Below are 86,909 nucleotides of genomic sequence, written 5' to 3' on the forward strand. Positions count from 1 at the left end.
AGCAGCGAGACTACGACTTACCCTGCGGGCGTCTTCTCACCCCCTCGCCCGGGGGGGGTCGGGCCTCGTGCCCTGGTCAGGCCAAGCCCCACGACCCGGCCCCGGGGTCATCTCCGGCGTCCGGCTCCGGACCGGCGGCCGCCCCTGCTCCGGGCTACGCACCGGCTCCGGGCGTGGCTCCCGCCCCGGGCCACCACCCGGCGCCGGGCGGCTACGGCCCCGGGGCGCCCGCGCAGGACCCGTACCCGTACCCCGCGTATCCGTACCCGCAGCCCGGACAGCCGGTGCAGCCCGCTCCGGCCCGGCCCGCGCGGGCCGGCGGGCGGTGGCTGACGCCGGGCACGGCGGCCGTCGCGGTGGCCGCGCTCGCGATCGGGGCGGCGGCCGTGTGGTTCGTGGCGCGGGACTCGGGCGAGCAGCCCGCGCAGGCGGGGCCGACGGTTTCCAGCGCCCCGCCGAGCGGCGGGGACTCGCCGGTGTCCTCGGACCCGGCCACCAGCTCCCCGTCGCCGACGGCGAGTACCGGCACCAGCTCCACCCCCAGCCCGAGCGGCAGCGACCCCGCACACGAGACGGTGCGCGACGCGAAGGGGTTCACGATCGCCGTACCCGCCGGGTGGGCCCGGGAGGAGAGTGACGACGGCGTCTTCTACCGCTCTCCCGACCGCGCCGCCCTGCTCCAGATCTTCCAGGTGAGCGAGCCCGGACTGACCCCGCTCGAGGCCGTCCAGGGCTCCTCCACCCACCTCGCCAAGAACTCCGGCTACCAGGAGCTCCGCGTGGGCCCGGTCACCGACGCCCCCGAGGGCGGAGAGCTGGTCTACGAGTACGACAACGCCGAATCGCACGGCCGGCGCCGCGGCGTGGAACGGGTGTTCGTCGCCGGGGACGGCAAGAAGTGGGCCGTCCTGACGGCCGGCCCGGCGGCCGAGTGGACGCTCACCCAAGCGCACCACCAGGCCGCACTGGCCGCCTTCCGCCCCACCGGCGGCTGACGGGGCCGACAGGGCCGACGGGGCCGACAGGGCTGACCGGAGCTGACGGGGCGCCGGGAGCCCTTCGGGCCGACTACTTGTCGTACATCCCCGGGGTGTAGTGCCCCGGGGCCAGGCGGGTGGTGACGCCGATCCGGTTCCAGACGTTGATCGCGGCGATCAGGGCGATCACCTGGGCCAGTTCCTTCTCCTCGAAGTGCCGCGCGGCCCGCTCGTAGACCTCGTCGGGAACGAAGCCGTCGGTCAGGACGGTCACGGCCTCCGTCAGCTCGATGGCGGCGAGCTCCTTCTCCGTGTAGAAGTGCCGCGACTCCTCCCAGGCGCCGAGCAGCAGCAGCCGCTCCACGTCCTCGCCCGCCGCGAGGGCGTCCTTGGAGTGCATGTCGATGCAGAAGGCGCAGTGGTTGATCTGCGAGGCGCGCAGTTTGACGAGCTCGACCAGGGCCGGGTCCAGTCCCTTGGCGGCGGCCGCGTCCAGGGCCACGGCGGCCCTGTAGAACTCCGGGGCGAGCTTCGCCAGCTGCATGCGGGGGGTGTGCTCGGGTGCCTTCTCGGTGTGGGTCATGGAACCAACCTACGATCCGGGCGGCCCGCCGATATGGTCCATCTCCATGACGGAATCGTGGGCCACTTTCGGCGCGGACCTGCATCTGGGACCGGTCCCCGGGCGCGGTGTCCGGGCCGGGCTCGCCGAGGCGCTGCGCGAGGCCGCGCGCAGCGGGCGGCTGGCCCCGGGCACCCGGCTGCCCTCCTCGCGGTCGCTCGCGGCGGACCTCGGGATCGCCCGCAACACCGTCGCCGAGGCCTACGCCGAGCTCGTCGCCGAAGGCTGGCTGACGGCCCGCCAGGGCTCCGGCACGCGGGTCGCGGAGCGGGCCCGGGTGGGGACCGGCGTACGGCGCCTGGCGGCGGCCGTGCCCGTACGGCGCCCCGTGCGCGCGCAGACCTCGTACAGCCTGAAGCCCGGTTCCCCGGACCTGGGCGGCTTCCCGCGCGCCGCCTGGCTCGCGGCGGCCCGGCGGGCGCTGACCGGGGCCCCGAACGAGGCCTTCGGGTACGCGGACCCGCGCGGCCGGGTGGAGCTGCGCGAGGCGCTCGCCGGATACCTGGCGCGGGCCCGCGGGGTCTACGCGGACCCCGAACGCATCGTGCTGTGCGCGGGCTTCGGCCAGGGCCTGCCGCTGCTCGCGAGGATGCTGCGGGCGCGCCGGGTCCGGGAGATCGCGGTGGAGGGGTACGGGCTGGACGCGCACCGGGAGCTGCTGACCGGCGCCGGGCTGCGGACGCGACCCCTCACGGTGGACGGGGACGGGGCCCGGACCACGGAGCTGGCCGGCTCGGGCGCGGGGGCGGTCCTGCTGACGCCGGCGCACCAGTTCCCGACGGGCGCCGCGCTGACGCCCGTACGGCGTGTGGCGGCGGTGGACTGGGCCCGGTCCACGGGCGGGCTGATCCTGGAGGACGACTACGACGGTGAGTTCCGCTACGACCGCCAGCAGGTGGGCGCGCTCCAGGGGCTGGACCCGGACCGGGTGGTGTACCTGGGCACGGCGAGCAAGTCCCTGGCGCCGGGGCTGCGCATGGGCTGGATGGTGGTGCCCGGGCCGCTGATGGAGGAGGTGCTCGCGGTGCGGGGCCGGAGCGACTGGAGTTCCAGCGCGCTGGACCAGCTGACGCTCGCGGAGTTCATCCGGTCGGGGGCCTACGACCGGCACGTGCGGGAGATGCGGCTGCGCTACCGGCGGCGGCGCGACGAGCTGGTGGCGGCCGTCGGGGACCGTGCGGAGGTCTCCGGGATCGCCGCGGGCCTGCACGCGGTCCTGGACCTCCCGCCCGGCGGCGAGCGGGCGGCCCTGCGGTCGGCCGCCTGGCAGGACCTCGGCCTGCTGCCGCTGTCCTTCTTCCGGCACCCGCAGGCGACGATGCCCCCGCGCGAGGCCCTGGTCGTCGGCTTCGGGACTCCGTCCCAGAGCGCGTGGGCGCCTACCGTGGCGGCGCTGGTCGCTGCGCTCCCGTGACCCGGGCCCTGCGGGGCTGTCCCCTACCCGCCCTTCCACCGTTCCCCGGGCTCCGCCCGGACCCGGTCCTCAAGCGCCGGACGGCTGGGTTTGCCCGGACCCGGTCCTCAAGCGCCGGACGGCTGGGTTTGCCCGGACCCGGTCCTCAAGCGCCGGACGGGCTGGATTTGGCCGGCGTCGGCCCGCACGTGACCGCCGGTGGTCTGGAAGAGCCAGCCCCAGGAGCACCGGGCTGCGCCCGGACCCCGTCCTCGAGCCGTGGGTGGGCCGGAAAGGGGCCCGGCTCTCAAGCGGCGGGCGGGCCGGACGGCTGGATCGGCTCCGCCGACGGTTCTCCGAAGCGGGCCAGGGCCAGGGCTCCGGCCACGGCGACCACGAAGCCCGCGACCGCCAGCCAGGTCAGGCCCTCGCGGGTGCGGTCGCCCAGCCAGGCCACGCCCACCACCGCCGGCCCGATCGTCTCGCCCAGCACCATCCCGGCGGTCGCCGCCGTCACGGAGCCGCGCTGGAGCGCCGAGGTGAGCAGCAGGAAGGCGGCGCCGCCGCCGAGCAGCAGCGCGTAGAACGCCGGGTTGGACAGGGCGGAGAGCGAGATGTCGTCGATGAGTCGGACCGCCACCTCCACCACCCCGAAGCCCGTCCCGGCGGCCAGACCCAGCGTCAGCGCCCGGCTGCGGTCCGGCAGTCCGCCGGCCACGGCCCCGACCACCAGGACCAGCCCGGCCACCGCCAGCAGCCCCAGCTTCAGCGCGAGCGTGCCCTTGCCCGAGCCCTCTTCCCCGGACGCCAGCCCGAGCATCAGCAGCCCCGCGCACACCACGCCGACCGCGCCCCACTCCGTCCCGCTGAGGCGCACCCGCAGCAGCCGCGCCGCGACCACCGCGGTCACCGCGAGGCTGGCCGCGAGGGCCGCGCCCACCGCGTAGATCGGGATGTGCCGCAGGGCGATGATCTGGAGGACGAAGCCGATCCCGTCCAGGCAGAGTCCGGCGATATAGCGCCACTGGCGCAGCGCCCGAAGGAAGAGCGCGGCGTCGACCCCGGAGCCCGTCCCCGGCACCGTCGCCCGCGTCGCCACCGCCTGCAGAACCGACGCCGTGCCGAAGCAGACCGCCGCACCGAGCGCGCAAATCATCCCAATGAGCACGAACCGACTCTAGGTCACGGATCCCACGTCGGCCGGATTCCGTCGGCCGGGGCGGCCGTTCTAGTCTGTGCGCAGCCGGCCACCCCAGGGGGAGCGAACAGTCCATGGACAGCAGCAGTAGCAGCACCGACACCACCCGCACCAAGCGCCGCATGCGCTCCGGCACGGTCGCCCTCGGAGGCATGGGCCTGCTCGCCGCGGCCCTCGTGGCCTGCGGCAGCAGCAACGAGCCCGACAAGCGCTGCGCGGACCGCGCCACCCTGGAGAAGCTGAACACCAAGGAGTGCAAGAGCGGCGGCCGCGGCGCCTACTACTACGGCGGCACCGTCGCGAAGAACAAGGTCAGCGGCGGCAGCTTCGACAAGTCCGCCGTCACCCGCGGCGGCATCGGCGGCAGCCACAAGAGTTCCTCGGGCGGCTGATCCAGCGTGAAGCGCCACACCATCGAGCCCCGCCCCGACTGGCAGAAGACCGTCGAGGAGCAGGGGCTGATCTACCCCCTGACCCGCTACCCCGACGACTCCCTGCGCCCCTACTGGGACGAGAGCGCGTACTACTCCTTCACCCTCCCCGAGGTCGAGGCGCTGGAGAACGTCGTCGAGGAGCTGCACGCCATGTGCCTGGCGGCGGCCCAGCACATAGTCGACCACGACCGCTTCGCCGACCTCGGCATCACCGATCCGAAGCTGGCCGCGCTGATCGCCGAGTCCTGGCGGCGCCGCGCCGAACAGCCCTCGCTCTACGGCCGCTTCGACCTGCGCTACGACGGCACCGGCAGCCCCGCCAAGATGCTGGAGTACAACGCCGACACCCCCACCTCCCTCGTGGAGGCGGCCAGCCCGCAGTGGTTCTGGATGGAGGAGCGCTTTCCCGGCGCCGACCAGTGGAACTCCCTCCACGAGCGGCTCGTCGACGCCTGGCGGCGCCAGGCGGAGCTGCTGCCGGCCGGCCCGGTGCACTTCGCGCACTCCGAGACCGACGAGCTCGGCGAGGACCTGATGACGGTCGCCTACCTCCAGGAGACCGCCGAGCAGGCCGGCATCGACACGCGCGAGCTGTCGGTGGAGGCGATCGGCTGGGACTCCCTGTCCGGCCGGTTCGTCGACGAGAAGCTCGGCTTCATCCGCGCGATCTTCAAGCTCTACCCGTGGGAGTGGCTGGCCACCGACGAGTTCGCCCCGCAGGTCCTCGGCACGTACGACCACGGCGGCGGCTCCGGCACCACCGCCTGGATCGAGCCGCTGTGGAAGATGCTGCTGTCCAACAAGGCGCTGCTGGCGGTCCTGTGGGAGCTCTTCCCGGAGCACCCGAACCTGCTGCCCGCCTACCTGGACGGCCCGCGCGAGCTCGCCACGACCACCGGCTACGCGGCGAAGCCGCTGCTCGGCCGCGAGGGCGCGGGCGTCACCCTGCACCCGGTGGGCGGCGAGCCGTTCGCACCGGAGCAGGGTGAGACGTACGTCTTCCAGGGCCTCGCCCCGCTGCCCGACTTCGACGGCAACCGGGTGGTGCTCGGTGCGTGGGTCGTCGAGGACGAGTCGGCGGGCCTCGGCATCCGCGAATCGGCGGGGCCGGTCACGGACGAGTACGCCCGCTTCCTGCCCCACGTGATTCTCTGACGGCTAGCCGCCGAGGACCGACCTGAGCTGGTCCAGCCCCCAGTCCAGGTCCTCCTTGGAGATCACCAGCGGCGGTGCGATCCGGATCGTCGACCCGTGGGTGTCCTTGACCAGGACGCCGAGCTCCATCAGCTTCTCGGAGATCTCCCGGCCGGTGCCGCGCGACGGGTCGATGTCCACGCCCGCCCACAGCCCGCGGCCCCGTACGGCGGTCACCGCACCGCCGCCGACCAGCAGGTTCAGCTCCCGGTGCAGGTGGTCGCCGAGCTCGGTGGCCCGCTGCTGGTACTCGCCGGTCCGCAGCATCGCGATGACCTCCAGGGCGACGGCGCAGGCCAGCGGGTTGCCGCCGAAGGTGGAGCCGTGCTCGCCCGGCTTGAACACGCCGAGCACATCCAGGTCGGCCACCACCGCCGACACGGGCACGACCCCGCCGCCCAGCGCTTTGCCGAGGATGTACACGTCGGGGACGACCCCCTCGTGCTCGCACGCGAAGGTCCTGCCGGTGCGGCCCAGGCCCGACTGGATCTCGTCGGCCATGAACAGGACGTTCCGCTCGCGCGTCAGTTCCCGTACGCCCCGCAGGTATCCGGCGGGCGGCACGAGGACCCCGGCCTCGCCCTGGATCGGCTCCAGGAGCACGGCGACGGTGTTGGAGGTGACGGCGGCCGCGAGCGCGGTGAGGTCCCCGTACGGGACGATCTCGAAGCCGGGGGTGTACGGGCCGAAGTGGTCGCGGGCCTCGTGGTCCGTGGAGAACGACACGATGGTCGTCGTGCGGCCGTGGAAGTTGTCGGCCGCCACCACGATCTTGGCGTGGCCGTCCGGGACGCCCTTGACCTCGTAGCCCCACTTGCGGGCGGTCTTCACCGCCGTCTCCACGGCCTCCGCGCCCGTGTTCATGGGCAGGACCGCCTCCTTGCCGCACAGCGCCGCGAGCTCGGTACAGAAGTCCGCGAAGCGGTCGTGGTGGAAGGCGCGGGAGGTCAGGGTGACCCGCTCCAGCTGGGCGCGTGCGGCGTCGAGCAGGCGGCGGTTGCCGTGGCCGAAGTTCAGGGCGGAGTAACCCGCGAGCATGTCGAGGTAGCGGCGGCCCTCCACGTCGGTCATCCACGCGCCCTCCGCGGTGGCGACGACGACGGGCAGGGGGTGGTAGTTGTGCGCGCTGTGCGCGTCGGCGGAGCGGATGGCATCAGCAGTTGTCGACACGGGGTCTCCGATCGTCCGTCAAGCCGGTGACGAGGGTGGCGTCACTGTCCATCCTCGCTCGAATGACGGACGGAGAAACCTTTCTCGTGGCGTGCCCGCTAAGGTGTCGGACACGCACGGCGACTGGCGCACGGAGAACCAACTCCGGGGGAGCCGTGCGCGCACGACCGCATACAGGGCCGCTCGCCTGGGCCTCGCGGGGACGAGATCCGACATCGACCCCGGAGGAGCCGCCATGAGCGCGAACCACCACCACCCGTACCGCCACCCCGCCCTGCTCGCGACCGACCCCGAGCTGGCGTCCTTCGTCGCCGCCGAGGAGACCCTCCAGGCGGAGACCCTCCGCCTCATCCCGAGCGAGAACTACGTGTCCTCGGCCGTGCTCGAGGCCTCCGGCACCGTGCTGCAGAACAAGTACAGCGAGGGCTACCCGGGCCGCCGCTACTACGAGGGCCAGCAGAACATCGACCGCATCGAGGCTCTGGCCGTGGAGCGGGCGAAGGGCCTCTTCGGCGTCGACCACGCCAACGTGCAGCCGTACTCCGGCTCGCCCGCCAACCTCGCGGTCTACCTGGCCTTCGCGAAGCCCGGCGACACGGTGATGGGCATGGCGCTGCCGATGGGCGGGCACCTGACGCACGGCTGGGGGGTCTCGGCGACGGGCTCCTGGTTCCGCGGCGTGCAGTACGGGGTGCAGGCCGAGACCGGCCTCATCGACTACGACGCCGTACGGGACCTCGCGCTGGCGGAGCGGCCCAAGCTGATCTTCTGCGGCGGTACGGCGCTCCCGCGCACGATCGACTTCGAGGCGTTCGCGTCGATCGCCAAGGAGGCGGGCTCGGTCCTGGTCGCCGACGTGGCGCACATCGCCGGCCTGATCGCGGGCGGGGCGCACCCCTCCCCGGCCGGTCACGTGGACGTGATCTCGACGACCACCCACAAGACCCTGCGCGGTCCGCGCGGCGCGATGCTGATGTGCCGCGAGGAGCACGCCAAGGCCATCGACAAGGCGGTCTTCCCCGGCCTCCAGGGCGGCCCGCACAACCAGACGACGGCCGGCATCGCCGTGGCGCTCCACGAGGCGGCGCAGCCCTCCTTCGTGTCGTACGCGCACGCGGTCGTGGCCAACGCGAAGGCGCTGGCCGCGGCTCTGCTGGAGCGGGGCTTCGACCTGGTCTCGGGCGGTACGGACAACCACCTGATCCTGATCGACCTCACGGGGAAGGGCGTCTCCGGCAAGATCGCGGCGAAGGCGCTGGACCGGGCGGGGATCGTCGTGAACTACAACACGGTGCCGTTCGACCCGCGCAAGCCGTTCGACCCGTCGGGGATCCGGATCGGCACGCCGTCGCTCACGTCGCGGGGGCTCGGCGTCGAGCACATGCCGGTGGTAGCCGACTGGATCGCGGACGCGGTCTCCGCGGCCGCGAGGGGTGACGAGACGGCCCTCGGCGCGATCCGCTCCGCGGTGGCCGACCTGATGGCCGCCTTCCCGGCCCCGGGCCTCCCGGTCGCCTGACCCCGGGGGTGGGGGCGGCCCTCTGCGGGCCGGGTAGGGGCCGGTCCCTGCGGGGCTGTCCCCTACCCGCCCTTCCACCGTTCCCCGGGCTGCGCCCGGACCCCCTGGGGCTCCGCCCCGGACCCCGCGCCTCAAACGCCGGCGAGGCTGGATATGGCCGGCGTCGGCGCCGACAGGTGCACAACCTCAGCCCCTCCGGCGTTTGAGGAGCGGGGGTCCGGGGGCTGGCCCCCGTGCAACGGCGCCGCAGGGGCTCGACCACGTCCGGTGAATCCCAGCCCCGCCGGCGTTTGAGGCGCGGGTGTGGGCGGTGCCCGCGGAAGCTCCCGCAGCGGGAGCAACGGAAAGCGGTCGCTCGGCCGAGGCAAGATCCGGACGGGGCGCTACCGGTCGGTACCCGGGCCGGGTCCGGGCGGGGGCGGCGCGACCCGCCGGGTTCAGGCCAGCGGCGGGGCCGAGCCCCGTGTCACACCTGAGAGAATGGGGCCATGGCTTCTGATCGTCCTCGCGCGCTCTCCGGCATCCAGCCCACCTCCGGTTCGTTCCACCTCGGGAACTACCTCGGAGCCATCCGGCAGTACGTCGCCCTGCAGGAGACGCACGACGCCTTCTACATGGTCGTCGACCTGCACGCGATCACCATGCCGCAGGATCCGAAGGATCTCCGCGCGAACACCAGGCTCTCCGCCGCGCAGCTCCTCGCCGCCGGTCTCGACCCCGAGCGCTGCACGCTCTTCATCCAGAGCCACGTGCCCGAGCACGCGCAGCTCGGCTGGGTCATGAACTGCATCACCGGGTTCGGCGAGGCCAGCCGGATGACCCAGTTCAAGGACAAGTCCGCGAAGAACGGCGCCAACAACGCCACCGTCGGCCTGTTCACGTACCCGATCCTCCAGGTCGCCGACATCCTGCTCTACCAGGCGAACTCCGTCCCCGTCGGCGAGGACCAGCGTCAGCACATCGAGCTGACCCGGGACCTGGCCGAGCGCTTCAACCAGCGCTTCGGGCAGACCTTCACCCTCCCCGCCGCGCACATCGTCAAGGAGGTCGCGAAGATCTACGACCTCCAGGACCCGGCGATCAAGATGTCGAAGTCGGCTTCTTCGCCCAAGGGCCTGATCAACCTCCTCGACGAGCCCAAGGCCACCGAGAAGAAGATCAAGAGCGCGGTCACCGACACCGAGGCCGTGGTCCGGTTCGACCCGGCCGAAAAGCCCGGCGTCAGCAACCTGCTCACGATCTACTCCACTCTCACGGGGGAGTCCATCCCCGCGCTGGAGGCCGCGTACGAGGGCAAGGGCTACGGCGCGCTCAAGACCGATCTGGCCGGTGTGATGGTCGATTTCGTCACACCGTTCAAGCAGCGCACCCAGGAGTACCTGGACGACCCGGAGACCCTGGATTCCCTGCTGGCCAAGGGCGCGGAGAAGGCCAGGGCGGTCGCCGCCGAGACCCTGGCGCAGGCCTACGACCACCTCGGTTTCCTCCCCGCGAAGCACTGACGGGGACCGAAGAGAAAGAGGGCCCTGGCGATCTGGGGGGTGCTGCCGCCACACTGGGGCGGCAGCACTCGTGCGACGCACACGCGGAGCACAGACCACGCACAGGACTACAGGCGGAGGAGAGCTACGTGGGGACCGTAACGCTCGGCGTTTCGATCGCGGTCCCGGAGCCGTACGGCAGCAGCCTTCAGGAGCTGCGCGCGGGCTTCGGGGACGCCGCCGCGCACGGCATTCCCACGCACGTCACCCTCGTACCGCCGACGGAGGTGGCCGCGGACCGGCTGCCCGAGATCCGCGCCCACCTGGCCGCGGTCGCGGCCGCCGGCAGCTCGTTCGTGATGCGGCTGGCCGGTACGGGAAGCTTCCGTCCCCTGTCGCCGGTGGTCTTCGTCCAGGTCGTCGAGGGCGGCTCCGGCTGCACCCGGCTCCAGGGCCAGGTCCGCGACCCGGACGGGCCGCTCAGCCGGGAGCTCTCGTTCCCGTACCACCCGCACGTCACGGTCGCCCACGGGATCTCCGAGGAGGCGATGGACCTGGCGTTCGACACCCTCGCCGACTACGCGGCGCAGTGGCTCTGCTCCGGGTTCGCGCTCTACGAGCAGGGCTCGGACGGGGTCTGGCGCAAGCTGCGGGAATATCCGTTCGGCAACGGGGCAAGCGGTGGGGCGAGCGCGGTTCCGGCGCAGCTCGGCTCGGCGACGGACAGCAGTGCGGCGGCAGCCGCGGGCGAGGCGACCGCACGCCGTTCCTGACGCAGGAACCGCAACCGGAAACCGATCCTTCGCAGGATCAGGGCGTGGAACGGCCGAGCCGTCGGGCGAAAAGTCACAATCGACGACCGTAGTCCCCAAAAGTGGCAATCCCGGCTATTTACGACAGCTCATTTACGGTGACCGTATGGACTGGCTGACGAAACTCCCGCTGATCGGGCCCCTGGTGTCCGCCGTGATGCGCACCCACCTGTGGCGTTCATACCAGCGGCTCGACCGCGTGCACTGGAGCCGGCTCGCCGCCGCGATCACCTTCATCAGCTTCCTGGCCCTCTTCCCGCTGATCACCGTGGCCGCCGCGATCGGCGCCGGACTGCTCACCCAGGACCAGCTCGACCGGCTGCAGAAGAACCTCGCCGAGCAGGTCCCCGGCATCTCCGACCAGCTCGACATCAACGCCCTCGTAGCGAACGCGAGCACGGTCGGCCTGATCGCCGCCGCCGTCCTGCTCTTCACCGGAATCGGCTGGATCACGTCGATGCGGGACTGCCTGCGCGCGGTGTGGGAGAAGGACGACGAGGACGAGGGCAACCCGTTCGTCCGCAAGGGCAAGGACGCGCTCGTCCTCATCGGCCTCGGCGGCGTCGGCCTCTGCTCGGCGGCCGCCTCGATCTTCGGCTCCAGCGCGGTCGGCAAGGCCGGCGACTGGCTGCACGTACCGCGCGACGGCGCGGGCGGCGGGCTGCTGCGGGGCGGGGCCTTCCTCGTCGGAGTGCTGGCCGCCTTCCTGCTCCTGCTCTACCTCCTGACCCTGCTCCCGGGCGTCGAACCGCCCCGCCGCCGCCTGATCGAGGCGGCCCTCCTCGGCGCGGCCGGCTTCGAACTGCTGAAGCTGCTGCTCAGCGGCTACATGCGGGAGGTCGCCACGAAGAGCATGTACGGGGCCTTCGGCGTGCCGATCGCGCTGCTGATCTGGATCAACCTCACGGCGAAGCTGCTGCTGTTCTGCGCGGCGTGGACCGCGACCCGCGACGATGCCGACGGGGACGGGGTGGAGGACCCGGAGCCGGGCCGTGAGCCGACCCCGGAGCCGGGCCGTGAACCCGCCCCGGAACAGGACGGCCGTGAGACCGCCCCGGAGCCCGCAGGCTCCGCTACGCCCGGCCGCGAGCCCGGCGGCCGCGCCCCCGCGGCCAGCGCCGGTTGACGGCGTAGGCCCCGCCGGCCACCACGGCCAGCACCCCGCCCGCCACGCCGAAGGCCGTACCGATCCCGCCGCCGGAGCCCGCACCGGACGCCGACGGGTTGTTCTCGTGGGACTGGGCCGGGGATCCGTGGGAGGTGGTGTCCGCGCTCTTCGGCGGCACCAGCTCGCCCACCGGCTTGACCTTCCCGCTCGCCGCGAAGCCCCAGTCGAGCAGGTCGGCGGTCTCCTCGTACACGGAGTTGGCACCGCCGGTCCCCGGGTTCATCACCGTGACCAGCAGCTTCTTGTCGCCGCGCTGGGCGGCGCCGGTGAAGGTGGAGCCGGCCATCGTCGTGCTGCCGTTCTTCACCCCGGCGATCCCCTTGTAGGGGGAGAGGCCGCCGGCGCCGGTCATCAGCCGGTTGGTGTTCTGGATCTCGAAGGTCTCGCGCGGCTTGCCCGACTCCTGCCGGCCGGGGAACTTCGCGCTGGCCGTGCCGCAGTACTCCCGGAAGTCCTGCTTCTGCAGACCCGAGCGGGCGATGAGGGTGAGGTCGTAGGCGCTGGAGACCTGGCCCGGAGCGTCGTAGCCGTCCGGGGACACCACGTGCGTGTCCAGGGCCTGGAGCTCCTCGGCGTGCGCCTGCATGTCCTTGACGGTCTTCTCGACGCCGCCGTTCATGGCCGAAAGTACGTGCACGGCGTCGTTCCCGGAGCGCAGGAACACCCCCAGCCACAGGTCGTGGACGCTGTACTCGGCGTCCTCCTTGATGCCCACCAGGCTGGACCCGGAGCCGACCCCGTCCAGTTCCTCCTGGCTGACCTTGTGGACCCGGTCCTTGGGCAGACCCGGCAGCACGGTGTCGGCGAAGAGCATCTTCATGGTCGAGGCAGGGGGGAGCCGCCAGTGCGCGTTGTGCGCGGCGAGGATCTCGCCCGTCTCGGCGTCGGCCACGATCCACGAACGGCCCGTCAGGTTCGTCGGCAGCGCGGGCGCGCCGGGCAGCAGGCTGACCTGGGTACCGGGCTGCCCGAGCGCCGAGCCGCCGACCGTGGACATCGAGGCGGGCGGCGCCGGCGCCTTGCGCGGCTGCCCCTTCCCGTCCACCGGTGGCGTCGGCGCGGCGTACACGGGCGAGGCCAGCAGCGTCGGGATCAGCAGGGCGGGAAGCGCGGCGGATAGGACCGTCAACGCGGTCTTCTTGGCAGACACGCAGGTGAAAGTACATCCCGATTCTGTGCTTAGCGTCACGGACCGGCCAACCCGCCGCAACCACCGCCGGGACAGCCCACCCCGGCGCGTCCGTCCTGGGGACGAAACCGATACTGAGTCCATGAAACTCAGCCGCGCCGTTTCCTGGTTCCTGCTCGCCTTCGGAGTGTGGAGCTGGTTCATCTGGGTGTCTTTCGTCCGGAACCTGTGGAAGGACGGCAGCGGTCTGGCCTTCGACGACGCGGGGGACCCGACCGGGTACTTCTGGGTCCACCTTCTCTTGGCGGTGGCGTCCTTTCTCCTGGGGACGGCCGTCGGAGTGATCGGGTTGCGCGGGGTGCGGGCGCTGCGGCGTGAATCACGTACGGAGGCGGGCGCGTGAGGATCCTTCTCTTCACGGTCGTGGCCCTGCTGGTCCTGACCCTGCTGGTCCTGGTGCACCGCTGGCTGTGGATCCGCCTGGTCCGCGACACCACGGCCCCCGGCAGCGCCGTCCGCCGCACGGGCACCGCCCTGGCCTTCGCTCTCCCGCTCCTCTCGGTGGCCGCCCTCACGGCGGGCCGCGCGGGAGCCCCCTTCTGGCTGGAGCGCACGGTCGCCTGGCCGGGCTACATGTGGCTGGCCGTCCTCATGTACCTCACCCTGGCGATGCTGGTGGCCGAGCCGGTCCGAGCGCTATGGCTCCGCCGGCAGAACGGCCCCACGGCCCGGGCGGGCTCGGGGGCGCAGTCCCGCTCCGCCTCCGCCCCCACCCCGGGGTCCGGGGTGGAGCCCCGTAACGCCCCCGCCGCCGCGGGCGCGGACGCTTCGGGGCCCGGGGCGGAGCCCCACCGCGCGGCGGAGCCGCATGATCCGGGGCAGCGGGAAGGGGCGGGGAGGGGATCAGCGCCGCAGGCCACGCTCGAAGCCACCGCCGCCCCCACGGCCCCGGCCGGGCAGCACACCACGGCGGCAGCCGAACCGGCGGAGGCGAACCCGGCCGAGGCCGACTCCGCGCAGCCCACCCCCTCCGGCGTCAGCCGCCGCCGCTTCGCGCGGATCGTGGCCGGCACGGCAGCCGCCGCAACGGCCGGCACCGTCGGCTACGGCACGTACGGAGTCCTCCGCGGCCCCCGCGTGAAGCGGGTCCAGGTCCCCCTGGCGAAGCTCCCCCGCGCGGCCCACGGCTTCCGCATCGCCGTGGTCAGCGACATCCACCTCGGCCCGATCCTGGGCCACGCGCACACCACCCGGATCGTCGACACGATCAACCGCACGCAGCCTGACCTCATCGCCATCGTGGGCGACCTCGTCGACGGCAGCGTCGAAGACCTCGGCCCCGCCGCCGAACCGCTCCGCGGCCTCCGCGCGCGCCACGGCTCGTACTTCGTCACCGGCAACCACGAGTACTTCTCCGGCGCCCAGCAGTGGGTGGACCACGTCCGCGAGCTCGGCCTCACCCCCCTGGAGAACGCCCGCCGCGAGCTCCCGCACTTCGACCTCGCCGGGGTCAACGACATCGCGGGCGAGAGCGAGGGCCACGGCCCGGACTTCCAGGCGGCCCTGGGCGACCGGGACCGGGCCCGCAGCGCCGTGCTCCTCGCCCACCAGCCGATCGTCATCGACGAGGCCGTCCGGTACGGGGCCGACCTGCAGCTCTCCGGCCACACCCACGGGGGCCAGCTCTGGCCCGGCGAGTACCTCGCCGAGCTCGCCAACCCCACCGTCGCCGGGCTGGAGCGCTACGGCGACACCCAGCTGTACGTCTCGCGCGGCGCGGGTGCCTGGGGGCCGCCGGTCCGGGTGGGCGCACCGTCGGACATCACAGTCGTCGAACTCGCCTCATATCAGTCCTGAACCGTCCGAACCTGCAACGCCACGCGACAAATCGGCCTTCCCGAGGCCGAAATTCCATGATGGGATGTGACCGATAATCGGACAACGGGTCGCGGACTTCGGTGTGCGCCCACACGGGGTGGAGTCAAGGATGTTGCGGTCTGTCCGCTCGAAAGTCATCGCGGCCGGGCTGGTCCTCGGCGTCGGCTCCGTCGCCGCCTGGCAGTTGCTGCCCGACGGGGCCGGTGGCGGGGAGCCGATCCGCGTCGGCGCGAGCGACGTGGTCTCCTCCCTCGACCCCGCCGGGGCGTACGACGCGGGCTCCTGGGCCCTGTTCAGCAACGTCTACCAGTCGCTGCTGACCATCAAGACCGGCTCGGACACCCCGGTGCCCGACGCGGCCTCCGCCTGCAACTTCATCGGCGACAAGCTCACCACGTACCAGTGCGAGCTGCGCCCGGACGTGAAGTTCTCCTCCGGCCGGGCGATCACCGCCGAGGACGTCAAGTACTCCTTCGACCGGATCAAGGCGATCAACTCCGACCAGGGTCCGGCGCCGCTGTTCAACACCCTGGAGTCGGTCAAGGCCGAGGGCCGCACCGTCACCTTCAGCCTCTCCGCCGACGACGCCACCTTCCCGTTCAAGATCGCGACGGGCGCCGCCTCGATCGTGGACAAGGACAAGTACCCGGCCAAGGCCCTGCGCGAGGACGAGAAGGTCGACGGCTCCGGCCCCTTCACCCTCGACGGCTACACGGCCGGCGCGAGCGCCGACCTCAAGCCCAACGCCTCGTACAAGGGCCAGGGCAAGGTCTCCAAGAGCGCGGTCACCGTGAAGTACTTCAAGGACTCCGCGCAGCTGGAGCAGGCCTGGAACGACCGCGGGATCGAGGTCGCCCACCGCGACATGCCCCCGGCGGTCCTGGCCGGCCTGAACCCGGGCCTGGAGGACACCCGGTACCAGGCCTCGGGCGGTACGGAGATCCGCAGCATGGTCTTCGACCTCCGCCCCGGCTCCCCGGTGGCCCAGCCCGCCGTCCGCCAGGCCGTCGCGGCGATCGTGGACCGGGCCAAGATCGCGACCGAGGTCCACAAGGGCACGGTCACCCCGCTCTACTCCCTCGTCCCGGCAGGCATCTCCGCCCACAGCACGCCGTTCTTCGACGCCTATCCCACGCCGAGCGGGCTCACCGCGAAGAAGCTCCTCAAGGACGCCGGGATCGCCACCCCCGTCGCGATCTCCCTCGGGGTCAACGTGCGCGGCTCCAGCGTTGCCGAGGCGGAGGAGCTGAAGGCGCAGCTGGAGTCCACCGGCCTCTTCAAGCTGACCATCCAGCCGGTCGAGAAGTGGAACGACTTCCAGAAGGCCTACGCGGCGGGCGAGTTCGACGCCTACACCATCGGCTGGATCGCCGACTTCCCGGACGCGGACAACTTCCTCGCCCCGCTCGTCGGCGCCGACAACTCGATGAACAACGGCTACTCCGACAAGACCGTCGACTCCCTCATCACCCGCACCCAGTCCTTCTCGGACCGCGGCGCCGCCGCCAACGACTTCCGCGACCTGCAGAAGCTGGTCGCGCAGCAGGTCCCGATGCTGCCGATCTGGCAGAAGAAGGACTACGTGATGTCCCGCGAGGCCGTCACGGGCGCCCAGTACCTCTCGGACGGCACCGGCGTGTGGCGGCTGTGGGAGCTCAACTGGCTGTAGGACCGGGGCCCGTGGCCGGGCCTTGCTCCGGGCCTCGCTCCAGGCCTTGTGTCCGGGCTTACGCCGGGCCCTCCTCCGGGCCCTCCTCCGGGCCGGCGTCCGGGTCGGAGGCCCGCTTGCGGCCCGGCCGGGACACGGCGCTCTGGGCCATGCCCGGCAGGAAGTCCGTGAACAGCTCGTGCACCTCCCGCACCAGCGGCCGCAGCACCCGGAACCGGGCCAGGATGATGCCCCGGGTCGTGAGCTGCGCGCCGCGCTGTGCGAGGCGCCGGGTCTTCTCGCTGTCCGGGGAGCGGTCGAAGACCCAGTAGAGGACCAGGCCCATCTGCGAGAGCCACATCAGCTCCGGCAGTACGTCGGCCAGTTCGTCGGGCACCTTGGTCTTGGCCCCCGCCAGCACCTCGCGGTGCATGTCGATCGCCTGCTTGCGGGCCGCCTCCGACTCCGGGGAGAACGGGCTGAGCGGGCTCTCGGGGTCCGCGGCGTTCTTGAAGAACTGCGAGGCGAACTCGTGGTACGGCGCGGCGATGTCCAGCCAGCTGGTCAGTACGCCGGCGAGCCGCTTCTGCAGATCGGTCTCGTTGTCCAGGATCGGCCGGACCGCCGCCAGGTGGGCGGCGCCGATCCGGTCGTAGAAGCCCTGGACCAGGTGTTCCTTGGACTCGAAGTAGTAGTAGGCGTTGCCGACCGATACTCCGGCCTCCTTGGCGATACCGCGCATCGTCGTCTTGTCGAAGCCGCGCTCCTGGAAGAGGCGGAGCGCGGTTTCGAGGATGAGCGTGCGGGTCTGCTCGCTCTTGGGAGCCTTCTGATCAGTCACGGTCCCGAGCCTATCGGGGCGCGGAACACTGGTCGTCACAGGCCGGTTCCCCCGTCTGCGCCGGGGAGCCGTCCCGTACGGCCTCGCGCCAGGTGGAGGCGGTGTACATGGCCGCCCTGGCGAAGGGCCGGCCGGCCGGGGTGGCCAGCCAGTTCGCCTTCGGCCGGTGCTCGGCCAGCGCCCACAGGCAGACGATGAAGGCGTCCGTCCCGGTCCACACCTGCCCGGAGTCGCCGATGACGGTGATCTCCTTCAGCGTCGAGGCGTGGTCGAGCCGCGGGTACCGCCGCTGCGCCTCGGCGGAGGCCGCGGGGACGAGCCGGAGCGGTACGAGCCGGCGCTGGCCGATCAGCCAATGCCGGATGTGCACGCAGAGCGGGCAGTTCGCGTCGTAGAGCACCGTCAGGTGCCGGGTCGCCGCGGTGGCCACGGGGATCAGGCCCCGGTGGGCGCGGTCCACCCCTGGGGCGCGGTCCACCCCTGGGGGGCGACCGGCGGGGTCTGCTGGCGCTCCATGATTCCCCGGCGGCGCATCTTGTTCAGCACCCAGACGTTCGCGAGGTGCATGAAGCCGAGGACCAGGAGCACGACTCCGAGCTTGACCGACAGGGCCTCGAAGAGTCCGCGGGCCGCGATGATCTCCTCGGCCGACCGCAGGTAGAGGGTCACGAAGCCGATGTTGACGAGATAGAAGCCGACCACCAGGAGCTGGTTGACGGCGTCGGCGAGCTTCTCGTTCCCCTGGAGGACGTCGCCGATGAAGACCCGGCCGTTGCGGCTGAGCGTGCGCGCCACCCAGACGGTGAGTCCGATGCTGATGAGCAGGTAGATGACGTACGCGACCACGGTGAGGTCCATTGCCCTCAGCCCCCTTGAACGTGTTCAACTGCTGACGTCACTGACTGTAGACCTCTTTTTGAACAGGTTCAAGCGAATGGCGCGCCCGCCTGTTTCAGCGCCCCGGGGGGACCGCCTCGAAGAGGAAGGGCAGCAGCAACCGGTTGATCTCCTCGGGGCGTTCGAGGGAGGGGAGGTGCCCGGCCCAGGGCAGCTCGACGTGGACGGCGCCGGGCAGGAGGGAGGGGAGCTCGGCGGGGACGTCACGGAAGTCGGCGATGTCGTGCGCGCCGCCGACGGCGAGGACGGGGGCGGTGACCGCGGCCGGATCGAAGACGGGCTCGGGGAGCTCGTGGTCCCAGTCGGCGTCCAGGCCGCCCCGCAGGTTCCCGAGCTGCATGGCCCGTACGAGGGCGTGCGCGGCCGCGTCGGCGTCGGGGCCGAGCCACTGGCGGGCGTTGAGCCCGGCCGCACCCTCCAGGTCGCCGGCTTCCAGCAGGGCGGCCTCGGCGGCGTTGAAGGCGAGCAGTGCGGGGCCGCGCCGTTGCGCGGGCCGGGCGGGGCAGAGCAGGGCCAGCGCACTCACCAGCTCCGGATGCAGCGCGGCCAGCGTCAGCGCGACCCGCCCGCCGTAGGAGCTGCCGACGAACGCGGCCCGCCGGATGCCGAGATGGTCCAGCAGCGCCCGTACGTCCTCGTGGTCGCTGTACGGAGCCTTGGCGGCGGGGGAGTCCCCGCAGGTGCGGAAGTCCGGCCGGACCACCCGGAACCCGGCGGCGAGCAGGGGCTGCCACTGCGGCTCCCACATCCGGCGGTCGCACACGGAGGAATGGAGCAGTACGACGGCCGGAGCGTCGGCGGGGCCGTCCACATCATGAGAAATGGTCATCCGGTGATCTTCGGAGACCGGCCGCCGTCGCGCCACCCGATTCCCGCCCGGACGGGCTTACATGCTCAGTGCGCGCGCCTGGTTGATCTGGCTCATGACCCACATGTAGGTGCCCGGGTCCACCGCGGGGATCATCGTGGAGTGGTGGCGGCCGCCGCTGTTCACGGTGATCTGGATGTAGCCCGTCGTGCGGCGCTCCTTCATCAGGAGGAAGAACAGGCCGAGCAGGCAGAACAGGAAGAAGATGACGGCCAGCACGATCGCGTGCGCCGGGATCTTCTCCTCCGTCCGCGAGAAGTCCGTGGCGTTCCAGATGGCGCCGCGCAGCGGCATGTTGCCCGACGGGGTGATGATCTGGTCCCCGGCGATCGTGATGTCGCCCAGGGAGAGCCCGGCGGCCGGGTACGGCATCGGCGCCATCGGCGGCATCTGCGCCGGAATGCCCTCTCCGGCGATGGTCGGCTGGTAGGCGGGGGGCTGCGGGTACCCGTACCCGGGCTGGGACGGGTCGGCCGGCGGGTAGCCGTAACCGGGCTGGGGCGAACCGGCCGGCGGGTAGCCGTATTCGGGCTGCGCCGGGGCGCCGTAACTCGGCGTGCCGGGACCCCACTTGTAGTCTCCCTGGCCGCCACCCTGATTCGGGTCGCCCGCGTACGGATTCGGCTGCTGCTCACTCATGATGTCGATCCTTACACAGCCTTCCCCGGCCCAGTAGGCCGATTGTCAGTGCCCCCTCCTAATCTCCTGACATGGGAAGCGTGATCTTCGTCGACGAGACGACTGCCGGGGGCCGCGGTGACGGCTGGGGGATGGAAATCGCCGAAGAGAGACTCGCGCTGCGCGAGTTGATCCGCAGGCGCATATTCCAGGAGGTGGCCGAAGCCAAAGCGGCGCGCCCGGGGGCGATCGCGGCCGCGACCGGGAGCCGGCTGGTGCGCCCGGCCACAGCGGACCGCCCGGTCGATCCGCAGGCGCAGACCGAGGCGGCCCTCGCCGCCTTCGGGCGCAACGGCTTTCTCGTCCTGGTGGGAGACCGCCAGATCACGGACCTGGACGAGGAGATCGACCTCCCGCTCGGCACGGAGGTCACCTTTCTCAAGCTCGTTGCCCTGGTGGGTGGCTGACATGGCGGCCGCCCCCGGCGAAGCGACCTGGCAGCTCTTCGACTTCGAGGAGCTCGGGCGGACCTACTACACCTACAACGGCATCTGGGCCACGCGGGTGCGGGAGGATCTGGCCGCCGGGCGCACCATCCCGCCCGCCGCCGTGGCGACCCTGCGCCGCAGCGCCCTGATGACCTACGGCAACTCCGAAGTGAGGAACGCCGTCGGGCAGCTGACCGGTCCCGCCCTCAACGTCGGCGAACAGTGGGCCGACGCGGCCATGGCCGACGGCCGCTGGGATCCGCTGCTCGCCCACGCCGCCACCGCCACCGCGGCCCGGCCCAGTACCAAGTGGGAGGAGACCGCCCGCGCGCTCGTCGCGGACAACGGGCCCGGCCCGGACGCCCTGCGCGAGGCCGTCACCGGCTGGTTCGCGCTCGTGGACCGGCCGCGCACCCTGGTCCTGGAGGAGAGCTGGCGCGAGCGCGGCCAGCTCGACGCCCACAATGCCAACGCCCTGCGCGGACTGGCCTGGCTGCTGGCCCTCCTGCCCGCGCACCCCGGGATACCGCGCGCACTCGGCGGGCTCGTGGAGACCTGCCTGAAGAAGGTCCCCGGCCTCGGGCCGCGCAATCCCAAGGTGGCCAACGCCGGGGTCACCGCGCTCTCCCGGATCGAGGACGAGGCGGCCCTCGCCGAACTGGCCCGGCTGGCCGCCCGGGTGACGTTCAAGGGCACCCTCAAGGTCATCGACACGGCCCTGACGGCGCGGGCCGAGGCGCTCGGGCTGAGCCGGGAGGAGATCGAGGAGCTCGCCGTGCCCACCTACGGATTGGGCGGGGCCGGATCGGGCGGGGCCGGCCTCACGGAGGTCGGGCGCGCCGAGGTGTCGTTCGGGCCGGCCACCGCCCTGCTGGAGGTGCGCGGCCCCAAGGTCGCGCTGTCGTGGCGCAACGCGGCCGGCAAGGCGGTCAAGAGCGTGCCCGCCGACGTCCGCCGGCAGCACGCGCAGGAGCTGGGGGAACTCAAGGCGGCCGTCAAGGACATCGACAAGATGCTCTCCGCCCAGGCGGAGCGCCTCGACCGGCAGTTCCTCGCCCGCCGCACCTGGACCTACCGCGCCTGGCGCGAGCGCTACCTCGACCACCCCCTGGTCGGCACCCTCGCCCGCCGCCTGGTCTGGACGGTGGACGGTACGCCCGTCGCCTTCGCGGACGGGGAGGTACGCACCCTCACCGGAGACCCCGTCGCGGAGGGCACCGTCGTCGAGCTGTGGCACCCGGTCGGCCGCGGGGCGGCCGAGGTCGCCGCCGTGCGCGAGCGGCTCGAAGGGCTCGGCGTGACCCAGCCCTTCAAACAGGCTCACCGCGAGGTGTACCCGCTCACCGAGGCCGAGCGGAACACCGGGACGTACTCCAACCGCTTCGCCGCCCACATCCTGCGCCAGCACCAGTTCCACGCGCTGGCGGCCGCCCGCGGCTGGCGCAACAAACTCCGGCTCTGCGTCGACGACTCCGCGCCGCCGGCCACCCGCGAGCTGCCGCAGTGGGGGCTGCGCGCCGAGTACTGGATCGAGGGGGAGGGCGAGGACTACGGCGTCGACACGACCGAGTCCGGCAGCTATCTGCGGCTGCGCACCGACCAGGTCCGCTTCTACCGGATCGATGCCCCGGAGAACTCCGCCGGCACCTACGGCGGCGAGTACCGGATGTGGCTGCGCGACGGCCAGGCGCCGGTCGACCCGCTGCCGCTGACTGAGATACCCGAGCTGGTGCTCAGCGAGGTGCTGCGCGACGTGGACCTGTTCGTCGGGGTCGCCAGTGTGGGAAACGACCCCACCTGGTCCGACGGCGGACCCGGGGGCCGGTTCCGGGAGTACTGGACCTCGTACGGCTTCGGCGAGCTCGGCCAGAGCGCCGAGACCCGGCGGGCGCTGCTGGAGCGGCTGGTGCCGAGGCTGGCGATCGCGGACCGCTGCCGCGTCGAGGGCCGGTTCCTGCACGTCAAGGGCGAGCTGCGGACGTACAAGATCCACCTCGGCTCCGGGAACATCCTGATGGAGCCGAACGACCAGTACCTGTGCATCGTGCCCAAGAGCGGCGGCTCCCCGGACGCGGGCTACCTGCCCTACGAGGGCGACCGGACCCTGGCCGTGATCCTGAGCAAGGCGATGCTGCTGGCCGACGACACGGCCATCACGGACCCGACGATCACGAGCCAGATCCGCCGGGGCTGACACGCAAAAGGCCCCGCCCCCGGTGCGTGAACACCGGGCGCGGGGCCTTCGTACGACTGACTACGACGGGATCAGAAGCGGCGCGTGATGAGGGCGCGCTTCACTTCCTGGATCGCCTTCGTGACCTCGATGCCTCGCGGGCAGGCGTCGGTGCAGTTGAAGGTCGTGCGGCAACGCCACACGCCGTCCTTGTCGTTCAGGATCTCCAGGCGCTGCTCGCCCGCCTCGTCGCGCGAGTCGAAGATGAAGCGGTGCGCGTTGACGATCGCCGCCGGGCCGAAGTACTGGCCGTCGTTCCAGAACACCGGGCACGAGGACGTGCACGCGGCGCACAGGATGCACTTGGTGGTGTCGTCGAAGCGCTCGCGGTCCTCGGCGGACTGCAGGCGCTCGCGCGTCGGCTCGTTGCCCTTGGTGACCAGGAACGGCATGACGTCCCGGTACGCCTGGAAGAAGGGCTCCATGTCGACGACGAGGTCCTTCATCACCGTCAGGCCCTTGATGGCCTCGACCGTGATCGGCTTCTCCGGGTTGATGTCCTTGATCAGCGTCTTGCAGGCGAGCCTGTTCTTGCCGTTGATCCGCATCGCGTCGGAGCCGCAGATGCCGTGCGCGCACGAGCGGCGGAAGGTCAGCGTGCCGTCGAGGTCCCACTTGATCTTGTGGAGACCGTCGAGCACGCGCTCCTTCGGGTCGATCTCGATCTGGAAGTCCTGCCAGGTGGACTCCTCCGAGATCTCCGGGTTGAACCGGCGGATCCGGAACGTGACCGTGATGAACGGCGAAGCGGCGGCCGCCGCCTCCATCTGGTCCGTCTTGCTCAGGGTCGGGGTGGCCATCAGTACTTACGCTCCATCGGCTGGTAGCGGGTGACGACGACCGGCTTGTAGTCCAGGCGGACGGAGTCCTTGCCGTCGTCGCCGACCTCGCGGTACGCCATGGTGTGGCGCATGAAGTTGACGTCGTCGCGGTTCGGGTAGTCCTCGCGGTAGTGACCGCCGCGGGACTCCTTGCGCGCCAGCGCGGACACGGCCATGACCTCGGCCAGGTCGAGCAGGTTGCCCAGCTCGATGGCTTCCAGCAGGTCCGTGTTGAAGCGCTTGCCCTTGTCCTGGACGGACACGTTCAGGTAGCGCTCGCGCAGCTCCGCGATCTTCTCGACCGCGGTCTTGATCGTCTGCTCGGTGCGGAACACCATCACGCAGGCGTCCATCGTCTCCTGGAGCTCCAGGCGCAGCTCCGCGACCCGCTCGTTGCCCGTGGAGTTGCGCAGCCGCTCGACCTGGTCGATGACCTGCTGCGCCGGGTTCTCGGGCAGCTCGACGTAGTCGTGGGCGTGGGCGTACGCGGCCGCCGCGATGCCCGAGCGCTTGCCGAAGACGTTGATGTCCAGCAGCGAGTTGGTGCCCAGGCGGTTCGCGCCGTGCACCGACACGCACGCGACCTCGCCGGCCGCGTACAGGCCCGGGACGACGGTGGTGTTGTCCATGAGGACCTCACCCTCGACGTTCGTCGGGATGCCGCCCATGGCGTAGTGCGCGGTGGGCTGGATCGGGATCGGGTCCGTGTACGGCTCGATGCCCAGGTAGGTGCGCGCGAACTCGGTGATGTCCGGGAGCTTCGCGTCGAGCTGCTCCGGCGGCAGGTGCGTCAGGTCCAGGTACACGTGGTCACCGGCGGGACCGCAGCCGCGGCCCTCACGGATCTCGGTGTAGATGGAGCGCGAGACGACGTCACGGGACGCGAGGTCCTTCATGACCGGCGCGTACTTCTCCATGAAGCGCTCGCCGTCCTTGTTGCGGAGGATGCCGCCCTCACCGCGGGCGCCCTCCGTCAGCAGGATGCCCATGCGCCAGATGCCCGTCGGGTGGAACTGGAAGAACTCCATGTCCTCCAGCGGCAGGCCGCGGCGGTAGCACGCCGCCTGGCCGTCACCCGTGAGGGTGTGCGCGTTGGAGGTCACCTTGAAGAACTTGCCGGTGCCGCCCGAGGCGTAGATGACGGACTTGGCCTGGAACACGTGGATCTCGCCGGTGGCGAGCTCGTACGCGACCACGCCGGCCGACTTCTTGACGCCGTCCTCCTCGACCAGGAGCTGGTCCAGGACGTAGAACTCGTTGAAGAACTCCACGCCCTCCTTGACGCAGTTCTGGTACAGCGTCTGGAGGATCATGTGGCCGGTGCGGTCCGCGGCGTAGCAGGACCGGCGGACCGGCGCCTCGCCGTGGTTGCGGGAGTGTCCGCCGAAGCGGCGCTGGTCGATGGTGCCGTCCGGGGTGCGGTTGAACGGCAGGCCCATCTTCTCGAGGTCGAGGACCGCGTCGATGGCCTCCTTCGCCAGGATCTCGGCGGCGTCCTGGTCGACCAGGTAGTCACCGCCCTTGACCGTGTCGAAGGTGTGCCACTCCCAGTTGTCGTCCTCCACGTTGGCGAGCGCGGCGGCCATGCCGCCCTGCGCGGCGCCCGTGTGGGAGCGGGTGGGGTAGAGCTTGGTCAGCACGGCGGTGCGGCTGCGCTTCGTCGATTCGATGGCGGCGCGCATGCCTGCGCCGCCCGCCCCGACGATGACGGTGTCGTACTTGTGGATCTTCATTGGTTTCGCCTCAGCCCCGTTGCCTAGCGGATGTTCGGGTCGAAGGTGAAGATCACCAGCGTGCCCAGAAGAATGGTGAACACCGTGGCGGTGTAGAGCAGGCCCTTGAGCCACAGACGCGTGTTGGCGCGCTCCGCGTAGTCGTTGATGACGGTACGCAGACCGTTCGCGCCGTGCAGCATCGCGAGCCACAGCATCAGCAGGTCCCAGCCCTGCCAGAACGGGGAGGCCCAGCGGCCCGCCACGAAGGCGAAGCCGATCTTGGAGACGCCGCCGTCGAGGACGAGCTGGATCAGCAGGTGGCCGATGACCAGGACGACGAGCACGATGCCCGAGAGGCGCATGAAGAGCCACGCGACCATCTCGAAGTTGCCGCGCGTCGAGCGCGGCGTCTTGCTGGTGCGCTTGCGCGGGGCCTCGATGTACGGCGCCGGGTTGTCGACGTCGTAGAGGGACACGCCCTCCACGTCACCGATGCCCTTTTCGAAAGAAGTGTCAGAAGACATGCGTGTCACTTCCCGAAGAGTTCGAGGTAAGCGTGTCCGAGGACGGGGTACAGGGCCCCGACCATCAGCACGACCCAGATGCCCACCACGGTCCAGAGCATCTGCTTCTGGTAGCGGGGGCCCTTGGACCAGAAGTCCACGGCGATGACACGGAGACCGTTGAGCGCGTGGAACAGGATTGCGGCGACGAGGCCGTACTCCAGCAGCGCGACGATCGGAGTCTTGTAGGTAGCCACGACATCGTCGTACGCCTCGGGTGAGACGCGGACGAGAGCGGTGTCGAGGACGTGTACGAACAGGAAGAAGAAAATGAGGACGCCGGTGACTCGATGAGCCACCCAGGACCACATTCCTTCCCGGCCGCGGTACAACGTTCCAGCCGGCACGGAAAACCCTCCGGAAGCGGGGCGGGGGCCAGCCGGCTTCTTTGTCGGTCGGGCCCGGCCGGGTACGGTCCTCCGGCCCCGGACATCGTAGCGACGCTTTGTCGGTTCCCTTGCGCGGGGGCCATCGGTGTGATCAAACAGGCACGGACGGACTATCCCACAGGGGCGAATAGCCCGAATTCGGCAGCAGATACCCCATCTGCCGAGGTCAGCCAGTGTGTCAGGTCGGCGAGCCGGACCTGCGCGACGCGACGGAGCTCGTCCGCGGAGATCGCGCGCTCCTCGTCCACGTCCAGCTCCATCCGCCGCCGGATCGCGGCCAGCAGCTGGTCCGCCTGCTCCTCCGGAGTGGTCCCGTCGAGGCAGATCACGAAGGCGTGGGAGAAGGTCCGCTCGTACTCCGCGTGCGCCGCGTCGAGCGCGAGGAGCGCGGCGTACGAGGCCCCGTGCTCCAGCTCCGGCGGGAACTCGCAGGCCAGCGCCTCGGAGAGGTCCGCCTGGGAGAGGTCGTACGAAGCTTCGTCCGCGGCGGCGAGTAGCGCGCCGAAGTCGGGGTAAGGGCGGTGGGCGGCCACCCGGTGGGCCCAGCGCCCGCTGCCGCAGCAGTGCAGCAGGGCTGAATGGGCGGCTTCGGGGGGCAGGGCGTTGAACCGCTCGAGCCCGGAGCCGCCGAAGGGGCCGGTGCCGTCGAAAGGGTCGGAGTCGCCGAAGGCGCCGGCGCCGTGGAGGGAGTGGGAGCCGTGTGAAGGGTCGGAGCCTCCGCGGGCCTGTGCCGGAAGGTGGCTGGACAGCGGGGGGCTCCTCGTGGCGTGGCGCGGGTGTCCCGCCACGCTATCGACGCGGGGCCGGGTGTGTCGTACCCATTCGCGGATTTCACTCGGAAGTGAGCCGAAAGGATGACGGGAGCGCGTGCCGGACCGGGCGCGGGGCCACTTGGGGCCCCCGCGTGGGCCGGGGCATGATGGCCGTGGGGACGGCGCGGAAGGGGAGGGCGACCGAGGCCGCCACCCCCCACAGGAGAGGCCCCGGCCGCCATCCGTCGCGGACTCGTGCGACAAGCCCGCACCCCTGTCAGCGTCTTCGGTGCGTTTTGTGTCACACCTCGCTCCGCGCAGGGATGGTTGCACGTTGTACAACTCGTGGACGAAGGTGCTTGAAAGCCGTAACGTGCTGATTTGCGCCACACATACGGGACTGTGAACGGGTTGGGGATTTTGCTGGGGGACGACGCGGAGCTGACCACCGCGGTGCTCGCGGCACAAGACGGCGACGAGCTCGCGTTCCGTTCTGTGTACCGCTCCGTGCACCCGCGCCTGCTCGGATACGTCCGCACGCTCGTCGGGGACGGCGACGCGGAGGACGTCACCTCCGAAGCCTGGCTGCAGATCGCCCGCGACCTCGACTCCTTCACCGGCGACGCCGACCGCTTCCGCGGCTGGGCCGCCCGCATCGCCCGCAACCGCGCCCTCGACCACATCCGGATGCGCGGGCGCCGGCCCGCCGTCGGCGGGGACGAGACCGAGCTGACGGGGCACGCCGCCGAGTCCGACACCGCCGGCGAGGCCATGGAGTCCCTCTCCACCTGCCGCACCATGGAACTCATAGCCCAGCTCCCGCAGGACCAGGCCGAGGCCGTCGTCCTGCGGGTGGTCGTCGGCCTGGACGCCAAGAGCGCCGCCGAGACCCTGGGCAAGCGCCCCGGCGCGGTACGCACCGCCGCCCACCGGGGCCTGAAGAAGCTGGCAGAGCTGCTCGGCGCGGACGAGGACTTCGATCCGGAGTCCGGCCCCGAGGCCGGCACGGGCTCCGCAGTGGGCGTCGGCTCCGGGCGCCGGCGAGGCCTCGGTGATAATGACGCGAGTCGCGCACGGGGCGCCGGGGACGGGCGGGACCTCGACGCCGTACCGGCGCAGCGGGCCCGCGCCGCGGGCCTCGTAGAACAAACCGGTGTGACGCATTCACGTTGGCGGACGCAGAAGGACATGTGATGGCCGACGAGCGCGACAGGTGGCTGGACAAAGCCGCGGCGGACAGACTGCTGCGCGGAGAACCGGCCGCACCTGGCGCCGAGCACCAGGCCCGGGTCCGGTCCGAGCGGCTGCGCGCCGCCCTCGACGCTCTCGCCGAGCCTCCGCCCGCGGCCCCGGGCGGGCTGCCCGGCGAACTGCGCGGAGAGGCCGCCGCGGTCGCCGCCTTCCGCGCGCGCGGCTCCGTCCTGCGGGCGGAACTCCAGACGGGGGCTCCTGACGCCGCGCTGTTCGGCTCCGCGGACACGGTGGTCGAGCTCGGCCCGCAGGCCGGCCAGGCCGCAGCCCCTTCCCGGCGCGGCCGCCCGATCCGCTTCGCCCTCGCGGCCGCGGTGGCCGGCGTCGCCGTGGGCGGCCTGGCGGCCGCCGCGGGCACCGGACTGCTGGACCGGGACGCCCGGGACACCGCCGGCCGGGTGCCGGCCGTCTCGGTGTCGGTCGGCTCCTCCTCCGGGGCCTCGGCGGACGGCGGGTACGCGACACCCTTCGCGCTGCCCCGCACCACCACGCCGCCGGACGGCGGGGGCCGGAGCGGCAGCCCGAGCCCGGGCAACACCCCGGGCACGGACGGGCGTACGCCGGCGGCACCCGACGGCGTCTCCGGGGCGATCGGTGGCACCGGCGCGGAACCGTCCACGAGCGGCTCGACCGGAGACAAGAACGGCCACGACCGGTCCCTCCAGGGCGGCGCCGACGGCGCGACGACCGACCCCCGCGACGGTTCGGACCGGGACCGGGACCGGGACCGGGAGAGCCGCACCGGAGTGGTGCAGCTGTGCCGGGACTTCCGGTCGGGGAAGATCGACGAGGCCGGCCGCGAGAGGCTCGTGCGCCTGGCCAAGGGGCTGCTGCGGGTCCCGCGCTACTGCCAGCTGGTGCTCGACTCGGCCACCGGCGGGGGATCGGGCGCGGACGCGCCGGGCTCCCCACCGGGCTCGGACACGCCCCCGGAATCCCCGTCACGCTCACTGCAGCTGTCACCGGCCGGGACGGCTCCGCCGAAGGGCCCGGACGCGGGTCAGCGCCGCTGAGGGCCGGGTACCGGACACTGGCGTGAAACGGTTCGAACCCCCGCTGTAACACTTTTCGAACCGGTGGCGCAGTACATAACGAGCCGACTGGTCATCGGCAGCGCATGAGCCGGGGTTCCCCCCGTACCCCTGGGCTCTGCGCAACCGGCGCGGGCGGGATTCGTTCCCCCGATCCCGCCCGCGCCCTCAACTTCCGACCGTGGACGCCATGGACGCCATGGACGCCATGGACACAGGGATCCGGCCGGGAACGCCCGGCCCGGACGTCCCCGCTCGTCGCTCCCGCCCCCGGCCGCCGGCGGATCACCAGTAGACGACGACCTTGTCGCCGACCTTCACCGCGTCGAACAGCGTCGCCAGCCTGGCCTTGTCCCGGACGTTCACGCAGCCGTGCGAGGCTCCGGCGTATCCGCGGGCGGCGAAGTCGGCCGAGTAGTGCACGGCCTGGCCCCCGTTGAAGAACATCGAGTACGGCATCGGCGTGTGGTAGATCGTGGACGTCCAGTCCTTGGCCTTCCACTCCACCTTGAACTCGCCCTCGCGGGTCGGGGTCTTCTCCGAGCCGAAGCGCACGTCCAGCGTGGAGACGACCTTCCCGTCGATCATCCAGGCGAGGGTGCGGCTCTCCTTGCTGATGCACATCACCCGGCCCGTCATGCAGCGTGCGTCGGGCGCGTCAGGCTCGTTGACGGTCGGCGGGCGCAGCTCGGCGGCGGTCGGCTTCTTGGTGGCGTTCTGGATCTTCTTCCAGGTGGGCTCGTCCACGCCGCCGGTGGCGGGCAGGCCGTTCTTCGCCTGGAAGGACTTGACCGCCGCGGTCGTCTTCGAACCGTAGAAACCGGTCGGAGCGACCGTCATCAGCTTGAGCTGGCGCAGCCGGGCCTGCAGTTCACGGACCAGCTCGCTGTCGTCGCCGTTCGCCATGACCTGCTTCACGGTCGGCGAGGGCGAAGCGGAAGCCGAGGGAGACGGCGACGCGGACGGGGACGCCGACGGCGTGGCGTCGCCCGGCTTCCCGTCCGTGGACGGCGAGGCGTCGGGAGAGGCGACCGCCGTGGGCGATGCGGGCCCGGAAGAACCGGGGCCCGCGGACCCCGTCTCCTGCGGCCCGCAGGCGGTCGCGGCAAGCGCGACGGCGGTGGCCAGGCCCAGTGCGCGAACTATTGCTCTCTGGCGGTGCATAGCGGTCCCCCGATTTCTACGTGTGTATCTAGGTGATGCGACGTGGGCGTGGTCAGTTGCAGGGTCGGCCGCGATGTTGCGCCATTGTGACCAGCGGCCACCACGCGGTAGCCGCGGGGACGTTTTATCAGCCCCGGGCCCCTCGGATCCACGAAGGAGCGCGTCACATGGAGCGGCACACCGAGAGCGGGATCCCGATCGCGCCCGTCTACCGGCCGGGTGACCTCGCCGGCTGGGACCCCGGGACCGAACTGGGAGAGCCGGGGGAGTACCCGTACACCCGGGGCGTCCACCCGACGATGTACACCGGACGGCCCTGGACCATGCGCCAGTACGCCGGGTTCGGTACGGCCGCCGAGTCCAACGCCCGCTACCGGCAGCTCATCGCGGGCGGCGCCGCCGGGCTGTCCGTGGCCTTCGACCTGCCCACCCAGATGGGGCACGACTCCGACGCCCCGCTCGCGCACGGCGAGGTCGGGAAGGTGGGCGTCGCGATCGACTCGGTCGAGGACATGCGGGTGCTGTTCGACGGGATCCCGCTCGACCGGGTGTCCACCTCGATGACGATCAACGCGCCGGCCGCGCTGCTGCTCCTGCTCTACCAACTGGTCGCCGAGGAGCAGGGGATCGAGCCCGGCCTGCTGACCGGAACGGTCCAGAACGACGTGCTGAAGGAGTACATCGCACGGGGGACCTACATCTTCCCGCCCGGACCCTCCCTGAGGTTGACGGCCGACGTCTTCCGCTACTGCCGGGCCGAGCTCCCGAAGTTCAACACCATCTCCATCTCCGGCTACCACATGGCCGAGGCCGGGGCCTCGCCCGCGCAGGAGATCGCCTTCACGCTGGCCGACGCGATCGCGTACGTACGGACCGCGCTGGCCGCCGGGATGGAGGTCGACGCGTTCGCACCCCGGCTGTCGTTCTTCTTCGTCGCCCGCACCACCCTCCTGGAGGAGGTCGCGAAGTTCCGGGCCGCCCGGCGGATCTGGGCCCGCGTCATGCGCGAGGAGTTCGGCGCCCGGGACCCGAAGTCGCTGATGCTGCGCTTCCACACCCAGACCGCCGGGGTGCAGCTGACGGCACAGCAGCCGGAGCTCAACCTGGTGCGCGTCGCCGTGCAGGGCCTGACCGCCGTGCTGGGCGGCACCCAGTCGCTGCACACCAACTCCTTCGACGAGGCGATCGCGCTGCCCACCGAGAAGTCGGCCCGCCTCGCGCTGCGGACCCAGCAGGTGCTGGCGTACGAGACGGACGTGCCGCACACCGTCGACCCCTTCGCGGGGTCCTACGCGGTGGAGCGGATGACGGACGGGGTGGAGGCGGCGGCGCTCGACCTGATGGCGCGGGTCGAGGCGATGGGCGGGGCGGTGGCCGCGATCGAGGCGGGCTTCCAGAAGGCGGAGATCGAGCGGAACGCGTACCGGATCGCCCGGGAGACCGAGAGCGGCGAGCGCGTGGTGGTCGGGGTCAACCGCTTCGCGCTGGACGAGGAGGAGCCGTACGAGCCGCTGCGGGTGGATCCGGCGATCGAGGACCGGCAGCGGGCCTCCCTGGCCGCGCTGCGGGCGGGGCGCGACGGGGCGGCCGTGGACGAGGCGCTGGCGGCGCTGCGGGAGGCGGCGGCGGGCACGGAGAACGTGCTCTATCCGATGCGGGAGGCGCTGCGGGCCAGGGCCACGGTCGGGGAGGTGTGCGGTGCGCTGCGGGAGGTGTGGGGGACGTACGTGCCGGCTGATTCCAGCTGGTGAGCGTGGCTGATTCCGGTTCGGTCCCGATCCGTGAAATGGAGTGGCGCGACAGGTGTGTCCTCATGGGACACTCCTGCACATGCTGGGTGTCACAGATCTTCCGACGTATCTCGCCGGCCTGGTGCTGATCATTTTGCTGCCGGGGCCGAACTCGCTCTACGTGCTCTCCGTCGCCGCGCGCGGCGGGGTCCGCCGGGGGTACCGGGCCGCCGCCGGCGTGTTCACCGGGGACGCCCTGCTCATGACCCTGGCCGCGGTCGGCGCGGGGGCGCTGCTGCAGACCAGCCCGATCGTGTTCGGAGTCGTCAAACTGCTCGGCGCCGGGTACCTGACCTGGCTCGCCGTCGGCATGCTGCGGGGCGCGTGGACCATGTGGCGCGCCCGCCGCGAGCGCGCCGGAACCGACGGGCCCGGCGAGAGCGCCCCGGAAGTGGACGTGGCCGCCGCCGGGGTGAAGGCCGGCGAGACGGAGCGGCCCTACCGGCGGGCGCTGCTGATCAGCGTGTTCAACCCGAAGGCCATCCTGTTCCTGATGTCCTTCTTCGTGCAGTTCGTGGACACCGCCTACGCCTACCCGGCGCTGTCCTTCCTGCTGCTGGGCACCCTGATGCAGATCGGCAGCTTCCTCTACCTGACCACGCTGATCTTCGGCGGCAACCGCCTGGCGGCCGTCTTCCGGCGCCGCAAGCGCCTCGCCGCCGGGGCCAGCTCCGCGGCGGGCGTGCTGTTCCTGGGCTTCGCCGCGAAGCTCGCCGTCAGCTGATCCGGCGGGCGGTCAGCCGACCGCCCTGCGCAGCAGCCGGGCCACCCGGCGGGCCGCGCGGCTGCGGGGCAGGAAGGACAACTGCGCCGGGATGCCGCCCGGCAGGCCCAGGGTGGTCAGCCGGCCCCGGGTGAAGTAGCGCCAGGTGTCCGGGGTCAGCCCCGCGGCGAGCCAGCGCTCGGCCTCCGTGCGGCGATGCGCCAGGAGCTTGGGCTGCATGGTGAAGCCCACCGCCGTGACCAGGCCCGCCAGCTCGGCCGCCACCCGTTCGGGTCCCGGCGGGGTCCAGGAGCGTACGGCCGCGGGGTCCGCGAGGTCGGGCAGCAGGGCGTCGGCCAGCACGAGCGGGATCCGGTTGCTGTTCGGGTACGGGGCCAGGCGCGCCAGCACGGCGCGCGTGCCGGTCCGGGCCACGGGGAGCCCGTACAGGGTGGCGGCGGTCAGCAGCCCCGTGGAGAAGCAGCCGACGACCAGGGCCGGGCGCAACCGCTCGTAGAGGGTCTCGGCGAGCACCGGGGTGTTCAGCACGGTGAGCCGTACGCCGAGCCGCTCGGCCTCCTCCTCCGCCCGGCGGGAGTAGGCGGCCGGGGCGCTGGGGTGCGGTTTGAACACCATCTCGCGGTGGCCCAGCGCGTGCGCCCCGCGGACCATCTCCACGTGCAGTTCCTCCTCCTCGTCGGCCGGCACCAGGTCGAGGGCGGAGAGGTACTGGCCCAGCAGGAGCGCGGGGGCCCCGAAGTCCGCGTCGGCCGGCGCGGCCGGCGCGGCCGGCGCGGCCGGCAGTTCCACCGGCATCTCCACGGCCGCTTCGAGCTCGCCGATGACCTTGAGGAAGGCCGCGGCCGGGATCGCCTCGGCCCGTACGCCGAACTCGGTCAGCAGCAGCGGCTCCAGGCCCGGTACGAGGTCCAGGTGCAGCACCCGCCGTACGCGCATTCCGAGCCCGGGGTCGAGGCGGAAGCGGGTGGGACCGTAGCTCATCAGGCCGTCGGCGTAGACCTCCATGGCCGCCCCGGGGAAGAGCCGGCACAGGCTCTGGGCGGGCGGCACCTGGAGCGATTCCACGATCAGCTCGACGCGGTCGGTGCCCAGCCCCCAGGAGGAGCGCAACTGGCGTTCCCACAGCGGGACGTCGTCGGGGCGCGGGCTCCAGGTGCTGGGGTGCTGCGGGGCGATGAAGGCGTTCCAGTCGAGGACCTCGTCGAAACGGGTGCTCAGGGTGGCGAAGCCGGGTGCGGCGGTCAGGCCCGGGGTGATCTCGGCGGTGACGGAGTGGTTGCTGGTCAGCAGGATCCGGCGGCCGGCGGGCGGGAAGAGGTCCGCGTCGAGGGCGGCGGCGAGGGTGGCCGTGCCGTAGAGGGTGGAGGCCATGAAGATCTGGGTGACGTTCACGCCTTCACCCCGGTGGACGAGGTGGACGAGGTGGACGCGGCGGGGGCCGAGGAGGTCGCGGGGGGCGTCGGGGGCGCGGGAGCCGCCGCGGCGGCTCCGGCCGTGCCGCGCCGGCGGAGCCTGCGGAGCAGGGCCGCGCGGTCGGCGTCCATCGTGTCCAGGGTCCGGTCCAGGAGCTGCTGCGGCATTCTGCCGAGTGCGGCCGTGCTCATCGAGCGGAGTTTTCTGGCCACGGGTGGTTCGAACCTTTCGATGGACCCGACATGGTGCGCGATAATCGCGCAGTATGTCCGGACGGCCTTCGGAAGCAGGAGATCGGATTCCCGGTCGGAAGCCGTTTCGGTCAACACCTGATCGAATGCCCGAATAAAATCGAGCTGCCGTTCGTCGCCGATTTGTGTCAGCGAGGTGGAGACCCCGCGACGGTAGAAGATCCCGGGCAGACCGACCGGCGCGAAGGACTCCGCCTCCCGGTGCAGCCGCCAGATCCACGGCCGGTCCTCCGCCGTCCGCAGACCGTCCGTGAAATGGAGCAGCCCGCGGTCCAGCAGCCGGCGGTGGTACATCCCCGCCCAGGCGAACGGATAGTCCACCGAGGTGGCGCGGCTGACGGGCAGGATCCCGGTGCGCGGATCGGCCGCCACCGACTCCGGCCCGTAGGGGACGCGCTGGACGATGCGCGTCCTGCCCGTGCACTGGACGTGGTCGGTACGGACGAAATCGCATTTCAGGGCCTCGATGGCGGCCAGGGTGCGGGCCAGGTGGCCCGGCGCCAGCCAGTCGTCCCCGTCCAGGAAGGCGATGTACTCGCCGCGGGCCGCGTCCAGGCCGGTGTTCCGCGCCGTCGCGAGGCCGCCGTTGCGCTCGTGTCTGAGGTGCACGGCGCCCGGCAGCTCGCGGGCCGCCCGCTCCAGGAGCGCGGGCGTCCCGTCCGTGGAGCGGTCGTCGACGAGCAGGAACTCGAAATCGTCCCGAGCGTTGAGTTCGAGGCTTTTCAGGGCATCCGGCGCATACGTCTGCACGTTGAAGAACGGCACGACAACAGAGAGCTTGAGCACTAGCGAGACATTAGAGCGCGGTTCGTCATTGACTGTGGCCCGGACGCGGATTCCATGTGAACGACGTACGGCGGGAGCGTTAACCCGCACGCTTTCGCATTGAATCGACGGGTTGTTAACCCGCTGTTGTGCGTTCGTTGGGCCGATCACCGAAAAGCCGGAATAACTTCTGCCGGGTGCCAGCAAGCAACAGCCCGGCCCCTGGGGCCGCCCTCCGTGTGGCCGTCCTCGCCGATTCCGACACCCGCTGGAAATGGGGAGCGCTCACCGCGCGCCGTCTCGCCCCCGAGCCGGACTCCGTCCACCTGACGGGATACCTGCTCCGCGGCCGGGCCACGCCCACCGCGCGCCAGCTCGGCGAGGTCGGGGTCGCGGCGGACCGGCTCACCGAAGTCACCTGCGCGCAGTTCCTCGCCGAACTCCGCACGCCGGAGCGGGAGCCGTACGACGTGATCGTCCTCGCCCTGGTCGGCGGCGCCGTCCAGGCCGTCCTGCACGGGGCCCGGGCCCTGTGGCCGCAGCCGGCCGCGCGGCCGGTGTTCGTCACCGGGTACGTCGGGGTCGTCTACGAGAAGCTCGCCGACGGCCTGCTGCTGCGCCACGGGGCCGACCTGGTCCTCGCCAACTCCCGCCACGACGCCGGGCGGTTCCGCGGGGTCTACGAGGGAGTCGGCGCGGACGCCGGAGCCGTCGTGGAGACCGCGCTGCCCTTCCTCGACGGGCAGCCGTACGAGCCCGTGAGCACCACCGCCCACCGGGTGGTCTTCGCCGTCCAGCCGTCCGTGCCGGACACCCGGGCGGACCGCGCCTACCTGCTGCGCCGCGCCGCTGAACACGCCCGGCTGCACCCCGGGCGCGAGGTGCTGATCAAACTGCGCAGCCGGCCGGGGGAGCACACCACGCACCTGGAGGAGCTCCCGTACCAGCGCCTCGCGGAGCAGCTCCCCGGCGGCCTCCCCTCCAACTGCCGTCTGGTGTACGGGAACATGGGCGAGGTCCTGGACACCACGGACCTGCTGGTCACCGTCTCCTCCACGGCGGCCCTGGAATCCCTCCACCGGGGCATCCCGACGGCCGTCCTGACCGACCTCGGCGTCCGCGAGACCCTCGGCAACCACCACTTCCTGGGCTCCGGCTGCATGGCCTCCTGGACCCAGCTCGACGCGGGCCTGCTCCCGAAGGCGGATCCGGACTGGCTGGCGGCCCAGGGCGTGGGCACCCCGGCGGCCGGATCGGCCGGACTGGCGGAACCGGCCGGACCGACCGGACTGGCCGGACCGACCGGATCGGCCGGCGGGCGCGACCCCTACACCGCCGCGCGGGCACGCCTCACGGAACTGCTGGACGGGGGCCCGCTCCCGGCCGTCGCGCCCTACTACACGCAGGACACCGCGCCGGGATACCTGCCCGGGATCCTGGCCAGACACCATCTCGGCCCCGACGGGCACCCGTTGCCCGGCGCGGCCCGGACCGACGCCGGTGGCTCCCGGCTGCGCCGCCGGCTCCGCGCCCACCTGCGCGAAGCCGCCCGCGGCGCCTACCGCCACGGCGTCCAGCGCGTCGCGCCGGTGATCCGCCGCCTGGGGGAGCTGTGAGCCCCCGCCCGGCCGGAGCCGTTACCCGCGCCGCCGTTGCGCGCGCCGCTGCCACCCGCGCCGCCGCCCACCGCGCCGCCGCCTCCGCTGCTCCTGACGTCACCGCCGCCGTCACCGCCGCCGTCCCCGCCCCGGCCACCGCGGGCTCCCGCCGCGAGGCCCGCGCCGTGCCCAGGGTGCTCGCCGTGATTCCCGCACGCGGGGGGTCCAAGGGAGTGCCCGGGAAGAACCTGGCCGACGTCGGCGGGATGCCGCTCGTGGTCAGGGCCGTCCGGGCCTGCCTGGGCGCCGCGACCGTCACCGACGTGCTCGTGTCCACCGACTCCGAGGCCATCGGCGACGCCGCCCGCGGAGCCGGGGCCGTGGTGCTGCGGCGCCCCGCCGGGATCTCCGGGGACACCGCCACCAGCGAGGCCGCCGTGCTGCACGCGCTCGACTCCTTCGAGGAACTGCACTCCGTCACCGTCGACGTGGTCCTCCTCGTCCAGTGCACCAGCCCCTTCGTCACCGCCTCCGACGTGGAGTCCGTCGCCGCAGCCGTCGCGTCCGGCGCCGCCGACTCCGCGCTCACCGCGGCCCCCTTCCACGGCTTCCTCTGGCGGGCGGCCCCCGACGGCTCCGGCACCGGGGTCAACCACGACATCTCGTACCGCCCCCGCCGCCAGGACCGCCCCCAGGACCTCCTGGAGACCGGCGCCGCCTACGCCATGGACGCCGCGGGCTTCCGGACCGCCCGCCACCGCTTCTTCGGGCGGACCCTCCCGGTCGCCACCGACCCCGCACGGGTGCTGGAGATCGACGATCCCCACGACCTGGCCCGCGCCCGCGCCCTCGTACCCGTACTCACCCCCGTGGCCGCACCGGCCGCCACGCCCCGCTCCACCTCGGTCCACCCCTCAGCCCACACCCCGGTGCCGGCGTCCGTGCCCGCACCTCCCCGTACACCCCACGCTCCGAAGGACAGCCCTGCCATGACGGTCACCCCCACCCCCCGCCTCCGGACCTTCGGCTCCCGCATCGCCGGCCCCGGCCACCCCGTCTACGTCGTCGGCGAGATCGGCATCAACCACAACGGCGACCTCGGCAACGCCCTCGCCCTCATCGACGCCGCCGCCGAAGCCGGCTGTGACGCCGTGAAGTTCCAGAAGCGCACCCCCGAGATCTGCACCCCCCGCGACCAGTGGGACATCGAGCGCGACACCCCCTGGGGCCGGATGACCTACATCGACTACCGCCACCGCGTGGAGTTCGGCGAGAGCGAGTACCGCGCCATCGACGAGCACTGCGCCAAGCGCGGCATCGACTGGTTCGCCTCCCCGTGGGACACCGAGGCCGTCGCCTTCCTGGAGAAGTTCGACGTCCCCGCCCACAAGGTCGCCTCCGCCTCGCTGACCGACGACGAACTGCTGCGCGCCCTGCGCGCCACCGGCCGCACCGTCGTCCTCTCCACCGGCATGTCCACCCCGAAGCAGATCCGGCACGCGGTGGAGGTGCTCGGCAGTGACAACATCCTGCTCTGCCACGCCACTTCGACCTACCCGGCCAAGGCCGAGGAGCTCAACCTGCGGGTGATCAACACCCTTCAGGAGGAGTACCCCAACGTCCCGATCGGCTACTCCGGCCACGAGACGGGCCTGCAGACCACCCTGGCCGCCGTCGCGCTGGGCGCCACCTTCGTCGAGCGCCACATCACCCTCGACCGCGCGATGTGGGGCTCCGACCAGGCCGCCTCCGTCGAGCCGGGCGGCCTGACCCGCCTGGTCCGCGACATCCGCACCATCGAGACCGCGCTCGGCGACGGCATCAAGCGGGTCTACGACTCCGAGCTCGGCCCGATGAAGAAGCTCCGCCGCGTCCAGGGGGAGCTCGCCTCCGTCTGATCCTTCACGCACCCCTCGCACCCCTCGCACCCCTCGCACCCCTCGCACCCCTCGCACCCCTCGCACCCCTCGCACCCCTCGGCCCTGGCGGGCCTCCCGGGCTTCGGCGCGCTGCGCCGGACTCCGTCCGGCGTGCCGCCGGCCGCACCGTTCCCATCCACCCTCTGACGAGGAGCACGTGGTGACACCCTCAGCCCCCGCCCCGACCCTGGCCTTCGTCGAAAGCCCGGTCCAGCTCCTCAACGTCCTGGAGTGGGCGCACGCCCAAGGCGCCGGCCGGCGCCTGGGAGTCGTCCCGCGCCAGCCGGCCCGCGGCGGCGGGACCGATCCGGGGCAGGCCGGGGCGGGCCCGGCCGGGCCGGGCTCGGTGGAGGGTCTGCGGATCGTGGTGCTCCCGCCCACCGACCCCATGTCCCGGGGCCAGCTCCGCCGGATGGCCGGGCTGGCCCGGGACGAGGGGCACGAGGTGCGGTGGCAGGAGGCCCGCGGCGGCCGGTTCGCGCCGTTCAAGGCCTTCGCGGCGCTCGCGCGGGAAGTGCGTTCGGCCGAGCGGGTGGTGATAGGGGATCCGTTCTCCCGCTACGTGCAGCTGCTGCTCACCCTGGTCCGGGCCGAGGAGCTCGTCGTGGTCGACGACGGCACCGCGACCATGGAGTTCGTCGCCCAGACGGCCCGCGGCGAGCGCCTCGTGCGCTGGCACCGGGTCGGCGGCGGAGGCCTCCCGGGCCGGCTGCGCGAGCTGGCGTACGCGCCGGTCTCGGCGACGGCCCGGCGGCGGTTCACCCCGGGTCCGGACGGGCGCCGCCGCGTCGAGGTGTTCACCTCGATGCCGGTCACCGCGCACGGCGGGATGACCGTACGGCTCAACGACTTCGCGTGGACCCGGGCCCGCTTCGGCCCGCCCCGCCTGACCAAGGGCACCGACCTGGTCGGGACCTCGCTGGTGGAGACCGGCGTGGTCGACCCGGACCGCTACCTGGAGGCGGTGCGCGCCCTGACCCTGGAACACGGGGCCACCCGCTACTTCGCCCACCGCCGGGAATCCCCGGAGAAGCTGCGGAGCCTGAGCGAGGCCACCGGGCTGGAGATCGTACGTCCCGACCTGCCGCTGGAGCTGATCGCCAGGCGGGGTCCGGTCGGCCGGACGATCGTCAGCTTTCCTTCCACGGTGGTCCACACGCTGCCCTACGCCCTGATCGGCACCGGCGTGACGGTGGCCGTATGCGATGTGGATCCGAGCTGGCTGACCGCATCGGCCTCGGAGCGGGCCCGCGGTTTCCTCGCCGGAGTCACCGACACCGCCCGTGATGTGCACAGACTTCCTGCTCAAGCGGCTCCGGCAGCCGGATGAGTGGAGGGGTGAGCGCGCGAGTTTACCCGCGCCTTCATCCGGTCATGCGTCCAGAGGTCGGGTTTCTTTCCCCTAACGGCATGAACTTTTGGTGATCTCCAGCCAGTTGACCCATGGGTGGGCCTACCCTTAAACGGGTGAACCAGTTGATGTCCCGCGAGTCCCAGACCGCCCTGCCCGGCAAGCCCGACCGGCCCGAGCTGCCCGGCAAGCTTCCGGACCACCTGCGTGCCGAACTGATCGCCTTCCGCCGGGACTTGCACATGCATCCCGAGCTAGGACATCACGAGTTCCGCACCACCGCGGCGATCAAGGCCCGGCTGGAGAAAGCGGGCCTGCGCCCGCGGGTGCTGAAGTCGGGCACCGGGCTCATCTGTGACGTGGGCACGTGGGACGGGGTACGGCCGATGCTGGCCCTGCGCGCGGACATCGACGCCCTGCCCATCCCGGACGCCAAGACGCACGTCTCGTACCGCTCGACCGTCCCGGACCGCGCCCACGCCTGCGGCCACGACGTGCACACCGCGGTGGTGCTCGGTGCCGGCCTCGTCCTCGCCGAGCTCGACCGCCGCGGGGAGCTGCCCCGCCCGGTGCGGCTGCTCTTCCAGCCCGCCGAGGAGGTGCTGCCCGGCGGCGCCACCGAGGCCATCGACTCCGGGGTGCTGGACGGCGTGGGCAAGATCATCGCCGTGCACTGCGACCCGCGGGTCGACGCCGGCCGGATCGGCCTGCGCGCCGGGCCCATCACCTCGGCCTGCGACCGGCTGGAGGTCACCCTCGACGGCCCCGGCGGGCACACCGCCCGTCCGCACCTCACCACCGACCTGGTGACGGCGGCCGCCCGGCTCGCCCTCGACCTGCCCGCCGTGCTGGCCAAGCGGATGGACGCCCGCTCGGGCATGTCCGTCACCTGGGGCCGGATCGAGGCCGGGCACGCCTGCAACGTGATCCCGATGCACGCGGAGCTGTCCGGAACCGTTCGCTGCCTGGACCTGGCCTCCTGGCACGAGGCCCCCGACCAGATCCACGCCGTCATCGACGAGATCGCCTCGATGCACCGGGCCAAGTCGGAGATCACCTACGTGCGCGGGGTGCCCCCGGTCGTCAACGACCCGGCGGTCACCGAACTGCTCCGCGAGGCGATGGGCGCCCGTCGCGGGGCCGCCTCGGTCGAGGATACCGAGCAGAGCCTGGGCGGAGAGGACTTCTCCTGGTACCTGGAGCACGTCCCCGGAGCCATGGCGCGCCTGGGCGTCCGTAAGCCCGGGGACACCGCGAAGCGGGATCTGCACCGGGGCGACTTCGACGTGGACGAGGCCGCGATCGGGGTCGGCGTGGAGTTCTTCACGGCCGCGGCCCTGCTCGACGGGCACCCCGTCGAGGGGCGACGCGCCGGGCTCGCGGGGTCGGCGGGGTAGAAGTTCCTACAACATCGGCGATTGATCCGGCGGACGCGTCCAGCCCTTGGTACACATGGGCTGGACGCGTCGGCAGTTACTGGTCGGTCACTGTCTGATTCACGACGATCCGATAACGACTCATGAACGGGCCTTTAACTGACATCTACGCGCGTTACGATCGCGGCGAAACCAGCGCCGGTCGTGGCGCTTCGGTCAGGTTTTGAAGGAGCCTCCCCTTGCGCCGGATCACCAGGATCGCCACCGTGGGCATCGCCTCTGCGGCGCTGGCCCTCTCGGCCACCGCCTGTGGCGGTAAGAAGTCCTCGGACTCGTCTTCGTCCGCCTCCACCTCCTCGGAGGGGTCCGCCGCCATCGCGTACGACATCGGTGGCCGCGGCGACCAGTCGTTCAACGACGCCGCCTACGCGGGCCTCTCGAAGGCCACCACGGACCTCAAGGTCAAGGGCGCCGAGGCTGAGCCCACCGATGGAGAGGGCGAGGCCGACAAGGTCCAGCGCCTCACCGAGCTGGCCCGCAAGGGCAACAACCCGGTCATCGGCGTCGGCTTCGCCTACGCGCCGGCCATCAAGAAGGTCGCCGAGAAGTTCCCGAACACCACGTTCGGCATCATCGACGACACCTCGGTGACCGCGAAGAACATCGCCAACCTCGTCTTCAACGAGGAGCAGGGCTCCTACCTGGCCGGCGTCGCCGCCGCCAAGGCGTCCAAGACCGGCACGGTCGGCTTCATCGGCGGTGTCGAGGTTCCGCTGATCAAGAAGTTCGAGGCGGGCTTCGCCCAGGGCGTCAAGGACACCAACCCGAACGCCAAGGTGCTCACCCAGTACCTGACCCAGCCGCCGAACTTCGACGGCTTCGCCAAGCCCGACCTGGGCAAGGCCGCGGCCGAGGGCCAGCTCGACAAGGGCGCCGACGTGATCTACTCGGCCGCCGGTCTGGCCGGCTCGGGTGCCATCGAGGCCGCCTCCGCCAAGGGCAAGTGGTCCATCGGCGTCGACTCGGACCAGTACAACCAGGCCGGTCTGGCGAAGTACAAGGAGTTCATCCTGACCTCGGTCACCAAGGATGTCGCCGACTCCGTCTACAACCTGATCAAGTCGGTCAAGGACGGCAAGCCCGAGTCCGGCGAGGTCCGCTACGGCCTGGACAAGGACGGCGTCGGCCTGGCCGACTCCAACCCGAAGTACAAGGAGATGACTGACGTCGTCGCCGCGGTCGAGAAGGCCAAGGCCGACATCATCGCCAAGAAGATCGAGGTCAAGACCGCGCCGTAAGGCCTGGTCCGACTCGCTGCACACGTGATACCCGGGGTCCGGGAAGCGGTCTCATCGCTCCCGGGCCCCGGCCCGTGTCCCGTGGTTTCATGTGATCTTGTGGCCGGTTGGCCGCAAGTTTTCACTTTCGACAGTGCTACGCGCGTAGAAGCATCGTGGACGCGATACTTTCTCCCCCCGCCCTGTCCCCTCCCTGCCTTCAGCTCCTTCCGCGCCAAGGAGAGTGCGTCATCAACGCGTCCAGCCCGCCCCCCGCCGTAGAACTGCACGGCATCACCAAGCGCTTCCCCGGCGTCGTCGCCAACAAGGACATCGCGATCACCGTCCGCAAGGGCACGGTCCACGCCCTCGTCGGCGAGAACGGCGCCGGCAAGTCGACGCTGATGAAGATCCTCTACGGCATGCAGAAGCCGGACGAGGGCACCATCGCCATCGACGGGGAGCAGGTCTCCTTCAGCAGCCCCGGCGATGCCATCGCCCGCGGCATCGGCATGGTGCACCAGCACTTCATGCTCGCCGACAACCTCACCGTCCTGGAGAACGTGGTTCTCGGCGGCGAGAAGCTCTACGGCATCGGCGCGAAGGCCCGCAAGAAGATCAGGGAGATCTCGGACGCGTACGGCCTCGGCGTACGCCCCGACGCCCTGGTCGAGGACCTCGGTGTCGCCGACCGCCAGCGCGTGGAGATCCTCAAGGTCCTCTACCGCGGCGCGAAGATCCTCATCCTCGACGAGCCGACGGCCGTGCTCGTGCCGCAGGAGGTCGACGCGCTCTTCGACAACCTGCGCGAGCTCAAGTCCGAGGGCCTGACCGTCATCTTCATCTCGCACAAGCTGGGCGAGGTCCTGAAGGTCGCCGACGACATCACCGTCATCCGGCGCGGCACCACGGTCGGCACCGCCGACCCGCGGACCACCACGACCAAGCAGCTCGCCGAGCTGATGGTCGGCTCCGAGCTGCCGTCCCCGGAGACCCGCGAGTCCACGGTGACCACCACCGCGATGCTCCAGGTCCAGGGCCTGACCGTCGCCGAAGGCGGCGTGCCCGTCGCCACGGAGGACACCGCGCGCACGCCCGGCCTGCCGGACGCCAACCTGCGCGAGACCGCGGTCGCCGGGCGCCTGCTGCTCGACGGGATCAGCTTCACGATCCACAAGGGCGAGATCCTCGGCATCGCGGGCGTCGAGGGCAACGGCCAGACCGAGCTGATCGAGGCCCTCATGGGCATGATGACCCCCGACGCGGGCGTCATCACCCTCGACGGCAAGGACATCACCAAGTCCCCGGTGCGCAAGCGCCGCGAGGGCGGCATCGGCTACATCCCCGAGGACCGCCACCGGCACGGTCTGCTGCTGGAGTCCTCCCTCTGGGAGAACCGCATCCTCGGCCACGTCACCGAAGCCCCCAACTCCAAGCGCGGCATCCTCGATCCGAAGGCCGCCCGCAAGGACACCGAGCGGATCGTGCGCGAGTACGACGTCCGCACGCCCGGCATCGAGGTCACCGCGGCCTCGCTCTCCGGCGGCAACCAGCAGAAGCTGATCGTCGGCCGCGAGATGAGCCACAACCCGAAGTTCCTCATCGCCGCCCACCCCACCCGCGGTGTGGACGTCGGCGCGCAGGCGCAGATCTGGGACGCGATCCGCGAGGCCCGCCGCGAAGGCCTGGCGGTCCTGCTGATCTCCGCCGACCTGGACGAGCTCATCGGCCTGTCCGACACCCTGCGCGTCATCTACCGCGGCCGCCTGGTCGCCGACGCCGATCCCGCGACCGTCACCCCGGAGGAGCTCGGCACCGCAATGACGGGCGCCGCCTCCGGGCACCTGGAAGCCACCGACAACAACTCCGCCGCCGGCACGGATGCCCGTACCGACTCCCCGGAGGACGAGGCCCGATGAAGAAACTCGACAAGGACCGGCTGCTCCTCGGCTTCGCCGGGCCCGCGCTCGCGCTGGTCACCGCCTTCCTGCTGACCATGGTCGTGCTGGCGGCGACGGGTGTGGACCCGATCGAACCGCTGCGGCTCATGGTGGAGAACGCCGGCTACGAGGACGTCCAGGTCCTCATCGTCAACCAGGCCGGTACGTACTACGTGGCGGCCCTGGCCGTGGCCATCGGCTTCCGGATGAACCTCTTCAACATCGGCGTCGACGGCCAGTACCGCCTCGCTGCGATGGTGTCCGCGGTCGTCGGCGCGGCGGTCGCGCTGCCCGGCCCGCTGCACATCCTGCTGATCGTGATCGTCGCCATGCTGGTCGGCGCCTTCTGGGCCGGCATCGCGGGCGTCCTGAAGGCCAAGCGCGGAGTCAGCGAGGTCGTCTCCACGATCATGCTGAACGCGATCGCCACCAGCCTGATCGCCTGGCTGATCCTGCCGAAGAACCTCGGCGTGCAGCCGCAGGGCTCCAACGACCTGACCACCGGCGAGATCGCGAAGTCGGGCTGGTTCCCGGCGATCTCCCTCGGTGACGGCCTGGAGATCTACGGCTTCACCTTCCTCGCCTTCGCGCTGGGCATCGTCTACTGGTTCGTGCTGGGCCGTACCCGCTTCGGCTTCGACCTGCGCGCCACCGGCGCCAGCGAGTCCGCCGCGCAGGCCTCCGGCGTGGACGCCAAGAAGATGATCATCACCTCGATGCTCATCTCCGGCGCCGTCGCCGGCCTCGCCGGCATGCCGGTGCTGCTGGGCGAGAGCCACACGTACAGCCTGTCCTTCCCGGTCGGTGTCGGCTTCACCGGCATCACCATCGCGCTGCTCGGCCGCAACCACCCGGTCGGCATCTTCTTCGCCGCGTTCCTGATGGCCTTCATCGACAAGGCCTCGGCCTCGCTCGACACGGCCGGGTACGCGAAGGAGATCGGCACGATCATGAAGGGCCTGATCGTGATCGCGGTCGTCGTCTCCTACGAGCTCGTCCGCCGTTACGGGATCCGACGCCAGCAGCAGAAGGTCGGCGAGGAGCTGGCCGCAGGCCACGCCATCACGACCGAGAAGGAGGTCTCGGCGTGAGCACCAGCACCGTTTCCGCGACCAGCGCCGCGCCCAAGAAGCAGGGCGGCCGCACCAAGCTCACCCTCCCGTGGATCATGCTGATCATCGCGGGTGGCCTCGCGCTCATCTCGCTGGTCCGCGTGATCAGCGGCGCGGACGACCTGACCTCCATCGGCCAGGTCTCCGGAGCGCTCTCCCTCGCCGTGCCGATCGGCCTCGCCGGACTCGGCGGCCTGTGGGCCGAGCGCGCGGGCGTCGTCAACATCGGCCTCGAAGGCATGATGATCCTCGGCACCTGGTTCGGTGCCTGGGCCGGCTACCAGTGGGGCCCGTGGACCGGCGTCATCGCCGGCCTGATCGGCGGCGCCATCGGCGGCCTGCTGCACGCGATCATCACGGTCACCTTCAACGTGAACCACATCGTCTCCGGTGTGGCCATCAACATCCTGGCGCTGGGCTTCACCCAGTACCTGTCGAACTTCACGTTCGCCGAGGCGCCCGGCGGCTCCTCCAAGCAGTCCCCGCGCGTCGAGCCGATCTACGAGATCACCGTGCCGGGGTTGTCGGACTGGATGGCGACCCTCCAGGGCAAGCACTGGTTCTTCATCTCGGACGTCGCGGGCGTGGTCGGCGGCCTGGTCACCGGCCTGTCGCTGCTGACGGTCGTCGCACTGCTGCTGATCCCCGGCACCTGGTGGGTGCTGTGGCGCACCACCTTCGGCCTGCGGCTGCGCTCCTGCGGCGAGAACCCCATCGCCGCCGAATCGCTCGGCGTCAACGTCTACAAGTACAAGTACATCGCCGTGATCGTCTCGGGCGCCCTCGCGGGCCTGGGCGGCGCGTTCCTGTCGATCGTGGCCAGCCCGATCTACCAGGAGGGCCAGACCGGCGGCCGCGGCTACATCGGCCTCGCCGCGATGATCTTCGGCAACTGGATGCCGGGCGGCATGGCGCTGGGCGCCGGCCTGTTCGGCTTCACCGACAGCCTCAAGCTGCGCGGCGGCGCCGAGAACGTCCACGCGATGCTGCTGCTCATCGCGATCCTGCTGGTCCTGGTCGTGGCCTGGCAGCTCTACAAGAAGCGCTACGTCCCGGCCGGCATCTCGGCGGTCTTCGCCGTGCTGCTCTTCCTCTGGTACGGGCTCACGGACCAGGTGCCCAGCCAGTTCGTGGACGCCGCCCCGTACCTGACCACCCTGCTGGTGCTCGCGCTGTCCGCGCAGCGCCTGCGGATGCCCAAGGCGGACGGCATGCCGTACCGCAAGGGCCAGGGCAAGTGACGGCCGCTCCCGACTGGGAGGCCCTGCGCGAGGCCGCCCGGGAGGCGATGTCCCGGGCGTACGCCCCGTACTCGGGCTTCCCGGTCGGCGTCGCGGCGCTGGTCGACGACGGCCGCACCGTCGTCGGCTGCAACGTGGAGAACGCCAGCTACGGGCTCGGCCTGTGCGCCGAATGCGGGCTGGTCTCCTCCCTCCAGGCCACGGGCGGCGGCCGCCTCACGCACTTCACGTGCGTGGACGGCAAGGGCGAGATCCTCGTCCCCTGCGGTCGCTGCCGCCAGCTCCTCTTCGAGTTCGGCGGCGCCGAGCTCCAGGTGGAGACGCCGGAAGGCGTCCTGCCGCTCTCCGCGATGCTGCCGCAGGCCTTCGGGCCGGACCACCTGAGATAGCCGCGCGACGGCCCTCCGCCCTGCCGGGCGGGGGGCCGCCGTCCTTTCCTCTCCTCCGTACGTACCCCTCTCTCTATGCGCGTAGAAGGAAGCACTTCCATGGACGTCATCTCCGTCATCCGCACCAAGCGCGACCGCGGTGAACTGAGCCCCGAGCAGATCGACTGGGTCATCGACGCGTACACGCGCGGCGTGGTCGCCGACGAGCAGATGTCGGCGCTGGCGATGGCCATCCTGCTCAACGGCATGAACCGGACCGAGATCGCCCGCTGGACCGCAGCGATGATCGCGAGCGGCGAGCGGATGAACTTCGACTCCCTCTCCCGCCCGACCGCGGACAAGCACTCCACGGGCGGCGTCGGCGACAAGATCACCCTGCCGCTGGCCCCGCTCGTCGCCGCCTGCGGCGCGGCCGTACCGCAGCTCTCCGGCCGGGGCCTCGGTCACACCGGCGGCACCCTGGACAAGCTGGAGTCCATCCCCGGCTGGCGCGCCCTGCTCTCCAACGAGGAGATGCTGCACGTCCTGGACACCACCGGCGCCGTCATCTGCGCGGCCGGCGACGGCCTGGCCCCGGCCGACAAGAAGCTCTACGCGCTGCGCGACGTGACCGGCACCGTCGAGGCCATCCCGCTGATCGCCTCCTCGATCATGTCCAAGAAGATCGCCGAGGGCACCGGCTCCCTCGTCCTCGACGTGAAGGTCGGCACCGGCGCCTTCATGAAGAACATCGAGGACGCGCGCGAGCTGGCCCGCACGATGGTCGGCCTGGGCACGGACAGCGGGGTCAAGACGGTCGCTCTCCTCACCGACATGTCCACCCCGCTCGGCCTCACCGCGGGCAACGCCCTGGAGATCCGCGAGTCCGTCGAGGTCCTGGCGGGCGGCGGCCCCTCGGACGTCGTCGAGCTGACCCTGGCACTGGCCCGGGAGATGCTGGACGCCGCGGGCATCAAGGACGCCGACCCGGCGAAGGCCCTGGCCGACGGCTCCGCGATGGACGTGTGGCGCCGGATGATCTCCGCGCAGGGCGGCGACCCGGACGCGGCCCTGCCCGTCGCGCGGGAGCGGACCGTGGTCACGGCCCCGTCCTCGGGCGTACTGACCCGGCTGGACGCGTACGGGGTGGGCGTGGGCGCCTGGCGCCTGGGCGCCGGCCGCGCGCGCAAGGAGGACCCGGTCCAGGCGGGCGCCGGCATCGAGCTGCACGCGAAGCCGGGCGACACGGTGGTCGCGGGCCAGCCCCTGATGACCCTGCACACCGACACCCCGGAGAAGTTCGACTACGCCCTCTCGGCGCTGGACGGCACCTTCGACATCGCGGCGCCGGGCACGGCCTTCTCGGCCACGCCGATCGTGCTGGACCGCATCGCCTGATGCGGCCGTAGGCGCTTCCTCCGGCCCCCGCCGATGAGTGCGGGCGGGGCCGGGGGTCTGCCCTCATGTGGAGATCAGAACCCTGGCCCTGGAGGGGCCCGAGCCGGATGCCGCCGAGCTGTGCGCCCGATTGCGCGCGCTGTGCAGGGACGGCCCCGACGGGGTGGTGTGCGATGTCCGCTCAGTCGCCGCGCCCACCCTCGCGACCGTCCAGGCCCTCGCCCGTGCGGCTCTGACCGCCCGGCGCCTCGGCATCCCCTTCCGGGTCACCGGGGCGCCGCCCCCGCTGCGCGCGCTACTCCACCTCGTAGGACTCGTCGAGCTGCTCGGGGAGCCCGAAGAGCGGGAACCACCGGGCGGTGTCCAGGAAGGCGTTCAGCCCGGCGATCTTCCCCTCTGACACCTCCAGCACCTGGAGCGCCCACGGGGTCCAGCCCGGCTGACCGTCCTCCCGCGGCCGGTACTGGCCGAAGGCGGGCATGCCGTTCGCCGTGGTCGGGATCATCCGCGAGCCCTTGCAGCCGATGCCCTGGTTCAGGTGCCAGGCCGCGATGTCCTCGTGACCCTGGAGCCACAGGTCGAACGGCGGCATCGACAGCACGGCGTCCTCGTGGAGCAGGGCGGTCAGCCGGGAGATGTCGTAGGCCTCGAAGGCGGCGAGGTACTGCTCCAGCAGCTTGACCTGGTCGGTGTCCAGCGGGTCCGCCGACTCGCTCTCCCGGATCCGGGTCGCGGCGAGCGTCGCACGGGCCCGCTGCAGCGCGCTGTTCACCGACGCGACGGTGGTGTCCAGCAGGGTGGCGACCTCGTCGGCCTTCCAGGCCAGCACCTCGCGCAGGATCAGTACGGCCCGCTGCTTGGCCGGCAGGTGCTGCAGCGCGGCGACGAAGGCGAGCCGTACGGACTCCTTGGCCAGCGCCATCTCGGCCGGGTCGGCGGTCTGCGGCAGCACCCGCCCGTCGGGCACCGGCTCCAGCCAGGTCACCTCGGGCCGCTCGCCCAGTACGGCGGACGCCTGGTGCTGCGGAGCGCTCAGGTCCATCGGCCGGGCCCGTTTGTTCCCCGCGTTCAGCAGGTCCAGGCAGACGTTGGTGGCGATCCGGTACAGCCACGACCGCAGGGAGGACCGCCCCTCGAACTTCGCGTAGCTCCGCCAGGCACGGATGTACGTGTCCTGCACGGCGTCCTCGGCATCGAAGGCCGAGCCGAGCATGCGGTAGCAGTAACCGGTGAGCTCGACGCGGTACCGGTCGAGCGCGGCGTCGAGTTCGGTCCCGTGGGCAGCCGTTTCCGTCATGTCCCGTGATCCCCCTGCTAGTTCCCGATACTTCGGAAACTACCCGAGGCCTCTGACAACCGCAGCCCGGCACGCGGCGCGGCCCCGCACGCCTACACCCGCCACCGGACCTGCGCTACCCCGTCCGCATCGGGGACCACGCCGGTGAGCAGGGGCTTCCACTGGTCCGCGTAGACGGGCAGCAGGGCCGCGGGCCCGGCGAGCAGCGAGTGGGACCGGTGCCGATGGATCTGGAACGAGTGCTGCGCGAAGTCGAAGCAGACGCACTTGTGGAACAGGGACCGGCCTGAGGGGACGGACAAGCGGACCTGTGGCCCGGCGCAGCTCGACAGGATGCTGACCGAAGCCCGGACCAGGAACGCCTGGCTTCGTGACGGGTCCTCGGTTGTTCAGCAGCAGGTGATCCGGGATTTCGGGAAGTCCCGCGCCAAGGCACAGAAAGACATCAAGGACCGGTTGCCGGTGCGGCAGCGGGTCGGGATGCCGAAGTGGAAGAAGAAGCGGGAAGCGCTGCCGTCCCTCAACTACACCCAGCGTGGTTTCCGCTTGAAGGACGGGCGTCTGTACCTGGCGGGCGGCATCGTGCTGACGGTGGTGTGGTCGCGGAGCCTTCCGGCAGACCCGTCCAGCGTGCGCGTCCATCAGGACAGTCTCGGGCACTGGTATTGCTCGTTCGTCGTCCCCGCCGAGGTCGAGCCGCTGTCTGAGACCGGTCGTGTGATCGGGATCGACTGGGGTGTGCGGGAGACCGCGACCACCACCAGCGACGACCACGACCTCCCGCACGCCGAGCATGGCAAGCAGGCGGCCGCCGGCCTGGCCCGCTATCAGCGGATGATGGCCCGCCGGAAACCGGCGAAGGGCAAGCCCGGGTCGAGGAGGTATCGGGCGGCGAAGAAGCACGTCGCGAAGCTGTACAAGAAGGTGGCCCGGCAGCGCCAGGACACCGGCCGTAAATGGGCCAAGCGTGTGGTCCGCGACCATGACGCCCTGGCGGTGGAGGACTTCCGTCCGAAGTTCCTGGCCAAGTCCACCATGGCCCGCAAGGCGGCCGACGCGGCGATCTCCGCGACGAAGACGGCCCTGATCGAGATGGGCCGAAAGCACGACCGGACCGTATACCTGGTCCATCCCGCGCACACCACCATGGACTGCGCGCAGTGCGGAGCGAGAACCAAGCACGCACTACCCCTCTCGATGCGAACCTATGCCTGCACCGCGTGCGGAACCGCGCCCGCCCCTCAGCGCGCCGCCAGCGCCGCGATCCGGGCCGTACGGGCCGCGTGGGACCCGTACAGGGTGATCGTGACGACCCCGGCGACCGCGAGCAGCGCGAGGGTGACCGTGGCCGCCCAGCCCGCCGAGTGGTAGGCGAGGGCGCCCAGCGTGCCGCCGGCGCTGGAGCCGACGTAGTACGCCGACTGGTAGAGCGCCGAGGCCTGCGCGCGACCCGTCTTCGCCGTACGGCTCACCGCCGAGGAGGCCACCGCGTGGCCCGCGAAGAAGCCCGCCGTGATCAGGACCAGGCCGAGGAGGATCGCGGCGAGGGAGTCCGCGAGGGAGAGGAACAGGCCCACCGCCGTCGTGGTCACCGCCAGGTACAGCGCGCCGCGCCGGCCCAGCCGGGCCACCAGCTGCCCGGCCGCCGCCGAGGAGACCGTACCGACCAGGTAGACCAGGAAGATCGAGCCGATGAGGCCCTGACCGAGCGAGAACGGCTCGTCCACCAGGCGGTAGCCGATGACCGTGTACACCGCCCCGAACACGGTCATGAACAGCGCGCCGATCCCGTACAGCCGCAGCAGCAGCGGATCGCGCAGGTGCCCGGAGACGGTACGTCCCACCGCGCGCGGGTTCAGCGAGGCCGGCCGGAAGAACCGGGCCCGGGGGAGGAGCACCAGGAACGCGGCCGCGCAGGCCAGCGACATCAGGCCCACGGTGAGCAGCCCGCCGCGCCAGCCCCAGGCCTGGGCCGCCCAGCCCGTGACGAGGCGGCCGCTCATGCCGCCGATGGAGTTGCCCGCCACGAACAGGCCGATCGCCGCCACCAGCGCCTTCGGCTTCAGCTCTTCCGCCAGGTACGCCATCGCGGAGGCCGGGATGCCGGCGATCGCCGCGCCCTGGACGGCGCGCAGCGCGACCAGCCATTCCATGTTCGGCGCGAAGGGCACCAGGAGGCCGACGCCGACCGCGATCACCATGGACCAGGTCATCATCCGGGTCCGGCCGAAGCGCTCCGAGAGCGCGCTGAGCGGCAGGACGAACAGCGCGAGCGCGCCGGTGGCCGCGGAGACCGTCCAGCTGGCCTGACCCGCCGTCACGCCGAAGCCGTCGGAGATCGCGGGCAGCAGCGCCTGGGTGGAGTAGAGGAGGGCGAAGGTGGCCAGGCCGGCGGCGAAGAGCGCGAGGCTGAGGCGGCGGTAGCCGGGACGGCCGGGCTCGTGCGCCTCGGGTGCGGAGGCGGGGAACGACGGGGTGGAGGCACCCGGGATGACGGGTGCCCCGGTATGAGCGGGAGGCATGCGTACGACGTTAGGGTCCTCCTTTTCATGCGTCCAATGCACAGATTCGCGATAATCAATCCATCCGTGCATCAGTGCAGGTCAGATGGGTGCCTATCGATGAGTCGTTACGAAGAAGACATGGCCGTGACACATGCGCTGGCCCCGCGCCTCGCCTACTTCGTCGCCGTCGCCCGGCACGAGCACGTCACCCGCGCCGCCCACGAGCTGGGCGTTCCGCAGTCGACCCTGTCGCGGGCCATGGTCCGCCTCGAACAGGACCTGGGCGTCACGCTGTTCGCCCGCAAGGGCCGTACGGTCGCGCTCACCACGGCCGGCCGCACCTTCCTCGCCTCGGCGCAGCGCTCGCTGGACGAGATCGCCCGCGCCGCCGGCTCCGTGCAGCAGGACGCCGACCCGTCCTTCGGCAAGGTCGCCTTCGGCTTCCTGCACACCCTGGGCCCGGAGACCGTACCCGGCCTGATCCGGGCCTTCCGGGCCGACCACCCCGGCGTACGGTTCTCCCTCGTCCAGAACTACGGCGAGGCCATGCTGGAGAAGCTGCGCGCCGGCGAGCTCGACCTCTGCCTGACCTCGCCCCTGCCCGACGCACCGGACCTGGTGGCCCGCCGGCTCGACGAGCAGCGGCTGCGGCTCGTGGTCCCCGAGGACCACCGGCTCGCCACGCGCAAGCGGATCCGCCTCGCGGAGGCCGCCGAGGAAACCTTCGTCACCCTGGAGCCGGGCTACGGGCTGCGCCGCATCACCGACGACCTGTGCGCGGAGGCCGGGTTCACGCCCCGGGTCGCCTTCGAGGGCGAGGAGGCCGAGACCCTGCGCGGGCTCGTCGCCGCCGGTCTCGGCGTGGCGCTGCTGCCGCCGCCCGCGGTGGCCCGGCCCGGGGTCGTCGAGCTGACGGTCACCGCTCCTCGCGCGGTCCGCGAGATCGGGGTGGCCTGGCTCGACGGGCACCCGGACACGCCTCCGGTGGCGGAGTTCAAGAAGTTTCTGCTGTCCCGTCGGGGGCGGCTGATTCCGGAGCTTCAGCCGGGGGGTGAGTGAGCGGGGCCCGGGTGGCGGCGGAATCCGGGGAGGCCGCGGAGTCCTCCGAAGCCGCGGAAGCGGCAACGGCAGCCGCCGTCGCCGACAGCAGGAACCCGGCCTGGAAACGGGACTTGGCCCCCACCGCCCGCATGATCTCGGCGATGTGGCGCTGACAGGTGCGCTCCGACATGCCGAGGCGCCGGGCGATGACCTTGTCCTCCAGCCCCTCCGCCAGGAGCCGCACGATGGTCTGGCGCAGCTCGTCGGAGATGGAACGGGCCTGGTCCGGCCCGACGGTGGTGCTGAAGGGCTCGGCCTCGGACCAGCAGCGCTCGAAGGTCTGCGCCATGAAGTGGACGACGTTGGGCTCGCGCACCACCAGCGCCGCCTTGATGTCGTCCTGCACCTCCATCAGCCCGGTGTGCCGGTCGACGAGGATCATTCGCATCAGCCCGTCGCCGACGGTACGGACCTGCGAGCCGAGGGCGGTCACACGCTCCACGTAGGCGGCCGTCGGGCGGGAGTAGCGGGCGGTGTGCTGGTAGAGCGTGCGCATCCGCACGCCCCGGGCCAGCATCGCCTCGTCCCGGACCACCGCCCCCTCCAGGGTCGCCGGGCTGCGGCCGCCGCCCGGGTGGCAGGTCAGCACCTCGGACTCGGCCGAGGCGATGAGCTCCCCGATCAGGTCCTGCAGCGCGGCCGGGTCCGTGACCAGCTCCAGGGCGTTCGCCCGGCCCCGGTCGCGCAGGTCGGTGCCCGTCTCGTACTCCGGGAGCAGCTCCTCCAGCCGGACGCGCAGCCGGTCCATCTCGTCGTGGGTCTCGCGCACGCGCAGGGCCAGCGGAGCCAGCGTCCGGGCCACCGCGGCCTGCGGGGACACGGCGCTCCAGTGGATCCGCGCGGGCTCGTCGGAGCCGAGGCCGTCCGCGGCGGAGGCCGGGCGGGAGCGGGGCTGGATCAGGTGGGCCGCCGCGAGTTCGGCGAGGGCGGCGCCGACGGACTCGCCGAGCGCCTCGTCGGCCTCCGCCTCGGAGAAGGCGTGCCGCTCGGCCGCGAACCCGTAAAGACGCCGGGCCACGGAGCTCAGTTGGTCCGTTTCATCCGATGGCATATACATATTCGTCCTGGCCTGTACCGATTCGTAAACCCCTCGTGTTCCCGCAAGGCACCAAGACGATGCCCTCCGATCTTCGTGAGGATAGGCCTAACCGGCACAGTGGTACCACGGCGTTCTCGGGGGAGGGCGCGGGCACCTTCACGTCCGCGCTTCGCCGGCCTGGCACCGCGCCCTCGCGCGGGCGGGTGCCTCAGGTGGTCGCGTCGGGCCCGCCCGTGTCATCCGACCGGGAGGGGGCGGCGCGGCCGCACGGACGGCCCGGCGCGACCACCATCAGATCCGCGGCCGCTCTCGCGGGGCGTCAGCCGCGCAGGGACCGCCCGTAGCCGGAGGCCAGCGGCATCCGCAGGCCCAGCGGCGGGGGAGCCGCCAAGGCGTCGGTCACCGGCCGCGAGTAGGACCCCGAGAACACGGACCCCAGGACGAAGTCCACTGACAGGGCCACGACTTCGTCCTGGTGATCGCGCAGTCCATGCCCGTCGGAGTGCACCTCGAAGCGGCACGTCGCGCGGTTCGCCTTCTTCGCCCGGGCCGCCAGTCGGTAGGACAACTCCGGGTCGCTGCGGGCGTCGTTGGTGCCGTGCACGATCAGGACCCGGCGGCCGGAGAGCTGCTTCACCGGTTCGGGGGAGTCCGTGTCGGACTGCCGTGGGAGGGAAGGGGCGAGCGCAAGAACGGAGTTGACGGCTTCGTGGCCGGCCGCGGCGAGCGCCGCCCGGCCGCCGGCGTCATAGCCGGCCAGGCACACCGGGATGTCCCCGTACCGCCGGACCACCTCGTCCGCGGCCCACTCGGCGTCCCCCTCCCGGGTGCCCGCACCGTGGATGACCTGGTGCGTGACCAGCCCGTCCGCCGCGCCCGCACGGGCCAGGGCCCGGGCCAGCGGACGTACCGGACCGGGGGAGAATCTGGACGCTCCGGGGAGAAGGAGCACCACACCACTGACCGTTGAGACCGAGCCGTTCGCGCCGGCCGCCCGCCCCAGGCGGGCCCCGCGCGCCGGCGGCGCATGCTGTGCCATGACGGAACAGTCTCAGACGCCGAGGTGTACGCCACCCGTCCGCGCGGTCACTGTTACATATCAGGGGTGGGCACCGTCTCACCGCTCTACGCGCGTAGGAGCTAGAGTGCCCAGATGACGAGCGAGACCCCCAACCTGCCCACACCGGATCAGATCCGCCGCTCCCCGAAGGTGCTCCTGCACGACCACCTCGACGGTGGACTGCGCCCCGGGACCATCATCGAGCTGGCGGACAAGGTCGGCTACGAGAACCTTCCCGAGACCGAGGCCGACAAGCTCGGCACCTGGTTCCGCGAAGCCGCCGACTCCGGCTCCCTCCCGCGCTACCTGGAGACGTTCGCGCACACCTGCGCCGTCATGCAGACGAAGGAGGCCCTCTTCCGGGTGGCCTCCGAGTGTGCCCAGGACCTGGCCGAGGACGGCGTCGTGTACGCCGAGATCCGCTACGCGCCCGAGCAGCACCTGGAAGCCGGCCTGACCCTCGAAGAGGTCGTCGAGGCCGTCAACGAGGGCTTCCGCGAGGGCGAGCGCCGCGCACGGACCAACGGCAACCGGATCCGCGTCGGCGCGCTGCTGACCGCGATGCGGCACGCGGCCCGCGCGCTGGAGATCGCGGAGCTGGCCAACCGCTACCGCGACAACGGCGTCGTCGGCTTCGACATCGCCGGAGCCGAGGCCGGGTTCCCTCCCACCCGCCACCTCGACGCCTTCGAGTACCTCAAGCGCGAGAACAACCACTTCACCATCCACGCGGGCGAGGCCTTCGGTCTGCCGTCGATCTGGCAGGCGCTGCAGTGGTGCGGCGCCGACCGGCTCGGCCACGGCGTGAAGATCATCGATGACATCGAGGTCGCCGCCGACGGTTCCGTGACGCTGGGCCGCCTGGCCTCGTACGTCCGGGACAAGCGGATCCCGCTGGAGATGTGCCCGACCTCGAACCTGCAGACGGGCGCGGCGGTCTCCTATGCCGAGCACCCGATCGGTCTGCTGCGGAAACTGCACTTCAGGCTGACCGTCAATACCGACAACCGGCTGATGAGCGGTACCAGCATGAGCCGCGAGTTCGAGCACCTGGTCGACACCTTCGGCTACTCGCTCGATGACATGCAGTGGTTCACGGTCAATGCGATGAAGTCCGCGTTCATTCCTTTCGATGAACGACTGGCCATGATCAACGACGTGATCAAGCCCGGTTATGCCGAGCTGAAGTCGGAATGGCTGTTCCGTCAGACAGCTTCCACCAGCGGTTCCGTCTCGGCCTAGGCCATGGCGTGACGTACTGAAAGCGCCCGGGAGGGGCAATTCCCGGGCGCTTTCTCGTATTTAATGATGTTTGCGGGAGGGGGTTTGAAGTGACTAGTTTGCGGAGCCGCTCATTTCCCCGTCGCAAGGACGATTCTTCATGAAGCAGTCAGCTGCCAAGACCCTCGGTGTTGCCGCTCTCGGCGCCGCCTTTGCCGCCGTCGCCGCCGGTACCGCCTCGGCCGCCGTCCCCGCCGTCGGACTCACTGACGCGCTGGGTACCGTCACGGGCGCCGTCCAGGGCGCGACCAGCCAGCAGCACGTGGCCGCCGAAGAGGGCCAGCAGGCCTCCGAGGCGAGCGACCCGGCCGCCGTGCTCGGCCCGGTGACCGGCCTGCTCGGCGGTCTGCCGACCAGCGGCCTCGGCGCCTGATCCACTTCGGATCCCCTGCCGGATTCGTACGCGACCCGTACGCGATTCGCACGCACGCCCACGCGGCGCACACCTCTTCGACCAGGTGTGTGCCGCGTCGCGGCATGTGCCAGGATCACCGCCAACTGCCCGCCTACACCCTGGGTATGAGGTTTCGATCATGCGCATGAAGGCACGAACGGCCACGGCCGTGCTGCTCCCCGCCCTGCTGTCCGCGATGGTGGGCTGTGGCAGTACGAACACCCCGGCCTCCGGCAAGGGCCCGGACCCGAAGGGCTCCGCGAGCGCGCCCGGGCAGTCCGCGTCCGCGGGCTCGGCCGGCGCCGGCTCCGCGGGCACCGGCGGAGCCGGTGATGCGGGCGCCGCAGGGGGCGCGACCGCTCCCAAGCGGAGCGGCAGCAGGCTGGAGCGCTCCGCCCTGGAACAGGGCGACCTGACCGGCTACCAGATCTCCGCGAACGGCAAGAACCCGAACGCCCCCGACGGCCAGCCGCAGGCGGACCGCAAGGCCTGCCAGCCCCTCGCCGACATCATGGGTGACAAGCCCGACCCGTCGGCGCGCGAGACCGTCAACCGGGGCATCGGCTCGCAGAAGCAGATGGGCCTGGCCGTCTCCGCCTCCGTCAGCTCCTACGCCGAGTCCGACGCCAAGGCCCTGATCGCCCGGCTGAAGGGCGCCGTGGCCGCCTGCGCCGGGGGCTTCAGCGCCACCGTCGAGAAGCAGAGCGGCTCGTACCGCGACGTGAAGGCGGCCGACTACGAGACGGGCGGCGACGAGAGCGTCAGCTGGACCACGACCGCGGCCGCCGAGGGCGTCACCGCCCAGGTGCACCTGGTCGTCGTACGCCAAGGGGACACCGTCATGCGCCTCATGGCGCTCAACGTCGCGGGCGGCCGCCAGACCCCCCAGGTGCCGCACGAGGTCGCGGACAAGCAGCTCCAGAAGGTCCGCGCCGCGCGCTGAATTCCGGGTCCCGCCGACTACCAGCCGGTGGCGGCGGAAGAGGCGCTCGACTTCTCGTTCGGCAGGAGGACCCACAGCGCCAGGTAAAGGAGGAACTGCGGGCCGGGCAGCAGGCACGAGATGACGAAGATGATCCGCATCGTGTTCGCGGATATTCCGAATCGGCGCGCCAGACCGGCACAGACTCCGCCGATCCATCGTCCGTCACGGGGGCGGGCAAGGGCGCTCATGGTCTCTCCTCGGTCGTTGTGCGGTCCGCGGGACGCTTTCCCGCGATGCCTCAATACTCCCGCTGAACAGAGGAAAGAACGTCGGTCCAAGGGCCGAGCCCGACCCTGGTAATTCTCGGGGTCGGGCCCTGAGAACGCCGCAGCCGGGCCCGCAGGGCCGGGACGACGGCAAGGTGCGCGAGCATCACGCCGAGGGTGTTCAGCAGCACCGAATCCACATCGACCACCTGCCCCGGGACCGCGGTCTGGAGCATCTCGATGCCGACCGAGAACAGCGCGCCCGCAGCGGCCGTCCGGGCCAGCGAGGACCACGTGGCCAGCGGGGACAGCTCCACACGACCGCTGATCAGCGGCAGCAGGAACCCGAGCGGGGCCAGCAGGGCCAGCCCGCCGCCGATCCGGCGCGCGGCCTCCAGGGGCCCGTAGGAGAGGTCGGCCCTGATCCCCTCCAGCGGGGCCAGATTGGCCGCCGCCGCCCAGGGCACGTCCAGCGGGCGCAGCATCAGCCAGCCGACGAGGAGGAGGTGGGCGGCCAGCAGGACCCCGGCGAGAAGCCTGATCCACAGCTGTACGGCAGCGCTGCCGCTGCCCTTGACACGGTTGCCCTTGAGACGGTGCACGCCAGGGGAGACGCGGCTTGGGGTGCTCGCGGTTCCGGGGAAACCGCCGGTCAGCCGGTGGCGAGCAGCACAATCAGGATGAGCGCGCCGATCACGGCGGGCGCGATGATCTCGTACGACCAGGAGACCTTCACGGAGCCCTGGGCGCCGGCCCGCGAGGCGCAGCGCTCCTGCAGTTCCCGCAGCTCTTCGACGGTCCGGTCGGCGGCGGCCCGGCGGACTTCCTCGTCCGGGGTCTTGGCCTGGCCGTTGCCGAGGCCCAGCCGGCCCGTCTGGCGGCGGTTGGCCTTCTTGCGCTCCCGCAGGGAGACCGCGATGGCCCACATCTGGTACGTCGTCCCCTCCGCCAGCACCTCGGCGGAGAAACGGGCCCGCACGGTGTCGACGGCCGCCCACGGCAGCTCGATGACCCGGAACGGGTTGCGCACGCGCAGCCGGTCGTCGTTGGCGAAGACGGCCGGACGGACCGTGAACGCGACGATGACCGGGGCCAGGCACAGGGCGGTGGCGAGGGCGATCCACGGGACGTTCCCGGCGCCCCGCACCACGGCGTCACCGCAGAGCCATGCGAGCAGCGCGAGCAGGACCACCCCGGTGACGGTGGCCATCGGGGAACGGTAGACCCGGTCGTCGTACGCCGGCTCTTCGGTGGGCTGATCGCTGCTCATGCGGCAGATTCTGCCTCAAGCCGTCTCAGCCCACGAGATCGGCATACAGGATGATGTTGTCGGGTCGGTGGCCGTCGGTGATTTCGCCGCCGCAGGTGATCACGCGCAGCTCGGGGCGCGCGGTGTTCCCGTAGACCTTGTCGGTGGGGAACCGCTTCTTGTCGACCTGCTCCAGCTCGCGCACCCGGAAGACGGCGGTGCTGCCGTCCTCGCGGGAGACGGTGACCTCGTCGCCGACGCGGACCTTGGAGACGTCCTTGAGAACGGCCGGGCCGCGGGCGGTGTCGAAGTGGCCGATCAGCACGGCGGGCCCGGTCTCCCCGGGGGTGACGCCCTTGTCGTACCAGCCGATCTTGTCCCCGTCGGCCACGGAGGGCACCTCGACGGTGCCGTCGGAGGCCAGGCCCAGCGTCAGCAGCGGCGAGGCGTCGACCCCGGCCGAGGGGATCCGTACGCGTACGGGCACGGAGGCGGGCTTCGGGACGGCGGAGGCCGCTCCCGGGGAGGCCGGGGCCGCCGGGGCGGAGGTGGGGGTGACGGCGGGCGGCGCGGAGGCCGTGGCCGGGGCGGCCGCCTCCGGGGCGGGTGCGGCGCCGCCGCATCCGGTCAGCGCGGCGGCGAGGAGGGCGGCGGCGATCGGCGACCGGGTGGTGCGGCGGTTCATGGGAGGCTCCGGCGAAACGGGCCGCGGCGGGCCACCGGGGGTGGCCCGCCGGAGGCGAGTCGAGATCTGAACGGGGTGTCTGTCAGCCCTGGGCGCGGCGGCGGCGCAGGAACACGCTCGCGCCGAGCGCGCCGAAGACCGCGATCAGGCCGGCGCCGGCCAGCGCCGTGGTGGTGTTGTCGGTGTCGGCGACCGTCTCGACCGGCAGCTCGGCACCCGCGGCCACCGGGCCCTTGGGGACGACGACGGTCTGCGCGCCCGTCTGCGGCTTCGGCTTGGGAGCCGGCTTCGGGGCCGGCTTCGCGCCCTGCTCGGTGATCTTGTAGTCGAGCTTGCAGCCCTTGGGGAGCGCGGGGAAGGAGGCGGTCTTGGCGGCGTCACCGACCTGGTACTTCCAGCGGAACACCGGCTTGGCACCGCTCGGGTTCTCGATGCGCAGGGTGTCCGGGTTCGAGCCGTTGGGGTGGGTGCGGTCCAGGGTCACCGGGTTGGGCTTCCCTTCCAGGTTGCGCACGTAGGCCTTCGGGCCCTTCGGGGACATCGACAGGTCCGCGGCCATGTACTCGCCGAGCCGCACCGTCTTGACCTCGGAGACGCAGGAGTTCGAGGCCGTGCCCTTGGGCAGCGGGAAGGAGCGGGTGGTGCCGTCCTCCTTGGTGACCGTGAGCACCGGGGCGGCCGTCTGGGCCTTGGTGAGCTTGAGCTGGAGGCCGTTCAGGGTGTCGGTGGGCTCGGCGCGGTTCAGGAGGCCCATCACCCGGACCATGTAGGTGTCTCCGGGCTTCCAGTCGGGGCCGACGTAGCGGATCCAGGCCTCGGGGCCCTCGGCCTTGTTGCGCAGCACCGCGACCAGGCCCTCGCCTATGTAGACGGCCTGACCCGCGTAGCGGTCCGGCACGGTTCCGTACGTCGATGCCACGGCGGTCTGCGCGGCGGGCGCGGCGGGCGCCGCGAAAGCGGCACCGGCGGCGGGTGCCAGCAGGGCGCCGGCGAGCGCGGCGGTGACGATCGAGGTGCGGAGGGCGGTACGCATAACGACTCCTGAAGCGTGGGTGAGGAGAGTGGAGGAGAGTCGCATGCCGCGTTGAGTCTGTTCGGTCTGGTTCACCGGGTCAGGTGTGGCGGGGCTGCTGAGAAAGAATTTACGGATCTTGTACGTGCGAACGATCCGCTTCCTGTCATGGCCGCGTAACAGCAAACGGGGTGTCCGATTCCGAATGAATCGGGGGGAGGGGGTGACAGGCCGCTACGCGCGTAGATATGCTCATGTGGTGACCATGCCCACCACCCTCACCGCATTCGCTGACGTGACGACGTCCGACAGTGCGCTGCGCCGCTTCCTGCACGGGCTGCCCGGCGTCGACGCTGTCGGCCTGGAGGCCCGCGCGGCCTCCCTCGGCACCCGCTCGATCAAGACGACGGCCAAGGCGTACGCCATCGACCTCGCCATCTCGATGATCGACCTGACGACGCTGGAAGGCGCGGATACCCCGGGCAAGGTCCGGGCGCTCTCCGCCAAGGCAGCCAACCCCGATCCGACCGACCGCACCACGCCCATGACGGCCGCCGTCTGCGTGTACCCCGACATGGTGGCCACTGCCAAGGCCGCCCTGAACGGCGCCGACGTCAAGGTCGCCTCCGTCGCCACCGCCTTCCCGGCCGGCCGCGCGGCCCTGCCCGTCAAGCTCGCCGACACGGCCGACGCCGTGGCCGCCGGCGCCGACGAGATCGACATGGTCATCGACCGTGGCGCCTTCCTCGCCGGCCGCTACCTCGACACCTACGAGCTGATCCGCTCCGTCAAGGCGGCCTGCGTCCGCCCCGACGGCAGCGCTGCCCGGCTCAAGGTGATCTTCGAGACCGGTGAGCTGTCCACGTACGACAACATCCGCCGCGCCTCCTGGATCGGCATGATGGCCGGGGCCGACTTCATCAAGACGTCGACCGGCAAGGTCGGGGTCAACGCGACGCCCGCGAACACGCTCCTCATGCTCGAAGCCGTCCGCGACTTCAAGGCGCAGACTGGAATCCAGATCGGCGTGAAGCCGGCCGGCGGCATCCGGACCACCAAGGACGCGATCAAGTTCCTGGTCCTGGTCAACGAGACGGTGGGCGAGGACTGGCTGTCCAACCACTGGTTCCGCTTCGGAGCCTCCAGCCTGCTCAACGACCTGTTGATGCAGCGCCAGAAGCTGAGCACCGGCCGTTACTCCGGTCCCGACTACGTGACGGTGGACTGATCACCATGGCATCCGCATTCGAGTACGCACCCGCCCCCGAGTCCCGCTCGGTCGTCGACATCGCGCCCTCCTACGGGCTGTTCATCGACGGCGAGTTCACCGACGCGGCGGACGGCAAGGTCTTCAAGACCGTCTCCCCGGCCTCCGAAGAGGTCCTCGCCGAGGTCGCGCAGGCCGGCGCCGCCGACGTGGACCGCGCCGTCAAGGCCGCCCGCAAGGCCTTCGAGAAGTGGTCCGCGCTGCCCGGCTCCGAGCGCGCCAAGTACCTCTTCCGCATCGCCCGGATCATCCAGGAGCGCAGCCGCGAGCTGGCCGTCCTGGAGACCCTCGACAACGGCAAGCCGATCCGCGAGACCCGCGACGCGGACCTCCCGCTCGTCGCCGCGCACTTCTTCTACTACGCGGGCTGGGCCGACAAGCTCGACCACGCGGGCTACGGCGCGAACCCGCGACCCCTCGGCGTGGCCGGCCAGGTCATCCCGTGGAACTTCCCGCTGATGATGCTCGCCTGGAAGATCGCCCCGGCGCTCGCCACCGGCAACACGGTCGTGCTCAAGCCGGCCCAGACGACCCCGCTCTCCGCGCTCTTCTTCGCGGACATCTGCCGCCAGGCCGGCCTGCCCAAGGGCGTCGTCAACATCCTCACCGGGTACGGGGACGCGGGCGCGGCCCTCGTCGAGCACCCGGACGTGAACAAGGTCGCCTTCACCGGCTCCACCGCCGTCGGCAAGGCCATCGCGCGCCAGGTCGCCGGCACCTCCAAGAAGCTCACCCTGGAACTGGGCGGCAAGGGCGCCAACATCGTCTTCGACGACGCCCCCATCGACCAGGCCGTCGAGGGCATCGTCAGCGGCATCTTCTTCAACCAGGGCCAGGTCTGCTGCGCGGGCTCGCGCCTCCTGGTCCAGGAGTCGATCCACGACGAGCTGATCGACTCGCTCAAGCGCCGGCTGACCACGCTGCGCCTGGGCGACCCGCTCGACAAGAACACCGACATCGGCGCGATCAACTCCGCCGAGCAGCTCGCCCGGATCACTGCGCTCGCGGACACCGGCGAGGCGGAGGGCGCCGAGCGCTGGTCGGCGCCGTGCGACCTGCCGAACGCCGGCTACTGGTTCGCCCCGACGCTCTTCACGAACGTCTCCCAGTCGCACACCGTCGCCCGCGACGAGATCTTCGGCCCGGTGCTGTCCGTGCTGACGTTCCGTACGCCCGACGAGGCCGTCGCGAAGGCCAACAACAGCCAGTACGGCCTGTCCGCCGGTATCTGGACGGAGAAGGGCAGCCGCATCCTCGCGGTCGCGGGCAAGCTCCGTGCAGGCGTCGTCTGGGCCAACACGTTCAACAAGTTCGACCCGACCTCGCCCTTCGGCGGCTACAAGGAGTCGGGCTTCGGGCGCGAAGGCGGCCGTCACGGCCTGGAGGGCTACCTCGATGTCTGAGTCATCGTCGGCGACGCGCCTGAGCGTCTTCAAGACCTACAAGCTGTACGTCGGGGGCAAGTTCCCCCGCTCCGAGAGCGGCCGGGTGTACGAGGTGAGTGACTCGAAGGGCAAGTGGCTGGCCAACGCCCCGCTGTCCTCCCGCAAGGACGCCCGTGACGCGGTCGTCGCCGCCCGCAAGGCCTTCGGCGGCTGGTCGGGCGCGACCGCGTACAACCGCGGCCAGATCCTCTACCGCGTCGCCGAGATGCTGGAGGGCCGCCGCGAGCAGTTCGTCCGCGAGGTCGGCGAGGCCGAGGGCCTGTCCAAGACCAAGGCCGCGGCCGTCGTGGACGCGGCCATCGACCGTTGGGTCTGGTACGCGGGCTGGACCGACAAGATCGGCCAGATCGTGGGCGGGGCCAACCCGGTCGCGGGCCCGTTCTTCAACCTCTCCACCCCCGAGCCGACCGGTGTGGTCACGGTCGTCGCCCCGCAGGACTCGTCCTTCCTCGGACTGGTCTCGGTGATCGCCCCGGTGATCGCCACGGGCAACACCGCCGTCGTGATCGCTTCGGAGAAGGCCCCGCTGCCCGCGCTCTCCCTCGGCGAGGTCCTGGCCACCTCCGACCTGCCCGGCGGCGTGATCAACATCCTGTCCGGCAAGGCCGCCGAGATGGGCCCGCACCTGGCGTCCCACCAGGACGTCAACGCGATCGACCTGGCGGGCGCCGACGAGGCGCTGGCCAAGGAACTGGAGATCGCGGCCGCGGACAACCTCAAGCGCGTCCTTCGTCCACAGCCTGTGGACGACTGGAGCGCGGACCCGGGTACGGCGCGCATGACGGCGTTCCTGGAGACCAAGACCGTCTGGCACCCGACCGGGTCGCTGGGCGCGGGCGGATCCTCGTACTAGCGGACCCCCTCGAAGGCCGGCCCCGGCAGCGTCCCCCGCGCTGCCGGGGCCTCTTCATGCCCTACGGGCACCGGTGCGGGCTACTTCACCGCACCCGGCAGCAGCGGGCCGAGCAGCGACGATGCCGCGGTGGTGGGCAGCTCGCCGACCGACGGGCCCCGGGTCAGGATGCCCGTGACCATGCCGGTGCCGACCGAGGGGAAGTCCGCGACCTTGGTGGCGACGCCGTTGTCGAGGGGGTCCACGCCGGTGTTCGCGAGCGGGTTCACCTTGAGGTTCGAGACCGGGTTCGCGACCCCGGCCAGCGCCGCCGGAACGTCGAGCTCGCCCGCCTGGGCGCCACCGGCGGCCATCGCGAGGGCCGCACCGGCCATGGAGAGGGTCAGGCCTGCGGTGCGCAGCGCCTTGGGGTGGGGGGCTTTGGGGGCTGCGTGACGTGCCATGGGTTCCCGCCTGTGGGCTCGTACGGTCCGGTAGTCGCGTGCCCACGCAGCGTAGTGGAGGTGTGATCCTGGATACCAACGGGCCTTTGGGTAGGTCCCCTGCCGGAGTTAATAGTTCACACTTGTGTTCCGTGAGCCGTACCTCTCCTTTGCCTACGCGTGTCGTCCTGCTGACCGGACCCTCGGGCTCCGGCAAGTCCTCGTTGGCGGCCCGTTCCGGGCTGCCCGTGCTGCGCCTGGACGACTTCTACAAGGAGGGCGGCGACCCCACCCTCCCGCTGGTCGAGGGCAGCGCCGACATCGACTGGGACTCCCCGCTGTCCTGGGACGCGGAGGCGGCCGTGGCCGCTATCGCCGAGCTGTGCGCCGGCGGGCGGACCGAGGTCCCCGTGTACGACATCGCCACCTCCTCGCGGACCGGTACGGAGGTGCTGGACATCTCCCGGACCCCGCTGTTCATAGCCGAGGGGATCTTCGCGGCGGACGTCGCGGTGCGGTGCCAGGAGCTGGGGCTGCTGGCGGACGCGATCTGCCTGCGCGGGCGGCCCAGCACCACCTTCCGGCGCCGCCTGGCCCGTGACCTGCGCGAGGGCCGTAAATCGGTGCCGATGCTCGTGCGGCGGGGCTGGCGGCTGATGCGGGCCGAGCGGGGCATCGTTGCCCGGCACACCGCGCTGGGGGCTCACGCGTGCGGCCGTGACGAGGCTCTTGGACGGCTTGCCGCCGCCGCGGCCGGGCGGCACCGGGCCGCGGCGGTGGCGTAGCCGGCGCTCGCCCCGGACCCGGTCCTCAAACGCCGGACGGGCTGGACATGCCAAAAGGCGGGACCGCGCGGACCCCCGTCCGCTCGGTCCCGCCCTTTGCCCCCGTGGCCCCCGTCCCACCCCCGCAGGACGGGCCCCCTGGCCCTTTGGTCTGATGGAGGCCGCTGTTACGCGACCAGGTCCTCGAAGGACTCCGACTCGTCGCGGCCGAAGCTCAGCGCCTCGTCCTCGCGCATCCGGCGCAGCGAACGCCAGATGCTCGACTTCACCGTGCCGACGCTGATGCCCAGGATCTCCGCGATCTCCGGGTCCGTGCGGCCCTCGTAGTACCGGAGCACCAGCATCGTGCGCTGCGGCTCCGGGATGCGGGTGAGCGCCTGCCACAGCACGGCACGCAGCTCCGTACCGCCCATGGCGTCCGTGTCCGAGGCCGTCTCCGGCAGCTCTTCCGTCGGGTACTCGTTGAGCTTGCGCCGGCGCCAGGCGCTGATGTGCAGGTTCGTCATCGTGCGGCGCAGGTACCCGCCGACGGCGGCCTTGTCGCTGATGCGGTCCCAGGCGCGGTACGTGGAGAACAGCGCGGTCTGCAGCAGGTCCTCGGCCTCGTAGCGGTCGCCGGTCAGGTGGAAGGCCGTCGCGTAGAGGGCGGCCCGCCGCTCCTGGACGTACGCCGTGAACTCGGCCTCGTTGGAGGAGCCGGGGGCGTCCGTGGAGCCCGCCGTGCGCTGGGCGGGGACGGAGGGGCGCTCGTAGGTCTTCGCGTCGATGGCCACCACGTGCGCCGGCCGCCGGGAAGGGGCCGTCGCCGTACGGATTGCCGTGCGGCGGTTCACATCGTGCAGCCGCGTGACAACCGCGCTGGTGCTGGTGCTGTGCAGCGTGTTCATCTCGCGCCCCCCGTCGTGGAGTCTGTCTGGTCCGTTGCCAAGAAGACTGCCCGCCCGAGATAACCGGGGTGTCCTTCGACTGTCACAGGCCTGTCACAGGGACCCGGGAGGAGCCGTGTCCGGATTGGAGGTGCAGGGCGGTCGAAGTCCCGAGGGGCGATGGGACAGAATGAGCCCGTGCCTTTCCTGTTGCTCATCGAGGACGACGACGCCATCCGCACGGCCCTCGAACTCTCCCTGTCACGCCAGGGCCACCGTGTGGCCACCGCGGCGACGGGCGAGGACGGCCTCAAACTGCTGCGCGAGCAGCGGCCAGACCTGATCGTGCTCGACGTCATGCTGCCCGGAATCGACGGCTTCGAGGTGTGCCGGCGCATCCGCCGCACCGACCAGCTGCCGATCATCCTGCTCACCGCGCGCAACGACGACATCGACGTGGTCGTCGGCCTGGAGTCGGGAGCCGACGACTACGTCGTCAAGCCCGTCCAGGGGCGGGTGCTCGACGCCCGCATCCGGGCCGTGCTGCGCCGCGGTGAGCGCGAGTCCACGGACACCGCCGTCTTCGGCCCGCTGGTCATCGACCGCTCCGCCATGACGGTGACCAAGAACGGCGAGGACCTCCAGCTCACCCCGACCGAGCTGCGGCTGCTCCTCGAGCTCAGCCGCCGTCCCGGCCAGGCGCTCTCCCGCCAGCAGCTGTTGCGGCTGGTGTGGGAGCACGACTACCTCGGTGACTCGCGGCTCGTCGACGCCTGCGTGCAGCGGCTGCGCGCCAAGGTCGAGGAGATCCCCTCGTCGCCCACCCTGATCCGTACCGTGCGGGGCGTCGGCTACCGACTGGATTCCCCGCAGTGATCAGAGCCCTGTTCGCGGGCCGGCGCTGGACGAGCCTGCGGCTGCGGCTCCTCGTCGTGTTCGCACTGGTCGCGCTGACGGCCGCCGTCTCCGCGTCCGGGATCGCGTACTGGCTCAACCGCGAGGCCGTCCTGACCCGGACCCAGGACGCCGCCCTCGGCGACTTCCGGCAGGAGATGCAGAACCGGGCCGCGGCGCTGCCCGCCGACCCGACGCAGGAGGAGCTGCAGCACACCGCCGAGATGATGGCGGGCAGCAGCCCCGGCTACAGCGTGCTGCTCGTGGACGAGAAGGACGGCCGCAAGGTGGCCGGTACCGCCGGTCCCGACGCCTTCTCGCTGGCCGACGTGCCGAGGTCGCTCCAGCACGCCGTCGACGACCGGCAGAAGACCACCTCGGCCAACGACGCCGAGTACCACGTGTACTGGCAGCGGACGAAGCCGAACGGGAACCCGTACCTGGTCGGCGGCACCCGGATCGTGGGCGGCGGCCCGACCGGCTACATGTACAAGTCCCTCGCCCAGGAGCGCGACGACCTCAACGCCCTGGCCTGGTCGCTGACCATCGCCACCGGTCTCGCGCTGCTCGGGTCCGCGCTGCTCGCGCAGGCCGCGGCCCGTACGGTCCTCAAGCCCGTGCAACGGCTCGGCGACGCGGCGCGCCGGCTCGGCGAGGGGGAGCTGGACCACCGGCTGGAGGTGTCCGGGACGGACGAACTCGCCGACCTGGCCCACACCTTCAACAAGACGGCGGAGGCGCTGGAGAAGAAGGTCGCCGACATGAGCGCGCGGGAGGAGTCCAGCCGGCGGTTCGTCGCGGACATGTCCCACGAACTGCGCACGCCGCTGACGGCGTTGACGGCGGTCGCCGAGGTGCTGGAGGACGAGGTCGACGACCTCGATCCGATGATCGCACCGGCGGTGGGTCTGGTCGTGAGCGAGACCAGGCGGCTGAACGACCTCGTGGAGAACCTCATGGAGGTCACCCGCTTCGACGCGGGTACGGCGCGGCTGGTCCTGGACGACGTGGACGTCGCCGACCAGGTGACGGCGTGCATCGACACGCGGGCGTGGCTCGACGCGGTCGAACTCGATGCCGAGCGCGGCATCGTGGTGCGCCTCGACCCGCGACGGCTCGACGTGATCCTGGCCAACCTCATCGGCAACGCGCTCAAGCACGGCGGATCGCCGGTACGGGTCTCCATCCGGGTGGAGGGCGACTGGCTGGTCATTGCCGTACGGGACAACGGGCCGGGCATCCCCGAGGCCGTACTGCCGCACGTCTTCGACCGGTTCTACAAGGCGAGCGCGTCGCGGCCGAAGTCGGACGGCAGCGGGCTCGGCCTGTCCATCGCGATGGAGAACGCGCACATCCACGGCGGCGACATCACCGCGGAGAACGGGGCGGAGGGCGGTGCGCTGTTCACGCTGCGGCTGCCGGTGGACGTGGGGAAGGTGATCGCCGGTGACGACGACGAGGCGTAGGGCGGCGGAGCGCGGGACGGGGCGTGGCGCGGGGCGTGGCGCTGCGCTCGGCGCGATGCTCGGTACGACGGCTGTCGTGGTGTCCCTGGGCCTGTTGTCCCTGGGCGCCCTGACCGGGTGCGGGATCCGCGCGACCACCGTGCCGGTGGACGTGGGTCCGGCGCCCTCACGGGTCTCCTGCAAGGCCCCGGCGGGAACGTCGGCGGGAACCGGCGGGGTACAGGGCATCCGGGCCACGGTGGAACTGGTCTGCGGGGCGCAGCTGGTGGGCGTCCAGCGGGTGGTGCCGGTGCCGGAGAAGCGGCCTGCGCGGGACGTGGCGGTGCTCGTCACCCAGGCCCTGCTGGAGGTGCTCCAGCGGGAGCCGTCCGCGGAGGAGCGGGAGGCCGGCTTCACGACCGAGGTGCCGGCCCTGCTGGCGGCCTCGGCGCCGCGGCCGGGCGATCCGGAGGGCACGGTACGGCTGAGCCGCAAGCCCGAGGACCTGCCTCCGGTGGCGCTGTCGCAGCTGGTGTGCACGCTCGCGGAGAGCGACGCGGTGTCGGCGGGGCCGGGCCCGGTGGTCCTGGGCGGTCCCGACGCGGATCCGCCGAGGGCCTGGGAGTGCACGGACGCCGTCCGCTCCCGCCCGGAGGCGGTCCCGACGCTGGGCGACGTGGTGCGGCCGTCGGCGAGCCCGGCGCCCGCTCCGTCGCCTTCCTGACGCGCCGCTCGCACGTCCCGGCCCTGGCGGGCCTTCCCGGCTTCGCGCCGCTGCGCCGGCCTCCGGTCGGCGGGTCGGCGGGGCTCGGGTGCTGACGGCGCGGGGCCGCACGGGAGATGCCCCGCGGGGCGGCCGGATACGGCGTCGGCCCCCCGAGCCGGAGCTCAGGGGGCCGGGGCACTGCCTGCCGGGTCGACGGACGGAGTCCGGCGCAGCGGGCCGAAGCCTGCGGCAGTGCGAGGTGCGCGTCGAGAAGGTCAGATCCCGGCCGCCGCCGCGAGGTCCTTCTTGATCGCGTCGAGGACTTCCTGGCCGCGGGCGCGGGCCGGGAGCAGGTCGGAGGCCTCCGCCACCGGGACCACGACCTCCAGGTAGCACTTCAGCTTGGGCTCCGTGCCGGACGGGCGGACGATCACCCGGGCCTTGTAGTCGCCCTCCAGGTAGTAGCGCAGCCCGTCCGTGGGCGGGAGCGTCGCCGTGCCCTCGTTCAGGTCCTCCGCCGAGGTGACCCGCAGGCCCGCCAGCGAGACCGGGGGCTCCGCGCGCAGCGCCGCCATCGCCGAGGCGATGACCGACAGGTCCTCCACGCGGACCGACAGCTGGTCGGTGGCGTGCAGACCGTGCTCCATCGCCAGGTCGTCCAGCAGGTCGGTCAGGGTGCGGCCCTGTTCCTTGAGCTCCGAGGCCAGCTCCGCGACGAGCAGGGCGGCCGTGACGCCGTCCTTGTCGCGGACGCCCTCGGGGTCCACGCAGTAGCCGAGCGCCTCTTCGTACCCGTAGCGCAGGCCCTCGACGCGGGAGATCCACTTGAAGCCCGTGAGGGTCTCCTCGTAGCCCACGCCCGCGGCCTCCGCGATCCGCCCGAGCAGGGAGGAGGAGACGATCGACTCGGCGAAGACGCCGGTGGCGCCCTTGTGCACCAGGTGGGCGGCGAGCAGCGCGCCGACCTCGTCGCCGCGCAGCATCCGCCAGCCGGAGCCGGAGGCGGAGGCCGCGTCCGGGACGGCCACCGCGCAGCGGTCGGCGTCCGGGTCGTTGGCGATGACGATGTCCGGGTTCACCCGGGCGGCCGTGGCGAAGGACAGGTCCATCGCGCCCGGCTCCTCCGGGTTGGGGAAGGCCACCGTCGGGAAGGCCGGGTCGGGCTCGGCCTGCTCGGCGACGAGGACCGGGGCCGGGAAGCCGGCGCGGGCGAAGGCGGCCAGGACCACGTCCTTGCCGACGCCGTGCATGGCCGTGTAGACGGTCCGCACGCCGCGCGGGGATCCGGGGGTCAGGACGGCGTCCGTGCGCGCCAGGTAGGCCTCCAGGACCTCGTCGCCGAGGTCCTGCCAGCCGTCCTCGGCCCGCGGTACGTCGGCCAGCGCGGCGATCGCGTCGATCTGCGCGGCGATCTCGGCGTCCGCCGGGGAGACGATCTGCGAACCGTCGCCGAGGTAGACCTTGTAGCCGTTGTCCCGGGGCGGGTTGTGGCTCGCGGTCACCTCGACGCCGGCGACGGCGCCCAGGTGCCTTATGGCGTACGCGAGGACCGGCGTCGGCAGCGGCCGGGGCAGGACGGCGGCGCGCAGTCCGGCACCGATCATCACCGAGGCGGTGTCGCGGGCGAAGTCGGCCGACTTGTAGCGGGCGTCGTAGCCGACGACGACCAGGCCGCCGTCGTGGCCCTGGGCCTTGAGGTAGGCCGCGAGGCCCGCCGCGGCCCGGATCACCACGTTGCGGTTCATCCGCATCGGGCCCGCGCCCAGCTCGCCGCGGAGTCCGGCGGTGCCGAACTGCAGCATGCCGGAGAAGCGGTCCGCGAGCTCGGTCGTGTCACCGGCCTCGATGAGCTTCGCGAGCTCGTCGGCCGTCTCCGGGTCCGGGTCCTCGGCCAGCCAGGCCCGGGCCCGCGCGATCAGATCGTCCTGCACGTCCTGCACTACTTCCGCCTTACCTCTCGTACGGTCGGTCGTCCGGTGGTCCGGTGGTCCGGTCGTTCGGTGCGCCGCTCAGATCCGGGCGAGGACCTGGGTCAGCAGCTTGCCCATGCGCGCGGCCGAGTCGCGGCCGGCCTGGAGCACCTCTTCGTGGTTCAGCGGCTCGCCGGAGAGGCCCGCCGCCAGGTTGGTGACCAGGGAGATGCCGAGCACCTCGGCGCCGGCCTCACGGGCGGCGATGGCCTCCAGCACGGTGGACATGCCGACCAGGTCGGCGCCCATGACGCGGATCATGTTGATCTCGGCCGGGGTCTCGTAGTGCGGGCCGGGGAACTGCACGTAGACGCCCTCTTCGAGGGTCTCGTCGATCTCCTTGCACATCGCGCGCAGGCGCGGCGAGTACAGGTCGGTCAGGTCCACGAAGTTCGCGCCGACGATCGGCGAGGTGGCCGTGAGGTTGAGGTGGTCGCTGATCAGGACCGGCTGGCCGGGCTTCATGCCCTCGCGCAGGCCACCGCAGCCGTTGGTCAGGACGATGGTCTTGCAGCCGGCGGCGACGGCCGTGCGCACGCCGTGGGCGACGGCGGCGACGCCGCGGCCCTCGTAGTAGTGGGTCCGGCCGAGGAAGAGCAGGGCGCGCTTCTCGCCGATCTTGTACGAGCGGATCTTGCCGCCGTGGCCCTCGACGGCGGGGGGCGGGAAGCCGGGCAGCTCGGTGACCGGGAACTCGGCCTCGGGCGCGCCGAGCGCCTCTGCGGCGGGGGCCCAGCCGGAGCCCATCACGAGGGCGACATCGTGGGTCTCGGCGCCGGTCAGCTCGCGCAGGCGGGCGGCGGCGGCGTCGGCGGCGGCGAAGGGGTCGGTAACAGATGCGTTCACGCGGAAGAGCGTAGCCGCTCTTCGCCTACGCGCGTAGATGGCACAGCTCACGGTCTTCGGATCGTTGCCTTGTCGTTTCCGACCAATTGTCCCGGGCGGGATGCGTGGGCGCCGTGCGGCGCCGTTGCCGGGGCTCCGCCCCGGACCCCGCGCCTCAAACGCAGGCGGGGCTGAAAATGCTCAGCAGGGTCGCTTGCGCAGTTCCATCACGTAGTCGTGCGGGGCGCCCGCGGATTCGGCCGCGTCGGCCAGTTCGCCCAGGTAGCGGGCCGAGGGGAGGCCGCCCTCGTAGCCGTTGAGGACGTACACCCAGGCCGCTTCCTCGCCGTCCAGCGTGTGCACGCGCACCCGCATGCGGCGGTAGATGTCGAGCCCTACGCCCTCCCACCGGTCCATGGAGTCCTCGTCGAGCGGGGCCACGTCGTACAGCGCGACGAAGACCTGGTGGCGCGGCGCTTCGACGATCGTCGCCAGCGCGCCCTCCCAGCCCATCTGCTCGCCGCCGAAGGTCAGCCGCCAGTCGTTGATCCAGCCCGTGCCGCGCAGCGGCGAATGCGGAGCGCGGCGCGTCATCAGCCGCGGGTCGAGGTTGCCGGCGTACGCGGCGTAGAGCGACATGTGGTCGAGGGTACGGGAGGGGCGGCCCCGACCGTGCTCCCGGCCGCGTACGGGCCCGGCGTCCCGGATGGTGGGACCGGGCGTGAAGCACCTTGATGCGTGCGGGACAATGACGTACGGAATGCATCCCCCGGGGAGACCCCCCGGAAGCCCCGGCCGGGGCGGCAGCCGGCCGGGTAGACGTGAGGCGGAGTTTTCGTGACCCGGATCGTGATCATCGGCGGCGGACCCGGCGGGTATGAGGCGGCCCTCGTGGGGGCCCAGCTCGGCGCGGAGGTGACCGTCGTGGACTGCGACGGTCTGGGTGGCGCTTCGGTGCTCACCGACTGCGTGCCCTCCAAGACTCTCATCGCGACCGCCGAGGTCATGACGACCTTCGACTCGTCGTACGAGGAACTCGGCATCGTCGTCGCGGACGACACCCCGCACATCGAGCAGGCCGCGCGCGTCGTCGGCGTGGACCTCGGCAAGGTGAACCGGCGCGTCAAGCGCCTGGCGCTCGCCCAGTCCCACGACATCACCGCGTCCGTCACCCGGTCCGGCGCCCGGGTCGTACGGGGCCGGGCCAAGCTCGGCGGCCCGCAGGGCATCGACGGCACGCGGGACGTCATCGTCACCGCGGCCGACGGATCCGAGACGATCCTCACCGCCGACGCCGTGCTCATCGCGACCGGCGGACACCCCCGCGAGATCCCCGACGCGATGCCCGACGGCGAGCGGATCCTGAACTGGACCCAGGTCTACGACCTCGAAGAGCTCCCCGAGGAGCTCATCGTGGTCGGCTCCGGTGTGACCGGCGCCGAGTTCGCCGGCGCGTACCAGGCCCTCGGCTCCCGGGTGACCCTCGTGTCCTCCCGTGACCGGGTGCTGCCCGGCGAGGACCCGGACGCCGCCGCCGTGCTGGAGGACGTCTTCCGGCGCCGCGGCATGAACGTCATCGGCCGCTCCCGCGCCGAGTCCGCCAAGCGGGTGGGCGACCGGGTCGAGGTGACCCTCTCCGACGGCCGCGTCATCACCGGCACGCACTGCCTGATGGCCGTCGGCGCCATCCCGAACACGAGCAACATGAACCTGGAGGAGTCCGGGGTCAAGCTCAAGGAGTCCGGGCACATCTGGACCGACAAGGTCTCCCGCACCTCCTCGCCCGGCGTGTACGCGGCCGGCGACGTGACCGGGATCTTCGCGCTGGCCTCGGTGGCCGCCATGCAGGGTCGCATCGCGATGTACCACTTCCTCGGTGACGCGGTGGCCCCGCTGAACCTGAAGACGGTCTCCTCGAACGTCTTCACCGACCCCGAGATCGCCACCGTCGGCTACACCCAGGCCGACGTGGACTCCGGCAAGATCGACGCCCGGGTCGTGAAGCTCCCGCTGCTGCGCAACCCGCGCGCCAAGATGCAGGGCATCCGGGACGGCTTCGTGAAGCTGTTCTGCCGGCCCGGCACCGGGATCGTCGTGGGCGGCGTGGTCGTCTCCCCGCGCGCGAGCGAACTCATCCACCCGATCTCGATCGCCGTCGACAACAACCTGACGGTCGAGCAGATCGCAAACGCGTTCACCGTGTACCCCTCCCTGTCCGGTTCGATCGCCGAGGTGGCCCGCCAGCTGCACACGCGAAAGGCCTCCGGCGAGGCGTAAGTACCGATAACGGCCCTTGTGCGCAAGGGCTTTGGTGTGGCCCGTCGGCCCGTCGCGGAGCAAGTGCGCGGCGGGCCGACCCCGTATACCACTAACTGCCCCACGGTATGGACAACTTCGGAATTCCGGCGCAAGGAGCTGAAAGCAGACGGACACCCGGGTTACTGTCAGTTTCGTGTTCGCTGCAGAACGTCGCCAATTGATCCTCGAAATGGTGCGGGCCAACGGAGCGGTATCGCTCCGGGAGCTCGCCCGCGTCGTCCAGACCTCCGAAGTGACCGTACGGCGGGACGTGCGGGCACTGGAGGCAGAAGGACTCCTCGACCGCCGGCACGGCGGTGCGGTACTGCCGGGCGGTTTCACGCGGGAATCCGGCTTTCCGCAAAAATCCCATCTCGCGACGGCGGAGAAGACCGCCATCGCCGATGTCGCGGCCGGACTCGTCGAAGAAGGCGAGGCCGTGGTCGTCGGCGCCGGCACCACCACCCAGGAGCTGGCCCGCCGGCTCGCCAGGGTGCCCGGACTCACCGTCGTCACCAACTCGCTGCTCGTCGCACAGGCCCTGGCCCATGCGAACCGGGTGGAGGTGGTGATGACGGGCGGAACCCTGCGCGGATCCAACTACGCGCTGGTCGGCAGCGGTGCCGAACAGTCCCTCCAGGGGCTGCGGGTCTCGCGGGCCTTCCTGTCCGGCAGCGGCCTCACGGCCGAGCGCGGGCTGTCCACGTCCAACATGCTCTCCGCGAGCGTGGACCGGGCGCTGGTGCAGGCCGCGGCGGAGGTGGTGGTCCTGGCCGACCACACGAAGCTCGGGACGGACACCATGTTCCAGACCGTGCCGACCGATGTGATCACCCGTCTGGTGACGGACGAGCCGCCGCCGCACGACGACCGGGCCGGTACGGAGCTGCAGGCGCTGGCGGATCAGGGCGTGCAGATCACCGTGGCCGGGGCCAGTGCCTCCGGCGGTGGTGAGGGGATGGCCGGGCGTCGCCCGCGCCGGGAGTCCCCGCTGCCGGTGCAGAGGCGGGGCGGGCCGACGGCCCAGCTCCGCAGCGCGGGGCCGTTGCACGAGCAGCAGGCGAGCGAGCGGGCCCGCGTGGCGGACATGCGGCGCCGGTAGGTCACCTGCGGCGCCGTTGCCGGGGGCCAGCCCCCGGGCCCCTGCTCCTCAAACGCCGGAGGGGCTGGATTTTGCCTGGTGTCGGCCCGCACGTGCAGGCTGAGGCCGGGTACATCCAGCCCCTCCGGCGTTTGAGGAGCGGGGTCCGGGGTGGAGCCCCGGGGAACGGGCGAAGGGCGGGTAGGGGACTCGGCCCCGCGCAGCGGCGCGAGTACCCGCACCCGTGGGCGGGGTTCCAGGGCGGGAGCCCCGGAACCCCGGTCCAGGACGTCAGTCCTTGATCTCGCAGATGGCCGCGCCCGAGGTGAGCGACGCGCCGACCTCTGCCGCGAGGCCCACGATCGTGCCCGAGCGGTGCGCGTTCAGCGGCTGTTCCATCTTCATGGCTTCGAGGACGACGATCAGGTCGCCCTCGTTGACCTGCTGGCCCTCCTCGACCGCGACCTTCACGATCGTGCCCTGCATGGGCGAGGCGAGGGTGTCGCCGGAGGCGGCCGGGCCGGACTTCTTGGCCGCGCGGCGCTTGGGCTTCGCGCCGCCCGCGGCCGCCGTACGGGCCAGGGTCATGCCCAGCGAGGACGGGAGGGAGACCTCCAGGCGCTTGCCGCCGACCTCGACGACCACGGTCTCGCGGCCGGGCTCGTCCTCGGAGTCGTCCGAAGCCGGGACCACGAACGCCGGGATCTCGTTGACGAACTCGGTCTCGATCCAGCGGGTGTGGATCGTGAACGGGTCGGCGGTGAAGGCCGGGTCCACGACGACCGCGCGGTGGAACGGGATGGCCGTGGCCATGCCCTCCACCTCGAACTCGGCCAGCGCGCGCGCCGCCCGCTGCAGGGCCTGCTCGCGCGTGGCACCCGTAACGATGAGCTTGGCGAGCAGGGAGTCCCAGGCCGGGCCGATGACCGAGCCGGACTCGACGCCCGCGTCCAGGCGGACGCCCGGACCGGTCGGCGCGGCGAACTTGGTGACGGTGCCCGGAGCCGGCAGGAAGCCGCGGCCCGGGTCCTCGCCGTTGATGCGGAACTCGAAGGAGTGGCCGCGCAGGACCGGGTCCCCGTAGCCGAGCTCCTCGCCGTCGGCGATGCGGAACATCTCGCGGACCAGGTCGATGCCGGTGACCTCTTCGGTGACCGGGTGCTCGACCTGCAGGCGCGTGTTGACCTCCAGGAAGGAGATCAGGCCGTCGGCGGAGACCAGGAACTCGACCGTGCCGGCGCCGACGTAGCCGGCCTCCTTCAGGATCGCCTTCGACGCCGCGTACAGCTCGGCGTTCTGGGCCTCCGTCAGGAACGGCGCGGGGGCCTCCTCCACCAGCTTCTGGTGGCGGCGCTGCAGCGAGCAGTCACGGGTGGAGACGACGACCACGTTGCCGTGGGAGTCGGCCAGGCACTGGGTCTCCACGTGCCGCGGCTTGTCGAGGTACTGCTCGACGAAGCACTCGCCGCGGCCGAAGGCGGCGACGGCCTCGCGGACGGCGGAGTCGTAGAGCTCCGGGACCTCTTCGAGGTTCCGGGCGACCTTCAGGCCGCGACCGCCGCCACCGAAGGCGGCCTTGATCGCGATCGGCAGGCCGTGCTCCTTGGCGAAGGCGACGACCTCGTCCGAACCGGAGACCGGGTCGGGCGTGCCGGCCACGAGCGGCGCGCCGGCGCGCAGCGCGATGTGGCGGGCGGCGACCTTGTCGCCGAGGTCGCGGATGGCCTGCGGCGGCGGGCCGATCCAGATCAGGCCCGCGTCGATGACGGCCTGCGCGAATTCGGCGTTCTCGGAGAGGAAGCCGTATCCGGGATGGATGGCGTCCGCACCGGAGTCGGCTGCGGCCTGCAGGATCTTGGAGATGTCCAAGTAGCTGGCGGCCGGGGTGTCACCGCCCAACGCGAAAGCTTCGTCGGCCGCGCGGACGTGCAGAGCGTCCCGGTCCGGATCGGCGTAGACGGCTACGCTCGCGATCCCGGCATCCCGGCAGGCCCGAGCAACGCGGACTGCGATTTCGCCACGGTTGGCGATGAGCACCTTGCGCACGATGGCTCCCTCCTTGAAACAAGCTGAGTTTAGGGACAGCCCACACGGCCTTTCGACCCTTCCCCGGTGGTGACCTTGCCCACACGGACTGTTATCCGAGTCGACCCCGAGTCGATAAAACCCTTGTGGCGCCCCATGTCAGGGGGATCCCCGACTGCACAGTAACCCTGCCGTGTGTCCGGGGTCTCTGTTCGCCGGGTCAGCGGCCCGGGGTGATTCTTTGTCGAATCCCTACGAACGGCCCACGCATTCCTTGCACGGGCGGGGTGTCGCCGCCGTGTCGTCGCCCAGGCGTCGCCCTGCGGCAGCCCGACCGTAACGAAGCGCCCCGGCCCCTTGTCCGAAGGTTTACCCGTTAGTAGCCTCCAGGCGTCGATCGGGCTTGTGCATGCGGGGTGGGGGCGTCGTGGCTGGTGTGGGTGGCGTGGGTGGCATGGTGCTGCGGAGATCCGTGGCCGGAGCGACCGCGGTCGTACTCGTCGTGGAGGCGGGTGTGCTCGGCTTCGTCCACCTCGTCCTGGGGCGGACCACCGAGAACCAGTCCATGTCCATCGCGGGCGCGGATCCGGATGTCATGTCCAAGGCAACCTACGGGCTGGGCGCCGGCATGGCCGTGTTCCTGCTCGCCTGCGCGGCGTTCCTTCTCGTCGCCGCGGCCCGCGACCGGGCCCCGGGCGGCTTCGCGCGCGTGCTCCTCGTCAGCGCCGCCGTCACCCACGGAGTGCTCGGCGCCCTCGTCGTCGGCCTGGTGGGCTGGGCCGCCTTCGCGGTGATGATGCTGATCTTCTCCCTGCTCGTGCTGAGCCTGACGCTCTACGCGGCCAAGGGCGCGGGCGGGACCGCCGACGGTGCGGGCGGCCCCGCGGAGGGCTCCAGCGGCCCCCTGGACGGCTTCGGCGGCCCGGGCGCCCGGGACGACCGGCCCGAGATCCGGGACGCACCGCCGGGCCACCCGCTCGCGGACTTCGGGGACTTCGGGAAGCTCGGGGACGTCAAGCCCACAAGTCCGTGATGGACACGCCCAGTTCGGCCAGCAGTGAGCGCAGCAGCGGCATGGAGATACCGATCACATTGCCGTGATCCCCGTCGATCCCCTCGATGAACGGGGCCGACAGCCCGTCCAGGGTGAACGCCCCCGCCACGTGCAGCGGTTCCCCGCTCGCCACGTACGCCGCCACCTCCGCGTCCGTCGGCTCGCCGAAGCGGACCGTCGTCGACGCCGTGGCCGAAACCTTTGCGCCGCTCGCCGTGTCGATCACGCAGTGCCCGGTGCGCAGCACCCCGGCGCGCCCGCGCATCGACTTCCAGCGGGCCGTCGCCTCCTCGGCGTCCGCCGGCTTGCCCAGTGCCTCGCCGTCCAGCTCCAGCACGGAGTCGCAGCCGATCACCAGGGCGCCCGCGGCTTCGTCCAGGGCCGCCACGACGGCCGCCTTGGCCTCGGCCAGCGCGAGCGCCAGCTCGGCGGGGGAATCGGCGGTGAGGGCGTCCTCGTCGAAGCCGCTCACGATCACGTGCGGGGCGAGCCCGGCCTGCCGCAGCAGGTTCAGCCGGGCGGGCGAAGCGGAGGCGAGGACGAGGGCGTGGCGGGGGGCAGCAATCATGCCCGCCATCGTAGGGGCGGCCCGAGGGGCCCGGCTCGCGGCGAGGTGCCGTGCCGGGCGTCGCGACCCGGTGAACCTTCTCGGTCACAGCACTAGAAACCGCCCACGCCCAGCACGTACACCACGACGACCATCGCGATGACGACGATCACCGTCATCCGCCGGACCATCGCCGCGGCGTCGCGCATGTCCTTCGGCGGCTCGTTCTTCGGGTCTGACCAGAGCATGTCCTGATCCTGGCCCCGAGGACGCCTGTGGCGCCTGAGTACGGGTACTCAGGCGCCACGGGCAGTTCACGCCATCTTCACCTGGGTCCGGCGGCTACGCGGGCCAGTACGTACGGCCCCAGGCGCCCGGTCCGGGGTGCGGCAGGGTGCGGCGGGCCACCCGGCCCGGCGCCGACCACGCGTCGGCCACCCGCTCCGCGCCCGACGGCTCCGACGCGAGGGCCGCCGCGCGCGCTCGGACCACCGCCAGTGCGGCGGCCAGCTCCTCGGGGGTCGGGTTCCCCTTGACGACCTTGATCACCACTGTGAGCTCCTCGTGCCTGCTAGAGCGGGATGTTGCCGTGCTTCTTCGGGGGCAGGGACTCCCGCTTGGTGCGCAGCTGCCGCAGCCCCTTCACCACGTGCGCCCGGGTCTCGGACGGCATGGTCACCGCGTCGATGTAGCCGCGCTCGGCGGCCGTGTACGGGTTCAGCAGCGCGTCCTCGTACTCGGTGATGAGCCGCGCCCGGGTCTCCTCGGCGGTGCCGGCCTCCTCCGCTTCGGCGATGGCGCGGCGGTGCAGGATGTTGACCGCGCCCTGCGCGCCCATGACGGCGATCTGCGCCGTCGGCCAGGCGAGGTTGAGGTCGGCGCCCAGGTGCTTGGAGCCCATCACGTCGTAGGCGCCGCCGAAGGCCTTGCGGGTGATGACGGTGATCAGGGGGACGGTCGCCTCGGCGTACGCGTAGATCAGCTTGGCGCCGCGCCGGATGATTCCGTTGTACTCCTGGTCGGTGCCCGGCAGGAAGCCCGGCACGTCGACGAAGGTCAGCACCGGGATGTTGAAGGCGTCGCAGGTCCGCACGAACCGGGCCGCCTTCTCGGAGGCGTCGATGTCCAGGCAGCCGGCGAACTGCATCGGCTGGTTGGCGACGACCCCGACCGGGTGCCCCTCGACGCGGCCGAAGCCGGTGAGGATGTTCGGCGCGAAGAGCGACTGGGTCTCCAGGAACTCCGCGTCGTCGAGCACGTGCTCGATCACCTTGTGCATGTCGTACGGCTGGTTCGCGCTGTCCGGGATCAGCACGTCGAGCTCGCGGTCGGTCTCGGAGACCTCGGTGTCGGCCTCCTCGGGGAAGGCCGGGGGCTCGGAGAGGTTGTTCGACGGGAGGTAGGAGAGGAGCGACTTCACGTACTCGATGGCGTCCTTCTCGTCACCCGCCATGTGGTGGGCGACGCCGGACGTGCTGTTGTGCGTGCGCGCCCCGCCCAGCTCCTCGAAGCCGACGTCCTCGCCGGTGACGGTCTTGATGACGTCCGGGCCGGTGATGAACATGTGCGAGGTCTGGTCGACCATGACCGTGAAGTCGGTGATGGCCGGGGAGTACACGGCCCCGCCGGCGCACGGGCCGACGACCAGGCTGATCTGCGGGATCACCCCGGAGGCGTGGACGTTGCGGCGGAAGATCTCGCCGTACATGCCGAGCGCGCTGACGCCCTCCTGGATGCGGGCGCCGCCGGAGTCGTTGATGCCGATCAGCGGGCAGCCGGTCTTCAGCGCGAAGTCCATCACCTTCATGATCTTCTGGCCGTAGACCTCGCCCAGTGCCCCGCCGAAGACGGTGAAGTCCTGCGAGAACAGGGCGACGGGCCGCCCGTCGACGGTGCCGTAGCCGGTGACGACGCCGTCGCCGTACGGGCGGGTCTTCTCCAGCCCGAAGTTCGTCGACCGGTGCCGGGCGAACTCGTCCAGCTCGACGAAGGACCCCTCGTCCAGCAGCAGGGCCACCCGCTCACGTGCCGTCAGCTTGCCCTTGGCGTGCTGCTTCTCCACCGCCCGCCCGGACCCGGCGTGCGTGGCTTCCTCGACGCGGCGCTGCAGATCCGCGATCTTCCCCGCGGTGGTGTGCATGTCGATCGGCTCTGACGGTTGTGACATCGGGGTCGCGGCTCCCTGCGTGGTGTCAACTGCCTGGTGACTTACTTGGTTTTTACTAGCTACTGGTGCGTAGCGTATCGGCGGGCATGGCGCTCGGCGGTGCGGCGTTTGACACACCTAATCTGGGTTGCATGACGCCATCAGATGCATCAGGCGGAGCTTCGAGCGGAGCTCCCGCGGGCCGTTGGTCGAGTCTGGACCGGCCGCCCCTGAACGTTGCCGCGCTGCAGCGGGCCCTCGTGACCGGTGAGGGGCTGTGGAGCTCGCTGGAGGTGGTGGCCTCCACCGGGTCCACCAACAGTGATCTCGCCGCGCGGGCCGCGAAGCTGCCCGAGGGGGCCGTGCTCGTCGCCGAGGAGCAGACCGCCGGACGGGGCAGGCTCGACCGGAGCTGGGTCGCGCCCGCGCGGTCCGGACTGTTCTTCTCCGTACTCCTGAAGCCCGGGCCCTCGGTGCCGCAGGAGCGGTGGGGCTGGCTGACGCTGCTGGCCGGGGTGGCCACCGCCACCGGGCTCTCGCGCGCCGCCGGCGTGGACACCGCCCTCAAGTGGCCCAACGACCTGCTGGTGACCGTGGACGGCGAGGAGCGCAAGACCGGCGGCATCCTCGCCGAGCGCGTGGGCGACGGGGTCGTCCTCGGGATCGGCCTCAACGTGACGCTGACCGACGCAGAGCTGCCGGTGGACAACGCCGGGTCGCTGTACCTGGCCAAGGCCACCGTCACCGACCGGGACCCGCTGCTCAGGGCCGTACTGCGCTCCCTGGAGCAGTGGTACGGGAACTGGCGCGCGGCCGGCGGCGATCCTGCGGCCAGCGGTCTGCAGGAGACCTACGCGGCCGGGTGCGCGACCCTCGGCAAGCACGTGCGGGCCGAGCTGCCGGGCGGGCGCACCCTCACCGGGACGGCCGAAGCGGTGGACACCGACGGACGGCTCGTCGTACGGACCGCGGAGGACAAGCACGAGGCCGTGGGGGCAGGGGACGTCGTCCATCTGCGGTCCGTGCGGTAGCCCGCGCGGGGACCGCCCCGGGTGATGGAGTAGGGGAGTGAGCTACGGCACACCTGCCGTATGGTTTAGGCGATCCCGGTCCTCCCGGTGATCACCCGGTTCGGCAGTGCGCACGGCAATGGACAGGAGGCGGCCCTTGACCGTCGACGACCCTCGGTCCAGCGCGCCCGCCCCAGGAACGACGACGGGCGGCTCCGGAGGCTCGGGCGGCTCGGGTGGTTCCGGCAGCCCGGGTGGTTCCGGAGTCCATGCCACCCCGATCGGGCGCGAGCAGCACACTCCCCACCACGAGGTCGACCACACGGCCCAGCCGACGGCCGACCCGCTCGCCATCCGCCTGGAGCAGCTGATCCTGGGCGCCGAGCGCCGGTACACCCCCTTCCAGGCGGCCCGTAGCGCCGGGGTCTCGATGGAGCTCGCCTCCCGCTTCTGGCGGGCGATGGGCTTCGCGGACATCGGCCAGGCCAGGGCCCTGACGGAGGCCGACGTACTGGCGCTGCGCCGGCTCGCCGGCCTCGTCGAGGCCGGGCTGCTGAGCGAGCCGATGGCGGTCCAGGTGGCGCGGTCCACCGGGCAGACCACGGCCCGGCTCGCGGAGTGGCAGATCGACTCGTTCCTGGAGGGCCTGACGGAGCCGCCGGAGCCGGGGATGACCCGTACGGAGGTCACGTACCCGCTGGTCGAGCTGTTGCTGCCGGAGCTGGAGGAGTTCCTCGTCTACGTGTGGCGGCGCCAGCTCGCGGCCGCGACCGGGCGGGTCGTGCAGGTGGCGGACGACGAGGAGATGGTCGACCGGCGCCTCGCGGTGGGCTTCGCCGACCTGGTGGGCTTCACGCGCCTGACGCGTCGGCTGGAGGAGGAGGAGCTCGGCGAGCTGGTCGAGTCCTTCGAGACGACCTCGGCGGACCTGGTGGCGGCGCACGGCGGCCGGCTGATCAAGACGCTGGGCGACGAGGTGCTGTACTGCGCCGACGACGCGGCGACGGCGGCGGAGATCGCGCTGCGCCTGATCGAGACGATGGAAGCCGATCCGCAGATGCCGGAGCTGCGCGTGGGCATCGCCTTCGGGACGGTGACCACCCGGATGGGCGACGTCTTCGGGACCACGGTGAACCTGGCCTCGAGGCTGACGTCGATAGCGCCGAAGGACGCGGTCCTGGTGGACGGCGCGATGGCCCAGGAACTGGGCCGCACGGGCGCGGCGCCGGTCTCGGAGAAGGAAGCGGAGAACGAGGAGGGCGGCGGCGCCTACCGCTTTGCGCTCCAGCCGATGTTCCAGCGACCGGTGCGAGGGCTGGGCATCGTGGAGCCCTGGTCGCTGACGCGGCGGAGCCCTAAGATCCCCGGATAACGTTCGTTAACCGGGAGGGTCGCCGTGTCCGAATTCGTGGTGGTGCGCAGGCATGAGGGCGGCGTCGCCGAGCTGGTGCTCGATCGGCCCAAGGCGATGAACGCCGTGTCGACCGAGATGGCGCGGGGGATCGGCGCCGCGTGTGCGGAGCTGGCCGCGGACCCGTCGGTACGGGTCGTCGTGCTCTCCTCGACCGCCGAGAGGGCCTTCTGTGTGGGCGCGGACCTCAAGGAGCGCAACTCCTTCTCCGACGCCGAGCTGCTGCGGCAGCGGCCGACCACGCGGGGTGCGTACGGGGGCGTGCTGGAGCTTCCGATGCCGGTGATCGCGGCGGTGCACGGGTTCGCGCTGGGGGGCGGCTTCGAGCTGGCCCTCGCCTGCGACGTCATCGTGGCCGACGAGACGGCCGTCGTCGGGCTGCCCGAGGTGTCCGTGGGGGTGATCCCGGGCGGCGGTGGTACGCAGCTGCTGCCGCGGCGGGTGGGGGCGGCGCGGGCCGCGGAGCTGATCTTCACCGCCCGGCGGGTGGAGGCCGCGGAGGCGCTGGCCTTGGGTCTGGTGGACTCGGTGGTGCCGGCCGGCTCGGACCGTGAGGCCGCCCTGGCGATGGCGGCGGCGATGGCGGCGAACTCCCCGGTCGGGCTGCGGGCGGCGAAGCGGGCGCTGCGGCTCGGGCACGGCATGGACCTGACGGCCGGGCTGGAGATCGAGGACGCGGCGTGGCGGACGGTGGCCTTCTCGGGGGACCGGGCCGAGGGCGTGGCGGCGTTCAACGAGAAGCGGAAGCCGGAGTGGCCCGGGGTGTGAGGCCCGATGGTGACCCGACGTGATCTTCGTACCACCGAATGTCGCGCCAATTGTCACTAAATCGGACAAAACTCCCTAACCTGGGGTGATGGGTGTTGACGGGCGGCTTCGAGCCGTTGTGGGCCTCGCGCAGGCCATGGCGGCCGCGTGCGCGCCGCGGGACAGTGTGCGGGCCGCCGCGCGCGGGGCGAGGCTGGCGATGGACGGGTCGTTCGCCGCGATCTCCGCGTGGGAGCGGGAGCGGGGGCGCCTGCGGGTGCTCGTGAACGAGGGGGAGCGCCGGGACGGGGAGGAGGAGTTCCCCGAGGACGAGTCGTACCCCGTGCACGATTTCCCCGAGATCACGGAGTTCCTGCACGAGCGCTGGGTCGGCGGGGGCGGCCCCCACGCCTGGGTGGACAGCGCGGTCGGGGACCGGCCCGGACGCCGGGGCGACGCGCTGCGGCGGCGCGGGCGCGGCACGTGCGTGGTCGCCCCGATCGTGCTGAGCGGGCGGGCCTGGGGCGAGCTGTACGTGGCCCGGGACGAGGGCATGGCGGACTTCGACGAGGACGACGCGGAGTTCGGAGAAGTGCTCGCGGCGGTGATCGCGGCCGGGCTGGCGCAGAGCGACCGGCTGGAGGAGGCCCGTCGGCTCGCCTTCACCGACCCGCTGACCGGGCTGGCCAACCGGCGTGCCGTGGACATGCGGCTCGACGAGGCGCTGGAGGAGCACCGGCGGGGCGGGGCCGCGGTGGTGGTGAGCCTGGTCGTCTGCGACCTGAACGGCCTCAAGAAGGTCAACGACACCCTCGGGCACGCGATGGGCGACCGGCTGCTGGAACGGTTCGGCTCCGTGCTCAGCCTGTGCGGGGCGATGCTGCCGGGTGCGCTGGTCGCGCGGCTGGGCGGGGACGAGTTCTGCCTGGTCAGCGTGGGGCCTTCGGCGGACGAGGTGGTACGGGTCACCGAGGAGGTGTGCCTGCGGGCCGCCGAGCTGGAGCTGGGGGAGGGGGTCGCCTGCGGGGTCGCCTCCACGGGGGACCCGATCGGGCCGGTGAAATCCTCGCGGCGGTTGTTCCGGCTGGCGGATGCGGCGCAGTACAAGGCGAAGGCGGCGCGGTCGGCGAAGCCGGTGGTGGCGGGGCGGGACACGGCGGTGGTCCGGCTCGCCGACGCGGAGCCCGGGGGGCCGGGGGAGCGGCGGCGGTTCCGGGGGCGGGCGTAGCCGCGGCCCGACCGGCCGCCTGCGACCCCGCCGCCTTGGGCTGCGCCCACCCCGGCTTGGGGATGCACGGTCCGCCTGGGGCGGCGCCCACCCCGCCTGGGGGATGCGCGGCCCCCGGTGCGCCGGCCTCGCGGCGGTTGTCCCGCCCCGGCGGGGGGTGCGGGTGAGTCGGCCCTGCGGGGCTGGGTCCCCTACCCGCCCTTCCACCGTTCCCCGGGCGCTGCCCGGACCCGCGCCTCAAACGCCGGCGAGGCTGGGTGTGTCCCCGGGCGCAGCCCGGGCCCTGGCCCCGGC

83 protein-coding genes, 2 pseudogenes and 1 riboswitch are annotated in these 86,909 nt (G+C 71.8%); of the genes and pseudogenes, 48 read left to right on the top strand and 37 right to left on the bottom strand.

From position 1 onward, the window contains the following. Positions 1–173 precede the first annotated feature (173 nt). Positions 174–995 carry a hypothetical protein gene (locus ACFWBW_RS20985; RefSeq protein WP_385374571.1) on the top strand — a complete coding sequence of 274 codons (822 nt, stop codon included), beginning with the start codon at positions 174–176 and terminating at the stop codon, positions 993–995. A 73-nt stretch (positions 996–1,068) separates the two neighbouring features. Here ACFWBW_RS20985 and ACFWBW_RS20990 read toward each other — a convergent pair whose 3' ends face one another. Then, positions 1,069–1,560 (bottom strand): carboxymuconolactone decarboxylase family protein, encoded by a 492-nt coding sequence (locus ACFWBW_RS20990; RefSeq protein WP_385374573.1) that lies wholly within the window; start codon positions 1,558–1,560, stop codon positions 1,069–1,071. 46 nt (positions 1,561–1,606) lie between these two features. Here ACFWBW_RS20990 and ACFWBW_RS20995 point away from each other — a divergent pair, with 46 nt between their 5' ends. Then, the gene (locus ACFWBW_RS20995; protein ID WP_385374575.1) at positions 1,607–3,013 is read left to right on the top strand and encodes a PLP-dependent aminotransferase family protein; all 1,407 of its coding nucleotides are present in this window, start codon (positions 1,607–1,609) and stop codon (positions 3,011–3,013) included. Positions 3,014–3,299: 286 nt separating this feature from the next. On the opposite strand, the gene ACFWBW_RS21000 is transcribed toward ACFWBW_RS20995, so the two are convergent. Beyond that, on the bottom strand, positions 3,300–4,148 hold the full coding sequence (locus ACFWBW_RS21000; protein WP_385374696.1) for a hypothetical protein: 849 nt from the start codon (positions 4,146–4,148) through the stop codon (positions 3,300–3,302). Between the two features lie 116 nt (positions 4,149–4,264). Between ACFWBW_RS21000 and ACFWBW_RS21005 the strand changes: the two genes are divergently transcribed. Then, positions 4,265–4,582, top strand: a complete 318-nt coding sequence (locus ACFWBW_RS21005) for a hypothetical protein (protein ID WP_385374577.1) — start codon at positions 4,265–4,267, stop codon at positions 4,580–4,582. A gap of 6 nt (positions 4,583–4,588) precedes the next feature. Continuing rightward, complete coding sequence (locus tag ACFWBW_RS21010) at positions 4,589–5,779, top strand: glutathionylspermidine synthase family protein (protein ID WP_385374579.1); 1,191 nt, start codon at positions 4,589–4,591, stop codon at positions 5,777–5,779. A 3-nt stretch (positions 5,780–5,782) separates the two neighbouring features. Here ACFWBW_RS21010 and rocD read toward each other — a convergent pair whose 3' ends face one another. Further along, positions 5,783–6,988, bottom strand: coding sequence for an ornithine--oxo-acid transaminase (gene rocD, locus ACFWBW_RS21015; RefSeq protein ID WP_385374581.1), 1,206 nt, complete (start codon positions 6,986–6,988; stop codon positions 5,783–5,785). Between the two features lie 109 nt (positions 6,989–7,097). Then, positions 7,098–7,188, top strand: a riboswitch (ZMP/ZTP riboswitch). A 35-nt stretch (positions 7,189–7,223) separates the two neighbouring features. Here rocD and glyA point away from each other — a divergent pair. The 4 genes from glyA (at position 7,224) to ACFWBW_RS21035 (ending at position 11,926) form a co-directional block, all read left to right on the top strand. Further along, complete coding sequence (gene glyA / locus ACFWBW_RS21020) at positions 7,224–8,507, top strand: serine hydroxymethyltransferase (RefSeq protein WP_385374583.1); 1,284 nt, start codon at positions 7,224–7,226, stop codon at positions 8,505–8,507. A 488-nt stretch (positions 8,508–8,995) separates the two neighbouring features. Next, positions 8,996–10,009: a tryptophan--tRNA ligase gene (trpS, locus tag ACFWBW_RS21025; protein WP_385374585.1), complete on the top strand. Its 1,014-nt coding sequence runs from the start codon at positions 8,996–8,998 to the stop codon at positions 10,007–10,009. 128 nt (positions 10,010–10,137) lie between these two features. Continuing rightward, the gene (locus ACFWBW_RS21030) at positions 10,138–10,761 is read left to right on the top strand and encodes a 2'-5' RNA ligase family protein (RefSeq protein ID WP_385374586.1); all 624 of its coding nucleotides are present in this window, start codon (positions 10,138–10,140) and stop codon (positions 10,759–10,761) included. A gap of 145 nt (positions 10,762–10,906) precedes the next feature. Next, positions 10,907–11,926: a YhjD/YihY/BrkB family envelope integrity protein gene (locus ACFWBW_RS21035; RefSeq protein WP_385374588.1), complete on the top strand. Its 1,020-nt coding sequence runs from the start codon at positions 10,907–10,909 to the stop codon at positions 11,924–11,926. On the opposite strand, the gene ACFWBW_RS21040 is transcribed toward ACFWBW_RS21035, so the two are convergent. After that, a complete protein-coding gene (locus ACFWBW_RS21040) occupies positions 11,874–13,118 on the bottom strand; it encodes a D-alanyl-D-alanine carboxypeptidase family protein (RefSeq protein ID WP_385374590.1) in 1,245 nt (414 codons plus the stop codon). The two genes, ACFWBW_RS21035 and ACFWBW_RS21040, sit on opposite strands and share 53 nt — an antisense overlap. Positions 13,119–13,239: 121 nt before the next feature. Between ACFWBW_RS21040 and ACFWBW_RS21045 the strand changes: the two genes are divergently transcribed. From ACFWBW_RS21045 to ACFWBW_RS21055, 3 genes are all read left to right on the top strand, one after another. Further along, complete coding sequence (locus tag ACFWBW_RS21045) at positions 13,240–13,500, top strand: SCO4848 family membrane protein (protein ID WP_385374592.1); 261 nt, start codon at positions 13,240–13,242, stop codon at positions 13,498–13,500. Beyond that, positions 13,497–14,954, top strand: coding sequence for a metallophosphoesterase (locus ACFWBW_RS21050; protein WP_385374594.1), 1,458 nt, complete (start codon positions 13,497–13,499; stop codon positions 14,952–14,954). Before ACFWBW_RS21045 ends, ACFWBW_RS21050 begins: the two co-directional genes overlap by 4 nt. A 133-nt stretch (positions 14,955–15,087) precedes the next feature. Then, positions 15,088–16,644 (top strand): ABC transporter substrate-binding protein, encoded by a 1,557-nt coding sequence (locus ACFWBW_RS21055; protein WP_385374698.1) that lies wholly within the window; start codon positions 15,088–15,090, stop codon positions 16,642–16,644. Between the two features lie 58 nt (positions 16,645–16,702). Here ACFWBW_RS21055 and ACFWBW_RS21060 read toward each other — a convergent pair whose 3' ends face one another. The 5 genes from ACFWBW_RS21060 to ACFWBW_RS21080 form a co-directional block, all read right to left on the bottom strand. Next, positions 16,703–17,464 (bottom strand): TetR family transcriptional regulator, encoded by a 762-nt coding sequence (locus ACFWBW_RS21060; protein ID WP_385374596.1) that lies wholly within the window; start codon positions 17,462–17,464, stop codon positions 16,703–16,705. Positions 17,465–17,474: 10 nt separating this feature from the next. Then, positions 17,475–17,924: a thiol-disulfide oxidoreductase DCC family protein gene (locus ACFWBW_RS21065; RefSeq protein ID WP_385374598.1), complete on the bottom strand. Its 450-nt coding sequence runs from the start codon at positions 17,922–17,924 to the stop codon at positions 17,475–17,477. Then, positions 17,900–18,322, bottom strand: a complete 423-nt coding sequence (locus ACFWBW_RS21070; protein WP_385374600.1) for a hypothetical protein — start codon at positions 18,320–18,322, stop codon at positions 17,900–17,902. Before ACFWBW_RS21070 ends, ACFWBW_RS21065 begins: the two co-directional genes overlap by 25 nt. Before the next feature lie 94 nt (positions 18,323–18,416). Next, positions 18,417–19,190 (bottom strand): alpha/beta fold hydrolase, encoded by a 774-nt coding sequence (locus ACFWBW_RS21075; RefSeq protein ID WP_385374602.1) that lies wholly within the window; start codon positions 19,188–19,190, stop codon positions 18,417–18,419. Positions 19,191–19,247: 57 nt separating this feature from the next. Then, on the bottom strand, positions 19,248–19,868 hold the full coding sequence (locus ACFWBW_RS21080) for a hypothetical protein (RefSeq protein ID WP_385374604.1): 621 nt from the start codon (positions 19,866–19,868) through the stop codon (positions 19,248–19,250). Positions 19,869–19,939: 71 nt separating this feature from the next. On the opposite strand from ACFWBW_RS21080, the gene ACFWBW_RS21085 reads away from it, so the two are divergent. Continuing rightward, complete coding sequence (locus ACFWBW_RS21085) at positions 19,940–20,314, top strand: hypothetical protein (RefSeq protein WP_385374606.1); 375 nt, start codon at positions 19,940–19,942, stop codon at positions 20,312–20,314. Position 20,315: 1 nt separating this feature from the next. Beyond that, positions 20,316–22,529: a DUF4132 domain-containing protein gene (locus ACFWBW_RS21090; RefSeq protein ID WP_385374608.1), complete on the top strand. Its 2,214-nt coding sequence runs from the start codon at positions 20,316–20,318 to the stop codon at positions 22,527–22,529. 71 nt (positions 22,530–22,600) lie between these two features. Here ACFWBW_RS21090 and ACFWBW_RS21095 read toward each other — a convergent pair whose 3' ends face one another. From ACFWBW_RS21095 to ACFWBW_RS21115, 5 genes are all read right to left on the bottom strand, one after another. Continuing rightward, positions 22,601–23,368, bottom strand: a complete 768-nt coding sequence (locus ACFWBW_RS21095) for a succinate dehydrogenase iron-sulfur subunit (protein ID WP_266905268.1) — start codon at positions 23,366–23,368, stop codon at positions 22,601–22,603. After that, the gene (gene sdhA, locus ACFWBW_RS21100; RefSeq protein WP_385374610.1) at positions 23,368–25,122 is read right to left on the bottom strand and encodes a succinate dehydrogenase flavoprotein subunit; all 1,755 of its coding nucleotides are present in this window, start codon (positions 25,120–25,122) and stop codon (positions 23,368–23,370) included. The genes ACFWBW_RS21095 and sdhA overlap by 1 nt, the downstream gene beginning before the upstream one ends. Before the next feature lie 23 nt (positions 25,123–25,145). Further along, complete coding sequence (locus ACFWBW_RS21105; RefSeq protein WP_243333595.1) at positions 25,146–25,628, bottom strand: succinate dehydrogenase hydrophobic membrane anchor subunit; 483 nt, start codon at positions 25,626–25,628, stop codon at positions 25,146–25,148. A gap of 5 nt (positions 25,629–25,633) precedes the next feature. Further along, positions 25,634–26,014: a succinate dehydrogenase, cytochrome b556 subunit gene (gene sdhC, locus ACFWBW_RS21110; protein WP_266880720.1), complete on the bottom strand. Its 381-nt coding sequence runs from the start codon at positions 26,012–26,014 to the stop codon at positions 25,634–25,636. A gap of 152 nt (positions 26,015–26,166) precedes the next feature. Continuing rightward, positions 26,167–26,844 (bottom strand): 2-oxo-4-hydroxy-4-carboxy-5-ureidoimidazoline decarboxylase, encoded by a 678-nt coding sequence (locus ACFWBW_RS21115; protein WP_385374613.1) that lies wholly within the window; start codon positions 26,842–26,844, stop codon positions 26,167–26,169. 384 nt (positions 26,845–27,228) lie between these two features. On the opposite strand from ACFWBW_RS21115, the gene ACFWBW_RS21120 reads away from it, so the two are divergent. After that, positions 27,229–28,002, top strand: coding sequence for an RNA polymerase sigma factor (locus tag ACFWBW_RS21120; protein ID WP_385374700.1), 774 nt, complete (start codon positions 27,229–27,231; stop codon positions 28,000–28,002). Next, a complete protein-coding gene (locus ACFWBW_RS21125) occupies positions 28,002–29,072 on the top strand; it encodes a hypothetical protein (RefSeq protein ID WP_385374615.1) in 1,071 nt (356 codons plus the stop codon). Before ACFWBW_RS21120 ends, ACFWBW_RS21125 begins: the two co-directional genes overlap by 1 nt. 303 nt (positions 29,073–29,375) lie before the next feature. On the opposite strand, the gene ACFWBW_RS21130 is transcribed toward ACFWBW_RS21125, so the two are convergent. Continuing rightward, a complete protein-coding gene (locus ACFWBW_RS21130; protein WP_385374617.1) occupies positions 29,376–29,996 on the bottom strand; it encodes a L,D-transpeptidase family protein in 621 nt (206 codons plus the stop codon). Positions 29,997–30,421: 425 nt separating this feature from the next. On the opposite strand from ACFWBW_RS21130, the gene ACFWBW_RS21135 reads away from it, so the two are divergent. Both ACFWBW_RS21135 and leuE read left to right on the top strand, forming a co-directional pair. Further along, positions 30,422–32,005: a methylmalonyl-CoA mutase gene (locus ACFWBW_RS21135; RefSeq protein WP_385374619.1), complete on the top strand. Its 1,584-nt coding sequence runs from the start codon at positions 30,422–30,424 to the stop codon at positions 32,003–32,005. Between the two features lie 79 nt (positions 32,006–32,084). Next, a complete protein-coding gene (gene leuE / locus ACFWBW_RS21140) occupies positions 32,085–32,768 on the top strand; it encodes a leucine efflux protein LeuE (RefSeq protein ID WP_385374621.1) in 684 nt (227 codons plus the stop codon). Between the two features lie 12 nt (positions 32,769–32,780). Here leuE and ACFWBW_RS21145 read toward each other — a convergent pair whose 3' ends face one another. Both ACFWBW_RS21145 and ACFWBW_RS21150 read right to left on the bottom strand, forming a co-directional pair. After that, positions 32,781–34,139: a polysialyltransferase family glycosyltransferase gene (locus ACFWBW_RS21145; protein WP_385374702.1), complete on the bottom strand. Its 1,359-nt coding sequence runs from the start codon at positions 34,137–34,139 to the stop codon at positions 32,781–32,783. Between the two features lie 17 nt (positions 34,140–34,156). Next, positions 34,157–35,218, bottom strand: a complete 1,062-nt coding sequence (locus tag ACFWBW_RS21150) for a glycosyltransferase family 2 protein (RefSeq protein WP_385374623.1) — start codon at positions 35,216–35,218, stop codon at positions 34,157–34,159. A gap of 176 nt (positions 35,219–35,394) precedes the next feature. Here ACFWBW_RS21150 and ACFWBW_RS21155 point away from each other — a divergent pair, with 176 nt between their 5' ends. From ACFWBW_RS21155 to ACFWBW_RS21210, 12 genes and pseudogenes are all read left to right on the top strand, one after another. Continuing rightward, on the top strand, positions 35,395–36,813 hold the full coding sequence (locus tag ACFWBW_RS21155) for a DUF6716 putative glycosyltransferase (protein ID WP_385374625.1): 1,419 nt from the start codon (positions 35,395–35,397) through the stop codon (positions 36,811–36,813). Between the two features lie 185 nt (positions 36,814–36,998). Then, a pseudogene (locus ACFWBW_RS21160) lies at positions 36,999–37,352 on the top strand (cytidylyltransferase domain-containing protein); the annotation flags it as partial. 432 nt (positions 37,353–37,784) lie between these two features. Further along, complete coding sequence (locus ACFWBW_RS21165) at positions 37,785–38,693, top strand: N-acetylneuraminate synthase family protein (RefSeq protein WP_385374704.1); 909 nt, start codon at positions 37,785–37,787, stop codon at positions 38,691–38,693. Between the two features lie 181 nt (positions 38,694–38,874). Continuing rightward, positions 38,875–40,044, top strand: a complete 1,170-nt coding sequence (locus ACFWBW_RS21170) for a hypothetical protein (protein WP_385374627.1) — start codon at positions 38,875–38,877, stop codon at positions 40,042–40,044. Between the two features lie 149 nt (positions 40,045–40,193). Then, positions 40,194–41,462 (top strand): amidohydrolase, encoded by a 1,269-nt coding sequence (locus ACFWBW_RS21175; protein ID WP_385374706.1) that lies wholly within the window; start codon positions 40,194–40,196, stop codon positions 41,460–41,462. A gap of 218 nt (positions 41,463–41,680) precedes the next feature. Beyond that, positions 41,681–42,739, top strand: a complete 1,059-nt coding sequence (locus ACFWBW_RS21180; RefSeq protein WP_385374629.1) for a BMP family protein — start codon at positions 41,681–41,683, stop codon at positions 42,737–42,739. Positions 42,740–42,903: 164 nt separating this feature from the next. Further along, positions 42,904–44,637: an ABC transporter ATP-binding protein gene (locus ACFWBW_RS21185; RefSeq protein WP_385374708.1), complete on the top strand. Its 1,734-nt coding sequence runs from the start codon at positions 42,904–42,906 to the stop codon at positions 44,635–44,637. Further along, positions 44,634–45,749: an ABC transporter permease gene (locus ACFWBW_RS21190; RefSeq protein WP_385374631.1), complete on the top strand. Its 1,116-nt coding sequence runs from the start codon at positions 44,634–44,636 to the stop codon at positions 45,747–45,749. The genes ACFWBW_RS21185 and ACFWBW_RS21190 overlap by 4 nt, the downstream gene beginning before the upstream one ends. Beyond that, positions 45,746–47,011 (top strand): ABC transporter permease, encoded by a 1,266-nt coding sequence (locus ACFWBW_RS21195; RefSeq protein WP_385374633.1) that lies wholly within the window; start codon positions 45,746–45,748, stop codon positions 47,009–47,011. The genes ACFWBW_RS21190 and ACFWBW_RS21195 overlap by 4 nt, the downstream gene beginning before the upstream one ends. Next, positions 47,008–47,400 carry a cytidine deaminase gene (locus ACFWBW_RS21200; protein ID WP_243333749.1) on the top strand — a complete coding sequence of 131 codons (393 nt, stop codon included), beginning with the start codon at positions 47,008–47,010 and terminating at the stop codon, positions 47,398–47,400. Before ACFWBW_RS21195 ends, ACFWBW_RS21200 begins: the two co-directional genes overlap by 4 nt. 99 nt (positions 47,401–47,499) lie before the next feature. Beyond that, entirely contained in the window at positions 47,500–48,777 is a 1,278-nt protein-coding gene (locus ACFWBW_RS21205) for a thymidine phosphorylase (protein WP_385374635.1), read from the top strand. A gap of 166 nt (positions 48,778–48,943) precedes the next feature. Beyond that, a complete protein-coding gene (locus ACFWBW_RS21210; protein WP_385374710.1) occupies positions 48,944–49,177 on the top strand; it encodes a hypothetical protein in 234 nt (77 codons plus the stop codon). On the opposite strand, the gene ACFWBW_RS21215 is transcribed toward ACFWBW_RS21210, so the two are convergent. Further along, the gene (locus ACFWBW_RS21215; RefSeq protein WP_385374637.1) at positions 49,073–50,074 is read right to left on the bottom strand and encodes a sigma-70 family RNA polymerase sigma factor; all 1,002 of its coding nucleotides are present in this window, start codon (positions 50,072–50,074) and stop codon (positions 49,073–49,075) included. The genes ACFWBW_RS21210 and ACFWBW_RS21215 overlap by 105 nt on opposite strands. A gap of 92 nt (positions 50,075–50,166) precedes the next feature. Then, positions 50,167–50,376: a hypothetical protein gene (locus ACFWBW_RS21220; RefSeq protein WP_385374639.1), complete on the bottom strand. Its 210-nt coding sequence runs from the start codon at positions 50,374–50,376 to the stop codon at positions 50,167–50,169. Between ACFWBW_RS21220 and ACFWBW_RS21225 the strand changes: the two are divergent. Next, positions 50,303–51,367, top strand: a pseudogene (locus tag ACFWBW_RS21225) (RNA-guided endonuclease InsQ/TnpB family protein); the annotation flags it as partial. The gene ACFWBW_RS21220 and the pseudogene ACFWBW_RS21225 overlap by 74 nt on opposite strands. Here the strand turns inward: ACFWBW_RS21225 and ACFWBW_RS21230 are convergent. After that, positions 51,316–52,596 (bottom strand): MFS transporter, encoded by a 1,281-nt coding sequence (locus ACFWBW_RS21230; protein WP_385374641.1) that lies wholly within the window; start codon positions 52,594–52,596, stop codon positions 51,316–51,318. The pseudogene ACFWBW_RS21225 and the gene ACFWBW_RS21230 sit on opposite strands and share 52 nt — an antisense overlap. Positions 52,597–52,695: 99 nt before the next feature. On the opposite strand from ACFWBW_RS21230, the gene ACFWBW_RS21235 reads away from it, so the two are divergent. Then, on the top strand, positions 52,696–53,637 hold the full coding sequence (locus ACFWBW_RS21235) for a LysR family transcriptional regulator (protein ID WP_385374643.1): 942 nt from the start codon (positions 52,696–52,698) through the stop codon (positions 53,635–53,637). Here the strand turns inward: ACFWBW_RS21235 and ACFWBW_RS21240 are convergent. Together ACFWBW_RS21240 and ACFWBW_RS21245 are read right to left on the bottom strand one after the other, a co-directional pair. Then, the gene (locus tag ACFWBW_RS21240) at positions 53,573–54,730 is read right to left on the bottom strand and encodes a LuxR C-terminal-related transcriptional regulator (protein ID WP_385374645.1); all 1,158 of its coding nucleotides are present in this window, start codon (positions 54,728–54,730) and stop codon (positions 53,573–53,575) included. The two genes, ACFWBW_RS21235 and ACFWBW_RS21240, sit on opposite strands and share 65 nt — an antisense overlap. Positions 54,731–55,037: 307 nt before the next feature. Beyond that, on the bottom strand, positions 55,038–55,757 hold the full coding sequence (locus ACFWBW_RS21245; RefSeq protein WP_385374647.1) for an alpha/beta hydrolase: 720 nt from the start codon (positions 55,755–55,757) through the stop codon (positions 55,038–55,040). 114 nt (positions 55,758–55,871) lie between these two features. On the opposite strand from ACFWBW_RS21245, the gene ACFWBW_RS21250 reads away from it, so the two are divergent. The 3 genes from ACFWBW_RS21250 to ACFWBW_RS21260 all read left to right on the top strand — a co-directional run bounded on the left by ACFWBW_RS21250 (position 55,872) and on the right by ACFWBW_RS21260 (position 58,396). Beyond that, positions 55,872–57,020: an adenosine deaminase gene (locus ACFWBW_RS21250; RefSeq protein ID WP_385374649.1), complete on the top strand. Its 1,149-nt coding sequence runs from the start codon at positions 55,872–55,874 to the stop codon at positions 57,018–57,020. Positions 57,021–57,159: 139 nt separating this feature from the next. Further along, on the top strand, positions 57,160–57,432 hold the full coding sequence (locus tag ACFWBW_RS21255) for a hypothetical protein (RefSeq protein WP_385374651.1): 273 nt from the start codon (positions 57,160–57,162) through the stop codon (positions 57,430–57,432). A gap of 166 nt (positions 57,433–57,598) precedes the next feature. Then, a complete protein-coding gene (locus ACFWBW_RS21260; protein WP_385374653.1) occupies positions 57,599–58,396 on the top strand; it encodes a hypothetical protein in 798 nt (265 codons plus the stop codon). A 17-nt stretch (positions 58,397–58,413) separates the two neighbouring features. Here the strand turns inward: ACFWBW_RS21260 and ACFWBW_RS21265 are convergent, their stop codons facing one another. The 5 genes from ACFWBW_RS21265 to ACFWBW_RS21285 form a co-directional block, all read right to left on the bottom strand. Then, the gene (locus tag ACFWBW_RS21265; protein WP_385374655.1) at positions 58,414–58,626 is read right to left on the bottom strand and encodes a PspC domain-containing protein; all 213 of its coding nucleotides are present in this window, start codon (positions 58,624–58,626) and stop codon (positions 58,414–58,416) included. 50 nt (positions 58,627–58,676) lie between these two features. After that, positions 58,677–59,192 (bottom strand): VanZ family protein, encoded by a 516-nt coding sequence (locus tag ACFWBW_RS21270; RefSeq protein WP_385374711.1) that lies wholly within the window; start codon positions 59,190–59,192, stop codon positions 58,677–58,679. 104 nt (positions 59,193–59,296) lie between these two features. After that, complete coding sequence (locus tag ACFWBW_RS21275) at positions 59,297–59,914, bottom strand: PH domain-containing protein (RefSeq protein WP_385374657.1); 618 nt, start codon at positions 59,912–59,914, stop codon at positions 59,297–59,299. A gap of 25 nt (positions 59,915–59,939) precedes the next feature. Continuing rightward, complete coding sequence (locus ACFWBW_RS21280; protein ID WP_385374659.1) at positions 59,940–60,578, bottom strand: class F sortase; 639 nt, start codon at positions 60,576–60,578, stop codon at positions 59,940–59,942. A gap of 82 nt (positions 60,579–60,660) precedes the next feature. Next, positions 60,661–61,611 (bottom strand): hypothetical protein, encoded by a 951-nt coding sequence (locus ACFWBW_RS21285; protein WP_385374661.1) that lies wholly within the window; start codon positions 61,609–61,611, stop codon positions 60,661–60,663. Positions 61,612–61,855: 244 nt separating this feature from the next. Here ACFWBW_RS21285 and deoC point away from each other — a divergent pair, with 244 nt between their 5' ends. From deoC to ACFWBW_RS21300, 3 genes are read left to right on the top strand one after another with little or no spacing between them, the layout of a single operon-like run. After that, complete coding sequence (deoC, locus tag ACFWBW_RS21290) at positions 61,856–62,818, top strand: deoxyribose-phosphate aldolase (RefSeq protein ID WP_327309291.1); 963 nt, start codon at positions 61,856–61,858, stop codon at positions 62,816–62,818. 5 nt (positions 62,819–62,823) lie between these two features. Further along, positions 62,824–64,260, top strand: a complete 1,437-nt coding sequence (locus ACFWBW_RS21295; protein ID WP_385374663.1) for an aldehyde dehydrogenase family protein — start codon at positions 62,824–62,826, stop codon at positions 64,258–64,260. Further along, positions 64,253–65,155: an aldehyde dehydrogenase family protein gene (locus ACFWBW_RS21300; RefSeq protein ID WP_385374665.1), complete on the top strand. Its 903-nt coding sequence runs from the start codon at positions 64,253–64,255 to the stop codon at positions 65,153–65,155. Before ACFWBW_RS21295 ends, ACFWBW_RS21300 begins: the two co-directional genes overlap by 8 nt. A gap of 80 nt (positions 65,156–65,235) precedes the next feature. On the opposite strand, the gene ACFWBW_RS21305 is transcribed toward ACFWBW_RS21300, so the two are convergent. Beyond that, entirely contained in the window at positions 65,236–65,598 is a 363-nt protein-coding gene (locus ACFWBW_RS21305; protein ID WP_385374667.1) for a hypothetical protein, read from the bottom strand. 65 nt (positions 65,599–65,663) lie between these two features. Between ACFWBW_RS21305 and ACFWBW_RS21310 the strand changes: the two genes are divergently transcribed. Then, on the top strand, positions 65,664–66,362 hold the full coding sequence (locus ACFWBW_RS21310) for a uridine kinase (RefSeq protein ID WP_385374714.1): 699 nt from the start codon (positions 65,664–65,666) through the stop codon (positions 66,360–66,362). 167 nt (positions 66,363–66,529) lie between these two features. Here the strand turns inward: ACFWBW_RS21310 and ACFWBW_RS21315 are convergent, their stop codons facing one another. After that, positions 66,530–67,249 (bottom strand): SigE family RNA polymerase sigma factor, encoded by a 720-nt coding sequence (locus ACFWBW_RS21315; protein ID WP_385374669.1) that lies wholly within the window; start codon positions 67,247–67,249, stop codon positions 66,530–66,532. Between the two features lie 177 nt (positions 67,250–67,426). Between ACFWBW_RS21315 and afsQ1 the strand changes: the two genes are divergently transcribed. From afsQ1 to ACFWBW_RS21330, 3 genes are read left to right on the top strand one after another with little or no spacing between them, the layout of a single operon-like run. Continuing rightward, complete coding sequence (gene afsQ1 / locus ACFWBW_RS21320) at positions 67,427–68,104, top strand: two-component system response regulator AfsQ1 (protein WP_385374671.1); 678 nt, start codon at positions 67,427–67,429, stop codon at positions 68,102–68,104. After that, positions 68,101–69,588: an ATP-binding protein gene (locus ACFWBW_RS21325; protein ID WP_385374673.1), complete on the top strand. Its 1,488-nt coding sequence runs from the start codon at positions 68,101–68,103 to the stop codon at positions 69,586–69,588. The genes afsQ1 and ACFWBW_RS21325 overlap by 4 nt, the downstream gene beginning before the upstream one ends. A gap of 55 nt (positions 69,589–69,643) precedes the next feature. Continuing rightward, the gene (locus ACFWBW_RS21330) at positions 69,644–70,291 is read left to right on the top strand and encodes a hypothetical protein (protein ID WP_385374675.1); all 648 of its coding nucleotides are present in this window, start codon (positions 69,644–69,646) and stop codon (positions 70,289–70,291) included. Between the two features lie 257 nt (positions 70,292–70,548). Here the strand turns inward: ACFWBW_RS21330 and ACFWBW_RS21335 are convergent, their stop codons facing one another. The 3 genes from ACFWBW_RS21335 to ACFWBW_RS21345 form a co-directional block, all read right to left on the bottom strand. Continuing rightward, entirely contained in the window at positions 70,549–72,204 is a 1,656-nt protein-coding gene (locus tag ACFWBW_RS21335) for a phospho-sugar mutase (protein ID WP_385374716.1), read from the bottom strand. A gap of 78 nt (positions 72,205–72,282) precedes the next feature. Continuing rightward, entirely contained in the window at positions 72,283–73,089 is an 807-nt protein-coding gene (locus tag ACFWBW_RS21340) for a purine-nucleoside phosphorylase (protein WP_266905195.1), read from the bottom strand. 180 nt (positions 73,090–73,269) lie between these two features. Continuing rightward, a complete protein-coding gene (locus ACFWBW_RS21345; protein WP_112449900.1) occupies positions 73,270–73,707 on the bottom strand; it encodes a gamma-glutamylcyclotransferase in 438 nt (145 codons plus the stop codon). Between the two features lie 198 nt (positions 73,708–73,905). Here ACFWBW_RS21345 and ACFWBW_RS21350 point away from each other — a divergent pair, with 198 nt between their 5' ends. Continuing rightward, positions 73,906–75,345, top strand: coding sequence for an NAD(P)H-quinone dehydrogenase (locus ACFWBW_RS21350; protein ID WP_385374677.1), 1,440 nt, complete (start codon positions 73,906–73,908; stop codon positions 75,343–75,345). A 175-nt stretch (positions 75,346–75,520) separates the two neighbouring features. Next, positions 75,521–76,468 (top strand): DeoR/GlpR family DNA-binding transcription regulator, encoded by a 948-nt coding sequence (locus tag ACFWBW_RS21355; protein ID WP_385374679.1) that lies wholly within the window; start codon positions 75,521–75,523, stop codon positions 76,466–76,468. 270 nt (positions 76,469–76,738) lie between these two features. Here the strand turns inward: ACFWBW_RS21355 and ACFWBW_RS21360 are convergent, their stop codons facing one another. Further along, complete coding sequence (locus tag ACFWBW_RS21360) at positions 76,739–78,493, bottom strand: acetyl/propionyl/methylcrotonyl-CoA carboxylase subunit alpha (protein WP_385374681.1); 1,755 nt, start codon at positions 78,491–78,493, stop codon at positions 76,739–76,741. A 433-nt stretch (positions 78,494–78,926) separates the two neighbouring features. Between ACFWBW_RS21360 and ACFWBW_RS21365 the strand changes: the two genes are divergently transcribed. Beyond that, complete coding sequence (locus ACFWBW_RS21365; RefSeq protein ID WP_385374683.1) at positions 78,927–79,505, top strand: hypothetical protein; 579 nt, start codon at positions 78,927–78,929, stop codon at positions 79,503–79,505. Here the strand turns inward: ACFWBW_RS21365 and ACFWBW_RS21370 are convergent. The 4 genes from ACFWBW_RS21370 to ACFWBW_RS21385 form a co-directional block, all read right to left on the bottom strand. Then, the gene (locus ACFWBW_RS21370; RefSeq protein ID WP_385374685.1) at positions 79,486–80,094 is read right to left on the bottom strand and encodes a Maf family protein; all 609 of its coding nucleotides are present in this window, start codon (positions 80,092–80,094) and stop codon (positions 79,486–79,488) included. The two genes, ACFWBW_RS21365 and ACFWBW_RS21370, sit on opposite strands and share 20 nt — an antisense overlap. A 92-nt stretch (positions 80,095–80,186) precedes the next feature. After that, complete coding sequence (mmpB, locus tag ACFWBW_RS21375) at positions 80,187–80,321, bottom strand: morphogenic membrane protein MmpB (protein WP_279346700.1); 135 nt, start codon at positions 80,319–80,321, stop codon at positions 80,187–80,189. A gap of 94 nt (positions 80,322–80,415) precedes the next feature. Further along, positions 80,416–80,625, bottom strand: a complete 210-nt coding sequence (locus ACFWBW_RS21380; RefSeq protein ID WP_327254617.1) for an acyl-CoA carboxylase subunit epsilon — start codon at positions 80,623–80,625, stop codon at positions 80,416–80,418. 19 nt (positions 80,626–80,644) lie between these two features. Continuing rightward, positions 80,645–82,240 carry an acyl-CoA carboxylase subunit beta gene (locus ACFWBW_RS21385; protein WP_385374687.1) on the bottom strand — a complete coding sequence of 532 codons (1,596 nt, stop codon included), beginning with the start codon at positions 82,238–82,240 and terminating at the stop codon, positions 80,645–80,647. A gap of 131 nt (positions 82,241–82,371) precedes the next feature. On the opposite strand from ACFWBW_RS21385, the gene ACFWBW_RS21390 reads away from it, so the two are divergent. From ACFWBW_RS21390 to ACFWBW_RS21405, 4 genes are all read left to right on the top strand, one after another. After that, positions 82,372–83,250 (top strand): biotin--[acetyl-CoA-carboxylase] ligase, encoded by an 879-nt coding sequence (locus tag ACFWBW_RS21390; RefSeq protein ID WP_385374689.1) that lies wholly within the window; start codon positions 82,372–82,374, stop codon positions 83,248–83,250. Between the two features lie 136 nt (positions 83,251–83,386). Then, positions 83,387–84,601: an adenylate/guanylate cyclase domain-containing protein gene (locus ACFWBW_RS21395; protein ID WP_385374691.1), complete on the top strand. Its 1,215-nt coding sequence runs from the start codon at positions 83,387–83,389 to the stop codon at positions 84,599–84,601. A 24-nt stretch (positions 84,602–84,625) separates the two neighbouring features. After that, on the top strand, positions 84,626–85,408 hold the full coding sequence (locus ACFWBW_RS21400; RefSeq protein ID WP_385374693.1) for an enoyl-CoA hydratase/isomerase family protein: 783 nt from the start codon (positions 84,626–84,628) through the stop codon (positions 85,406–85,408). Positions 85,409–85,496: 88 nt separating this feature from the next. After that, complete coding sequence (locus ACFWBW_RS21405; protein WP_385374695.1) at positions 85,497–86,615, top strand: diguanylate cyclase domain-containing protein; 1,119 nt, start codon at positions 85,497–85,499, stop codon at positions 86,613–86,615. Positions 86,616–86,909 lie beyond the last annotated feature (294 nt).

It is taken from the genome of Streptomyces sp. NPDC059957 (genome assembly GCF_042730015.1).
GTDB lineage: Bacteria > Actinomycetota > Actinomycetes > Streptomycetales > Streptomycetaceae > Streptomyces.

Bases quoted from the DNA above. Each gene is read 5' to 3' on its own strand.
- ACFWBW_RS21300 (WP_385374665.1), top strand. From the start codon at position 64,253: ATGTCTGAGTCATCGTCGGCGACGCGCCTGAGCGTCTTCAAGACCTAC.
- ACFWBW_RS21345 (WP_112449900.1), bottom strand. From the start codon at position 73,707: ATGTCGCTCTACGCCGCGTACGCCGGCAACCTCGACCCGCGGCTGATG.
- ACFWBW_RS21280 (WP_385374659.1), bottom strand. From the start codon at position 60,578: ATGAACCGCCGCACCACCCGGTCGCCGATCGCCGCCGCCCTCCTCGCC.
- ACFWBW_RS21045 (WP_385374592.1), top strand. From the start codon at position 13,240: ATGAAACTCAGCCGCGCCGTTTCCTGGTTCCTGCTCGCCTTCGGAGTG.
- ACFWBW_RS21285 (WP_385374661.1), bottom strand. From the start codon at position 61,611: ATGCGTACCGCCCTCCGCACCTCGATCGTCACCGCCGCGCTCGCCGGC.
- ACFWBW_RS21130 (WP_385374617.1), bottom strand. From the start codon at position 29,996: ATGGCGAACGGCGACGACAGCGAGCTGGTCCGTGAACTGCAGGCCCGG.
- ACFWBW_RS21000 (WP_385374696.1), bottom strand. From the start codon at position 4,148: ATGATTTGCGCGCTCGGTGCGGCGGTCTGCTTCGGCACGGCGTCGGTT.
- ACFWBW_RS21085 (WP_385374606.1), top strand. From the start codon at position 19,940: ATGGGAAGCGTGATCTTCGTCGACGAGACGACTGCCGGGGGCCGCGGT.
- ACFWBW_RS21205 (WP_385374635.1), top strand. From the start codon at position 47,500: ATGGACGTCATCTCCGTCATCCGCACCAAGCGCGACCGCGGTGAACTG.
- ACFWBW_RS21305 (WP_385374667.1), bottom strand. From the start codon at position 65,598: ATGGCACGTCACGCAGCCCCCAAAGCCCCCCACCCCAAGGCGCTGCGC.
- glyA (WP_385374583.1), top strand. From the start codon at position 7,224: ATGAGCGCGAACCACCACCACCCGTACCGCCACCCCGCCCTGCTCGCG.
- ACFWBW_RS21265 (WP_385374655.1), bottom strand. From the start codon at position 58,626: ATGAGCGCCCTTGCCCGCCCCCGTGACGGACGATGGATCGGCGGAGTC.
- ACFWBW_RS21235 (WP_385374643.1), top strand. From the start codon at position 52,696: ATGAGTCGTTACGAAGAAGACATGGCCGTGACACATGCGCTGGCCCCG.
- ACFWBW_RS20990 (WP_385374573.1), bottom strand. From the start codon at position 1,560: ATGACCCACACCGAGAAGGCACCCGAGCACACCCCCCGCATGCAGCTG.
- sdhA (WP_385374610.1), bottom strand. From the start codon at position 25,122: ATGAAGATCCACAAGTACGACACCGTCATCGTCGGGGCGGGCGGCGCA.
- ACFWBW_RS21385 (WP_385374687.1), bottom strand. From the start codon at position 82,240: ATGTCACAACCGTCAGAGCCGATCGACATGCACACCACCGCGGGGAAG.
- ACFWBW_RS21090 (WP_385374608.1), top strand. From the start codon at position 20,316: ATGGCGGCCGCCCCCGGCGAAGCGACCTGGCAGCTCTTCGACTTCGAG.
- mmpB (WP_279346700.1), bottom strand. From the start codon at position 80,321: ATGCTCTGGTCAGACCCGAAGAACGAGCCGCCGAAGGACATGCGCGAC.
- leuE (WP_385374621.1), top strand. From the start codon at position 32,085: ATGCTGGGTGTCACAGATCTTCCGACGTATCTCGCCGGCCTGGTGCTG.
- ACFWBW_RS21190 (WP_385374631.1), top strand. From the start codon at position 44,634: ATGAAGAAACTCGACAAGGACCGGCTGCTCCTCGGCTTCGCCGGGCCC.
- ACFWBW_RS21260 (WP_385374653.1), top strand. From the start codon at position 57,599: ATGAAGGCACGAACGGCCACGGCCGTGCTGCTCCCCGCCCTGCTGTCC.
- ACFWBW_RS20995 (WP_385374575.1), top strand. From the start codon at position 1,607: ATGACGGAATCGTGGGCCACTTTCGGCGCGGACCTGCATCTGGGACCG.
- ACFWBW_RS21165 (WP_385374704.1), top strand. From the start codon at position 37,785: ATGACGGTCACCCCCACCCCCCGCCTCCGGACCTTCGGCTCCCGCATC.
- ACFWBW_RS21405 (WP_385374695.1), top strand. From the start codon at position 85,497: ATGGGTGTTGACGGGCGGCTTCGAGCCGTTGTGGGCCTCGCGCAGGCC.
- ACFWBW_RS21125 (WP_385374615.1), top strand. From the start codon at position 28,002: ATGGCCGACGAGCGCGACAGGTGGCTGGACAAAGCCGCGGCGGACAGA.
- ACFWBW_RS21275 (WP_385374657.1), bottom strand. From the start codon at position 59,914: ATGAGCAGCGATCAGCCCACCGAAGAGCCGGCGTACGACGACCGGGTC.
- ACFWBW_RS21105 (WP_243333595.1), bottom strand. From the start codon at position 25,628: ATGTCTTCTGACACTTCTTTCGAAAAGGGCATCGGTGACGTGGAGGGC.
- deoC (WP_327309291.1), top strand. From the start codon at position 61,856: ATGCCCACCACCCTCACCGCATTCGCTGACGTGACGACGTCCGACAGT.
- ACFWBW_RS21370 (WP_385374685.1), bottom strand. From the start codon at position 80,094: ATGATTGCTGCCCCCCGCCACGCCCTCGTCCTCGCCTCCGCTTCGCCC.
- ACFWBW_RS21215 (WP_385374637.1), bottom strand. From the start codon at position 50,074: ATGACGGAAACGGCTGCCCACGGGACCGAACTCGACGCCGCGCTCGAC.
- ACFWBW_RS21365 (WP_385374683.1), top strand. From the start codon at position 78,927: ATGGTGCTGCGGAGATCCGTGGCCGGAGCGACCGCGGTCGTACTCGTC.
- ACFWBW_RS21230 (WP_385374641.1), bottom strand. From the start codon at position 52,596: ATGCCTCCCGCTCATACCGGGGCACCCGTCATCCCGGGTGCCTCCACC.
- ACFWBW_RS21075 (WP_385374602.1), bottom strand. From the start codon at position 19,190: ATGACCATTTCTCATGATGTGGACGGCCCCGCCGACGCTCCGGCCGTC.
- ACFWBW_RS21035 (WP_385374588.1), top strand. From the start codon at position 10,907: ATGGACTGGCTGACGAAACTCCCGCTGATCGGGCCCCTGGTGTCCGCC.
- ACFWBW_RS21255 (WP_385374651.1), top strand. From the start codon at position 57,160: ATGAAGCAGTCAGCTGCCAAGACCCTCGGTGTTGCCGCTCTCGGCGCC.
- ACFWBW_RS21295 (WP_385374663.1), top strand. From the start codon at position 62,824: ATGGCATCCGCATTCGAGTACGCACCCGCCCCCGAGTCCCGCTCGGTC.
- trpS (WP_385374585.1), top strand. From the start codon at position 8,996: ATGGCTTCTGATCGTCCTCGCGCGCTCTCCGGCATCCAGCCCACCTCC.
- ACFWBW_RS21315 (WP_385374669.1), bottom strand. From the start codon at position 67,249: ATGAACACGCTGCACAGCACCAGCACCAGCGCGGTTGTCACGCGGCTG.
- ACFWBW_RS21250 (WP_385374649.1), top strand. From the start codon at position 55,872: ATGACGAGCGAGACCCCCAACCTGCCCACACCGGATCAGATCCGCCGC.
- ACFWBW_RS21145 (WP_385374702.1), bottom strand. From the start codon at position 34,139: ATGGCCTCCACCCTCTACGGCACGGCCACCCTCGCCGCCGCCCTCGAC.
- ACFWBW_RS21005 (WP_385374577.1), top strand. From the start codon at position 4,265: ATGGACAGCAGCAGTAGCAGCACCGACACCACCCGCACCAAGCGCCGC.
- ACFWBW_RS21095 (WP_266905268.1), bottom strand. From the start codon at position 23,368: ATGGCCACCCCGACCCTGAGCAAGACGGACCAGATGGAGGCGGCGGCC.
- ACFWBW_RS21330 (WP_385374675.1), top strand. From the start codon at position 69,644: ATGCTCGGTACGACGGCTGTCGTGGTGTCCCTGGGCCTGTTGTCCCTG.
- ACFWBW_RS21080 (WP_385374604.1), bottom strand. From the start codon at position 19,868: ATGAGTGAGCAGCAGCCGAATCCGTACGCGGGCGACCCGAATCAGGGT.
- ACFWBW_RS21175 (WP_385374706.1), top strand. From the start codon at position 40,194: ATGTCCCGCGAGTCCCAGACCGCCCTGCCCGGCAAGCCCGACCGGCCC.
- ACFWBW_RS21245 (WP_385374647.1), bottom strand. From the start codon at position 55,757: ATGGCACAGCATGCGCCGCCGGCGCGCGGGGCCCGCCTGGGGCGGGCG.
- ACFWBW_RS21070 (WP_385374600.1), bottom strand. From the start codon at position 18,322: ATGGACCTCACCGTGGTCGCGTACGTCATCTACCTGCTCATCAGCATC.
- ACFWBW_RS21390 (WP_385374689.1), top strand. From the start codon at position 82,372: ATGACGCCATCAGATGCATCAGGCGGAGCTTCGAGCGGAGCTCCCGCG.
- ACFWBW_RS21135 (WP_385374619.1), top strand. From the start codon at position 30,422: ATGGAGCGGCACACCGAGAGCGGGATCCCGATCGCGCCCGTCTACCGG.
- ACFWBW_RS21240 (WP_385374645.1), bottom strand. From the start codon at position 54,730: ATGCCATCGGATGAAACGGACCAACTGAGCTCCGTGGCCCGGCGTCTT.